Origin of the sequence: Dankookia sp. GCM10030260 (assembly GCF_042666655.1) — a bacterium.
GTDB lineage: Bacteria > Pseudomonadota > Alphaproteobacteria > Acetobacterales > Acetobacteraceae > Paracraurococcus.
In genome coordinates, this window is sequence record NZ_JBHTDE010000005.1 from 1 (window position 1) to 110166 (window position 110166).

The 110166-nt window shown below is 69.4% G+C and carries 107 protein-coding genes, 1 tRNA gene, 3 pseudogenes and 1 other annotated feature (1 of these 112 only partly in view); of the genes and pseudogenes, 59 read left to right on the forward strand and 52 right to left on the reverse strand.

The genetic code is table 11. The annotated features are described in order from the left end of the window. Positions 1-407: 407 nt before the first annotated feature. The 5 genes from ACFQS7_RS17455 to ACFQS7_RS17475 form a co-directional block, all read right to left on the reverse strand. Positions 408-482, reverse strand: a tRNA-Gly gene (locus ACFQS7_RS17455). 210 nt (positions 483-692) lie between these two features. Further along, positions 693-998, reverse strand: coding sequence for a hypothetical protein (locus ACFQS7_RS17460; RefSeq protein WP_380068392.1), 306 nt, complete (start codon positions 996-998; stop codon positions 693-695). Between the two features lie 17 nt (positions 999-1015). Next, a complete protein-coding gene (locus ACFQS7_RS17465; RefSeq protein WP_380068393.1) occupies positions 1016-1309 on the reverse strand; it encodes a 2Fe-2S iron-sulfur cluster-binding protein in 294 nt (97 codons plus the stop codon). After that, positions 1306-1476 carry a hypothetical protein gene (locus tag ACFQS7_RS17470; protein ID WP_380068394.1) on the reverse strand — a complete coding sequence of 57 codons (171 nt, stop codon included), beginning with the start codon at positions 1474-1476 and terminating at the stop codon, positions 1306-1308. Before ACFQS7_RS17470 ends, ACFQS7_RS17465 begins: the two co-directional genes overlap by 4 nt. Positions 1477-1867: 391 nt before the next feature. Further along, positions 1868-2746 carry an NAD(P)-dependent oxidoreductase gene (locus ACFQS7_RS17475; RefSeq protein WP_380068395.1) on the reverse strand — a complete coding sequence of 293 codons (879 nt, stop codon included), beginning with the start codon at positions 2744-2746 and terminating at the stop codon, positions 1868-1870. A gap of 123 nt (positions 2747-2869) precedes the next feature. Here ACFQS7_RS17475 and ACFQS7_RS17480 point away from each other — a divergent pair, with 123 nt between their 5' ends. Further along, positions 2870-4627, forward strand: coding sequence for a methyltransferase (locus tag ACFQS7_RS17480; RefSeq protein ID WP_380068396.1), 1758 nt, complete (start codon positions 2870-2872; stop codon positions 4625-4627). On the opposite strand, the gene nth is transcribed toward ACFQS7_RS17480, so the two are convergent. Further along, positions 4594-5301: an endonuclease III gene (gene nth / locus ACFQS7_RS17485; RefSeq protein WP_380068397.1), complete on the reverse strand. Its 708-nt coding sequence runs from the start codon at positions 5299-5301 to the stop codon at positions 4594-4596. The genes ACFQS7_RS17480 and nth overlap by 34 nt on opposite strands. Positions 5302-5355: 54 nt before the next feature. Between nth and ACFQS7_RS17490 the strand changes: the two genes are divergently transcribed. Continuing rightward, a complete protein-coding gene (locus tag ACFQS7_RS17490) occupies positions 5356-5865 on the forward strand; it encodes a DUF2244 domain-containing protein (protein WP_380068398.1) in 510 nt (169 codons plus the stop codon). Positions 5866-5872: 7 nt separating this feature from the next. Here the strand turns inward: ACFQS7_RS17490 and ACFQS7_RS17495 are convergent, their stop codons facing one another. The 4 genes from ACFQS7_RS17495 to ACFQS7_RS17510 all read right to left on the reverse strand — a co-directional run bounded on the left by ACFQS7_RS17495 (position 5873) and on the right by ACFQS7_RS17510 (position 10510). Further along, positions 5873-6328, reverse strand: coding sequence for a helix-turn-helix domain-containing protein (locus tag ACFQS7_RS17495; RefSeq protein ID WP_380068399.1), 456 nt, complete (start codon positions 6326-6328; stop codon positions 5873-5875). Between the two features lie 163 nt (positions 6329-6491). Further along, positions 6492-8039, reverse strand: coding sequence for an apolipoprotein N-acyltransferase (lnt, locus tag ACFQS7_RS17500; RefSeq protein ID WP_380068400.1), 1548 nt, complete (start codon positions 8037-8039; stop codon positions 6492-6494). A 409-nt stretch (positions 8040-8448) separates the two neighbouring features. Beyond that, positions 8449-10101: a copper resistance D family protein gene (locus ACFQS7_RS17505; protein WP_380068401.1), complete on the reverse strand. Its 1653-nt coding sequence runs from the start codon at positions 10099-10101 to the stop codon at positions 8449-8451. 10 nt (positions 10102-10111) lie between these two features. After that, positions 10112-10510, reverse strand: a complete 399-nt coding sequence (locus ACFQS7_RS17510) for a copper resistance CopC family protein (RefSeq protein ID WP_380068705.1) — start codon at positions 10508-10510, stop codon at positions 10112-10114. Positions 10511-10656: 146 nt separating this feature from the next. Between ACFQS7_RS17510 and ispH the strand changes: the two genes are divergently transcribed. From ispH to ACFQS7_RS17525, 3 genes are all read left to right on the forward strand, one after another. Next, entirely contained in the window at positions 10657-11601 is a 945-nt protein-coding gene (ispH, locus tag ACFQS7_RS17515; protein ID WP_380068402.1) for a 4-hydroxy-3-methylbut-2-enyl diphosphate reductase, read from the forward strand. Between the two features lie 140 nt (positions 11602-11741). Then, positions 11742-12908 carry an adenosyl-hopene transferase HpnH gene (gene hpnH / locus ACFQS7_RS17520; protein ID WP_380068403.1) on the forward strand — a complete coding sequence of 389 codons (1167 nt, stop codon included), beginning with the start codon at positions 11742-11744 and terminating at the stop codon, positions 12906-12908. A 99-nt stretch (positions 12909-13007) separates the two neighbouring features. Further along, entirely contained in the window at positions 13008-13769 is a 762-nt protein-coding gene (locus ACFQS7_RS17525) for an SDR family NAD(P)-dependent oxidoreductase (RefSeq protein ID WP_380068404.1), read from the forward strand. A gap of 83 nt (positions 13770-13852) precedes the next feature. Here ACFQS7_RS17525 and ACFQS7_RS17530 read toward each other — a convergent pair whose 3' ends face one another. After that, the gene (locus ACFQS7_RS17530) at positions 13853-14794 is read right to left on the reverse strand and encodes an SMP-30/gluconolactonase/LRE family protein (RefSeq protein ID WP_380068405.1); all 942 of its coding nucleotides are present in this window, start codon (positions 14792-14794) and stop codon (positions 13853-13855) included. Between the two features lie 125 nt (positions 14795-14919). On the opposite strand from ACFQS7_RS17530, the gene ACFQS7_RS17535 reads away from it, so the two are divergent. The 5 genes from ACFQS7_RS17535 (at position 14920) to ACFQS7_RS17555 (ending at position 19595) form a co-directional block, all read left to right on the forward strand. Then, complete coding sequence (locus ACFQS7_RS17535; RefSeq protein ID WP_380068406.1) at positions 14920-15561, forward strand: TetR family transcriptional regulator; 642 nt, start codon at positions 14920-14922, stop codon at positions 15559-15561. Beyond that, entirely contained in the window at positions 15558-16238 is a 681-nt protein-coding gene (locus tag ACFQS7_RS17540) for a methyltransferase family protein (protein WP_380068407.1), read from the forward strand. The genes ACFQS7_RS17535 and ACFQS7_RS17540 overlap by 4 nt, the downstream gene beginning before the upstream one ends. A 72-nt stretch (positions 16239-16310) precedes the next feature. After that, entirely contained in the window at positions 16311-17465 is a 1155-nt protein-coding gene (locus ACFQS7_RS17545) for a Gfo/Idh/MocA family protein (RefSeq protein WP_380068408.1), read from the forward strand. Between the two features lie 157 nt (positions 17466-17622). Then, entirely contained in the window at positions 17623-18780 is a 1158-nt protein-coding gene (locus tag ACFQS7_RS17550) for a dihydrodipicolinate synthase family protein (RefSeq protein ID WP_380068409.1), read from the forward strand. Next, positions 18777-19595: a sugar phosphate isomerase/epimerase family protein gene (locus ACFQS7_RS17555; RefSeq protein WP_380068410.1), complete on the forward strand. Its 819-nt coding sequence runs from the start codon at positions 18777-18779 to the stop codon at positions 19593-19595. Before ACFQS7_RS17550 ends, ACFQS7_RS17555 begins: the two co-directional genes overlap by 4 nt. A 10-nt stretch (positions 19596-19605) precedes the next feature. On the opposite strand, the gene ACFQS7_RS17560 is transcribed toward ACFQS7_RS17555, so the two are convergent. Beyond that, on the reverse strand, positions 19606-20856 hold the full coding sequence (locus ACFQS7_RS17560) for an alpha/beta fold hydrolase (protein ID WP_380068411.1): 1251 nt from the start codon (positions 20854-20856) through the stop codon (positions 19606-19608). Positions 20857-20976: 120 nt separating this feature from the next. On the opposite strand from ACFQS7_RS17560, the gene ACFQS7_RS17565 reads away from it, so the two are divergent. The 7 genes from ACFQS7_RS17565 to ACFQS7_RS17595 all read left to right on the forward strand — a co-directional run bounded on the left by ACFQS7_RS17565 (position 20977) and on the right by ACFQS7_RS17595 (position 26888). Next, a complete protein-coding gene (locus ACFQS7_RS17565) occupies positions 20977-22305 on the forward strand; it encodes an ABC transporter substrate-binding protein (RefSeq protein WP_380068412.1) in 1329 nt (442 codons plus the stop codon). A 14-nt stretch (positions 22306-22319) separates the two neighbouring features. Then, positions 22320-23198, forward strand: a complete 879-nt coding sequence (locus ACFQS7_RS17570; protein ID WP_380068413.1) for a phytanoyl-CoA dioxygenase family protein — start codon at positions 22320-22322, stop codon at positions 23196-23198. 60 nt (positions 23199-23258) lie between these two features. Beyond that, a complete protein-coding gene (locus ACFQS7_RS17575; RefSeq protein WP_380068414.1) occupies positions 23259-23666 on the forward strand; it encodes a low affinity iron permease family protein in 408 nt (135 codons plus the stop codon). A 61-nt stretch (positions 23667-23727) separates the two neighbouring features. After that, positions 23728-25161, forward strand: a complete 1434-nt coding sequence (locus tag ACFQS7_RS17580; RefSeq protein ID WP_380068415.1) for a LutB/LldF family L-lactate oxidation iron-sulfur protein — start codon at positions 23728-23730, stop codon at positions 25159-25161. Next, on the forward strand, positions 25158-25922 hold the full coding sequence (locus ACFQS7_RS17585) for a lactate utilization protein C (protein ID WP_380068416.1): 765 nt from the start codon (positions 25158-25160) through the stop codon (positions 25920-25922). Before ACFQS7_RS17580 ends, ACFQS7_RS17585 begins: the two co-directional genes overlap by 4 nt. A gap of 7 nt (positions 25923-25929) precedes the next feature. After that, complete coding sequence (locus ACFQS7_RS17590; RefSeq protein WP_380068417.1) at positions 25930-26526, forward strand: Smr/MutS family protein; 597 nt, start codon at positions 25930-25932, stop codon at positions 26524-26526. After that, positions 26523-26888 (forward strand): helix-turn-helix domain-containing protein, encoded by a 366-nt coding sequence (locus ACFQS7_RS17595; protein WP_380068418.1) that lies wholly within the window; start codon positions 26523-26525, stop codon positions 26886-26888. The genes ACFQS7_RS17590 and ACFQS7_RS17595 overlap by 4 nt, the downstream gene beginning before the upstream one ends. Before the next feature lie 4 nt (positions 26889-26892). On the opposite strand, the gene ACFQS7_RS17600 is transcribed toward ACFQS7_RS17595, so the two are convergent. The 3 genes from ACFQS7_RS17600 to ACFQS7_RS17610 form a co-directional block, all read right to left on the reverse strand. Further along, positions 26893-27423, reverse strand: a complete 531-nt coding sequence (locus ACFQS7_RS17600; protein ID WP_380068419.1) for a hypothetical protein — start codon at positions 27421-27423, stop codon at positions 26893-26895. Between the two features lie 106 nt (positions 27424-27529). Continuing rightward, positions 27530-28165 carry a Maf family protein gene (locus ACFQS7_RS17605; protein ID WP_380068420.1) on the reverse strand — a complete coding sequence of 212 codons (636 nt, stop codon included), beginning with the start codon at positions 28163-28165 and terminating at the stop codon, positions 27530-27532. Then, positions 28162-29028, reverse strand: coding sequence for a pyruvate, water dikinase regulatory protein (locus ACFQS7_RS17610; RefSeq protein WP_380068421.1), 867 nt, complete (start codon positions 29026-29028; stop codon positions 28162-28164). The genes ACFQS7_RS17605 and ACFQS7_RS17610 overlap by 4 nt, the downstream gene beginning before the upstream one ends. A gap of 409 nt (positions 29029-29437) precedes the next feature. Between ACFQS7_RS17610 and hemE the strand changes: the two genes are divergently transcribed. From hemE to ACFQS7_RS17645, 7 genes are all read left to right on the forward strand, one after another. Continuing rightward, on the forward strand, positions 29438-30460 hold the full coding sequence (gene hemE, locus ACFQS7_RS17615) for a uroporphyrinogen decarboxylase (protein ID WP_380068422.1): 1023 nt from the start codon (positions 29438-29440) through the stop codon (positions 30458-30460). 170 nt (positions 30461-30630) lie between these two features. Beyond that, positions 30631-31767, forward strand: coding sequence for a ferrochelatase (gene hemH / locus ACFQS7_RS17620; protein WP_380068423.1), 1137 nt, complete (start codon positions 30631-30633; stop codon positions 31765-31767). Further along, positions 31764-32426 carry an HAD family hydrolase gene (locus ACFQS7_RS17625; protein ID WP_380068424.1) on the forward strand — a complete coding sequence of 221 codons (663 nt, stop codon included), beginning with the start codon at positions 31764-31766 and terminating at the stop codon, positions 32424-32426. The genes hemH and ACFQS7_RS17625 overlap by 4 nt, the downstream gene beginning before the upstream one ends. Continuing rightward, entirely contained in the window at positions 32423-32875 is a 453-nt protein-coding gene (gene hemJ, locus ACFQS7_RS17630) for a protoporphyrinogen oxidase HemJ (RefSeq protein WP_380068425.1), read from the forward strand. Before ACFQS7_RS17625 ends, hemJ begins: the two co-directional genes overlap by 4 nt. Positions 32876-33171: 296 nt before the next feature. Further along, positions 33172-34446 carry a transcription termination factor Rho gene (gene rho, locus ACFQS7_RS17635; protein WP_380068426.1) on the forward strand — a complete coding sequence of 425 codons (1275 nt, stop codon included), beginning with the start codon at positions 33172-33174 and terminating at the stop codon, positions 34444-34446. Between the two features lie 174 nt (positions 34447-34620). Next, entirely contained in the window at positions 34621-35211 is a 591-nt protein-coding gene (locus tag ACFQS7_RS17640; RefSeq protein ID WP_380068427.1) for an HD domain-containing protein, read from the forward strand. Then, positions 35204-35965: a GNAT family N-acetyltransferase gene (locus ACFQS7_RS17645; RefSeq protein ID WP_380068428.1), complete on the forward strand. Its 762-nt coding sequence runs from the start codon at positions 35204-35206 to the stop codon at positions 35963-35965. Before ACFQS7_RS17640 ends, ACFQS7_RS17645 begins: the two co-directional genes overlap by 8 nt. 176 nt (positions 35966-36141) lie before the next feature. On the opposite strand, the gene ACFQS7_RS17650 is transcribed toward ACFQS7_RS17645, so the two are convergent. From ACFQS7_RS17650 to ACFQS7_RS17660, 3 genes are all read right to left on the reverse strand, one after another. Then, entirely contained in the window at positions 36142-37050 is a 909-nt protein-coding gene (locus tag ACFQS7_RS17650) for a LysR family transcriptional regulator (RefSeq protein ID WP_380068429.1), read from the reverse strand. A 68-nt stretch (positions 37051-37118) separates the two neighbouring features. Then, a complete protein-coding gene (locus tag ACFQS7_RS17655; RefSeq protein WP_380068430.1) occupies positions 37119-38087 on the reverse strand; it encodes a quinone oxidoreductase family protein in 969 nt (322 codons plus the stop codon). Continuing rightward, positions 38084-38617 carry a methylated-DNA--[protein]-cysteine S-methyltransferase gene (locus ACFQS7_RS17660; RefSeq protein WP_380068431.1) on the reverse strand — a complete coding sequence of 178 codons (534 nt, stop codon included), beginning with the start codon at positions 38615-38617 and terminating at the stop codon, positions 38084-38086. The genes ACFQS7_RS17655 and ACFQS7_RS17660 overlap by 4 nt, the downstream gene beginning before the upstream one ends. Positions 38618-38816: 199 nt before the next feature. Here ACFQS7_RS17660 and ACFQS7_RS17665 point away from each other — a divergent pair, with 199 nt between their 5' ends. From ACFQS7_RS17665 to ACFQS7_RS17695, 7 genes are read left to right on the forward strand one after another with little or no spacing between them, the layout of a single operon-like run. Then, on the forward strand, positions 38817-39179 hold the full coding sequence (locus ACFQS7_RS17665) for a ferredoxin (RefSeq protein WP_380068432.1): 363 nt from the start codon (positions 38817-38819) through the stop codon (positions 39177-39179). A 3-nt stretch (positions 39180-39182) separates the two neighbouring features. Further along, positions 39183-40499 carry a tRNA uridine-5-carboxymethylaminomethyl(34) synthesis GTPase MnmE gene (gene mnmE / locus ACFQS7_RS17670; RefSeq protein ID WP_380068433.1) on the forward strand — a complete coding sequence of 439 codons (1317 nt, stop codon included), beginning with the start codon at positions 39183-39185 and terminating at the stop codon, positions 40497-40499. Between the two features lie 4 nt (positions 40500-40503). Continuing rightward, entirely contained in the window at positions 40504-41127 is a 624-nt protein-coding gene (locus ACFQS7_RS17675) for a hypothetical protein (protein WP_380068434.1), read from the forward strand. 36 nt (positions 41128-41163) lie between these two features. Then, positions 41164-43035, forward strand: coding sequence for a tRNA uridine-5-carboxymethylaminomethyl(34) synthesis enzyme MnmG (gene mnmG, locus ACFQS7_RS17680; RefSeq protein ID WP_380068435.1), 1872 nt, complete (start codon positions 41164-41166; stop codon positions 43033-43035). Beyond that, a complete protein-coding gene (gene rsmG / locus ACFQS7_RS17685; protein ID WP_380068436.1) occupies positions 43032-43640 on the forward strand; it encodes a 16S rRNA (guanine(527)-N(7))-methyltransferase RsmG in 609 nt (202 codons plus the stop codon). The genes mnmG and rsmG overlap by 4 nt, the downstream gene beginning before the upstream one ends. Beyond that, the gene (locus ACFQS7_RS17690; protein WP_380068437.1) at positions 43633-44424 is read left to right on the forward strand and encodes a ParA family protein; all 792 of its coding nucleotides are present in this window, start codon (positions 43633-43635) and stop codon (positions 44422-44424) included. Before rsmG ends, ACFQS7_RS17690 begins: the two co-directional genes overlap by 8 nt. After that, entirely contained in the window at positions 44421-45269 is an 849-nt protein-coding gene (locus tag ACFQS7_RS17695; RefSeq protein WP_380068438.1) for a ParB/RepB/Spo0J family partition protein, read from the forward strand. The genes ACFQS7_RS17690 and ACFQS7_RS17695 overlap by 4 nt, the downstream gene beginning before the upstream one ends. Before the next feature lie 55 nt (positions 45270-45324). On the opposite strand, the gene holA is transcribed toward ACFQS7_RS17695, so the two are convergent. From holA to leuS, 3 genes are read right to left on the reverse strand one after another with little or no spacing between them, the layout of a single operon-like run. Next, entirely contained in the window at positions 45325-46344 is a 1020-nt protein-coding gene (gene holA, locus ACFQS7_RS17700; RefSeq protein WP_380068439.1) for a DNA polymerase III subunit delta, read from the reverse strand. 4 nt (positions 46345-46348) lie between these two features. Beyond that, the gene (lptE, locus tag ACFQS7_RS17705; RefSeq protein WP_380068440.1) at positions 46349-46915 is read right to left on the reverse strand and encodes an LPS assembly lipoprotein LptE; all 567 of its coding nucleotides are present in this window, start codon (positions 46913-46915) and stop codon (positions 46349-46351) included. Next, positions 46881-49502 carry a leucine--tRNA ligase gene (gene leuS / locus ACFQS7_RS17710; protein WP_380068441.1) on the reverse strand — a complete coding sequence of 874 codons (2622 nt, stop codon included), beginning with the start codon at positions 49500-49502 and terminating at the stop codon, positions 46881-46883. The genes lptE and leuS overlap by 35 nt, the downstream gene beginning before the upstream one ends. A 130-nt stretch (positions 49503-49632) precedes the next feature. Here leuS and ACFQS7_RS17715 point away from each other — a divergent pair, with 130 nt between their 5' ends. The 3 genes from ACFQS7_RS17715 to ACFQS7_RS17725 all read left to right on the forward strand — a co-directional run bounded on the left by ACFQS7_RS17715 (position 49633) and on the right by ACFQS7_RS17725 (position 51782). Next, positions 49633-50724, forward strand: a complete 1092-nt coding sequence (locus ACFQS7_RS17715) for an alpha/beta hydrolase (protein WP_380068442.1) — start codon at positions 49633-49635, stop codon at positions 50722-50724. A gap of 101 nt (positions 50725-50825) precedes the next feature. Continuing rightward, positions 50826-51176: a hypothetical protein gene (locus ACFQS7_RS17720; RefSeq protein ID WP_380068443.1), complete on the forward strand. Its 351-nt coding sequence runs from the start codon at positions 50826-50828 to the stop codon at positions 51174-51176. A 183-nt stretch (positions 51177-51359) separates the two neighbouring features. Continuing rightward, positions 51360-51782: a DUF1489 family protein gene (locus ACFQS7_RS17725; protein WP_380068444.1), complete on the forward strand. Its 423-nt coding sequence runs from the start codon at positions 51360-51362 to the stop codon at positions 51780-51782. 76 nt (positions 51783-51858) lie between these two features. Here the strand turns inward: ACFQS7_RS17725 and ACFQS7_RS17730 are convergent, their stop codons facing one another. The 3 genes from ACFQS7_RS17730 to ACFQS7_RS17740 form a co-directional block, all read right to left on the reverse strand. After that, positions 51859-52392 carry a DUF3576 domain-containing protein gene (locus tag ACFQS7_RS17730; RefSeq protein WP_380068445.1) on the reverse strand — a complete coding sequence of 178 codons (534 nt, stop codon included), beginning with the start codon at positions 52390-52392 and terminating at the stop codon, positions 51859-51861. A 142-nt stretch (positions 52393-52534) separates the two neighbouring features. Further along, entirely contained in the window at positions 52535-53953 is a 1419-nt protein-coding gene (locus ACFQS7_RS17735; RefSeq protein ID WP_380068446.1) for a porin, read from the reverse strand. A gap of 224 nt (positions 53954-54177) precedes the next feature. Beyond that, complete coding sequence (locus ACFQS7_RS17740) at positions 54178-54768, reverse strand: thiamine phosphate synthase (protein WP_380068447.1); 591 nt, start codon at positions 54766-54768, stop codon at positions 54178-54180. A gap of 3 nt (positions 54769-54771) precedes the next feature. Here ACFQS7_RS17740 and ACFQS7_RS17745 point away from each other — a divergent pair, with 3 nt between their 5' ends. Next, the gene (locus tag ACFQS7_RS17745; protein WP_380068448.1) at positions 54772-55443 is read left to right on the forward strand and encodes a YggS family pyridoxal phosphate-dependent enzyme; all 672 of its coding nucleotides are present in this window, start codon (positions 54772-54774) and stop codon (positions 55441-55443) included. 154 nt (positions 55444-55597) lie between these two features. Here ACFQS7_RS17745 and ACFQS7_RS17750 read toward each other — a convergent pair whose 3' ends face one another. Beyond that, positions 55598-56107 (reverse strand): L,D-transpeptidase, encoded by a 510-nt coding sequence (locus ACFQS7_RS17750; protein WP_380068449.1) that lies wholly within the window; start codon positions 56105-56107, stop codon positions 55598-55600. Further along, positions 56107-57231, reverse strand: a complete 1125-nt coding sequence (locus ACFQS7_RS17755; protein ID WP_380068450.1) for a GTP cyclohydrolase II — start codon at positions 57229-57231, stop codon at positions 56107-56109. Before ACFQS7_RS17755 ends, ACFQS7_RS17750 begins: the two co-directional genes overlap by 1 nt. Positions 57232-57491: 260 nt before the next feature. Between ACFQS7_RS17755 and ACFQS7_RS17760 the strand changes: the two genes are divergently transcribed. Further along, positions 57492-58208: a response regulator transcription factor gene (locus ACFQS7_RS17760; protein WP_380068451.1), complete on the forward strand. Its 717-nt coding sequence runs from the start codon at positions 57492-57494 to the stop codon at positions 58206-58208. Positions 58209-58215: 7 nt separating this feature from the next. On the opposite strand, the gene ACFQS7_RS17765 is transcribed toward ACFQS7_RS17760, so the two are convergent. From ACFQS7_RS17765 to ACFQS7_RS17785, 5 genes are all read right to left on the reverse strand, one after another. Then, complete coding sequence (locus ACFQS7_RS17765) at positions 58216-58815, reverse strand: malonic semialdehyde reductase (RefSeq protein WP_380068452.1); 600 nt, start codon at positions 58813-58815, stop codon at positions 58216-58218. Between the two features lie 60 nt (positions 58816-58875). Further along, positions 58876-59436 carry a NifU family protein gene (locus ACFQS7_RS17770; protein WP_380068453.1) on the reverse strand — a complete coding sequence of 187 codons (561 nt, stop codon included), beginning with the start codon at positions 59434-59436 and terminating at the stop codon, positions 58876-58878. 92 nt (positions 59437-59528) lie between these two features. Then, on the reverse strand, positions 59529-60029 hold the full coding sequence (locus ACFQS7_RS17775) for a universal stress protein (protein ID WP_380068454.1): 501 nt from the start codon (positions 60027-60029) through the stop codon (positions 59529-59531). Continuing rightward, positions 60029-60769, reverse strand: coding sequence for a TIGR02186 family protein (locus ACFQS7_RS17780; protein WP_380068455.1), 741 nt, complete (start codon positions 60767-60769; stop codon positions 60029-60031). The genes ACFQS7_RS17775 and ACFQS7_RS17780 overlap by 1 nt, the downstream gene beginning before the upstream one ends. Further along, positions 60769-61677, reverse strand: a complete 909-nt coding sequence (locus ACFQS7_RS17785) for a sulfite exporter TauE/SafE family protein (RefSeq protein WP_380068456.1) — start codon at positions 61675-61677, stop codon at positions 60769-60771. The genes ACFQS7_RS17780 and ACFQS7_RS17785 overlap by 1 nt, the downstream gene beginning before the upstream one ends. 205 nt (positions 61678-61882) lie before the next feature. Between ACFQS7_RS17785 and ACFQS7_RS17790 the strand changes: the two genes are divergently transcribed. Beyond that, positions 61883-62794 (forward strand): hypothetical protein, encoded by a 912-nt coding sequence (locus ACFQS7_RS17790; RefSeq protein ID WP_380068457.1) that lies wholly within the window; start codon positions 61883-61885, stop codon positions 62792-62794. A 75-nt stretch (positions 62795-62869) separates the two neighbouring features. On the opposite strand, the gene ACFQS7_RS17795 is transcribed toward ACFQS7_RS17790, so the two are convergent. Continuing rightward, the gene (locus tag ACFQS7_RS17795) at positions 62870-63808 is read right to left on the reverse strand and encodes a VacJ family lipoprotein (protein WP_380068458.1); all 939 of its coding nucleotides are present in this window, start codon (positions 63806-63808) and stop codon (positions 62870-62872) included. A gap of 409 nt (positions 63809-64217) precedes the next feature. Here ACFQS7_RS17795 and ACFQS7_RS17800 point away from each other — a divergent pair, with 409 nt between their 5' ends. From ACFQS7_RS17800 to ACFQS7_RS17810, 3 genes and pseudogenes are all read left to right on the forward strand, one after another. Beyond that, a complete protein-coding gene (locus ACFQS7_RS17800) occupies positions 64218-64427 on the forward strand; it encodes a hypothetical protein (protein ID WP_380068459.1) in 210 nt (69 codons plus the stop codon). 12 nt (positions 64428-64439) lie between these two features. Next, positions 64440-64676 (forward strand): leucine zipper domain-containing protein, encoded by a 237-nt coding sequence (locus ACFQS7_RS17805; RefSeq protein ID WP_380068460.1) that lies wholly within the window; start codon positions 64440-64442, stop codon positions 64674-64676. Next, a pseudogene (locus tag ACFQS7_RS17810) lies at positions 64576-64785 on the forward strand (transposase); the annotation flags it as partial. The gene ACFQS7_RS17805 and the pseudogene ACFQS7_RS17810, both read left to right, overlap by 101 nt. Positions 64786-64850: 65 nt before the next feature. Here the strand turns inward: ACFQS7_RS17810 and ACFQS7_RS17815 are convergent. The 3 genes from ACFQS7_RS17815 to ACFQS7_RS17825 all read right to left on the reverse strand — a co-directional run bounded on the left by ACFQS7_RS17815 (position 64851) and on the right by ACFQS7_RS17825 (position 66224). Continuing rightward, positions 64851-65774: a glycosyltransferase gene (locus ACFQS7_RS17815; RefSeq protein WP_380068461.1), complete on the reverse strand. Its 924-nt coding sequence runs from the start codon at positions 65772-65774 to the stop codon at positions 64851-64853. Positions 65775-65871: 97 nt separating this feature from the next. Beyond that, the gene (locus ACFQS7_RS17820; RefSeq protein WP_380068462.1) at positions 65872-66006 is read right to left on the reverse strand and encodes a hypothetical protein; all 135 of its coding nucleotides are present in this window, start codon (positions 66004-66006) and stop codon (positions 65872-65874) included. A 71-nt stretch (positions 66007-66077) separates the two neighbouring features. After that, positions 66078-66224, reverse strand: coding sequence for a hypothetical protein (locus ACFQS7_RS17825; RefSeq protein WP_380068463.1), 147 nt, complete (start codon positions 66222-66224; stop codon positions 66078-66080). 25 nt (positions 66225-66249) lie between these two features. Here ACFQS7_RS17825 and ACFQS7_RS17830 point away from each other — a divergent pair. From ACFQS7_RS17830 to ACFQS7_RS17840, 3 genes and pseudogenes are all read left to right on the forward strand, one after another. Next, positions 66250-66693, forward strand: a pseudogene (locus tag ACFQS7_RS17830) (DDE-type integrase/transposase/recombinase); the annotation flags it as partial. Positions 66694-66758: 65 nt separating this feature from the next. Beyond that, positions 66759-67778: a hypothetical protein gene (locus tag ACFQS7_RS17835; protein ID WP_380068464.1), complete on the forward strand. Its 1020-nt coding sequence runs from the start codon at positions 66759-66761 to the stop codon at positions 67776-67778. 114 nt (positions 67779-67892) lie between these two features. After that, on the forward strand, positions 67893-68216 hold the full coding sequence (locus tag ACFQS7_RS17840; protein WP_380068465.1) for a hypothetical protein: 324 nt from the start codon (positions 67893-67895) through the stop codon (positions 68214-68216). Positions 68217-68394: 178 nt separating this feature from the next. Here ACFQS7_RS17840 and ACFQS7_RS17845 read toward each other — a convergent pair whose 3' ends face one another. From ACFQS7_RS17845 to ACFQS7_RS17875, 7 genes and pseudogenes are all read right to left on the reverse strand, one after another. After that, the gene (locus ACFQS7_RS17845) at positions 68395-69138 is read right to left on the reverse strand and encodes a LuxR C-terminal-related transcriptional regulator (protein ID WP_380068466.1); all 744 of its coding nucleotides are present in this window, start codon (positions 69136-69138) and stop codon (positions 68395-68397) included. Between the two features lie 624 nt (positions 69139-69762). Further along, a pseudogene (locus ACFQS7_RS17850) lies at positions 69763-70267 on the reverse strand (transposase); the annotation flags it as partial. Further along, positions 69924-70040: a sequence feature (AL1L pseudoknot), on the reverse strand. (Overlaps the previous pseudogene by 117 nt.) A gap of 362 nt (positions 70268-70629) precedes the next feature. Continuing rightward, positions 70630-72126, reverse strand: a complete 1497-nt coding sequence (locus tag ACFQS7_RS17855; RefSeq protein WP_380068467.1) for a mannose-1-phosphate guanylyltransferase/mannose-6-phosphate isomerase — start codon at positions 72124-72126, stop codon at positions 70630-70632. Continuing rightward, positions 72126-73181, reverse strand: a complete 1056-nt coding sequence (locus ACFQS7_RS17860) for a UDP-glucuronic acid decarboxylase family protein (protein WP_380068468.1) — start codon at positions 73179-73181, stop codon at positions 72126-72128. The genes ACFQS7_RS17855 and ACFQS7_RS17860 overlap by 1 nt, the downstream gene beginning before the upstream one ends. A gap of 64 nt (positions 73182-73245) precedes the next feature. After that, positions 73246-74604, reverse strand: coding sequence for an exopolysaccharide biosynthesis polyprenyl glycosylphosphotransferase (locus tag ACFQS7_RS17865; protein WP_380068469.1), 1359 nt, complete (start codon positions 74602-74604; stop codon positions 73246-73248). Positions 74605-74753: 149 nt separating this feature from the next. Beyond that, positions 74754-75761 (reverse strand): NAD-dependent epimerase/dehydratase family protein, encoded by a 1008-nt coding sequence (locus tag ACFQS7_RS17870; RefSeq protein WP_380068470.1) that lies wholly within the window; start codon positions 75759-75761, stop codon positions 74754-74756. Positions 75762-75869: 108 nt separating this feature from the next. Next, entirely contained in the window at positions 75870-76724 is an 855-nt protein-coding gene (locus tag ACFQS7_RS17875) for a WecB/TagA/CpsF family glycosyltransferase (protein ID WP_380068471.1), read from the reverse strand. A gap of 284 nt (positions 76725-77008) precedes the next feature. On the opposite strand from ACFQS7_RS17875, the gene ACFQS7_RS17880 reads away from it, so the two are divergent. From ACFQS7_RS17880 to ACFQS7_RS17925, 10 genes are all read left to right on the forward strand, one after another. Further along, positions 77009-79204, forward strand: a complete 2196-nt coding sequence (locus ACFQS7_RS17880) for a GumC family protein (RefSeq protein WP_380068472.1) — start codon at positions 77009-77011, stop codon at positions 79202-79204. 6 nt (positions 79205-79210) lie between these two features. Beyond that, positions 79211-80173 carry an NAD-dependent epimerase/dehydratase family protein gene (locus ACFQS7_RS17885; protein ID WP_380068473.1) on the forward strand — a complete coding sequence of 321 codons (963 nt, stop codon included), beginning with the start codon at positions 79211-79213 and terminating at the stop codon, positions 80171-80173. Between the two features lie 23 nt (positions 80174-80196). Further along, positions 80197-81489, forward strand: coding sequence for a glycosyltransferase family 4 protein (locus ACFQS7_RS17890; protein ID WP_380068474.1), 1293 nt, complete (start codon positions 80197-80199; stop codon positions 81487-81489). Continuing rightward, on the forward strand, positions 81479-82744 hold the full coding sequence (locus ACFQS7_RS17895; RefSeq protein WP_380068475.1) for a hypothetical protein: 1266 nt from the start codon (positions 81479-81481) through the stop codon (positions 82742-82744). The genes ACFQS7_RS17890 and ACFQS7_RS17895 overlap by 11 nt, the downstream gene beginning before the upstream one ends. A gap of 31 nt (positions 82745-82775) precedes the next feature. Continuing rightward, positions 82776-83996, forward strand: coding sequence for a glycosyltransferase (locus ACFQS7_RS17900; RefSeq protein WP_380068476.1), 1221 nt, complete (start codon positions 82776-82778; stop codon positions 83994-83996). A gap of 58 nt (positions 83997-84054) precedes the next feature. After that, the gene (locus ACFQS7_RS17905) at positions 84055-85590 is read left to right on the forward strand and encodes a right-handed parallel beta-helix repeat-containing protein (RefSeq protein ID WP_380068477.1); all 1536 of its coding nucleotides are present in this window, start codon (positions 84055-84057) and stop codon (positions 85588-85590) included. A 150-nt stretch (positions 85591-85740) separates the two neighbouring features. Then, entirely contained in the window at positions 85741-86811 is a 1071-nt protein-coding gene (locus tag ACFQS7_RS17910) for an acyltransferase family protein (RefSeq protein WP_380068478.1), read from the forward strand. Positions 86812-87039: 228 nt separating this feature from the next. Continuing rightward, positions 87040-87753, forward strand: a complete 714-nt coding sequence (locus ACFQS7_RS17915) for a GtrA family protein (RefSeq protein WP_380068479.1) — start codon at positions 87040-87042, stop codon at positions 87751-87753. A gap of 127 nt (positions 87754-87880) precedes the next feature. Then, positions 87881-89341 carry a glycosyltransferase family 87 protein gene (locus ACFQS7_RS17920; protein WP_380068480.1) on the forward strand — a complete coding sequence of 487 codons (1461 nt, stop codon included), beginning with the start codon at positions 87881-87883 and terminating at the stop codon, positions 89339-89341. 86 nt (positions 89342-89427) lie between these two features. After that, positions 89428-90789 (forward strand): O-antigen ligase family protein, encoded by a 1362-nt coding sequence (locus tag ACFQS7_RS17925; RefSeq protein WP_380068481.1) that lies wholly within the window; start codon positions 89428-89430, stop codon positions 90787-90789. A 19-nt stretch (positions 90790-90808) separates the two neighbouring features. On the opposite strand, the gene ACFQS7_RS17930 is transcribed toward ACFQS7_RS17925, so the two are convergent. Then, positions 90809-93238: a right-handed parallel beta-helix repeat-containing protein gene (locus ACFQS7_RS17930; RefSeq protein ID WP_380068482.1), complete on the reverse strand. Its 2430-nt coding sequence runs from the start codon at positions 93236-93238 to the stop codon at positions 90809-90811. A 405-nt stretch (positions 93239-93643) separates the two neighbouring features. On the opposite strand from ACFQS7_RS17930, the gene ACFQS7_RS17935 reads away from it, so the two are divergent. Then, positions 93644-94015 carry a DUF3489 domain-containing protein gene (locus ACFQS7_RS17935; protein WP_380068483.1) on the forward strand — a complete coding sequence of 124 codons (372 nt, stop codon included), beginning with the start codon at positions 93644-93646 and terminating at the stop codon, positions 94013-94015. Positions 94016-94182: 167 nt separating this feature from the next. Here the strand turns inward: ACFQS7_RS17935 and ACFQS7_RS17940 are convergent, their stop codons facing one another. From ACFQS7_RS17940 to ACFQS7_RS17960, 5 genes are all read right to left on the reverse strand, one after another. Beyond that, complete coding sequence (locus ACFQS7_RS17940) at positions 94183-95157, reverse strand: tripartite tricarboxylate transporter substrate binding protein (RefSeq protein WP_380068484.1); 975 nt, start codon at positions 95155-95157, stop codon at positions 94183-94185. A gap of 127 nt (positions 95158-95284) precedes the next feature. Next, the gene (locus tag ACFQS7_RS17945) at positions 95285-95674 is read right to left on the reverse strand and encodes a hypothetical protein (RefSeq protein ID WP_380068485.1); all 390 of its coding nucleotides are present in this window, start codon (positions 95672-95674) and stop codon (positions 95285-95287) included. Positions 95675-95690: 16 nt separating this feature from the next. Beyond that, positions 95691-96422: a glycosyltransferase family 2 protein gene (locus ACFQS7_RS17950; RefSeq protein WP_380068486.1), complete on the reverse strand. Its 732-nt coding sequence runs from the start codon at positions 96420-96422 to the stop codon at positions 95691-95693. Positions 96423-96503: 81 nt separating this feature from the next. Then, on the reverse strand, positions 96504-97850 hold the full coding sequence (locus tag ACFQS7_RS17955; RefSeq protein ID WP_380068487.1) for a cytochrome P450: 1347 nt from the start codon (positions 97848-97850) through the stop codon (positions 96504-96506). A gap of 30 nt (positions 97851-97880) precedes the next feature. Next, a complete protein-coding gene (locus ACFQS7_RS17960; protein WP_380068488.1) occupies positions 97881-98630 on the reverse strand; it encodes an SDR family NAD(P)-dependent oxidoreductase in 750 nt (249 codons plus the stop codon). A 338-nt stretch (positions 98631-98968) separates the two neighbouring features. Here ACFQS7_RS17960 and ACFQS7_RS17965 point away from each other — a divergent pair, with 338 nt between their 5' ends. The 4 genes from ACFQS7_RS17965 to ACFQS7_RS17980 all read left to right on the forward strand — a co-directional run bounded on the left by ACFQS7_RS17965 (position 98969) and on the right by ACFQS7_RS17980 (position 104987). After that, positions 98969-99988, forward strand: coding sequence for an efflux RND transporter periplasmic adaptor subunit (locus tag ACFQS7_RS17965; RefSeq protein ID WP_380068489.1), 1020 nt, complete (start codon positions 98969-98971; stop codon positions 99986-99988). 6 nt (positions 99989-99994) lie between these two features. Then, on the forward strand, positions 99995-103153 hold the full coding sequence (locus ACFQS7_RS17970) for an efflux RND transporter permease subunit (RefSeq protein WP_380068490.1): 3159 nt from the start codon (positions 99995-99997) through the stop codon (positions 103151-103153). A 5-nt stretch (positions 103154-103158) separates the two neighbouring features. After that, the gene (locus ACFQS7_RS17975; protein WP_380068491.1) at positions 103159-104556 is read left to right on the forward strand and encodes a TolC family protein; all 1398 of its coding nucleotides are present in this window, start codon (positions 103159-103161) and stop codon (positions 104554-104556) included. Between the two features lie 158 nt (positions 104557-104714). After that, on the forward strand, positions 104715-104987 hold the full coding sequence (locus tag ACFQS7_RS17980) for a phage tail protein (protein WP_380068492.1): 273 nt from the start codon (positions 104715-104717) through the stop codon (positions 104985-104987). A 200-nt stretch (positions 104988-105187) separates the two neighbouring features. On the opposite strand, the gene ACFQS7_RS17985 is transcribed toward ACFQS7_RS17980, so the two are convergent. From ACFQS7_RS17985 to ACFQS7_RS18000, 4 genes are all read right to left on the reverse strand, one after another. Then, positions 105188-106663 (reverse strand): YdiU family protein, encoded by a 1476-nt coding sequence (locus ACFQS7_RS17985; protein ID WP_380068493.1) that lies wholly within the window; start codon positions 106661-106663, stop codon positions 105188-105190. 300 nt (positions 106664-106963) lie between these two features. Next, the gene (locus tag ACFQS7_RS17990; RefSeq protein WP_380068494.1) at positions 106964-107974 is read right to left on the reverse strand and encodes a zinc-binding alcohol dehydrogenase family protein; all 1011 of its coding nucleotides are present in this window, start codon (positions 107972-107974) and stop codon (positions 106964-106966) included. Positions 107975-108015: 41 nt separating this feature from the next. Then, positions 108016-109146 carry a hypothetical protein gene (locus tag ACFQS7_RS17995; RefSeq protein ID WP_380068495.1) on the reverse strand — a complete coding sequence of 377 codons (1131 nt, stop codon included), beginning with the start codon at positions 109144-109146 and terminating at the stop codon, positions 108016-108018. Between the two features lie 35 nt (positions 109147-109181). Further along, the gene (locus ACFQS7_RS18000) at positions 109182-109784 is read right to left on the reverse strand and encodes an ABC transporter substrate-binding protein (RefSeq protein ID WP_380068496.1); all 603 of its coding nucleotides are present in this window, start codon (positions 109782-109784) and stop codon (positions 109182-109184) included. A 113-nt stretch (positions 109785-109897) separates the two neighbouring features. Between ACFQS7_RS18000 and hpnA the strand changes: the two genes are divergently transcribed. Next, a protein-coding gene (gene hpnA, locus ACFQS7_RS18005) for a hopanoid-associated sugar epimerase (RefSeq protein ID WP_380068497.1) crosses the window boundary here: on the forward strand, positions 109898-110166 show its start. 727 nt of this gene lie beyond the right edge of the window; only the first 269 of its 996 coding nucleotides appear in the window; it begins with the start codon at positions 109898-109900; the stop codon falls past the right edge of the window.

Genomic DNA, 110166 nt, shown 5'->3' on the forward strand with positions numbered 1-110166 from the left:
GCACCTCCAGCGCTGGAGACGTGTCAGCGGGCCGGCTGAGCGATGCCAGTGGTCCCGCCAGACACAAGGGTGCCGTCGAGACGGATCCAGGCGGATTATCCGCGCTACGCTAAGGGCAAGAGCTTGGAGGGCGGCGAAAGCGATTTGTTTCGCTGCTTCGACCGATAAGGGATGGGCTTACTGAATGGAGGACCAGTACGCCGCCTGAAGATTGCTTTATTTCAACGCGTTAAAGCTTGAGGGTTAAATCAGGTTACCCTCAAGGTTCGGAGACTCCCCAGCGTTTTGGAGAGAAAACACGCCCTAATTCCGGATCAGCACCATCAAAGTAGCGGCTAAAATCGGCCGGAAACCTGCGCCTTAGCGCGGAGTCTAACTTAGAAGAGACAAGTTGTTGGGATAACGACTGGAGCGGGAGAAGGGATTCGAACCCTCGACCCCAACCTTGGCAAGGTTGTGCTCTACCCCTGAGCTACTCCCGCGCTCCGTCGTGGGAGCGCTTTCTAACAGACGTCGCTGGCTTTGCAAGCGCCTCGCCTGACAAAAAAGCCGCTACCGCTTAACATCGGCTACGATCACCATTTTTGGTACCCGACCCGGGTCAGCAGGTCCTGCAGCGCCACGACGCTGCAGGCAGTGTCCGGCTCACCCATTGCCACTCAGCAGGCTGCTTCCACTGACCACCGCCCCATCTACTCTGGCTGAGAAGCCACAGACACAACCACCCGGCGGCCTCCGAAACGCCACTGAATGCTCCTCAAAGCCTCGTCGTTCAGCAGTGCCGGGCCGTTCGGCATGATATTGACTGGGCAGGAAAATTCGCCAATGGCCGGCCACGATGGAAGTCTGTTTTCAGACGTTCCGCAGCTTTGTGACGATGGGCACCGGTCATCGATCCCCAGCGAAGCGGACAGCCTCCCCTCGCCGCGGATGCTGACCGTCTGCGGCACGCCGACCACCCGCGCCTCGACCAATTCCAGTTTCATCGCGGTCTCCATGCCGGCGGGCTCACCGGTTACGGTGATTGTGGCGGCCAGGAAACGCTGACATCGCCTTCGACGAAGGTCTGGCAGGCCATCCGCCACCCTTCGGCAAGTTCCGCCTCGGTCAGGTGCTTGCGCTCTTTCGGCTTGATGGCGTCGGCATGTTCTCTCCCCCGTTCGATTCGGCACTTGCAAATGCCGCAGATCCCACCGCCGCATTTGAAAGGGATGCCGCCATTTTCGCGCAACGATACACGCAACAGGTTGCTCGTCTCCGGCGCCTCCACAATCTTGCCGTCGTTCGAGACGAAGGTAACCGTGATCATGCGGTGGCCGGTACTGGCACTGGATGCAGCATGGCGCGGATGCTGCCGCAGGCCGTCAGATGGTCGCTCTCCTTTTGCACGGCCTCGATTGTCTCGCGGTGCGGCAGGGATTTGATCGGCACCAAATCCAGCATCGGCGGCTCGACCTCGTCCATGAGGCGGATCATGGTCGCGTTCTCCAGCTGGGCGATGACGAAGCATGGCTTATACATCGTGCCACGCCCATGGTCATTGGCCCTATGGCGCGAACACCTTCAACAGGCCCAGTCGGATCTGGCCGGGCTTGCTGGTCAGGGTGCTGGACATGCTGGCTCGTGCCTTCGGGGCGGCGCCGGGAAAGAGCGTTGAACACCAATCCCTCTGCGCTCTTCACCAAGTCCAGCGTCAACGACGTCCCGCAGGAACCGATGCGACTGCTGCGCGAGTGGACCAAGATGGTCGCCCGCCGCAAGGACACCAGACTGGCGGCGCGGCCGCCTGGCATGTGCGCCGATTGGCAATCAGCCACCGCTGGCGTCGGCGAGGCACGCCCCGCTGCGCGCGGGACTATCGCGGCCGCTAAAGCCGCGCCTCGCAGCCCAGGATGGACTCGTACACCTTCAGCATCGCCATGGTGTCGAGCGCGCCGTAGCCCATGCCACGCGCCATCCGCAGCAGCGCCAGGGCCTGCGGCGCGAGCAGCCCGGGCACGCCGTACTCGGCCTCCAAGTCCACCGCCAGGCCGAGATCCTTATAGGCCAGGTCCAACGCAAAGCTCGCCGTGAACTCGCCCTTCAGTGCCCGTCCTGCCATGTTGCGCAGGCCGGCGCTGTCGCCCGAGCCGTTCTGGATGATGGCGGTCAGCTTGCTTATGTCGATGCCGGCCTTGGCGCCGATCATCAGTCCCTCGGCGGCCGCGGCCGAGTTGCACAGCATCAGCATGTTGTTGATCAGCTTGGCGACCGAGGCGCTGCCAACCGGCCCGACATGCACCAGCTGGCCGCTGAAGGCGGCGAGGATGGAGCGGTGCTGCTCGAACACCGCCTCCTCGCCGCCAACCATGATGACCAGCGTGCCGTCGGTCGCTCGCACCACGCCGCCGGTCACCGGCGCATCCAGCAGCGCCACGCCCTTCTCCGCCAGCGTCGCATGCAGGCGCTTCACCACCGCCGGCGCATTGGTACTGAGGTCGAACATCGCAGTCCCCGACCGGATGCTTGGCGCCATGCCCTCCACGACAGCCTCGACCGCCTTCGGTGTCGGCAGGGAGGTGAAGATGAGGTCGCAGCTCGCCGCCAGTGCCGCCAGGCTCTCGGCCGCGGTGGCGCCGGCCTCGGTGCAGGCGCGCATGGCCTCGGGATTGAGGTCGTGCACCACCACCTCGTGGTTCACGCCCTTCATCATGTTGCGGCACATCGGGCCACCCATATTGCCCAGGCCGACGAATCCGATCCTCATGGCGTTCTCCCCCGCGGCCCCATGGGGCCTTGTCCTTCCAGGCAATGAGCCATCGGGCCGGCCGGCGTGCAAGACCCGGCGCACCCTTCCCACAGGCGGCCCGGCGGCCCTACCCTTCGCCGGGTGAGCGAGGAACGCCCGAAGCCGCCGTCCCGGGGTTGGGACACCATCACCCCCTACCACCGCGGGTTCGAGGAATTCGCCGAGGCCTACGAGGCCTTCGGCTTCGCCGAGATCCATGCCGGCGCCCTGCCCTTCCTGCCGGTCAGGCCCGGGCTGATGCTGGATGTCGGCGCCGGCAGCGGCCGCGACGCGGACTGGTTCGCGGCCCGCGGCTGGGAGGTGGTGGCGGTCGAGCCCGCCGCGGCGCTGCGCCAGGAAGCGGCACGCCTGCATCCCTCGCCCCGCATCCGCTGGGTGGACGACCGGCTGCCGGCGCTGGCGGCGCTGCACCGGCTCGGCCTCGGCTTCGACCTGGTCTGGCTCAGCGGCGTCTGGATGCACATCCCGCCGGAGGACAGGGCGCGCGCGATGCGTAAGCTGGCGACCCTGCTGAAGCCGGGCGGCCGGCTGGTGCTGACCCTGCGGCACGGCCCGGCGCCGGAAGGCCGGCCGATGTGGCCGGTCGATGCCAACGAGGTCGAGCGGCTCGGCCTCGACCACGGCTTGGCGCTGCGGGTGGCGACGGAGCGGGTGGAGGACCGCCAGGGGCGGCGCGACGTCCGCTGGCAGACCGTCATCCTCGACCTGCCGGATGACGGCGCCGGCGCGCTGCCGCTGCTGCGCGGCGTCATCCTGCGGCAGGAGAAGGCCGCGACCTACAAGCTGGCCCTGCTGCGCTGCATCGCCCGCATCGCCGACGGCTCGCCCAACATCGCGCGGGACGCGGGCGACCATGTCGAGCTGCCGCTCGGCCTCGTCGCGCTCTACTGGATCCGCATGTTCAAGCCGCTGGTGGAACGCGGCCTGCCGCAGCGGCCGGGCGAGGCGATGGGCTTTGTCACCCCGGCCTTCCGCGCGCTGGGGCCGCTCGCGCCCTACGACCTGCGGCCGGGCGCGCGCTTCGGCGGCACGCTCGCCACGGCGCTGCACCGCGCCTTGGCCGATGCGGCGCGGCTGATCGCCATCATGCCGGCGACCCACCTGACCTTCGCCGACAATGCCCCGGTCTTTCCCACCACGTCGCGCCGGCCGCCGCGCGCGAGGGACCCTCTCGTGGTCGGCACGGAATTGCTTTGGAGCTACGGTACCACGGCGGTGCCGCTGCCGGTCTGGCAGGCGCTGCGCCGCATGGCCGCCTGGATCGAGCCGATGCTGGTCGCCGAATGGGTGCGCCTGGTCCAGGCCTATGGCGCACGGGCCGGCCGCGCCCTCCCGGCCGACGAGGTCATGCACGCGCTGCAATGGACCGAGCCGCTGCGCGACACCGCGCTGGTGCGCGACCTGGTCGCCGGCCGCATCGCCCGCGGCGAGGAAGTCGCCTGCGTCTGGACCGGGGAGCCGCTGCGCCTGCGGGGGATCGAGATCGATCACTGCCTGCCCTGGTCCGCCTGGGCCTGCAACGACCTGTGGAACCTGCTGCCCGCCTCGCGCGCCGCCAATCAGCGAAAAAGCGGCCTGATCGTCGCCGCCGGGGCGCTGGCGGAAGCCCGGCCGCGCATCCTCACTTGGTGGGAGGAAGCCTATCGCGGCGCGGAACCCTCGCTGCGTGCCCGCTTCGCCGAGGAGGCGCGGACCACCCTGCCGCTGCCGCAGGAGCGCGAGCCGGCACTGGACGAGCTATTTGCCGCGCTCGATTTCCGCCGGCTGCGGCTGCGGCAGGAAACCCAACTGCCCGAATGGGCCGGCTACACGGCCGGGGCCGGCACCTTGTCCCGGTAATTGCAATGTGCCGCCGCGACGCAGCGCCAGCACTCCGGTACCCGCGCCTTGCAGACATAGCGCCCGTGCAGGATCAGCCAGTGATGCGCATCCCGCAGCAGCTCCGGCGGGCAGCGCCTGACCAGGCCGTCCTCGACCTCCCGTGGCGTCTTGCCCGGCGCCAGGCCGGTGCGGTTGCCGAGCCGGAAGATATGAGTGTCCACCGCCATGGTGTTCTCGCCGAAGGCGACGTTCAGCACGACATTGGCGGTCTTGCGGCCGACGCCCGGCAGGGCTTCCAGCGCCGCGCGGTCGCGCGGCACCACGCCGCCGTGCAGTTCGACCAGTTGCGCAGCCAGTGCCGCGACGTTGCGCGCCTTGCCCTGCCACAATCCGATGCGGCGGATATGCACGCCGATCCCCTCGGCCCCGAGCGCCGCCATCGCCGCTGGCGTCGGCGCCGCGGCGAACAACCCCGGCGTGCACTTGTTGACCGAGGCATCGGTCGCCTGCGCCGACAGCACCACCGCGACCAGCAGGGTGAACGGATCCTGGTACAGCAGCTCCGTCTCCGGCGCAGGGTTGGCGGTGGCCAGGGCGCGCACGAAGGCAGCGGCCTGGTCGCGCGACATCAGCCGGGCGCGGCGCGGCACCAAGGCGGTGCCGTGCAGCGGCGGGGCAGGTTGACGCGGCATCGGCTTGTCTCCGACGGTGGCAGGATGCTTCCCCCATCCCATGTCATGCGCACGATGTCAGCCCAGCCCGATCCCATCCTGTTCGAAGCGATCTGCACCCCGGCGCGCAGCCTGGGGCGACGCGGCATGATGATCGTCGCCTGCGGGGTGCTGGCCGCGTCGCTGACCATCGGCGGCGTCTTCACCCTGTTCGGCGCCTGGCCGGTGCTGGGCTTCAGCGGGCTCGAAGCCGCGCTGGTGCTCGGGCTGATGCTGCTGCACCGCCGCTGGGCGGCGCGCAGCATGGAGGTGCTGGTGCTGACCGAAGGCAGCCTGACCATCCGCCGTACCGACGCGCAGGGGCGGCAGCAGGCCCTGGCGCTCGACCCCTATTGGACCCGCCTGCGGCTGGAGGAACGGCCCGGCCGCGTCAGCCTGCTGCTGCTGCGGCAGCGCCAGCGCGACGTGGAGATCGGGAAATTGCTGGGAGATGCGCAGAAGCGCGACCTGGCGGCGGCGCTGGACGCGGCGCTGCGGCGCTGCCGCGAGCCTGTCTTCGACAACCCGCAGCTGCGCGAGGGCTGACGGCCGGCTATTCGGTCGGCGTCAGGCTCTTGATGAGCTCGAAGACCCGCTTGCGGACCGCGGGATCGTTGATGCGGTAATAGGCCCGCACCAGTTCCAGCGTCTCGCGCCGGTGCAGGGTCTCGTCGTCGAAGCTTTCCTGCTGCTCGGCCAGGCCGAAGCTGCGCCGCGCGGAATGCGAGCCGCCGGCGCCGCCCAGGGCGTCCGGCATGTCGTCGAAGAAGAAGCCGATCGGCACGTCGAGCACGCGCGACAGGTCGAACAGCCGGCTGGCGCCGATGCGGTTGACCCCGCGCTCGTATTTCTGCACCTGCTGGAAAGTGAGGCCGAGCGCGTCGCCCAGCTTCTCCTGGCTCATGCCGAGCAGGGTGCGCCGCAACCGCACCCGGCCGCCGACATGGACGTCGATTGGGCTCGGACGGTGTTCGCGTTCAGGGCGTTCGACGATCTCGTCGCTCGGCATTGACCGTATCTTCCTGCTCGCGGGCCGCGTCCGAATTTCAATACCACTCAACGCAACGGCGTCGGCCGCCCGCCAGCCACCCGCTATACGGGAGGGTTAACAAGGCGTCAATACTCACGAGATTTCTCAAAAAGGAGTTTCGTGCCGCTTTCGCTCAACCCGATCACCCGGCAGATGTTCGTCTGCGAATCGAAATCCATGGCACAAGCGCCAGGAGCATGCAAAGCAACGCGGCCAGGGTCGGCAAGGCCAAACCGAGCCGGGCGAACAGCGGCGCCGCATCGCGACCCGGCAGCGGCAGGGTCAGCGTCCCGGTTGCCCCGCTGGGCAGCAGTGCCAGGCGCCGGCCGCGCGCATCGAAGACGGCGGAGATGCCGGTTTGCGCCGCCCGGGCCAGCGGCAGGCCCTCCTCTACCGCGCGCAATCGCGCCGCCGCCAGGTGCTGCCAGGGGCCGGAGGATTCACCAAACCACGCATCGTTGGTGATGTTGACCAGCCATTCCGGGCGCGGTTCGGGCGTGACCGCAGCAGGGAAGATCACCTCGTAACAGATCAGCGCGCCAAAGGGCGGCAGGCCGGGCGGCGCCAGCAGCACCGGCCCGGGCCCGGCGGAGAAATCCATCCCCCCCGCTGCCAGCCGGATCGGAAGCAGACCGGACAGCGGCATGTATTCGCCGAAGGGGACAAGATGCGCCTTGTCGTAGACCCCCCGCACCGCGCCGCCGGCATCCAGCACCGCCAGGCTGTTCCAGACCTCGCGTGGCCGGCCGTCCTCGCCCCAGGCAACGCGCACCGTGCCGCCGAGCAGCGTGGCGCGCGCCGGCAGGACCTCGGCGACCAAGCGACGCGCCTCGGGGTCCTGGGTCAGGAGAAAGGGACTGGCCGTCTCCGGCCAAATCACAATAATTTTACTCTCGGGATGAGCCTCGGTGGCGGTGCGGGCAGCCGTCTCGGTCAGGCCCAGATAGCGCTGGAAGATTGGCATGCGCTGGTCCTGCCGCCACTTCACCTCCTGCGCCACGTTGCCCTGAACCAGCACTAGTTGCACCATCTGGTCCGGTGGGGCAGGCAGGGACAGGCGCCAAGCGCCGAAGCCGGCGAAGCCGACCAGCGCCAACGCCGCGACCATCCAGGGCATGCGGCCGCGCAGGCAAGGAACGCCGGCCACCAGCAGCGTTACCAGCGATAGCCCATGCACGCCGACCAGTGCGGCGCCCTGCACCGGCAGGGCGGCGAAGGCCCAGACCGTACCCATCAGGTTCCAGGGGAAACCGGTGAAGACCACGCCGCGGGCCAATTCGGCCAGCACCCAGGCGCCTGCGAAGCCGACCACCCGCGGCCAGCCCGCCGGCAGCAGCCGCGCCGCCAGCACCGGCGCCACCACGAAGGCCGCCAGCACCACAGCCAGGGCTGGCGCCGCGAGGGGCACCAGCCACCAGAAATTGGCGACATCCTTCAGGATCGCCTCGGTCACCCACCAGATGCCGGCGACGCCATGCCCCCAGCCCCAGGCGAAGCCGATCCAGGCCGTCCGGCGCCAGGTCGGCTGCGCCCCGGCCAGCGCCAGCAGGCCCGGGATCGCCAGCAGCAGCACCGGCACCGCATGCAGCGGCGGCAGCGCCAGGACCGAGAGCAGGCCGAGGCCGAGCGCGGCGAGGAGCTGCCGGCGCCAGGGCAGCGCCTCCAGCCAGGTGAGGGGAGCATGAAACACGCGCCCCCCTACCGCCGGCGCCCCGGCCGCGGCAAGCGAAGGACCCGTTGCGGTCCTTGCCGGCCGACCGCGAACAGCGGCAGCGAGGTCGGCATGTCGGTGGTCAGGGCAAAGAGCCGGCCAGGCACCATCAACAACCCTATGCTGGCGGTGCCGGGATGGTCGGGGACTGCGAACGCGCCGACGGCCGTCCCGTCGGTCGGTGCGCCGAGACACCGTCCGGATGGATGGGCAGCAAGCGTTCGCCATGCTGCCAAGCGGTGGAGACCCCGGGGCGAAGTGCAGTGGCAGGGCGTCGACATCGGCCAGGGCCAACGGCGCCAACTTCAGCGCCGGGCGGCGCATGCCGCAGCTGACCAAGCGTGCGACCAGCCGGGCGGCGAGGGGCGGCGGGCGCCCCCCCGGACTTTCAGGCTTCGCGATGGAGAAGTAGCAGCAGGCCCATCAGGACCAGGCAGGTGGGCCAGATCCAGTGCGCCACCCGGGCCAGCTCGGCCGGGCCGCGCAGTTCGGTGAAGCGGGCGGCGCCGCCGACCACCGCCAGCACCGCCAGCGGCAGGTGCGACAGTTCGACCAGCAGGGCGTCGCGGACATTGGAGGTGGTGTAGGTATGCGCCAGCAGCAGCACGCCGCCGGCCACCAAGGCACCGGGGAAGACGAAGCGCGCCCGGCCGGTGATTCGGCCGAGCCGGACCCACCATTCGACCAGCGCGAAGCCCATCAGCAGCAGCCCGGCCAGCTTGTGCCGCACCGCCTCCGGGTCGCGCAGGCTCTCCGCCAGGCCGATCCCGCCGAGCGGCCAGGCCTCGGGGTCGGAGCGCAGGACGATGAAACCGGCCAGGCCGATGAGGACCAGCGGCCAGTGCCGTGCCAGGGCGATCCGCCCGGTCGCGTCCAGCAGCGCCGCGAGGCCGACCAGCAGCACCATCACGCCGGACCAGTGATGGTTGTATTCGGACCAAGCGATGTCCTGGGCATTGCGCGGCGACGGCAGGCCCTCGCCGGGGATGTTGGCATCGGGCTTGCGTGCCTGGGCCGCCTGGCGCTGCTGCCATGCGCCATCCGGCTGCGCCGGGATGGCCGGGTCGGCATGGTCCGGGCTGTCGAAGCGCGGCACGGCCGGGGTGAAGCGCTCGACGATGTCGCTCCAACTCACCCGGTCGTCCGGCAGGTCTGCAGCGGGGGAGGCAGACGTGAGCGGGGCGGCCACGGCGAGCACGGCGATGCCGAGGATCATCTCCGCCTCGACGAAGCGGCGGACCCGCAGCAGGTCGGCGGCGGACCATGCCCGCCGGTGCAGCAGCAGCCAGTTGCTGCCGCCGAGCACAAGCAACATGCCGAGGAAGACCGCCTTGGTCGCCGACATGGCGCCATAGACAGTGCCGTAGACCGCCTCGACGGTGCCGATATAGCCGACCCAATAGCCGGCGACGCCGAGCAGGATCAGCCCCACGCCAGCGGCGGCGAAATGCGAGTAGCGCTTGCCGACCAGCCGGGCGGAGGCGGGCGTCAGGTGGAGGCTGGCCAGCAGCGCCGGCAGCCCGCCGATCCAGCAGGCGGCGCCGAGCTGATGCAGGCCGGTCGCGGCCAGCAGCATGGCTCGGCCCTCGGTCCGCGCCACGGCATGGCTGCCGGCTGTCGCCCCCAGCAGCAGCGCCAGCCCGGCCGACAGCAGCCCCCAGCACCGCACCGGGCCGGGCGCGGTCGGCCCCACGGCGAGCACCAGCAGCAGCAGCACGCCGGCCACCGCGACCGCCGCGGCGCGGACGAAATCCGCCCCCAGAAGGTCGAGGACGGGCGAATCGAGCATCGTTGACAGCGCCGCCACGTCCAGCCCGGTCAGGCCGAGCGTCGTGCCGAGCGTCGCCAGCGCCGCACCCACCACGGTCGCGCGGCCGATCGCCCGCAATCGGTCGGCATCTCCGGGCGGCAGCAAGCGGGCGAGGGGAACGGCGAGCAGGGTCCAGAAAATGACGCCGCCCAGCAGGGTCGTCCGCGCCACCAGCTCGGCCGCATGCAGCACCACGCTCACGAAGCCATGGAGGTCGCAGAGCTGCTCCACCGGGGTCGGCTCAGGGCACCGTCAAGGTGAAGGGAATGTCGCCCCGGGTGACGTGGCCGTCCATCGCCAACACCTGCCAGCGCAACCTCCAGGCGCCGGGGACAAGGATCCCGGCGCCGAGGGGCGCGGTCAGCACGGTCGGCTCGCCGTCCGGCACGGGATCGAGCGCGTGCTGCACGGCATCCGGCCCGACCAGGACCAAACGGCTTCGGCCATGGTCGATGCGGATATTGAAGCGGACGGTGACCTGCCGCGGCGGCGCCGCCAAGCTGGACCCAGCCGCGGGGTCGGAGGCAACGACCGCGGCATGCGCCGCAGCCTGTCCCGGCCAGACCAGGGAAGCCAGCAGGAGGATCGGCAGCAGCCGGCCGCCGGCCCGAACTAGGGAATGGAGAAAGGACAGGGAAATTCTCCTTTTAGAGGAAGATCATTCCTTCCCTGGTTGCAAAGGCGCCGCAACCTGCCGCAAAAAGCAGACACCGCAAGATGCGACGCTTCCGGACGCCGCGCGGTGTGGCATGACGAAGGCTGCGTCGAAAGCGGGGGCGAGGGGGAATGCGGATCATACTGGCGCAGCCCAGGGGATTCTGCGCCGGGGTCGTCCGGGCAGTGGACATCGTCGAGCGCGCCCTGGAGACCTATGGCCAGCCGGTCTATGTGCGGCACGAGATCGTCCACAACCGCCGCGTGGTGGAATCGCTGGAAGCCAAGGGCGCCCGCTTCGTCAAGGAGCTGGACGAGGTGCCATCCGGGGCGGTGACGGTCTTTTCCGCCCACGGCGTCTCCCGCGCGGTGGAGGCGGAGGCCGCCGGGCGCCGGCTGCCGGTGCTGGATGCGACCTGCCCGCTGGTGTCCAAGGTGCACAATGAGGGCCGGCGATATGTGGCGCTGGGACGCACCGTCATCCTCATCGGCCATGCCGGGCATCCGGAGGTGGAGGGGACGATCGGCCAGATTGGCGGCGAGGTGCACCTGGTCGCCAGCGCCGAGGCGGTGGACCGGCTGCCGATCCCGCCCGACCGGCCGGTCGCCTATGTGACTCAGACCACCCTGTCGGTGGACGACACACGCGCAACGATCGAGGCGCTGCGCCGCCGCTTCCATGATATCCAGGGCCCGGACACGCGGGATATCTGCTACGCGACCCAGAACCGCCAATCGGCGGTGCGTGAATTGGCCGAGCAGGTTGACGTGTTGCTGGTTGTCGGCGCCGCCAACAGTTCCAATTCCAACAGGCTGCGGGAGATCGGGACGGAGCAGGGGGTGCCCTGCTACATGATCCCCGACGCTACGGCGCTGCAGCCGCACTGGCTACGGGGTGCCGCAACGGTCGGGATAACGGCCGGGGCATCTGCCCCGGAGGCCCTGGTTCAGGAGGTCATCGCGGCGATCGCCGCGCTCGGCCCGGTCGAGATCTCGACAATGGCCGGTATCGTTGAGGATGTGCAGTTCAAGCTGCCGGCGGCGTTGCTGGGGCCGGGAGCGAGCGCGGCCTCGTGAGTGGCCACCGCAGGGCGCGGGTCTGATCCGCAGCGAATGGGTCTGGTTTATGCCAAGGATGCTGTGGCATCCGTGGCTTATCATCGCGGGCCGGCCGTGTCCCCCGAAAGGGACCCCGCCCGAGAAGGAGTGGATGGCGTATGGGTATCCCGCTGCGGCAGCAGATCAAGGTCGGCGCCTATATCATGAAACAGCATCTGGCGGGGCGGAAGCGCTACCCGCTGGTGCTGATGCTGGAGCCGCTTTTCCGCTGCAACCTGGCCTGCGCCGGCTGCGGCAAGATCGACTATCCGGACGCCATCCTCAATAAGCGCCTGTCGGTCGAGGAATGCCTGGACGCGGTCGACCAGTGCGGCGCCCCCGTGGTGGCGATCGCCGGCGGCGAGCCGCTGCTGCACAAGGAGATGCCGGAGATCGTCGAGAAGATCCTGGCGCGCGGCAAGATCATCATCCTCTGCACCAATGCCCTGCTGCTGGAGAAGCGGATCGAGCAGTACAAGCCGCATCCGCGCTTCACCTGGGACATCCACCTGGATGGCGACAAGGAACAGCACGACTGGGCGGTGAGCCAGGAAGGCGTCTACGACCGCGCCGTGGCCGCCCTGAAGCTGGCCAAGGCGAAGGGGTTCCGCACCGCCATCAACGCCACGCTGTTCAACAACGCCGAGCCCGAGCGCATGGCGAAGTTCTTCGACAGCGTCACCGAGATGGGCGTCGATGCCATCATGGTCTCGCCCGGCTATGCGTATGAGCGTGCGCCGGACCAGCAGCATTTCCTCAACCGCCGCAAGACCAAGGACCTGTTCCGCGGCATCTTCGCGCGCGGCAAGGGCAAGGGGTGGAAGCTGGGCAACAGCCCGTTGTTCCTCGACATGCTCGCCGGCAACCAGACCTACCACTGTACGCCCTGGGGCAATCCGACACGCAACGTCTTCGGCTGGCAGCGGCCCTGCTACCTGCTGGGGGAGGGCTACGCCAAGACCTTCGCCGAGCTGATGGACGAGACCGACTGGGACAAGTACGGCACCGGCAACTACGAGAAATGCGCCGATTGCATGGTGCATTCCGGGTTCGAGGCAACCGCCGTGGTCGACGCCGTGAAGCGCCCCTGGAAGGCCCTTGCGGTGCAGATGCGCGGCCCGCGGACCGAGGGCGAGATGGCCCCCGAGATCGACCTGACGAACCAGCGGCCGGCCGACTACGTCTTTTCCCGCCACGTCGAGAAGGCGATGGCCGAGATGAAGCACGAACCGAAACGCGGCGCCAAGCACGGCGGCACCGCCCAGCCCGCCCAAGCGGCGGAATAACCCGCAGGAATAGAGGGGGTGCAGGGGGATACCTCCCCCTGCCTCTTTTCTTGCTTTCCCCCGCCGGCCAGGATGCGCCGGGAGCGGGAGGAAAACGACATGCGGTTCCAGGATCGTGCGGTGCTGGTCACCGGCGGCGGCAGCGGCATCGGCCAGCAGGTCTGCTACGCCGCGGCGAAGGAGGGTGGCCGCGTCGCGGTCGGCGACCTCGACCTTGAACGGGCCGAGACGACCGCGGCCGAGATCCGCAAGCGGGGCGGGGAGGCGCAGGCCTTCCGGGTCGACGTCGCCCAGCCGGCTTCGGTGAACGAGTTCGTCGCAGCGGCGGAGACCACGCTCGGCCGGCTCGACGTGCTGGTGAACTCGGCCGGCATCCGTGAGATCGTCTCCGTCCTCGACTTGTCCTTCGAGGAATGGCAGCGGATCATCACCGTCAACCTGACCGGCACCTTCCTGCCGAGCCAAGCCTTCGCGCGCCGCTTGGTCGCGCAGGGCAAGCCGGGCTCGATCGTCAACCTGGCCTCGACTCTCGGCCTGATGGCGGCGCCGAACCGCGCGGCCTACACGGCGTCCAAGCACGGCGTCGTCGGGCTGACCAAGCAGATGGCGCTGGAACTGGGCGAGAAGGGCATCCGGGTCAACGCGGTGGCGCCCGGCGTGACACGCACCTCGATGACCGAACGCTACTTCCAGGACCCGGAATACTCCGCGGTGATCCGCGGCATCCACGCGCTCGGCCGCTGGGGGGAGGCTGACGAGATCGCTCGCGCCATCCTGTTCCTGGCGGCCGAGGAGAACGGTTTCGTCACCGGAAGCATCCTGACGATCGATGGCGGGTGGACGACGGGGAAGAAGATGTGAGGCAAGGCCAGGGAAGAGGAATCCTCCCTGCACCCTCCTCTATTGCTGTGGGCTTGGCATTCGCCGCGCGGCGGGTGCCGGGCTCAGCCGCCCGCCACGCCCTGGGTGTTGACATAAAGCGCGAACAGCGACTGTGCCGCCGACATGAACAGCCGGTTCCGGTGGCGGCCGCCGAAGCAGAGATTGGCGCAACGTTCCGGCAGATGGATATGCCCGATCGGCGTGCCGGCGCCGTTGATGACATGCACGCCGTCGTATTCGGCCGTCATGCCCCAGCCGCACCAGAGGTTGCCGTCGATGTCGACGCGGAAGCCGTCCGGCGTCTCGCCCGGCAGGCAGCGGTAGAAGACCCGACGCTTCGCCAGCTTGGTCCCGCCGACCACGTCGTAGGCCAGGATGTTGCGCGGGTCGCTGCGGCTCTCGATGACGTAGAGCAGGCTTTCGTCCGGACTGAAGGCCAGGCCGTTCGGATGGTCGATGTCGTCGGCAACCAGGGTTATCTCGAGCGTCCGGCCATCGACACGGTAGACGTTGGTATGCGGCAGTTCGGCCTGCAGCTTGATGCCCTCGTAGAAGGCGTAGGTGCCGAAGGGCGGGTCGGTGAACCAGATGCTGCCGTCGGACTTGCAGACGACGTCGTTCGGGCTGTTCAGCTTCTTGCCCTGGAAGCTCTCGGCGATGACGGTGATGCTGCCGTCGTACTCGAACCGCACCACGCGGCGGCCGGCATGCTCGCAGGCGATGATACGGCCCTGGCGATCCCGCGTATGCCCGTTGGCGTTGTTCGACGGCTTGCGCCATTCGGACACCGCGCCGGTGGTCTCGTCCCACTTGAGCACGCGGTTGTTGGGGATGTCCGACCACAGCAGGCAGCGCGCATCGCCCAGCCAGACCGGCCCCTCGCCCCAGCGGGACCCGGTCCAGAGCTTCTCCACCGCCGACAGTGCCAGATGGTATTTCCTGAAGGACGGGTCGAGCGCGACGATCGACGGGTCCGGGTAGCGCTCGCTCGGCTGCCAAGTCATGGCCGTTCTCCCCCTTGGATTGCGGCGCCGATCCTGCCGGGCAGGGGACGCCGCGCCAAGGGGGGGCCGCCCTCCCATCCTCGCCACCAGGTCGTTAGGATGCGCCGGCGGAGGGGGAAACGGTCATGACACATATCCGCATGGACGGCGCACTTTCGTCCCGTGCCGCGGCGACGCGCCAGCGCATCCTGGACGCAGCGGTGGCGGAGTTCGCGGAGAAGGGCCTGGCCGGGGCGCGCGTCGACGAGATCGCGGCGCGGGCCGGCGCCAACAAGCGGATGATCTACGCCCATTTCGGCAGCAAGGAGGCATTGTGGCTGGCGGTGCTGGAAGCCGCCTATGCCGCCAAACGCGCCGAGGAACGCGCCCTGGCGGTGGATGCGCTGCCCCCCGAGGACGCCATGGCCCGCCTCGTCGCCTTCAACCTCCGCTACACCGCGGCGCATCCGGAATTCGTCGCGCTGCTGAACCAGGAGAACATCCACCGCGCCGCCTATCTGGCGGCCAGCGGCCAAGTGCCGGCGATGTATTCGCCGCTGGTCGGGCAGATCGGCACGGTGCTGGCACGCGGTGCCGCGGCGGGCGTGTTCCGTGCCGGGGTCGATCCGGTGCAGCTCTACATCACGATCGTCGCGCTCGGGCATTTCTACGTGGCGAACCTGCACACGCTGTCCACCATCTTCCGCACCGATTTGGGTGAGGCCGCGGCGCTGGCGGCGCGGGAGGCGCATTGCATTGCGGTCGTGCGGGGCTACCTGCGGCCATGATGCTGCGACGGCTCCTGACCCAGACCTTCATCGTGCTGCTGGCGCAGGGCTGGTTGCTGTATCGCGGCGCCCGCACCACCGACTGGCCGGCATTCTGGGCCTTCCTGGCACTGTTCGGCCTCGGCAGCCTGGCGGTCGGGCTTTTCCTGCTGCGGCACGACCCGGCCTTGCTGCGCGAACGCATGACCCTGCCGGTGCACGGCAACCAGTCGCGGCGGGACAAGCTGCTGCTGCTCGGCGTCGGCCTGCTGTGGTGCTTCTGGCTGTTCGGAATGGGGCGGGACGCCGCCGGCCACGGCTTCGCCGGGCTGCCGGGCTGGCTGCAGGTGCTCGGCGCGCTGCTCTTTCTCGGCGGCTATGCGATGACCGCCTGGACCTTCGCCGCCAACAGCTTCGCCTCCCCCGCCGTGCGGATGCAGCCGGAACGCGGCCACCATGTCATCGACACCGGCCCCTACGCCCATGTTCGCCACCCGATGTATGCTGGCGCGCTGCTGCTCTTCCTCGGCATGCCGCTGCTGCTGGGCTCGCCGCTCGGCCTGCTGGGCTTTCCGATCGGCGCCGCGGTGCTGGCACTGCGCACGCGGTGGGAAGAGGCGGCGCTGCGGGCGGGCCTGCCCGGCTACGACGACTATACGCACCGCGTCCGCTGCCGCTTCGTGCCGGGCCTGTGGTGAGGCTTGACCGCCCGCAGCCGAGGGCGCCAAGGTAACCAGCCGGTTACCCGGGCCGGCCAGAGGGAGGGAAGCATGGCGGAACGCCGCATCGGCATCATCATGAACGGCGTCACCGGCCGCATGGGCACCAACCAGCACTTGGTGCGCTCCATTGCCGCGATCCGTGCCGATGGCGGCGTCAGGCTCGCCAATGGCGACCGGCTGATGCCCGACCCGATCCTGGTCGGCCGCAGCCGCGACAAGCTGGAGGCCCTGGCCCGGACGCACAACGTCGCACGCGTTTCCACCGACCTCGACGCCTGCCTGGCCGATCCGAACGACGAGCTGTTCTTTGATGCCGCGACCACGCAGCGCCGTGCCGGGCTGATCCGCCAGGCCATCGCCGCGGGCAAGCACATCTATGTCGAGAAGCCGACCGCCGACCGGCTGGAGGATGCGCTCGACGTCGCGGCGCGCGCCAAGGCGGCGGGCATCAAGCACGGCGTGGTGCAGGACAAGCTGTTCCTGCCCGGGCTGCGCAAGCTGAAGCTGGTGATCGACAGCGGCTTCCTCGGCCGCATCTGCAGCGTGAAGGGCGAGTTCGGCTACTGGGTCTTCGAAGGCGACCTGCAGCCGGCCCAGCGCCCGTCCTGGAATTACAAGGCGGCGGAAGGCGGCGGCATCATCCTCGATATGCTGTGCCATTGGCGCTACGTGCTGGACAACCTGTTCGGTGAGGTGGAGGCGGTGAGCTGCCTCGGCGCCACGCATATCCCCGAGCGGATCGGGGAGGATGGCAAGCCCTACCAGGCCGATGTGGACGATGCGGCCTATGCGACCTTCCAGCTGAAGGGCGGCGTCGTCGCCCATATCAACAGCAGCTGGGTGACGCGCGTCAGGCGCGACGACCTGGCGACCTTCCAGGTCGACGGCACGCATGGCAGCGCCATCGCCGGGCTGCAGAAATGCTGGACGCAGAGCCGCGTCAACACGCCGAAGCCGGTCTGGAATCCCGATATCCCGCAGCCGATCGACTTCTTCGCGGGATGGCAGGAGGTGCCGAACAGCCAGGACTATCCCAACGGCTTCCGCGTGCAGTGGGAGATGTTCCTGCGCTACCTGGCCGGCGAGACCAGCAGCTTCCCCTGGGACCTGATGGCGGGGGCGAAAGGTGTGCAGCTGGCGGAGGCGGGGCTGCGGAGCTGGCGCGAGCGGCGCTGGATCGATCTGGAGAAACTCGAAGCGTAAGACGGGGGGAAGGTATTCCCCCCGGTTGGACGCATGCGTCCAACCCCATCTATTTTTGTGAGTCTGGCACTCGCCGCGCGGCAGGTGCCAAGCCCACAGAAAAAAAGGGGGGTGCGGGGGTTCTCCCCCGCTCTTGCTTCCTTTGCGGGAGACCGACATGCCGACGCTCACCCTGCCCACGCCGGACGGCCTGAAGCCCTTCACCCTGAGCGCCCCGCGCGCCTTCCCGAAGGCCACGCCCCCCTTCCCGCGCCTAGCGCTCGCCGCCGCGCATGTCGTGGCCGATCCGCTGGCCGAGCAGGACCCCTGGCTCGACGCCAAGGTCGACTGGGACCGCACCATCGCCTTCCGCCGGCATCTCTGGTCGCTCGGCCTGGGCGTGGCCGAAGCCATGGACACCGCGCAGCGCGGCATGGGGTTGGACTGGACGGCGGCGCAGGAGCTGATCCGCCGCAGCCTCGATGCCATGCAGGACATGCCCGGCGCGGTGATGGCGAGCGGCGCCGGCACCGACCACCTCGCGCCCGGCCCGGACGTGACCATCGACGACGTCATCCGCGCCTACGAGGAGCAATGCGCCGCGATCGAACGCATGGGCGGCCGTATCATCCTCATGGCCTCCCGCGCCCTGGCCCGCGCGGCGCGCGGCCCGGCGGACTACGAGCGCGTCTATGCCCGCATCCTGTCGCAGGTGAAGCAGCCGGTCATCATCCACTGGCTGGGCGAGATGTTCGATCCGGCGCTGGATGGCTACTGGGGTGCGGCCGACCACTACAAGGCGATGGAGACGGCGCTGGCCGTCATCCGCGACAGCGCCGCCAAGGTGGATGGGGTGAAGATCAGCCTGCTCGACAAGGAGAAGGAGATCGCCATGCGCCGCCGCCTGCCCGGCGGCGTGCGCATGTACACCGGCGACGACTTCAACTACCCGGAACTCATCGCCGGCGATGCGGAGGGGTATTCGGATGCGCTGCTCGGCATCTTCGATCCGATCGCCCCGGCGGTGGGCGGCGCGCTGGCGGCGCTTTCGGCCAAGGACCTGCCCGGCTTCCACGCCATCCTGGCGCCGACCGTGCCGCTGTCGCGCCACATCTTCCAGGCGCCGACCCGCTTCTACAAGACCGGCGTGGTCTTCATGGCCTGGTTGAACGGGCACCAGGGGCATTTCACCATGGTCGGCGGCCAGCAATCCACGCGCAGCATCCGGCACCTGGCGGAGCTGTTCCGGCTGGCCGATGCGGCGGGGCTGCTGGCCGATCCGGACCTGGCGGCGGCGCGCATGCGGTCGCTGCTCGCGGTCCACGGCGTCGCATGAGCGCGCCTGGTCCGCTCAGCCTCAACACCGTGACGGTGAAGGAACGCTGGGGCCTCGCCGATTGCATCGAGGGCTGCGCCCGGCACGGCATCGCCGGCATCTCCCCCTGGCGGGACGTGCTGCAAGCGATGGGCGTCGCGGCCGCGGCGCGACAGATCCGCGACGCCGGACTGACCGTCACCGGCCTCTGCCGCGGCGGGATGTTCCCCGCGGCGGACGCCGCCGGCCGCGCCGCGGCGATCGAGGACAACCGCCGCGCCATCGCCGAGGCCCATGCGCTGGGCGCCGCCTGCCTGGTCATGGTCTGCGGCGGCCTGCCGCCGGGATCGAAGGACCTGCCCGGCGCGCGGGCGATGGTGGGGGACGGGCTGCACGCCATCCTGGCAGAGGCCCGCGCCGCCGGCGTCACTCTGGCGCTGGAGCCGCTGCACCCGATGACCTGCGCCGACCGCAGTGTGCTTTCAACACTCGGCCAAGCGCTCGACCTTTGCGACGAATTGGGCGCCGGCACCGGCGTGGCGCTGGATGTCTACCATGTCTGGTGGGATCCGGCCCTGGAGAGCGACATGGCCCGTGCCACCAGCCGCATCGCCGCCTTCCATGCCTGCGACTGGCTGGTACCGACCACCGACCTGGTCTTCGACCGCGGCATGATGGGCGACGGCTGCATCGACATCCCCGCCATCCGCGGGATGGCGGAGGCAGCGGGCTATCGCGGCTTCGTCGAAGTGGAACTGCTGTCGAAGCGCTGGTGGGCGGAAGACCCGGATGACGTACTGCGCCTCATCAAGGCGCGGCACGCGACGGCCTGCTGAAGGGCGGGGCTCAGCGCCCCGCCATCCGCTCCAGCACGGGCAGCAGATGCGGCCGCAACCCCGCGAAATCCTCGCTCATCGGGAAATGCCCGAGGCCCGGCATGATCACCGCCGTCGCGCCCGGAATCGCCGCCGCGGTCGCCCGCGTGTCCTCTGGCCGGCAGGAATAGTCGAATTCGCCGCACAGCAAGGCAACCGGGCAGCGCGCGGTGTCGATGCGGGCGAGCTTGCCGCGCAGGTCGCCTTCCTCGGCGTAGAAATGTAGGTCGCCGCGGAACACGCCGGGGCCGCCCTGCATGTAGTGCCACAGCGTCTCCCATTTCGCCGCCTCGGGTGCCGAGGGGCCGATCAGCCCCGACACCATCGCGCCGCAGACCTCGCCGCCATGGATGCGCGCATGGTGCAGGACGGAAAGGTCGTAGTAGCTGCCGGTGAAGGCGCTGCCCTGCAGGCCGACGACGCCGCGGAAGGCCTCCGGATGCTCCGCCGCCAGGTCCAGCACGATCCGCCCGCCGATGGAGCACCCCATGACGATCGGCCGGTCCAGCCTCAGGGCCCGCGCCACGGCCATCACCAGCCCGGTATAGCCGGCGGTGGTCAGCCGGTATTCCTCTCCCTCCCAGCCCGCGGGCGGGGAGGACTTGCCGTGCCAGGGCATGTCGAAGGCGATGCAGCGGAAGCGCTGCGTGATCTCCGCGTCGTTCAGCAGGTCGCGCCATTGCCGGCCGTCGCTGCCGGCGGTGTGCAGCAGCAGCAGCGGCGTGCCTTCGCCGGCCTGCTCGACATAGACGCGGTGCGGCCGGCCTTCGATATCCATCCGCAGGTAGCGGCCGGTCACCGGCTCGAAGGCGGGCTCGCCCCAGGGCGCCGGCGGCGGCACCGCCCTGGCCGGCACCGGCCCCTGCCGCAGCAGCGCCAGTGCGCCCTTGAACCAGGCGAGATGGGCGAAGAAGACCGCGGTATCGCCCTCGATCCGCAGCGCGCCCTGGCGGCGCAGCGCCAGCAGGTCGTTCCAGCCGGGCAGGGGCTGCGGCGCCAGGAAGCGGGCCATGCCCTCGGCGGTGATGCGCAACGCCAGGGTGAAGGACGGCAGGACGAAGGGCCCGTGCCGCAACTCCACCACCTGGCCGCGGCGGATCGCCGCCAGCCAGGCCTTGTCGCCGATCTCGATCAGCACGTCGGCATCCAGCGTGCGGCCTCGGCGTTCCAGCGCCGCCTCCGCCGCAACGCGCGCCGGCCATGCGGCCATGGCCTGGTCCATGGGCGTCCTCCTGTCCCTTTTGCGGCAGGCTAGCGCCGGGACCGCTCGCGGTCACGCGGCTTGCCGGCCGGCGCGGCACTCCGTTAGCGTTGCCCGGCGGGACAACCGCGGGAGGAAAAGATGCACGATCCCATAGGCCGGCGTGGGGCCATGGCGCTCGGGGCCGGGCTTTTGCTGGCAGGCGGCCAGTCTGCCCAGGCCATCACCGCCGCCGACGTGCCGCCGCCGGCCTTCCCGCTGGAACGCGGCGCCAGGCTGCGGGTCCTGCGCCCAGCCAAGTACATCGACCCCGACGAGGCGATCTTCAACGCCAACACGAAGCGCTTCACGGAGAAGACCGGCATCGAGGTCCGCGTCGACTACGTGAACTGGCCGGACATGCCGGTGCAGGTCGCGGTCGCCACCAACACGGGGCAGGGGGCCGACGTCATCATCGGCTTCAGCGCCGATCCCCATCTTTATGCCGACAAGCTGCTGGAGGTCACCGACCTCGCCGACTATCTCGGCGCGAAATACGGCGGCTGGTACGAGCTGGCGGAGACCTATGGCCGCCGCTGGAAGTCGAAGGCTTGGCTCGGCCTGCCGATGGGCGGCACCACCGGGCCGGTGGTCTACCGCAAGTCCTGGGTGAAGGAGGCCGGGTTCGACGCCATCCCGAACGACCTCGGCGAATTCCTCAAGCTCTGCCAGGGGCTGAAGCGGATCGGCCATCCCTGCGGCTTCGCGCTGAGCCACGCGCCGGGCGACGCGCCGGGCTACGCCAATTGGCTGCTGTGGTCGCATGGCGCATCGCTGGTGGACGAGGAGGGCAAGGTCACGCTGGACAGCCCGGCGACGGCCCGCGCACTGGATTACGCCCGCGCGATGCAGGAGACGATGGTCGCCGGGACCATGGCCTGGAACGGGGTCAGCAACAACCGCGCCTTCATCTCCGGGGATATCGGTCTGACCCAGAACGGCGTCTCGGTCTATTACTCGCTGAAGACCGCGACGGATGCGGCGCAGAACGCCATCGCCGCCGATACCGACCATGCGGAGATGCCGTATGGCGCCGCGAAGAAGGCGCCGGAGACGGCGCTGACGCTTTGCGCCATGGTGCCGAAATACACCCGCGTGCCGAATGCGGCAAAGGAGTACATCCGCTTCATGATGGAAGCGGAGCAGTACGACCCCTGGCTGACCGGATGCCTCGGCTACTGGTCACAGCCGCTCAAGGCCTATGCGCAGAGCGCGGTCTGGGCCTCCGACCCCAAGCTGAAGGTCTACAGCAACGCCATGGATACCCCTTTCTACGAGGGTTATCGTGGCCCGATCACCCCGGCCGCGGGCGCGGTCGGCGAGAATTGGGTGGTGGTCGACATGTTCGCCCGTGTGGTGACCGGCCAGCAGAAGCCGGCCGAAAGCATGCGGGAAGCCCAGCGCGCGGCGCAGCGTTGGTACAAATCGTAAGGGAGGGACGGCATATGCTCACCCAGGCCCAGAAGGACGAATACGACCGCGTCGGCGCCATCGTGGTGCCGGACGTGCTGAGCCCGGCCGAGGTCGCCGAGCTGCGCGCAGTGACCGACGGCTTCGTCGAGCGCGCCCGCGCCGTGACCGCGCATGACGCGATCTATGACCTCGAGGACAGCCACAGCCCGGCGCAGCCCCGCGTCCGCCGTATCAAGGCGCCGCACCTGCACGACGCGGCCTATGCGGCGCTGGTGCGGCACCCGAAGATCGTCGCGGTGCTTCAGGACCTGTGGGGGCCTGATATCCGCTTCGACACCGCGAAGCTGAACCTGAAATCGGCCGGCTTCGGCGCCGCCGTCGAATGGCACCAGGACTGGGCCTTCTACCCGCACACCAATGACGACCTCGCCGCCGTCGGCGTCATGATGGACGACATGGCGCTGGAGAACGGCCCCCTGCTGATCCTGCCGGGCAGCCACAAGGACCCGGTGGTGCACGACCACCATGGCGAGGATGGCCGCTTCTGCGGGGCGATGGATCCTGGGAAGCGGGAAGTGGACTATGCCGCCGCGGTGCCGCTGACCGGCCGGGCGGGGTCGATCACCGTCCACCATGTGCGGGCGGTGCATGGCTCGGCGCCCAATACCTCGAACCGTGATCGCCGACTGCTGCTGTTCCAATTCCGCGCCGCGGATGCCTGGCCGCTGCTCGGCTTCCCCGAGGGGATGGAGGCCTTCGACCGCCTGCTGGTGGCCGGCAATCCGACGCTGACGCCGCGGCTGACCGCAGTGCCGGTGAAGCTGCCGTTGCCGCCGGCGGAAAAGCAGGGCTCGATCTACGAGAACCAGAAGGGGCTGAAGAACCGCTTCTTCGCCGCCGCGGCGGAGTAGATGGCGGGGGTTTAACCCACAGGTACAAAACGAAACCCGGCCATGCGGCGTTTTCGCCGCATGGCAGAACAATCCCCCTTCGCCCGCGCCGCCCAATGGGCCTCCTGCCAGGCCGGCCGGTCCTGGGCCTTCGTCACGGCGGTGTCGGTGGTGGTGGTCTGGGCGGTGACCGGGCCGCTGTTTGGCTTCTCCGATACCTGGCAGCTGGTGATCAACACCGGGACGACCATCATCACCTTCCTGATGGTCTTCCTGATCCAGCACGCCCAGAACCGCGACACCCAGGCGATCCACGTGAAACTCGACGAGCTGATCCGGGCGACCAAGGGCGCCCACAACCGGCTCATCGCCCTCGAGGACCAGAGCGAGGAAGACTTGGCCGAGGCACGGCAGGAGTTGCGACGGGTGGCGGATGCCAGCACGGCCGCGGCCGAGCAGACGAAGCGGCTGGTCGAGGCGAAGCGTTAGCCATCGCCCCCTGACCATCGTGGCGTAAGGCGCTACATACAGGGCAGACAGGAGCTCGCCCGTGGTCGCCATCACCTCGCCCGCCTTCAAGGAGAACGCCGCCCGCGCCCTGGCCGATCCCGGCCTGCAGAAGGCGCTCGGCACCGCCAAGGGCGCCTTCCTGCAGCGCCGCGCCGCCGCGGTGGCCAACCTGCCGGAATTCGAGCGTCTCAGGGATATCGGCCGCGACATCAAGAACCACACCCTGGCCAACCTGGACTTCTACCTGGAGGCCTATGAGGCGAAGGTTCTGGCCGCCGGCGGCACCGTCCATTGGTGCTCCACCCCCGACGATGCCCGGGCCAAGGTGCTGGAAATATGCCGCAAGGCCGGCGCCCGGACCGTGACCAAGGGCAAGTCGATGATTTCCGAGGAACTCGGGATCAACGCCCATCTGGAAGCCCATGGCATCCGCCCGGTCGAGACCGATCTCGGGGAATACATCCTGCAGCTTCGCCAGGAACACCCCAGCCACATCATCGCCCCGGCGTTCCATTTGAACCGGGAAGACTGGGAGGCCGATTTCCGCCGCCTGCACACCGACCTGCCGCCCGACCGCGTCTTCGCCGAACGCCGCGACATCCTGGCCGAGGCCCGCACCAAGCTGCGGGAGAAGTTCCTCCAGGCCGATGTCGGCATCACCGGCGCCAATTTCCTCATCGCCGAGACCGGCAGCAGCGTCATCGTCACCAACGAGGGCAATGGCGACCTCACCCAGACCCTGCCGCGGGTCCACATCGCGCTGGCCAGCATCGAGAAGGTCGTCCCGACGCTGGAGGACGCGACCAGCCTGCTGCGGCTCCTGGCACGGTCGGCCACCGGACAGGATTTCTCGGTCTATACCACCTTCAGCACGGGCGCCCGGCGGGAGGCCGACCTGGACGGACCGGAGGAGTACCATGTGGTGCTCATCGATGGCGGCCGGTCCAACATGCTCGGCACCGACTTCCAGGAGATGCTGCGCTGCATCCGCTGCGCCGCCTGCATGAACCACTGCCCGGTCTATGGCGCGGTCGGCGGGCATGCTTATGGCTGGGTCTATCCCGGGCCGATGGGCTCCGTCCTGACGCCATCCCTGGTCGGCATCGACAAGACCGGGCTGCTGCCCAATGCCTCCACCTTCTGCGGCCGCTGCGAGAGCGTCTGCCCGGTGAAGATCCCGCTGCCCAAGCTGATGCGGCACTGGCGCGAGCGGGAGTTCGAGCGCCACCTGACCCCGGGCGCGCAGCGCAGCAACCTGAACCTCTGGGCCTGGTTCGCGCGCCGCCCCGCCGCCTATCGCTGGGCGACCAAGGCGGCGATCGGCGCACTTGGGCTGCTCGGTCGCGGCAAGGGCGCCTTCCGCTCCCTGCCGTTGGCCGGCGGCTGGACCGAAGGCCGCGACCTGCCGACGCCCGAGCCCGGCGGCACCTTCATGGCCCGCTATGCAAGGCAGCAGCGTGGGGCGCGGCGATGACCAAGGAGGCCATCCTCGGCGCCATCCGCCGTGGCCTGAAGCGCGGCCCGCTGCCGGCCGACCAGCAGGCCATGCTGGCCGGGCGGCTCGCGACGCATCCGCGCCACCTGATCCCGGCCCGGTCCCGCCTGCCGCGGCCGGACCAGGTCGCGCTGTTCATCCGCAACGTGGAAAAGGAATTCGGCACGGTCGAGCGCGTGCCCGATCTCGCCGGGGTGCCGGCGGCGCTGGCCGAATACCTGGCGGCGCAGAACCTGCCGTCGCGCTTCGTCATGGCGCCGCACCCGGAATTCGACGCCGTGCCCTGGGCCGACCGGCCGTTGCTGGAATTCGAACGCCGCCGGGCCGAGGCCACCGACCAGGTCAGCCTGCAGCATGGCTGGGCGGCGGTGGCCGAGACCGGCACGCTGATGCTCCCCTCCGCCCCCGGCCGTCCCACCACGCTGAACCTGCTGGCGGAAACCGAGGTGGTGGTGCTGCGCGCCAGCGCCATCGTCGGCGCCTACGAGGAAGCCTGGGACCGGCTGCGGACGGAAAGCCGGGACGCGCGCTCGGGCGGCTTCATGCCGCGCAACATCATGTTCGTCACCGGCCCGTCGCGCTCCGCCGATATCGAGCAGACGCTGGAACTCGGCGCGCATGGGCCACGCAGGTTGCACGTCATCCTGGTCGATGACGATGCCGCGGCGCTGCCGATGGGGGATGCCGCGGTGGCGCCGCCGGTGGCCGTCCCCGGCGGTCCCGCCGCGCCCGGCGACTGAAGCCGGCATGCCGCCCTGGCTGAAACCGGCGGCGGCGCCCGCGCGCCCGCGCGCGCGCCGCGGGCTGACCGAGGCGGAGCGTTCGCTCTGGCAACTCTATACCAGCCGCGCCCATGTGGCGCCGCTGCCGGGCAAGGCGCTGACCCCGCCGCCGGTGCCGCCGGCGGACCCGCCCATGGCACCCGTGCCGGCGCCGGCGGCCAGGCCGGCGGCAACCGCCCGCCCCGCCCTGCCGCATCGCGGGGTGGAACTGCAGATCGGCCATGCCCCGCCCGGGCTCGACAACAAGCGCTGGAAGGCGCTGCGGCGGGGGGAGACGCGGCCGGAGCGCACGCTCGACCTGCATGGAAGGCGGGTGCAGGACGCGCACGGCGCGGTCCGCCGCTTCCTGCACGAGGCGCAGACGGACGGCATTCGCTGCGTCGCCATCGTCACCGGCAAGGGTTCGGCGGGGCAGGAGATCGGCGTGCTGCGGCGGGAGCTGCCGCATTGGCTGAATGCGCCCGAACTGCGGCACCTGCTGCTGGGTGCGGCACATTATTCGGCGGGCAATCCGGGCGCGGTGGTCCTGCTGCTGCGGCGGGTGAAGGGACCAATCCGGTGACTCCTTTCGGCGCCCGGCTGCGTGCCCTGCGCGAGGCCCGCGGCGTCAGCCAGGCCGAGCTCGCCCAGGCCCTGCATGTCTCGCCGGCCTATCTCTCGGCGTTGGAGCACGGCCATCGCGGCCGGCCCTCGCCCGGACTGGTCCACCAGGTGAACGAGTATTTCGGCTTGATCTGGGACGATGCGGAGGAGATGGCACGGCTCGCCCGGGTCTCGCATCCGCGGGTGGTGGTGGACACCGCCGGGCTGAGCGCCGAGGCGACGGCGCTGGCCAACCGGCTGGCGCGCGACATCCGCCGGCTGCCGCCGGAAACCCTGGCGGCGCTGATGGCCGTGCTGGACGCGGTGCCGCCCGAAAGCTGAGCGGTCAGGCCCCGGCCAGCGGCCCGCCGAGCAGCCGCGTGGCATGCGTCACATGCCGCTGCCCATGCGTCCTCGCCGAGACCAGCACGCCGGTATGGCGGTTGTCGTGCAGCGTGGTCAGGCCGAAGCCGTGGCTGTGCAGCAGCAGGAAGTGGTCGGTGACCCGCACCAGGTACCAGCCCGGCGCCAGCCCTTCCCGTGCGAAGCGGAGCAGGCTGCGACGCGGTGCCGGCAGCGCAAGCGGTGCATGCGCGATGCCGGCCTGGTCGAGCGCGCCGAGCAGGTCGCGCCAGTAGGCGGTGACGATCGGACCCTCGGCCGGGTACCAGGTGGGGGCTATGCCACGCAGCAGCGTGGCGGCGTCCGCATAGCTGCGGCCGGTGGCCAGGGCGAGGCTGGCGGGGCCGCACCAGGGGGTCTCGCCCTGGTTCTCCTCGAGGAGCGCCAGATGGCCACGCAGCGCGGCGGGGGTTTCGGCACGACGGCCGGCCTCGGCCTGGGGTGCCGCGTCGATCGGCCGGTGCTGGAGACCCATGGAACATGCCTTGCCGGAGAGGGCGGCCGGGTAGCCGTCACACTCACAATATCGTGTACAATCACATTGTCGTCAATGAACGAATCGAAGGTATTGTTGCGGGTCCCTATCGCAGCAGCACGCCATGCTGGCGCAGGAAGCCCAGCAGGGGCAGCAGCGGCAGGCCAAGGATGGCACTGTGCTCGCCCTCGATCCGGTCGAACAGCTGGACCCCCAGCCCCTCCAGCCGGTAGGCGCCGACCGAGGTCAGCACCGCCTCGCCCTCGGCCGCCAGATAGGCTTCGAGATAGGCGTCGGAGAAATCCCGCATCGTCAGCCGCGGCCGGGCGAGATGCTGCCAGACCCGCGCCCCGCCCCGCCAGCACACCATGGCCGAGACCAGCTCATGCGTCCGGCCGCGCAACGCCCGCAGATGCGCGCGCGCCCCGTCCATCCCGACCGGCTTGTCGAACCAGCGGAGGCTTCCGTCATCCCCGGGGCAGACCAGCATCTGGTCGGCGCCGATCACCAGCGCCTCCGGATGCCGGCGGGCGACGCGCTCGGCCTTGGCCTCGGCCAGCAGCATCGCCGCGTCGCCGACCGGGATGCCCTCGGCCTGGGCGCTTTCCTTGATCGCGGCCTCGTCCACCGCCGCGGCCAGCGCGGTGAAGCGCAGCCCCGCCGCCGCCAGCACCGCCCGCCGGGCGCCGGAGGCGGTGGCCAGCACCAGCGCCGGGCTCGCCGCCTGGATCGGCGCGCTCACGCGCCCTGGCCCCGCGCCTCGGCCTCCGCCTGGTTGCGGCGGGCGTGCCAGGCCTCCATCAATTGCAGCACGGTCGCCGCCGTCTCCTCGATGCTGCGGCGGGTCACGTCGATCACCGGCCAGCCATGCGCGGTGCAGAGCCGCCGGGCCTGCAGGATCTCGGCCTTCACGCTTTCCGGGTCGATATAGTCGGAAGTGTCCTGCCGCACCCCGTCGGCGCCGATCAGCCGCAGCCGGTGCCGGCGGATCTCGATCAGCGCCGGCGTCTCGATGGTCAGCCCGACCACCGGGCAGCGGGGGTTGTCGAGTTCGGGCGGCAGCGTGGCATGCGGAACGATCGGCACGTTGGCCGCCTTGATGCCGCGGTTCGCCAGATAGAAGCAGGTCGGTGTCTTCGACGACCGCGACACGCCGACCAGGCAGACATCCGCCTCGGCGATCCCGGCGGTGCCCTGGCCGTCGTCATGCGCGAGCACATAGTGCATGGCATCGATCCGGCGGAAATAGTCGGCGTCCATCACGTGCTGCGCCGCCCGCTTCTCCTTCGCCGGCATGCCGATCTGGCCGGCCAGCAGCGCCATGGTCTGGTCGAGAACCGAGAGGCACGGCACGCCGAGCCTCTCGCAGATCTCCTCCAGCGCATGCCGCAGGCTGCGGTCCACCAGGGTGAACAGCACCGGGCCGGGCTCGTGCTGCAGCCCTTCCAGCACGCGGTCGAGCTGGAGGCGGGAGCGGATGAGGCTCCAGCGGTGGTGGACGACGTGGTGGTCCTCGAACCGGGCGAGGGTTGCCCGGGCAATCGAATTCAGCGTCTCCCCGGTGCTGTCGGAGACCAGATGCAGGTTGATGGAGCGGAGGGGCATGGCGGGGACAACACCGTGGGACAGCGGCGGGGAAGCCGGGGGGACAGCGGGGGATACTGGGGACAACCCTAACGCGTCGAGGTGCCGCGGGGGACAGCGTTGACGAGTCCTGACCGATCCGACCGACGGTATCGTCGCGAGGGGGGTCCGGCGGGGAATCCGGGTGGCACGGAATTATCCCCAGGATTCAACCGAGTCGGGCAGCGATCGTCCTGTGGACAGGGCTGTGGATGGTTCGCGAGGCAATTGGCTCCACATTGTCCACAGGCATCTACAGCCACTACCACCTTTCAAGAATCCTGTTTTCTTGCGAGAGAGTAGAGCGATGGAGACTGAACGTCCCGCGCCGGGCCAGGCGACCCAAGCACCGACACCTGCGTCGACTCACGGCGCGACGTCCCCGAAGCCCATGCTGCGCGCCCTGGCCGGCGATGCGGTCTGGCCGCCGCCGATGTGGCTGATGCGCCAGGCCGGCCGCTACCTGCCCGAGTACCGGGAGGTGCGCGCCCAGGCCGGCGACTTCATCGCGCTCTGCACCAATCCGGAGCTTGCGGCGGAGGTGACGCTGCAGCCGATCCGCCGCTACGGCATGGATGGCGCCATCCTGTTCTCGGACATCCTCATGGTCCCCTGGGCCATGGGCCAGCCGCTGCGCTTCGCCGAAGGGGAAGGGCCGCAGCTGGAGCCGGTCCGCACCGCCGCGGCGATCGACGCGCTCGACCCCACCGTCTGCGCCGGCAATGCCGCGCCCATCATGCAGACCGTGCGGCTGGTCCGCGGCGCGCTGGATGCGCATGCCCAGAAGACCACGCTGATCGGCTTCGCCGGTAGCCCCTGGACGGTGGCCTGCTACATGGTGGAAGGCCATGGCAGCCGAGACTTCGCCGCCGCCCGCGGCATGGCCTATGGCGACCCGCAGCTGTTCGCAAGGCTGATCCGCACCTTGGTCGAGGCGACCACCGACTACCTGCTGGCCCAGGCCGCAGCCGGGGCAGAGGCGCTGATGCTGTTCGACAGCTGGGCCGGGACGCTGTCGCCGTCCCAGTTCCGCCGCTGGGTAATCGAGCCGACCGGGCAGATCGTCCGGGCCATCCGCAAGGTGAACCCGGCCGTCCCGATCATCGGCTTCCCCCGCCTCGCCGGCCCGATGCTGTCCGAGTATGCCCAGCGTACAGGTGTGCAGTGCCTCGGCGTGGACACCACCATGGACCTGCGCTGGGCGGCGTCGGCGGTCGCGCCGAACCAGGCGTTGCAGGGCAACCTCGACCCGCTGGCGCTGGTCGCCGGCGGCATGGCTCTGGAGGCGGAGGCGCGCAGCATCCTCGGGACGATGCGCGGACGGCCCTATATCTTCAACCTCGGCCATGGGATCGAGAAGGTGACCCCGCCGGACCATGTCGCGGCACTGGTGCGGCTGGTCCGCACCGGCTGAGGCGGCCCGATGGTCGCGGCGCCGCAGGCACGGAGGCCCCCATCGGTCCGCTTCGACGGACGCGGCCCCCTGGTGGTCGCGTCGCAGCTGCCGAGGACTGAACCGGGCCTGCCACTCTCCCGGCCGCTTCCGGGCTTGACCTCGCTTGCCGGCATGTCATGTGCAGCGCCATGGACCTGACCGCGCCTGCCGGCTCGACCGCTTTGCCCGAGGACCGCCCGCAAGCGGCCCGCCGGCGGGTGGCCATCGTGCTGTTCAACCTGGGCGGCCCGGACCGGATCGAGAGCGTCCGGCCCTTCCTCGAGAACCTGTTCCGCGACCCTGCCATCCTGCGGGTGCCGGGATTCATCCGGCCCTGGCTGGGTAAGTTCATCGCCCGCCGGCGGACCAAGGCGGCGTCGGAGAACTACGCCATCCTCGGCGGCGGCTCGCCGCTGCTGCAACTGACCGAAGAGCAGGCGCGGGCGCTGGAAGGCGCCCTGGCCAGTCAGGCGGATGCCGAGTACCGCTGCTTCGTCGCCATGCGCTACTGGCATCCGATGAGCGACGCCTGCGCCGCCGACGTCGCCGCCTGGGGGGCGGAGGAGGTGCTGCTGCTGCCGCTCTATCCGCAGTATTCCACCACCACGACCGGCAGCAGCCTGGCAGAATGGAACCGGGCGGCCGGCAAGGCCGGCATCGACCTGCCGACCACCACGCTGTGCTGCTGGCATTCCGACCCGGCCTTCGCCGCGGCGACCGCCGCCATGGTGCGCGCCGCCTGGGACCGTGCCCGGGCCGAGCTGCCGCCCGAGGTCAAGCTGCGGATCCTGTTCTCCGCCCATGGGTTGCCCGAAAGCATCGTGAAGTCGGGCGACCCCTACCAGTGGCAGGTCGAGCGGGCCGTGGCGGCCGTGGTCGGGCAACTGGCGATGCCGGAGCTCGACCATATCGTCTGCTACCAGTCCCGGGTCACCCCGCAGAAATGGATCGGCCCCAGCACGGAACTCGAGCTGGAGCGGGCGGCGCATGACAAGGTCGCCGTCCTGGTCTGCCCGATCGCCTTCGTCTCCGAGCATTCCGAGACGCTGGTGGAGCTGGATGTCGAATACCGCGAGGAGGCCGAGCGCCTGGGCGTCCCCGGCTATTTCCGCGTGCCGGCGCAGAACAGCGACCCCGGCTTCATCGCCGCCCTGCGCGACCTGGCGCTGGCGGCGCGGGCCGGCAGCCGGCGGCTCTGCAGCTTCGCCGGCGGACGGCAATGCCCCAAGGCCTTCGGCGACTGCCCGCATGCCAGGGCCAAGCCGTCCGTGAAGGAACTGGCGTGATCCGGCCACGGGCGGTGCTGTTCGACTGCGACGGCGTGCTTGCGGACACCGAGGCCTTGGTGAACCGCATCGTCGCCGAGGACCTGACCAGCCGCGGCTGGCGGATCTCGGGCGAGCAGGCGCGGGAGACCTTCCTCGGCATGGCGCTGCCCGACATGCTGCCGATGATCGAGGCCCGGGTCGGGCCCTTGCCGGCGCGCTGGTCGCACGACCTCTCGCGCCGCATCTCGGTGGCCCTGCTGGCCGAGGCGCAGCCGGTCCCCGGCGCGGTCGAGGCGCTACGGGCGGTGGTGACCGCCGGGCTGGCGGTCGCCGTGGCGTCCAATTCCGGCCGGGACGAGCTGCATTCCAAGCTGGAACGGCTGGGCGTCGCCGCGTTGTTCGGCACCCGGGTCTTCAGCTTCGAGGATGTCGCCCGGCCCAAGCCCGCGCCCGACATGTACCGCGCCGCGGCCGCCGCCTGCGGCGTGCCGCCGGCCGATTGCGTGGTGGTCGAGGACAGCCTGCTCGGCGCCCGGGCCGGCATCGCCGCCGGCTGCCGGGTGATGGGCTTCACCCGGGAAACCGATGCGGCGGTCCTGGCCGCGGTCGGGGCGGTGCCCTTCGCCCAGATGCGGGACCTGCCCGGCCTGCTGGGGCTGCGGGAGCCGGTGGCGTGACGATCGACGCGCTGGCGCCAGCCTATCCTTGGGTGAAATCCGTCCACCTGATGGCGGTGATCGCCTGGATGGCCGGGCTGTTCTACCTGCCGCGGCTCTTCGTCTACCACCACCAGGTGGCGGTGGGCTCCGACCAGGACGCGCTGTTCAAGGTGATGGAGCGGCGGCTGTTCCGCGCCATCATGAACCCGGCGATGATCGTCGCCTGGCTGCTCGGCATAACCCTGATCCTGACCCCTGGCGTGGTCAGCTGGACTGCCGGCTGGTGGCACGTGAAATTCGCCTCCGTCGTCGTCATGTCCTGGTTCCACCACCATCTCAGCCTGGGGCGGAAGGCGCTGGAGCGCGGCGAGCGGCCGCGGACCGAGCGCTACTGGCGGGCGATGAACGAGGTGCCGACCCTGCTGATGATCGCCATCGTGCTGATGGTCATCGTCAAGCCGTTCTGAAAAGCCTTGACAGCAGCGACGTGTTTTCCCAACTGTCCGGTTGACGAGTGGCGGTGGCCTGCATAGGGTCGTCGCTGCTTCTCGGGTGGCACCCGCGTTTCCGCGTCGTGCCGTCCTTTCTCCCTCCTCTCCTCGGGACACCGCCGGCCGACGGCTCCGACCCCCATCCAATTCCTGGATCGGCGTCGTGTTCGTGGCACTGGCGAAACGGCCGGGGCATCGGCGCGGGCTTTCCACGTCACTGCCGGCCTTCTGGGAAGGGTTCCGCTTCCCCTCGCATCTGGACGCGCCGCGCCATGCATCTTTCCGAACTCAAGGCCAAGACCCCGGCTGACCTCCTCTCCTTCGCCGAGGAACTCCAGGTCGAGAACGCATCGTCCCTGCGCAAGCAGGACATGATGTTCGCGATCCTGAAACAACTGGCGGACAACGACCAGGCCATCTACGGCGAAGGCACGCTGGAGATCCTGCCGGACGGCTTCGGCTTCCTCCGCAGCCCGCAGGCGAATTTCCTGCCCGGGCCGGACGACATCTACATCTCGCCGGCCCAGGTCCGGCGCTTCGGCCTGCGGACCGGTGATACCGTCGAGGGCCAGATCCGCGCGCCGAAGGACGGTGAGCGTTACTTCGCTTTGCTGAAGGTCAACGCCATCAACTTCGAGCCGCCGGAGAACTTGCGGCACCGGATCAACTTCGACAACCTCACCCCGCTCTACCCCACGCGCCGGCTGAAGATGGAGAACGCCGAGGTCGAGAGCGTCGGCAAGGGCCCGACCAAGGACTACACGCATCGGGTCATCGACCTGATCGCGCCGATCGGCATGGGCCAGCGCGCCCTGATCGTGGCGCCGCCGCGCACCGGCAAGACGGTGATGCTGCAGAACATCGCCAAGTCGATCACCGCCAACCACCCCGACGTCTTCCTGATGGTGCTGCTGATCGACGAGCGGCCCGAGGAGGTCACCGACATGGCCCGCACCGTGCGCGGCGAGGTCGTGGCCTCCACCTTCGACGAACCGGCCACGCGCCACGTCCAGGTGACCGAGATGGTGCTGGAGAAGGCCAAGCGCCTGGTCGAGCACAAGCGCGACGTGGTGATCCTGCTCGACAGCATCACCCGCCTCGGCCGCGCCTACAACTCGGTCGTGCCGAGCAGCGGCAAGGTGCTGACCGGCGGCGTCGATGCCAATGCGCTGCAGCGGCCGAAGCGCTTCTTCGGCGCGGCGCGCAACATCGAGGAAGGCGGCTCGCTGACAATCATCGCCACCGCGCTGATCGATACCGGCAGCCGGATGGACGAGGTGATCTTCGAGGAGTTCAAGGGCACCGGCAACTCCGAGCTCATCCTCGACCGCAAGCTGTCCGACAAGCGCACCTTCCCGGCCATCGACATCACCAAGTCCGGCACCCGCAAGGAAGAGCTCCTGGTCGACCGTGGGACCCTGACCAAGATGTGGGTGCTGCGGCGCATCCTGAACCCGATGGGCACGCAGGACGCGATGGAGTTCCTGTTGGACAAGCTGAAGTACAGCAAGACCAACAACGACTTCTTCGAGGCGATGAATACCTGATCGTGGCGAGGCGGGCGCGTTGATGCGTCCGCCAAGCCAGAGGGACCATGACGATGCGGGCGACCGGTTGCAGCGCATGGCTGCTACCCGCCATGGTCACCAGGGCCCGCATTGGTGTTGTCCTGCGGCGTCGGTCTTTTCCTTGTTGCACCGTCCCACGATACTGCAGGCACCATGGACGCCATCAGCCAGATCGAATCCGAATCCCAAGGGATCCTCCGCGCCGCGGTCTTCGCAGCCCGCATCCACGCCGGCCATCGCCGCAAGGGCAGCGCCGCCGAGCCCTATGTGAACCACGTCCTGGAAGTGGCGGAGATCCTCGCCGCCCATGGCGCCCCCTCGGCCGCCATCATCGCTGCCCTGCTGCACGACACGGTCGAGGACAGTGACGAGGACCCGGAACCCTGCACCCTCGCGCAGATCGAGGCCGCCTTCGGCGCCGAGGTCGCCGGCCTGGTGGCCGAGGTCTCCGACGACAAGTCACTGCCGAAGGAGGTCCGCAAGGGCCTGCAGGTCCGTCACGCACCCCACGCCTCGGATGCGGCGAAGCAGCTCAAGCTGGCCGACAAGATTTCCAACCTGCGGGCCATCGCCGCCAGCCCGCCGAAGGGTTGGGACCATGCGCGGCGGCTGGAATATGTCGGCTGGGCCGGCCGCGTCGCCGCCGGCGCCAAGGGCGCCAACCCGGCGCTGGACGCGTTGTTCGAGGTGACCTACCGCGACGCCGTGCAGCGCCTGGCCGCCGAGGGCTGGCCGCATGGATAGCCCGGCCGACATCGCCGCGCTGGAACGCGCCTGCCTCACCGCCCTGCCCGCCCCGCGCCAGGCCTTCGACGGCCCCTTCGTGCTGAAGGCCTTCCTCGGCGGCACCGGCCGGGCCAATGCCTGTTGCTCGTTGGATCCGGCGCCGGACCCGGGCCTGGCCGACCGCATCGGCCGGATTGAGGCGACCTACCACCGCCTTGGCCTGGCCAGCCGCTTCCGCTCCACCCCGCTCGACCCGCCCGGGCTGGCGGTGCTGCTGCGCGACCGCGGCTATGCGCCGGACACGGAGGAAAGCGTGGTCTATGCCGGCCCGCTCGGCCCGGTCGCCCGCGCCGATGCCGCGGTGCGCGACGAAGCCGGGCCGAGCGAGGCCTGGATGGCGCTGGTCGCCACCGCCGAGTACCAGACCCCCACCCGCCGGGCCGAGAAGCTGCGCAACCCGGACCTGCTGGCTGCCCGCGGCGCCTGGCTGGTGTTGCGCGAGGACGGCGTCGACGCCGCCTGCCTCTTCGCCGTCGTCGATGGCCCACATTGCGGCGTCTTCGACCTGGCGACGCGGTCGGAATTCCGCCGCCGTGGCCTCGGCGCCCGGATCATCGGCGCCGCGGCACATTGGGCACGGGGGTTCGGGGCCGGCACGCTCTATGCGCAGGTGGCGGCGGGGAACACCGCCTCCCGCGCGCTGCAGGAACGCCTCGGCCTGCGGGAGGCCTATCGCTACCGCTATCATCTCAAGCCGCCCGGCTGGCCTTGAGGCAAGGCGGGCTGCGCCTGCGATGCCGGATAGCGGTCGCAAGCCTGCCGACGCTGCGCTTCCACGGCCGGCGCCGGCCGTCGCTGCGCTGATGCCGCATGGCAAGGAGGGTCGCGGTGGACGCCCTGGGGGCATCGCGCTGGCGGAAGTGGTAGCCGGCTGCTGACCCGCCCAGCCTATCGGGCCCGGAGCCGCGGCTCCGCCGCCGCCCGGTCCACCAGCAGGTCCAGCACGGCGCGGACCCGGCGCGACAACGCCCTGCCGCCGGGCCAGACCGCGTGGACCTCGCGCGGCTCGGCCCGCCAGCCGGGCAGCACCGGCACCAGCCGCCCGGTCGCCACCTGGCTTATGACCCCCCAGGGCGCCAGCAGGGCAAGGCCTAGCCCGGCTTCGGCCGCAATCTGGGTCGTCTCGATCGCATCCGCCGCGATCCGGCCCTGCATGGTGACCGAGGCCGTGGCGCCCTCGGGTCCTTCCAGCATCAATTGATCGCCCGGCCTGGCGCCGCGCAGGATGCAGAATTCATGGTGCGCCAATTCATCGGGCGTCTGCGGCATTCCGGCCCGTGCCAAGTAGGCCGGTGCGGCGAACAGCGCGAAATCCACCCGCCCCAGGCGCCGCGCGATCAGCGATTGCTGACGGATCGGGCCGATGCGGATGCCGATGTCGATTCCCTCCTCGACCAGGTCGACCGTCTTGGACTGCAGCCGCGCCTCGACCGACAGGCCGGGATGGGTCGCCAGGAAGGGCGCCAGCCAGGGCATCACCACGGCATTGTAGAAGGAGGCGACGCAGGAGATCCGCACCAGCCCGGTCGGGGCGCCCTGCAGGCCGCGCGCTGCCGCCTCGGCCTCCTCCAGCGCATCGAGGATGCGGACGGCGTCGAGGTGGAAAGCGGTGCCCGCCTCGGTCGCCGACAGGCCACGCGGCGACCGCAGCAGCAGCGGCACGCCGAGCCGCTGTTCAAGCTCGCCGACGATGCGGGAGACGCTGGGCTGGCTCATCGCCAGGTCGCGCGCGGCACGGGTGATGTTGCCGGTCTCCACCACGCGGCGGAAGACCTGGAGCTGCTGCAGCCTGTCCATGGCGCGGAATGCTACAGGAAATATTCCGGCCGGAATTCATCCGGCCGGAGTGCCCACAAAAACGTTTCCTACGGGATGAGCACGGTGCTGCCGGTGGTCTTCCGGGATTCCAGCGCGCGGTGTGCGTCTGCGGCGTCCTTCAGCGGGAAGGTCTGGTTCACCGCGATCTTCACCGCGCCGGACTTCACCACGGCGAAAAGGTCGGCCGCGGTGGCCACCAGGTCTTCCCGCTTGGCGGTGTAGGTGTTCAGCGTCGGCCGCGTCACGTAGAGCGAGCCCTTGGCCGCCAGCACGCCGAGATCGGTGGTGATGGGGCCGGAGGCATTGCCGTAGGTGATCATCAGGCCGCGCGGCGCCAGGCAGTCGAGCGAGGTGATGAAGGTATCCTTGCCGACGCTGTCATAGACCACCGGCAGCATGGCGCCCTGGGTGATCTCCTTGACCCTGGCCGGGATGTTGTCGGTGGTCAGCAGCGCATGGTCGGCGCCGAGGCTCTTGATCAGCGCCGCCTTCTCCGGCGTCGAGACCACGCCGATGACGGTGGCACCCAGGTGCTTGGCCCATTGCACCAGGATGCTGCCGACGCCGCCGGCCGCGGCATGAACGAGGATGGTCTCGCCCGGCTTGATCGCGTAGGTGCGCTTGACCAGGAACTGCGCCGTCATGCCCTGCAGCATCATCGCCGCGGCCTGCTCGAAGCTGATGCCCTCGGGCATCTTCACCAGCTTGTCGGCCGGGGCGCAGCGGTATTCGGCATAGGCGCCGAGCGCGCCGGCATAGGCGACGCGGTCACCGACCGCGAATTCGGTCACGCCGTCACCCACGGCTTCGACCACGCCGGCGCCTTCCATGCCGATCGTCACCGGCAGCGCCGGGGCCTTGTAGAGGCCGGTGCGAAAATAGACGTCGATGTAGTTCAGGCCGACGGCCTTCTGGGCGATGAGGACCTCGCCCGGCTTGGGCTCGGGCTTCGGGACTTCCTCCCAGACCAGCTTCTCGGGACCGCCGGTCTCGTGGACGCGGATGGCATGGTTCATCGGGGGATTCCTCGGCGTTGGCCGCCATCGGGCGGGAATAGGAAAAGCTCGCCCGACCCGGCGGCCGGGCGGGACCGGGCCTCGAGGGCGAGGAGATAACGCTTCGTAGCCGGACCCTCGCCGCCCGAATAGCCGCCGAGCGAGCCATCGGCGGCGACGACGCGGTGGCAGGGGATGAGGATCGGGATCGGGTTGCTGCCATTGGCCTGGCCGATGGCGCGCGCCGAGCGGCAGCCGACCTCGCGCGCGATGTCGATATAGCTGCGCGTCTCGCCGGGCGGAATACGACGCAGAGCATCCCAGACCTGTCGGCGGAAGAGGGTGCCCTGCGGCGCCAGCGGCAGGTCGAAGGCGGTGCGCGTGCCGTCGAAATAGTCCTGCAGCTGCGCCGCGGCTTCGCGCAGCAGCGTGCTGGGCGGCGCCAGGCCGGGCGGTGCATGGGCGCGACCGAAATCGAGGGCGACGATCGCGCCGTCCTCCTCGAAGACGGTGAGCTCGCCGAGCGGGGAATGGAGGGTCAGGTAGGACATGGGATGGAGGGATGGCACACCCGGGCCCGCCCGGCGTCAAGCCGATGCGACATCGGGAGACATTCATGCCTTTTCAATGAAATTCGGGGACTGACCCGGCCCGCCAGGGCCGCGACTTCGGGATACCCTGGCCGCGCCGGGGCGGGATGGCTACATGGGGGGGACCGGCTTCCCACCGGGCCCCCTGCGGAGAGATGCCTTGTCCGACGCCCCGCTTCCCGACGATCCGCCGGCCTATTTCCGCGCCCATGTCTTCGTCTGCTGCAACCGCAGGCCGGATGGCCACAAGCGCGGCTCCTGCGCCGCGCGCGGGTCGGAGAAGCTGCGGGACTACATGAAGGCGCGGGCGAAGGAGCTCGGGCTGGAGGGGGTGCGGATCAACCAGGCCGGGTGCCTCGACCGCTGCGAATTCGGCCCGACCCTGGTGATCTACCCAGAAAGCGTCTGGTACCGGCCGGAGACGCCGGCCGATGTGGACGAGATCCTGGCGGCGCATCTGCAAGCCGGCGGCCGAGTGCCGCGGCTGATGCTGACCGAGAAGGATGTCGTGCCGAAGGGCTGATCCATGCCCGACGCCACGATCTTCGCCTTGGGCTCGGGCGCCGGCCGCGCCGCGGTGGCGCTGCTGCGGATCTCCGGGCCGGGCACCGCCGATGTGGTCACGGCGCTTGCCGGCGCCCTGCCTCGGCCGCGCCATGCCTCCCTGCGGCGGCTGCGCGACCCGCGTACGGCGGAGGTGCTCGACCAGGCCCTGCTGCTCTGGTTCCCTGGTCCGGCCAGCTATACCGGAGAGGACAGCGCCGAGCTCCATTTGCACGGCGGCCCTGCCGTCATCGCCGGCGTGGCCGAGGCCTTGGTCGCCGCCGGCGCCCGCCCGGCCGAGCCTGGCGAATTCACCCGTCGTGCCTTCCTGCATGGCCGCATGGACCTGACGGAGGCCGAGGGCATCGCCGACCTCATCGCCGCCGAGACGGCCGCCCAGCGTCGGCAGGCCCTGCGCCAGGCCGGCGGCGCGCTGGCCACGCTGTATGGCGGCTGGACCACTCGCCTGACGGCCCTGCTGGCGCGGCAGGAGGCCTTCATCGAGTTCGAGGACGAGGACCTGCCCGCCGGCCTCGATGATGCCGTGGCCTTGGCCGGCGCGGCGCTGCGGGCCGAGATCGTGGCCCACTTGGCCGATGCCGGGCGTGGCGAGCGTTTGCGGGAGGGGCTGCTGGTCGCCATCCTCGGCGCGCCGAATGTCGGGAAATCCTCCCTGCTGAATGCCCTGGCGGGACGGGAGGCGGCGATCGTCTCGGCGCGCGCCGGCACCACGCGGGACGTGGTGGAGGTGCGGCTGAACCTGGCCGGCGTGCCGGTGACCCTGGCCGATACCGCCGGGCTACGCGCGGCCGCCGACGAGATTGAGGCCGAAGGCGTCCGCCGCGCCCACCGCCGGGCGGAGGAGGCAGACCTGGTGATCGCGGTCTTCGCCGCCGACGCAACTCCTGATGCGGAAACCCTGGCCTGGGTGCGGCCCGGCGTGCTGGTGCTGGCCAACAAGCTGGACCTGGCGCCGGCTCCGCCAGCGATCGGCGGCGTGATGCCGCTTGGCCTCTCCGTCCGTACCGGCGCCGGGCTGGACAAGCTGCGCGACCGGCTGGAGGAGGAGGCTGCGGCGCGGGCCGGTTTCGCCGGCGAGGTCATGCTCACCCGCCCGCGCCACCGCGCCGCCCTGGCGGAGGCCGCCGACTGGCTGGCCGAACTGGATACCGCCGCCTTGCCGGAACTGCGTGCCGAGGCGCTGCGGGCGGCGCTGCGGGCGATCGGCCGCATCACCGGACGCGTTGGGGTGGAGGTGGTGCTGGACGCGGTCTTCGGCGAATTCTGCATCGGGAAATGACGCCATGGCGCTGAGCGCAGACGAACTCCGCGAATTCTTCGGCCGCTGCGCCAAGGCGCGGCAGCGCTTCCAGGAACTGGCCGTGCAGGCGGTGCCGCGGCCGAAGCTGCTGGAACATGCTCAGCGGCTCGGCATCGCGGTGGAGGACGAGATGGCGCAGCCCTCGGACGAGGACTTGGCCTTCGCCTTCGACCTGGCGATCTACACCGCACCACCGGGCCGCTCGCGCGCCATCGATCGGGTGGTCAAGCAGCACGCAAGGCTGCCGGGCGAGGCGGTGCTGGTGCTGAACGGGCTGAGCCGGTCCTGGCTCTCGGTCTTCCAGGTCCTCGGGCCGCATCCCGAAGCCGGCTTTATCCTGGAGGACGCCATGCTGGGCGGCGAGGCCTGGGTGGTGGACGAGGTGCTGGCCGAGCAGGCCGAGCCGGGCACGGTGCTGGTGACGCGGCTGGCCCGGGTCTGCGGCTTCGCCATCACCTGCGGCGTGGTCGCCGTGCTGGACGAGGCGATGCTGGCCCGCTTCCGCAGAGTGGTGGCCGACGGCGAGGTGGACCCGCTGGACTTGGTCGAGTCACCGCGCTTCGCGCAGAACATGTGGCTGCACGCGCTGGGATCCCGCGTCGGGTAGCTTCGTCGCGGCGGCGGGGTCGGCTATACCCGCGGCATGTACGATGCGATCTTCGATGTGGTGGTGGTGGGCGGCGGCCATGCCGGCTGCGAGGCGGCGGCCGCGGCGGCCCGCTGCGGCGCCCGCACCCTGCTGCTGACCCACAAGGTCGAGACCCTGGGCGAGATGTCCTGCAACCCGGCCATCGGCGGGGTCGGCAAGGGCCACCTCGTGCGGGAGGTCGATGCGCTGGACGGGCTGATGGCCCGCGCCGCCGACGCTGCCGGCATCCACTTCAAGCTGCTCAACCGCAGCAAGGGCCCGGCGGTGCGCGGGCCGCGGGCGCAGGCCGACCGCAAGCTGTACCGTCAGGCCGTGCAGGCGCTGCTGCGAGCGACAGAGGGGCTGCACATCGAGGCCGACGCAGCCGAGGACCTGATCCTTGGTGCCGGCCGGTGCGTTTCCGGGGTGATGACTGCGACCGGCCGGCTGATCGGCGCCGGCGCGGTGGTGATCACCACCGGCACCTTCCTGCGCGGCATGATCCATATCGGCGAGACCCGCATCCCGGCCGGACGGGTCGGCGAGGCGCCTTCGGTTGGCCTTTCCGATACGCTGCGCCGCCTCGGCCTGCCGCTCGCGCGGCTGAAGACCGGCACCCCGCCACGGCTGGATGGCAGGACGATCGACTGGGCAGTGTTGGAAGCCCAGCCGGGCGACGACCCGCCCGAGCCGCTGTCCTGGATGACCGAGCGGATCGGCAACCGCCAAGTACCCTGCGCCATCACCGCGACGACGCCGGCGACGCATGACCTGATCCGCGCCAACCTGCATCTGACCGCGGTCTATGGCGGGCGGATCGAGGGTGTCGGGCCGCGCTACTGCCCTTCGATCGAAGATAAGGTGGTCCGCTTCGCCGACCGCCAGCAGCACCAGATCTTCCTGGAGCCCGAGGGGCTGGACGACGACACGGTCTACCCGAACGGCATCTCCACCAGCCTGCCGGAAGCGGTGCAGGCGGCGCTGATCGCCTCCATCCCCGGACTGGAGCGGGCGCGGATCATCCGGCCCGGCTACGCCATCGAATATGACCATGTCGACCCGCGCGCGCTGACCCCGGCGCTGGAGGTTCGGGTGGCGCCGGGCCTGTTCCTGGCCGGCCAGATCAACGGCACCACGGGCTACGAGGAGGCGGCCGCCCAAGGACTGATGGCCGGGCTGAATGCCGCCCGGCGCGCCGGTGGCGCCGCCCCTGACCGGGTGCTGACCCGTGGCGAGGCCTATACGGGCGTGCTGATCGACGACCTGGTGTTGCAGGGGGTAACCGAGCCCTACCGCATGCTGACTGCACGGTCGGAATTTCGACTGGCGCTGCGGGCCGACAATGCAGGCCTCCGCCTGACCGAAAGGGGCATCGCCTGGGGCGTCGTCGGCGCCGACCGCGCCCAGGCCCACCGCGCCTTCGCCGCGACCCTCGAGGATGCGCTTGCTCGTGCCCGGGCCGAAGGCGGCTCGCCAAGCTGGTATGCGACCAGGGGCGTCCAGATCAACCAGGACGGCCGTTGGCGTTGCGTGCTGGAGGCGCTGGCGATCCCCGCCATGACGCCGGAGGCCGCCGACCGCCTTTTTCCCTGGCTGCGCGACCTGCCGCCGCGGGTCCGGGCGGAATTGGAAGCGCAGGCACTCTACGCCCCCTACCTCGAACGCCAGGCCGCCGCGCTTCGTATGCTCGAGAGTGAGGAGCGGTTGACGATCCCGCTCGCCACGGATTTCACCGTCATCCCTGGCCTGTCCACCGAGATGCGTCATCGCCTCGCCAAGGCCTGCCCCGCGACGTTGGGCAGCGCAGGCCGCATCCCCGGCATCACCCCGGCGGCGCTTGCGGCACTCGCCGTTCATCTTCGTCGGACCGAGGTGCGTTTCACGTGAAACCGGACGATGTCGATGTTCCACGTGAAACAGAGGGCCAGTTGCGGGAATTCGTCACCCTGCTGCTGCGCTGGAACGCCAGGATCAACCTGATTTCGGAGCGGGACGAGGCCAGCATCTGGCAGCGTCATGTGCTGGATTCGCTGCAGCTCACGCCGCTGATCCCTGCCGGCGAAGGTCCGCTGGTCGACCTTGGTTCCGGCGCCGGCTTCCCCGGCCTGATACTGGCGCTGACCACCGGGCGCGAGACGCATCTGGTCGAATCCGACCGCCGCAAGTCCGTCTTCCTGATCGAAGCCGCCCGCGTGCTCGGCCTGCCGCACGTCAAGATCCACCCAATCCGCATCGAGGCTGCCACCCTGCCCCAAGCCAGCATCCTGACCGCCCGCGCCCTCGCTCCGCTCACCGCCCTCCTGCCGCATGCCCACCGCATCCTCGCACCGGGCGGCGTCGCCATCTTCCCCAAGGGCCGCACGGCCGCGCAGGAATTGACGGATGCCACCGACGCCTGGATCATGCGTACCGAGCGGTTCCCCAGCCGAACCGCCCCCGACGCCACCATCCTCCGTCTCAGCGAGATTCGTCCTGCCGGCTCCCATGCCTGATCGGGCCCGCCCCCGCGTCATCGCCCTCGCCAACCAGAAGGGCGGGGTCGGCAAGACCACCACCGCCATCAACCTGGCCACCGTCCTTGCGGCGGACCACAAGGTCCTGCTGCTCGACCTCGACCCTCAGGGAAATGCCTCCACTGGCCTTGGCATCGAGCGTGCCGGCCGCGGCGCCGGCACCTATGCCCTGCTGGTCGACGGCACCCCGCTGGCCGAGCTGATCCTTCCCACCCCCGTCCCCAACCTCAAGCTCGTCCCGGCCGACGCTGACCTGGCCGGTGCCGAGGTCGAGCTGGTGGCGATGGAGCAGCGCGAGCATCGCCTGCGCCTAGCCTTCGAAGCCGATCCTGCGCTGACCGGCAGCTTCGACTTCATCCTGCTGGACTGCCCGCCCTCCCTCGGTCTGCTCACCCTCAACGCCTTGGTGACCGCCCATGGCGTCCTGGTGCCGCTGCAGACCGAATTCTTTGCCCTCGAAGGCGTCAGCCAGATTACCCAGACGATCGAGCGGGTGAAGCGTGCCCTCAACCCCGGCCTGACGCTGGAAGGCATCCTGCTGACCATGTACGATCGGCGGAACAACCTGTCCGAACTCGTTGCCCAGGATGTGCGTGGCTTCTTCAAGGACAAGGTGTTCGAAACCGTGATCCCTCGGAATATCCGCCTGACCGAGGCTCCCTCGCACGGCCTCCCCGTCAGCCTCTACGATGCCCGTTCGCCCGGGGCACAGGCCTATGCCGCGCTCGGTGCCGAAGTGCTGCGCCGGCTGCAACGCGCATGAGCGGCGCCAGGAAGGCGCCGATGCGCCTCGGCCGCGGCCTGTCGGCGTTGATGGGCGAGGCCTCCGCGCCCACCAGCAACGAAGGCGTCCGCTCCTTGCCGATCGAGACCCTGCGGCCCGGCCCCTTCCAGCCGCGCGGGCCGATCGACCCCGGCCCGCTGCAGGAACTGGCCGACAGCATCAAGGAACACGGCCTCCTCCAGCCCATCCTGGTGCGGGAAAAGCCCGGTGCCCGCGGCGAGTACGAGATCATCGGCGGTGAACGCCGCTGGCGTGCCGCCCAGCTTGCGCAGCTGCACGAGGTCCCTGTCCTCCTCCGAAATCTCGACGATCGCGCCGCCATGGCCGCTGCCCTGGTTGAGAACCTGCAGCGCCAGGACCTCAATGCGCTGGAGGAAGCCGAAGGCCTTAGGCGCCTGATCGACGAATTCGGCCTGACCCAGGACCAGCTCGGCCAGGCCGTGGGGAAAAGCCGCAGCCATGTGGCCAATACCCTGCGCCTGCTGGCCTTGCCCGACAGGGTGCGGGAATTGCTCCGCGACGGTGCGCTGACCGCCGGCCATGCCCGTGCCCTGCTGACCGCGCCGGATGCGGAGATCCTCGCCCTGCAGGTGGTCGACCGCGGGCTGAATGTTCGCCAGACCGAGCAGCTCGCCTCGCAGAAGCCGCGCGATCCCTCTACGAAGCCGGCCCAGGCACCGGAGACGGTGGCGCTGGAGCGGGACCTGTCGGGCCGGCTCGGGCTGAAGGTCAGCATCCGGCATGCGGGGAAAGGCGGGCAGGTCTCGATCGCCTATCGGGATCTGGACCAGCTCGATGGGCTGATCCGGCTGCTGCAGCAGTAGGAGAAAGGCCGAGGGAAGGTATTTTCCCCGGGCCCCCATCTATGTCCGTGGGTTTTCAGCGCCGCGCGACGGCCTGGCGCGCCAGGGTGGTGACCACGCCGCGGGCTATCGTGGCGGCGGGCAGGCCGGTTGTCTTGGTGCGGCGCTCGGCCTCCAGGAGGGCCGCACCGGCAGCTTCCAGGGTCTCCGGGCGCCAGACGCGCAGGGCGCGTTCCATCGCCGGCTTGTGCCGGAAGAAGACCGGCGGGCGAAGCGAATCCAGCGCGCCGCCGGGCGCCGCGCCGGCCGCCACCGCCAAGGCCGCCAGATGCAGCCGCTGGACATGCCGCAAGGCGGCGCGGACTACCTGCACCGCATTGGCACCCTCGGCGAAGGCGGTGTCCAGTGCCTTGTCGGCCACCGCGACCTCGCCCATCATCGCCGCCATCAGCGCCTCCTCCAGGTCGAGCGCCGAGCCCTCCGCGACGCAGGCCACCGCGGCTTCCGGCGTCACCTTGCCGCCCTGCCCGACGAACAGCGCCAGCTTCTCCAGCTCCCGCCGCAGCAGCATCCGGTCCTCGCCCAGGCGCTGCGCCAGCCATTCAATGGCGATCGGCTCGGCGCTCACGCCCAGTTCCTGCAGGATCCGCCCGATCGAGGCGCTGAGCTCCGACCCCCGCTCCCGGTAGCAGGCGATCACCGCACCGGCCGGCGAGGCCTCCACCGCCTTGAACAGCGCCGCACTGGTCCGCAGCTCCGGCGCCTCGATCACGACCAACCCCGGCCCGGGCCCGGCCAGGGCAGCCTTGGCGGCTTCCGCCACCTGCTTGCCGTCCCCGGCATCGCGCAGGCGCACCAGTACGCGCCCGCCGGTCAGCGGCGAGCTCGCCGCCTCATTCGCCAGCACCGCCGGCGCGCGCAGCATCTCCTTGCCGATCTCGACCAGGCGCAGGTCGTCGCCCTCGGCGACCACACGGATCAGCGCCTCGCAGCGCTCCCGGATGAGGCCGGGATCGTCGCCGTGCAGCAGCGCCACGCGGCAGTTGCCGGGATCGGCCAGGAAGGCGCCGATCCGCCTTGCATCGAGCTTGGCCATGCGGTCAGCCCGTCGCCGAGGCTTCCTTCTGGCGGCGCAGTGCCATCACGACCTGCCGCGTCACCTCCTCGGCGATCTGGTCCATGGCGCGGCTTTCCATCGCGTCGCGGGCGCTGTCGGCCGAGAAGAACTGCAGGTCCGGGATGTTGAAGGAATCGATCGTCCGGTAGGGGATCGCCGAACGCGCCACCGTCCGCGGCGGAACCGACAGCGTCTCGAGATTCCAGTTGCCGGTGAAGGTATAGCGGATGCGGGTGATGGTCCCGTCCCGCCGATAGCCCAGCACCTCCACGCCCGGGACATAGGAGACATTGAGCTGGTACCGCGCCGGCGTTCCCGGCGCGCTGTCCTCCAGGCGCCGCTGCAGATTCCGCCGCAGCAGCTGCCCGGTCCGCTCGTAGATCGGCCCGACCCGCACCGCCGCGAGCTCGTCCGCCAGGTCGGACTCGCTGCCATCGGCCGCGGTCACCGGCCCGTACAAGGGCCGGAAGCCGCAGCCCGAAAGCCCCAGCAGGCCGAGGCCGAGCAGGCCGCGCCTAGACGACAAAGTTGACGACCCGTCCCGGGACATGGATGCGCTTCCTGATGGGCTTGCCGGCGATGCTTCGCTGCACATTCTCCTCCGCCTCCGCCAATGCGAAGATGGTAGCCTCATCCGCATCGACCGGCACCTCGATCGTGCCGCGCAACTTGCCGAGAACCTGCACCGCCAAGGTGAGGCTCTCCGCCCGCAGCAGGGCCGGGTCGGCCTCCAGCCATGGCAGCTGCGCCACCAGCACAGCTTCGCCGGGCCGCAGCAGCGACCACAGCTCCTCCGCCAGATGCGGCATCATCGGCGAGGCCAGTCGGGCGATCGCCTCCAGCGCCTCGCGCTTCGCCGCCCCCATCCCTTCCCCCGCATCGCCGATCGCATTGGCGAATTCGTGGATGCGGGCGACCGCGACGTTGAAGGCGAAGCTGTCCAGCGCCTCGGTCACCGCGGCGATGGTCCGGTGCGTCACCTGCCGCAGCTTCCGCGCCGCACCGGTGGCATCCTCGGCCGAGCTGCCGGCCGGCGGCAGGCTGCCCAGCGCCGAGGCGGCCAGCCGGTAGATCCGCTGGGTGAAGCGATAGGCGCCGGCGACGCCGGCCTCGGTCCATTCCATGTCCCGCTCGGGTGGGTTGTCGGACAGGATGAACCAGCGCGCGGTATCGGCGCCGTACTTGTCGATGATGGCGCCGGGGTCGACCGTGTTGCGCTTCGACTTCGACATCGCCTCGACCCGGCCGATGGTGACGGGCGCGTTCGCCCCCTTCACCACCGCGCTGCGGCTGCCGTCGGCGCCCAGGCTGAATTCGACTTCCTCCGGATAGAGCCAGCGGCCTTCAGGATCCTTGTAGCTTTCGTGCGTCACCATGCCCTGGGTGAAGAGCCCGGCGAAGGGCTCCGCCACGCCCAGGTGCCCGGTGTCGCGCATGCCGCGGGTGAAGAAGCGGCTGTACAGCAGGTGCAGGATCGCGTGCTCGATGCCGCCGATATACTGGTCCACCGGCAGCCAGGCATCGACCGCGGCCTTGGTCACCGGCTCCGCCGCCCGCGGCGAGCAGAACCGCGCGAAGTACCAGGAACTGTCGACGAAGGTGTCGCAGGTGTCGGTCTCGCGCCGCGCCGGCTTGCCGCAGGACGGGCAGGCGACATGCTTCCAGCTCGGATGGTGGTCCAGCGGGTTGCCCGGCTGCGAGAAATCCACGTCGTCCGGCAGCTTCACCGGCAGCTGGTCGTCCGGCACCGGCACCACGCCGCAGGCCTCGCAATGGATGAAGGGGATCGGGCAGCCCCAGTAGCGCTGGCGGGAGACGCCCCAGTCGCGCAGCCGCCAGTTGACCACCCCGGTGCCTTGCCCCCCGGCCTCCAGCGCCTCGATCGCGCGGCGCTTGGCGGTGGCGACATCCAGCCCATCCAGGAAGCCGGAATTGAAGATCGTGCCGTCGTCCGTGTACGGCTTGCCATCCAGCGCGAAGCTCGCCGGGTCGGCGCCCGGCGGCAGCACAACCGGCTTGATGCCCAGCCCGTACTTGGTGGCGAATTCGAAGTCGCGCTCGTCATGCGCCGGGCAGCCGAAGATCGCCCCGGTGCCGTATTCCATCAGCACGAAATTGGCGATCCAGACTGGGAAGCTGGCACCCTCGATGAAGGGGTGGGCGACGCGGAAGCCCGTGTCGTAGCCGCGCTTCTCCGCCTGCTCGATCGCCGCTTCCGAGGTACCCATGCGGCGGCATTCGGCGACGAACTCGGCCGCCTTCGGGTCCCGTGCCGCGGCGGCGGCGGCCAGCGGATGCTCGGCGGCAACCGCCAGGAAGCTCATGCCGAACAACGTATCCGGCCGCGTGGTGAAGACCTCCACTTCCTCGCCGCCGCCCACCTGGGCGAAGCGCACCCGCGCGCCCTCGGAGCGACCGATCCAGTTCCCCTGCATCAGCTTCACGCGCTCGGGCCAGCGGTCCAGCCTGCCCAGCGCCTCCAGCAGGTCCGGCGCATACTTGGTGATGCTGAAGAACCACTGGCTGAGCTGCTTCTTCTCGACCAGCGCGCCGGAGCGCCAGCCGCGGCCGTCGATCACCTGCTCGTTCGCCAGCACGGTGCCGTCCACCGGGTCCCAATTGACCCAGGACTCCTTGCGTTCGACCAGGCCGGCCTTGAAGAAATCCAGGAACAGCTTCTGCTGCCGGCCGTAGTATTCGACGTCGCAGGTGGCGAATTCCCGCGCCCACTCGATCGACAGGCCCATGCGCTTCAGCTCGGCGCGCATGTTGGCGATGTTCTGGTAGGTCCAGGTGCCGGGATGGATGCCGCGCTCGCGCGCCGCGTTCTCGGCCGGCAGCCCGAACGCGTCCCAGCCCATCGGGTGCATCACCAGATGCCCGCGCGCCCGCTTGTAGCGCGCGACCACGTCGCCCAGCGTATAGTTGCGCACATGCCCCATATGGATCTTCCCGCTGGGATACGGGAACATTTCAAGAACATAATATTTCTTCGCCTCGGCCGGCGGAACGTCCGGCACGGCGAAGCAGGCGCGGCTGTCCCATTCCGCCTGCCAGCGCGGCTCGGCGTGCTTGAAGTCGTGCCGGATCTCCTGCGGGCGGGGATCCGGGTGGGAAACGGTGCTGGCGTCGGTCATGGCCATCGTATCTGCTTTGGCCCAAGGGAATAAGCCGTGGCCCGGCAAACGGGAAGGGTGCGCGGCAGCCTATGGCGTTGCGGGTGGCGTTGGCGCGGGGCATGGTCCGGCGTTTCGTCACGGGGCCGGTATGCGCCGAGGTCTGTTTTTCCTGCTGCTGCTGGCCGTCCTGCGCGGCACCGCCCAGGCCCAGCCCACGCCGGAGGAGAGCGCCTATCGCGAGGTCTTCTCCGTCACCGCGCTCGGCGCCCCCAACCCCTCGCTCGCCGCCGCCGCCGCCTTCCGCCTGGCCTATCGCGGCGTCATGCCGAACGCGGCCTTCGCCCTGGCGCGCGACCCCGCCGGCCGGTCCGCCTGGGGCTATGCCGGCAGCGCCACCTCCCTCGCCGCGGCAGAGGCGGCGGCGCTGGCCAACTGCCAGCGCTCGCTGGCCCAGCTCCAGGCCGAATGCCGTATCCTGGCGCAGAATGCCGGCCGCCCCGGCGGCCCCGCCATCGCCGCGGTGGAGGGCGGGATCGGCCCCTTCCGCTGGGCCCCGATGCTGCTCCGCCGCGGCCCGCAGGCGGCGCGCGGGGTGCTGGTCTGGGGCCATGGCTATGGCGGGCCGGAGCGCGACTACCGCGCCGCCTCGACCCCGCCCTTCGTCTCCCTGCTGAACGACAACGGCTGGGACGTGCTGCGCTTCGACCGGCACCCAGGCGATGATGGCCTCTATGCCAGCCTGCCGCGGCTCGTCGCCGGCCTGCCGGCGCTGCGCCAGGCCGGCTACCGGCGCATCCTGCTGGGCGGCCAGTCGCGCGGCGGCTGGCAGGCCATCATGGCGGCCAGCGAGGCGCCGGACCTGGTCGAGGCGGTGATCGCCACCGCCCCGGCGGCGCATGGCGAGGCCGGCCGCGGCAACAACCTGGGCGCCGCCGTCGACGATTTCCGCCGGCTACTGGCAGGCGTCCCGGCCGGCGGGCCGCGGCTCGCGCTGGTCTTCTTCGAAGGCGACGACTTCGACCCCGACCCCGAGCGCCGCGTGGCGATGCTAGAGGCCAAGGCCGGCGAGCGGAGCGTCCCGACCCTCGCCCTCTGGCCCATGCCGCCGCTGCGCGGCCATGGCGGGGCGAACGACCTGCGCTTCGCCCTGACCTATGCCGGCTGCCTGATCAGCCTGGTGCAGGCGCCCGAGGCGGCGGCCCCGCGCGGGGTGCGGCGGGCCGCCTGCGGTGGCGGCTGAGCGGCCACCCAACCGGATGTGACGCGCATTCCGGTGCGCTCGCGGTCTCGTTCCAGGATCGGCGACGGCACCGGCATTAGCCTCTTGGTGGAGGTTCTGTCATGCGTTTCGCCCCTTTTCTGTTGCTTCCCATGCTGTTCGGCTGCACCGAGCCCGCCCCTGCACCCACCCAGGCGGAGCTCGACCTGCAGGCGGTGCGGGTCGTCTCGCTGTCCGGCCAGGCGCTGAGCTGGGAGGAACTGCGCGTCCATCCGGCGCTGCTGCAGCGCCCCTGCTCCGTCGGCACCCTGGTGAACGAGGAGGCGCAGATCGTCGGCTACTGCAGCCGCGGCAAGCAGTGCCGCACCAATGACTGGCGTCCGGTGACGGACGGCTGCGAGGCAGGCCGCGGCCCGGCCATGAGCCCCGTGCCGCCGGGCAGCAACGGGCTGGAGATCGCCGGGCGGCGGTGAGGCAAGGCCAGAGCCGATACCTCCTCCGTTTTTCGGGGCTGGCACCTGCCACGTGGCCGCTGCCAGCCCTGAACAAGACATGGAGGGATATCGGAGGGGAAGACATTCCCTCCAGGTCTTCCGGCCCCTGCAGGATTCGCCGCGCCACCTTGCGGACCGCGCGCCAGGGGGTACATCGGTGGCGTGCTTCACCTCATCAAACTGTCGGTCGGCCCGAAGGATGTCGGCCAGCTGCGCGACATCCAGGCCCGCCGTGCCGTGGTCGACCCGCCGTTGCGGCACCAGACCCGCATGGTACCGAAACGCGCGGCGGAGATCCTGGAGGGCGGCTCGATCTACTGGGTGGTCGCCGGCTTCCTGCAGGTCCGCCAGCGCATCATCGACATCCGCGCCGAGGCCTGGGACGACGGCAGCGCCTGCGCCGGGCTGGTGCTGGACCCCGTCCTGGTCCCGGTGGCGGCGCGGCAGACCCGGCCTTTCCAGGGCTGGCGCTACCTGGACCCCGCCGCTGCCCCGCCCGACATCGCCGCCGGCGGTGAGGCCGAGGGGATCGAGGCGCTGCCGGAGCGGCTGCGGCAGGAATTGCGCGCGCTCGGCCTGCTGTAGCCGGGCCGGCATGGCCTGAAATGCAAAAGGCCGGGCAGGGCCCCGGCCTTCCGATTGGGCGGTTCTGTCGCCTGGTTCAGCGCGCGGCCGACTGGCTCCGCAGCTCGCGCGCCCGGGCGAGGACCTTGTCCTCCATGTCCGCATTGGTCGAGGCGGAAACCGGGCTGTCGATCCACTGGCCGCGTTCCAGGGTCTGGCGGAACAGCTGCACCTTCACCCCGTCCGACCGCAGCTGCCGGCCGAGCACATAGGCCTGGGCGCGGAAGCGTTCGTTGGTGGCGCCGGCCGGGGTGTACCAGTCGGTGATGATGGTGCCGCCGAAGGGGTCGGCCGAGGCCAGCGGCATGAAGGACAGGGTATCCAGCGTGGCGCGCCAGAGATAGGCGTTCACCGAGAGCCCGGCGCCGCCACCGGCCGCGGCCTCCCGCGCCTCCCGGTCCTTGTCCACGCCAAAGACGACGATGCCGGCACTGGCGCCCTGCGGCCGGTTGCGTGCCACGTTGCCGCGATAATCGCCGTATTCGTCGTTGCTGACGAGGCGCTGGTTGGAATCGCCGCAGGCTGCAAGCAGCGGAAGGGCGGTTGCGACGACGGCGAGGAAAGGTTTCATGGCCGGCGCACTATGGGCAAGTCCCGGCACTGATCAAGCCCCAATTGCCGGCGTGAACCTTGCCTGAACATAAACACAGAGAAGGGGCGGCGGATTGCTCCGCCGCCCCCCTTCGCGTGGCTGGGTCCGAAGACCCGGCCAATCAGAAGGCGATACGGGTGCCCAGGATGAAGACCTTCGCGGTGGCCTTGTCCTGCGTGCCCGGGTTGCTGGGGTCGAGGTCGCGGCCACGCTCGGCCACCGTGTAGCTGCTGTACTCGGCGACGATGTCCATGCCCGGAGCCAGGCGGTAGTTGGCGCCGAAGCCGTAGCCGAGGCGGCGCATCAGGCCCGCACCGAAGCCACCCGAACCGGGCGCCGCGGTGTTGGCGACCAGGCCGGTCCGGCTGCCGGCATTGGCGGAAGCCGCGCTGAACGAGCTGCGGCTATTGCCTTCGACCGTCTGCATCACGTAGTTGCCGCCGAAGGTGAACGGACCCGCGGTGTAGCTGGCGCCAGCGAAGATCTGGTCCATGGGACGGTCACCGCGGAGGGTGTTGCCCCAGAAGAAGTTGCTGTCGCCGTGCTCGTACTGCGCGCCGGCGGTGAAGCCGTAGGCGGTGGCCTGCGCACCGATCTGGTAGACGTTCAGGTTGTTGAAGACGCGGGCCTGGGTGCCCTGCACCGTCAGCTCGCGGGCCGCGGTGGAGCCGACATAGCCGCCGGTGACGGACAGGCCGACGCCGGCCAGGCTGCCGCGCCAACGGGCCGCCGCCTGGTATTCATTGCGGCGGACCGCCTGGTTCGGGCCGGCGAAGGCGATGCCGTTGGCCGAGGCGCCGGTGAAGGCGTAGGAGCTGTCGCAGAAACCGCTGGACTGGTTGGTCGAGCAGCCGGTGTCCTCGCCTTCGTTGTAGTTCAGCGCGAAGGAGCCACCGAAGTCGAAGCCGAAGAACTGCGGCGACAGGTAGATGATCTTCGTCGAGTCGCCGAGGGCACCCGGCGAGGTCGTCGTGCGGTCGTTCGACTGGCGGGTCACGAAGGACTCGCGGTCGCCGTACACGCCGCCGGTGCCGAAGTTGGTGATGACGCCCGAGTTCATCAGGCCGCCGACCGGTCCGTCCTCGTCACCGAAGCGGATCTGGCCATACTTCGGCGAGGCGACGAAGGCGTAGTATTCGTCGATTGAGGCAGTGGTCTTGCCGGTGCTGGCGCGCTGCTGGACGAAGTTGCGGCCTTCCTGCTGGTTGAAGCCGATCTCGATCACGGCGCCGTAGGACATGCCGTTGGCGGTCTTGCCGTTGACGAAGACATGCACTTCGGCGTCGGTGCTGAAGTCGTTCTTGTCCAGCCGGGCGATGCTGCCGGTGCTGTCGGGCGGCAGGTTGTTGGTGGCGCCGCCGCCCGTCGTCGTAAGCGTCGACGGAACCGTCGAGTTACGGCCGGACTGCTGCGTGTAGCCGTAATACGCCCGGAAGAAGCCGCCGATCCGGACGGTCGGGGCTTCCTGCGCCGCCGCGAAGGACGGGGCCAGGAGCGCCGCGCCGACCACCGCGGTCGTACCCAGCAGAATCTTACGCATCTCAATCCTCCTCACGCGCCGGACGCGCCCGGCTGTTCCCTTGACCCGCCCGCCCCCCTGGCAGGAAACCTGCGCCCACGGTGGCTCGCGCCAACGCCGGATGCACCCGGGCCCCGGTGGACTATGGTGCAGCGGAACAAACCCCGGCAACCGCCTGCGTGGCGGGACCGCGACATCCCTGAAACACTGTGGCCGCTTCGCCACATGCGGGTGACGCAACCGAGTTACGCGCCAGGCGGGTGGCCAAATCCGGAAATCGCCGCGAACCCCGCCGCCCGGCGTGGCAGCCGGCCGGCATTCGCCACCCCGACGCCGCCCAGCGCCACCACCGGCCGCCCCGCCCGCGCCGCCAGCGCGGCCCAGCGCAATGGGCCAAGCGTCGCGGCGCCCGGATGGCTGGCGGTGGGGAAGACCGGCGACAGCAGCACCGCATCGGCGCCGAGCCGCCGCGCCCGGGCCAGCCCGGCCCGGCCATGCGCCGCCACGGTCAGCAGCAGCGGCCGCCGCTGGCGGGCCAGCAGGAAGGGCAACAGGGCCGCGCTCGTCCGGCGGTCCGGCACATGCAGGCCGGCGCCGTGCCGCAGCGCCAGCCGCCCGTCGCCGGCCACCAGCAGCAGCAACCGCCGCCGCCGGACGATCGCCGCCAGCCCGGCGAGCACCGCCGGCGCCAGGCCGCGCGCCAGCACCGCGGCGCCGGGCGGCAGCCGCGCCGCGGCAGCGCGCGGGTCGGGCAGCCGGGCGGGGTCGGACAGCAGGAAAAGCTTCGGCACCCCGCGCGGCTTGAGCCGGCGCGCCAGCGCCTCTAGCGTCCGCATCGCATGACCCAAGCCGATGACATCGTCCACAACCTCGCCCAGATCCGCGCCAGGATCGCCGAGGCCACCGCCCGCGCCAACCGCCCGGCCGGGTCGGTGACCCTGGTCGCCGTGTCCAAGACCCATCCGGCCGCGGCGGTCGAGGCCGCGCTCGCCGCCGGGCAGCGCTGCTTCGGGGAGAACCGGGTGCAGGAGGCGGATGGCAAATTCCCCGCCCTCCGCCCCGCCTGGCCCGACCTGCGCCTGCATGTCATCGGCGCGCTGCAGACCAACAAGGCGCGCGACGCGGTGCGGCTGGCGGACGTGATCGAAAGCCTGGACCGGCCGAAGCTGGCCACCGCCCTGGCCGAGGCCATGGCGCGGGAGGGCCGCCGGCCCGACTGCCTGGTGCAGGTGAATGTGGGGGAGGAGCCGCAGAAGGCCGGCATCCTGCCCGCCGACACGGACGCCTTCCTGGCCGAGTGCGCGGCGCTGGGCCTGCCGGTGACCGGGCTGATGTGCATCCCGCCGGCCGAGGGCGACCCGCGGCGGCATTTCGACTGGCTGGCGGGGCGCGCCGCGAGGCACGGGCTGGCGGTGGTCTCGATGGGCATGAGCGGGGATTTCGAGGCGGCGATCGGCTGCGGCGCGACGCATGTCAGGGTTGGGTCGGCGATCTTCGGGGCGCGGGGGTAGAGGCCAGGGAGGAGGTATCCTCCCTGGACCCTCCTCTGTTTCTGGGCGTTGGCACCTGCCGCGCGGCGAATGCCAAGCCCACGAAAAGGAAGGATGGGGTTGGACGCATGCGTCCAACGGGGAGGGAATACTTTTCCTCCCCAAGCTTCCTTTCTCAGGCCAGCCGCACCTCGATCCCCGTCAGCCCCGCCGCCAGCGCCGCCCGCAGGTCGCGCTCGGCCAGCGCCACGCAGCCTTCGGTCGGCGCCAGGTCGGGCCGGGCGAGATGCACGAAGATCGCGCTGCCGCGGCCGCGCACCACCGGCGCGTCGTTCCAGCCGAGCACCCCGACCAGGTCATAGAGGCTGTCCTCGCGCCACAGATGCTCGTGCCGCGCGTCGTAGGGCAGCCGGACCCGCTGGTTGTAGGCCCGGTCGGCGGGGTCGTCGCACCAGCCATCCGCCGGCGAGAGCGGCTCGACCGGCACCCGGCAGGCCGGGGCGGCGACGCGGTCGGCACGGTAGAAGACCCGCCGCAGCGGCAACAGCCCGGCCGGGGTCGCCCCGTCGCCCTCCTGCTTCCGGGCGCTGATGCCGCCCTTGCCGAGGGCGCAGCGCCAGGCATGCGGGCCCAGCCGGAGGATGCGGTCCGGCCCGACCGTGGCCTGGCCAGGATCGGGTCGCATCAGGCCAACAGATGGCCGAAGCGGCGCGCCTTGGTCTCCAGGTAGCCGTCGTTCACCCCGTTGCCGGGGTAGGAATGCTGCACCCGCCCCTCCACCCCGATGCCGCAGGCGGCCAGCGCCGCCAGCTTCTCCGGGTTGTTGGTCAGCAGCCGGACGCGCTCGATCCCCAGCTGCTGCAGCATGGTGGCGGCGACCAGGAAATTGCGCTCATCCGCGCCCCAACCCAGCGCGCGGTTGGCGTCCAGCGTGTCCAGCCCGGTATCCTGCAGCGCATAGGCGCGCAGCTTGTTGACCAGGCCGATGCCCCGGCCTTCCTGCGCCAGGTAGATCAGCACGCCGGCCCCCTCGGCCGCCATGCGGCGGATGGCGCCCTGCAATTGCGGCCCGCAGTCGCAGCGCAGCGAGCCCAGCAGGTCGCCGGTGAAGCATTCGGAATGCATCCGGGCGAGCGGCGCGGCGGCGCCGGGCAGTGCTTCCTCCGGCCGGCCGATCAGGATGGCCAGGTGCTCGATCCCGCCATCGGCGGCGCGGAAGGCGATGACCCGGGCATCCGGCGCGGCTTCCAGCGGCACCGCGGCTTCGGCCACCCGGCGCAGGCTGGCGGCGGCGCCGGCCGGATAGGCGAGGACCTGCTCGGCCTCCACCGTCAGCAGGTCGTGCCGCAGCAGGCCGGGGGCGTCCTTCACCGGGGCGGCGACCAGGGCGGGCAGCAGCCGGCCCAGCTTGCCCAGGGCCAGGGCGGCGCCGGCCAAGGCGGGGGCCGGCTGGCGGTCCAGCCTGGTGCCCTCGGGCAGCAGGGTCGCGGCAGTGGGATCTGCCAGGCTGCGCAGCGCCTCGGGCGTGAACAGCGCAGGCGGCAGGCGCAGCGCCACCGCGGCTTCCTCCGAGCGGAGGCCGGCGAAGGGGGCCACCACGGCGGCGCGGCTGGGGGCGAGCAACAGGACCGGCGGGGTGCGGGCGAGCGTCGCGAGGGTCGCGAGGCCCTGGGCGCCGACCGTCTCCGCCGCTGCAAGCAGCAACATCTCCCCGGCCCCGCGCAGCAGGACGGGCGTGCCCCGGCGCAGGTCCGACGCGGCGCGGTGCACCGCGCGCAGGGCAAGCGCCACGGCATCCGGGCCCGCCATGGATGCAACCAGATCTGTATCCGAGGGTACGGGGGTGGTCATGTTCACGACTGTAGGTCCATGGTCTGCGCATGGCGCCTGGGGAATGTGGCACCGAAGCGGCGGCTGACAGGAGGGTGAACGAAATATTCCATTTCTCTCTGCCGCTTGCGCGAAACGGGATAGAAGGGCCATCTAAAACTTGACAACGGCGCCATAGCTTCGCCATCGACCCAGGCTAGGTGCGTCGAACTGAACAACTGACGTAACTGGGAGAAGGCATGGCCGGTCCACGCCCCGTGCTGATAGTCGACGACGACGCCGCGCTGCGCGCGACGCTCTGCGAGCAATTGTCCCTGGAAGGCGAGTTCGCGCCGGAGGAGGCGGGCACCGCCTCCGAGGCCGAGCAGGTGCTGACCGGGGTGAACAGCCGGTTCGACGCCGTCCTGCTGGATATCGGCCTGCCCGACGGCGACGGGCGGGAACTGTGCGCCCGGCTGCGTCGCCAGGGCCTCAAGATCCCGATCATCATGCTGACCGGCGCGGATGCCGAACAGGATGTCGTCCGTGGCCTCGATGCCGGCGCCAACGACTACATCGCCAAGCCCTTCCGGCTGAACGAGCTGCTGGCGCGCCTGCGCGCCCAGCTGCGGGTCTTCGACAACTCTGAGGACGCGGTGTTCATGGTCGGCCCCTATTCCTTCCGCCCCTCGGCCAAGCTGCTGATGGAGGCCGCCCGCAACCGGAAGATCCGGCTGACGGAAAAGGAAAGCGCGATCCTGAAGTACCTGTACCGCGCCGGCGGAAGGCCGGTCGGCCGGCAGGTCCTGCTGAACGAGGTCTGGGGCTACAACAGCGCGGTCACCACCCATACGCTGGAGACCCATATCTACCGGCTGCGGCAGAAGATCGAACCAGATCCGGGCAATGCCCGGCTGCTGCTGACCGAGGGCGGCGGCTACCGGCTGGACGCGATGGCGGGCCAGGCGGCGGCCTGAACCGGCGCTATTCAAGCCGGCAGGCCTCGTCGAAGGACAGCCGCGGCGCCCGCGGCTGCTGCCCGGCCGGGTCGGCATGGCCCAGGTTGACCAGGAAGTTCGACTTCCAATTGGTTCCGGACAGGAAGGCCTCGTCCACCTTCCAGTTGTCGAAGCCGCTCATCGGCCCGGCATCCAGCCCGACCGCCCGCGCCGCCAGGATCAGGTAGGCGCCCTGCAGCGTGGCGTTGCGCGTCGCGGTCTGGTCGGCGAGCGACCAATTGTCGGCGAACCAGCTCTTGGCATCGGCCTGCGGATGGAGCTTCGGCAGCTCGTCGTAGAAGCGGCTGTCCTGCGCGACGATGACGGTGACCGGGGCGCGCATGGTGCGCTCGACATTGCCGGCCGACAGCGCCGGCTTCAGCTTCTCCTTGCCCTCCAGGGTGCGGATGAAGACGAAGCGGGCGGGCGAGGTGTTGGCGCTGGTCGGCGCCCATTTCAGCAGGTCGTAGACCTCCTGCAGCTTGGTGTCTGGCACCGGCCGGTCGGCCCAGGCATAGGCGGTATGCGCGGTGCGGAAGAGCTGGTCGAGCGCCGTGGCGTCAAGAGTCGCGGGGTCGGTGGTCATGCGGGCCTCCTCGGTCCCGGGCGGATAGCCTGCCCGGGACGCCGGGCGCCAGCCATGGGATCAGGCGTCCACCTGCTCCACCGCCACCACTTCCGGCACGTAGTGCTTCAGCATGTTCTCGACGCCGTGCTTCAGCGTGGCGCGGGACGACGGGCAGCCGGAGCACGCCCCCTGCAGATGCAGCTTCACCACGCCCTCGCGGAAGCCGCGGAAGACGATGTCGCCGCCGTCGCCGGCCACCGCCGGGCGGACCCGGGTGTCGAGCAGTTCCTTGATCTGCTCCACCACCTCGGCATCGGCCGGGTCGAAGTCGTCCTCGCCGTCCTCCCCCGCGCCTTCCAGCACCGGCAGGCCGGCGACGAAATGGTCCATGATGGCCGACAGCACCTGGGCGCGGAGCCCGAGCCAGCCATTCTCGCCGTCCTCGGTCACCGTGACGAAGTCGCTGCCGAGGAAGACCCGCGCCACGCCGGGCAGGGCGAAGATGCGGGCGGCGAGCGGGCTGCGGGCGGCGGTGTCGGCATTGGCGAAGTCGGCGGTGCCGCGGTCGCCCATGACCTCCCGGCCGGGCAGGAATTTCAGGGTGGCGGGGTTCGGCGTGCCTTCGGTCTCGATGAACATGGCGCGGAGTCCTGGCGTTGATCTATCCGGACCAAATTGGTCGGTTATCGCGCCGGGTGCAAGGCGCCTGCCTCGCGGGGCGGCCCCGCGTCCTAGGTGACCCGCTCCAGCTCCTTGTCGTCGAGGCCTCCCGGCACGATCGTCATCGGCACCCGCACCCGGTTGGCATAGCGCCCGGTCAGCGCCGAGATCAGCGGCCCCGGCCCGCCGCCGCTCGGCGCCGAGGCCAGGATCAGGATCGAGATCCGCGGGTCTTCCTCCAGCAGCGCCAGCAATTCGTCGCGTGCGTCGCCTTCCCGGATCAGCAGGATCGGCAGGCCGCCGGTGATCTCCTGCACCTGGGCGCCGAGGCCGGAGAGCAGCTTCTCCGCCTCCTCGCGCCGCTCCTCGGCCATCAGCACGCCGACGCCGGCCCATTCGACCATGCCGACGGGCTCGATCACCCGCAGCAGGGCGACCCTGCCGCCGCCGTTGCGGGCGCGCAGGCAGGCGTATTTCAGCGCCAGGTCGCGCTCGGTGCTGTCGTCCACCACCACCAGGAAGACGCGGTCCCGCTTCGCGGTCGCCGCCTGCTCCGCCGCCGTCTCGGCCATCAGCCCCTCCGGAACAGCACGCTGCCCAGCCACCCGGCCAGGGCGGCGGCGGCGATGCAGGCCAGACCGTATAGCAAGGGCTGGCTTTGCGCGACGGTCGCGATGCGGTCCGCCGTGCCGACCCGGTCGACCCGGAAGGCCAGCTCCTGCCGCGCTACGATCCGGCGGGACCGCACCAGCAGCACCTCCACCCGGTAGTCCCCGGTCGACACCGCCGCCGGCAGCGGCAGCCGGACATGGAACAGCCGGGAGCCTGCGATCTCCACCGGCTCGGAATCCTCCAGCCACAGGCCGGAGCGGCGCTCGAGGTCCAGCAGCGCGGCGCGGAAGGCCGGCGACCGCGCCCCGGTGCTGGCCAGCGGCAGGCTGTCGAGGCCGAGCTCGTGCCGCTGCCGCTCCTCCTCCGGCAGGATCTGCCAGGCCGGGCGGCTGCCGGAGATCACGTAGTAGCCCGGCACCTGCGGGAACCGGGCGGCCGGGCCGTTCACCCAGACGACCCCGGCGACCGCGACCTTGCGGCGCACCACCACCGGCCGGGTCGGGCCGCGGGCGATCACCAGCACCTCGTCGCCGCCCGGGCCGATCGGCTGTTCGGTGCTGCCGAAGACCACCAGGGAGGCGCCGGTGAAGCCGGTGGTGACCTCGATGTCGGTGCGCGACAGCGCGGCGACCAGCGGCACCTCCTGCGCCCGCGCGGCGCCCGGCAGCAGCAACAGCAGGACCAGGAGCCAGCGACGCATCAGAGCGCCGGCCCGGCGCTGAACAGGTTTTCCGGCGGCCGCAGCAGGCCCCAGAGCAGGCTGAGCGCCACGCCCAGCACCAGCAGCCCGAGCAGCGCCCGGGTCTCCTCCCCCTTCAGCTTGGTCCCCATGGCGGCGCCGAATTGCGCCCCGGCGACGCCGCCGACCAGCAGCAGCATGGTCAGCAGGATGTCGACGGTGCCGAGCTGGACCGCCTGCAGCAGGGTCACGTTGGCGGCGACGAAGACCACCTGGAACAGCGAGGTGCCGATCACCACCGAGGTCGGCATGCCCAGCAGGTAGATCATCGCCGGCACCAGCATGAAGCCGCCGCCGACGCCCATCACCGCCGAGAGCACGCCGATGGCGAAGCCGACCAGCGCCGGCGGGATGACGGAGATGTAGAGACGCGACTTGCGGAACCGCATCTTCAGCGGCAGGCCATGCGCCCAGGTATGCTCGTGCAGCTTGCGCCGGACGGCGCCGCGGCGGCGCAGGATGGCGCGGACGCTCTCCATCACCATCAGCGCGCCGACGGTGCCCAGCACCACCACGTAGAACAGCGACACCGCCAGGTCGACCTGGCCGACCCGCCGCAGCAGGGCGAACAACTGAACCCCGGCGAAGGACCCCAGGAAGCCCCCCGCCAGCAACACCCCGCCCATCTTGGCGTCCACGTTGCCGCGTCGCCACTGCGCGATCAGGCCGGAGACCGAGGCGCCCAGCGTCTGGTTGGCGCCCGAGGCAACCGCGACCGGGGAGGGGATGCCGATCAGGATCAACAGCGGGGTCAGCAGGAAGCCGCCGCCGACGCCGAACAGGCCGGACAGCCAGCCCACGCCGAAGCCGATGCCCACCAGCAAGAAGGCATCCACCGACATCTCGGCGATCGGCAGATAGACCTGCATCGGATGTTCCGGCTGGGGAGCGGGCTGGGAAGGTCCTGGGATGTGGACCCCGCTTGTGGCGCGGGCAAGGCGGAATCAACGCCGGATGTGCCGAAGGGCCACAGCGTGGCCGGCTTGCCATGGCAGCGGCTGCGGATGCCGACGCATCGAACTGCTTCCGCGGCGTGGCGTTCACCGGGCTTAGAAAAACTGGGACGCAGTTCACATGCAAAGTCAGGCAACAGGCGCCACCTACGGCACCGTCACCCCGGAGGGGGCCCCGGCGCTGCCGCCTCGCATCTCCTGGGGTGCGGTCCTCGCCGGCGGCGTGGTCGCCGTCGCGGTCGGCACCATGCTCAACATCCTCGGCGTCGCGATCGGCGCCAGCACGGTGGATGCCACCGCCGCCGCCACCCCGGGCGCCTCCAGCTTCGGCATCGGCGCCGGCATCTGGCTGCTGGTCGCCAACCTGATCGGCCTCGCCGTCGGCGGCTATGTCGCGGCGCGGCTGTCCGGCACCGCCGACAGCACCGACAGCGTGCTGCACGGCCTGTCGGTCTGGGCGATCGGCTTCCTGGTCTCGGCCGTGCTGCTGGGCAACGTCATCGCCGGCACCGCGAGCACCGCGGCGCAGGGTGGCGCTTCCCTGCTCGGCGGCCTGGCGCAGGGCGCCGGCAGTGCGGCCTCCGCGGCCTCGGGCCCGGCGTCGCAGCTGGCGCAGCAGGTCGACCCCAAGGCGCTGGTGGAGCGCGCCCAGACGGCGCTGCGCACCGGCGGTGACCCGGGGCAGATGAGCAGCGACCAGCGCAATGCCGAGATCGCAAAGCTGCTGACGCGCCGGGTGACCGACGGCGACCTGGCCCAGGGCGACCGCGAGCGGCTCGGCCGGCTGGTGGCCGCCGAGTACAACATCGCCCCTGAGGAAGCTCAGCGCCGCCTGCAGCAGGTGGAGCAGCAGGCCACCCAGACGGCGCAGGAGGTCGAGCGGCGCGCCCGCGAGGCGGCCGATGCCACGGCGACGGCCGGCGCGGTCGCGGCCTACTGGATCTTCGCGGCGATGCTGCTGGGTGCGGTGGCCGCGGTGCTCGGTGCCCGGATCGGCACCCGCAGCCAGGTGGCCGGCCGGCGCTACGCCTGAGCAGGCATTGAGAGGGGCATCGCCCCTCTCAAGCCGTCCCCGCGAGGGGCCGGCGGCGCCTGGACCCGGCCCGGGTCATAGCGTGGGCCGGGTTGCCGGGCGCGTCGTTGCGACGCGAACCGCCGGCTTCTTCCGGGTCGCCCATTTGCGGTGCTGGTGCACCGCCGGCCTGCGGGCCGTGCGCGGCGGGCGGGCCACCGGCTGCGGCGCCGCGGCCAGCGGCACCCCAACGGCCGGGGCCGCCTCCCCCGGATCCTCCAGCACGTCGGGCTCGGCCACGCTAGTGCGGCCCAGCTCGGCATCGCGGTGTTGCCGCCAGAGGCTGCGAAGCCGTGCATAGGGGTCGATCGACCCCGAGCGCAGCTCCTCGATGGCCTCGATGTTGCGCTCCCTCTCGTCCAGGCCTTCGGCCACGCCGCGGCCGATGGCGGTCAGGAAGGGGCTCGGGTAGCCGAGCGGGTTGAGGAAGCCGTTGCCGATCATCCCGGTGAGCTCGCGCGGATTGGACGGGCCGACCACGGGCAGCATCAGGTAGGGACCGTCGCCGAGCCCCCAGACCGCCAGGGTCTGGCCGAGATCGGCCACCTGCCTCGGCGGCCCGCCGATCGGTTCCAGGTCGAACAGCCCGCCCACCCCCAGGGTGGAGTTGAGCACGAACCGCATGAAGGACGTGGCGGCCGCGACCGGCCTGCCTTGCAGCAGGCGGTTGGCGGCGACGGCGGGTTCGTTGATGTTGTCCAACACGTTGCGGATGCGCTGCCGGGGCCAGGGTCCGAGCGCTGCGCGGTAGCCCTTGGCGACCGGCTTGAACACCGCATCGTCCAGCTTGAAGTTGAAGTCGAGGATCCGGCGGTTTGTGGCCTCGAAGGGATCGGTCGGGTCGGTCGGCCTGCCGGTGACGACGACCGCCGGCAGGGTGCCGGCCTGCGCCACCTGCCGTGGCTTGGCCGCGTCCCCTGCGCAGCCCCCCATTGCGAGGGCGAGGCACAGCAGGGCGGCGGGCGAAGGCTTCATGCGTGGCGGGACCGGACTGGGGATGTCCCTTCTAGCGCGAAGCCACACGGACGCGCGACGCACGAAGCCGCTGCCGTTCCATGGGTGCGGCGTTTCTCGGCGCCCTGGCCAGCCTGGTGGCGCTGGCGGGCAGCGTGATGGCGCCGCTGGCGGCCCACGCCGTAGGGCGGCGGGCAGCGACGGCACGGCCCTGGCCACCAGCATCCTCGAGCCGCTGCATGAGACGGAACTAGGCCTGGCCGGAGCGCCGGTCTCCGGTCGACGCGTGGCCGAGGCCTCCCCGGTACCCGGCGACTGGGGCCGGCCGGATGGTGGACCCGGCCATCCCCATCCTCGGCCAGCGGGACTTCGCGCGCCTCGGCTTGGCGCTGCGGGCCCGGACTGGGGCGGGATCAGCCGGGGCGGCATCGTGCTGGCCATGCTCTGCGGCGTCTCGCATGCGGCCGCCTGCATCCTCGCTGTCGTTGCTATGGAAATTGTCCCTTCGGGGCTGGGCTGCGAAGCTGCGGGTGTCAGGGCAATCACCCCCAGCCCGGAGCCCGGGATGGACGCGCAGGAGAATGCCTGGACCACGCCGCACAGTCGAATGCTGATCGTCACCCGGCTGGCCATGGGCTAGAGTGAGGCGGCGGTGGCCACCAGCCTCGGCGTCACCCCGCGGACCGTCTGCAAGTGGCGCGACCGCCATGCCGCCGAGGGCCAGGCCGGGCTGCGCGACCGCTCCTCCCGGCCGCACCGCGGCCCGCGCAACGTGCCTGCCTACAAGGCCTTGCCGGCGCCGCACCAAGCTGCATTCCACAAATTCGCTGAAGTGCCTGAACAAGAAGGTCAAACGCCGCGCCGACGTCGTCGGCATCCTTCCTTCTGAGCCGTTGATCATCCGGCTCATCGCCGCCGTGCTGCTCGAGGCCATGGCCGAAATGCTCAGCCCGGCGCTTACCAACGAAACCCTGCAACTGCCACCCAGGCCCGCCTGAGACGTGGCCGCTCGCAGTCCGTCAGCATTCTCCACCACGTTGATCAGGCACTCGCGCCGCGACGCTCATCGGGGCCCGTGGCCATATCGACCGCATTCGAGGCCGGACACATGACCGCACCCGTGCTCTCGGTACCGCCGTCGCGCCCAAACACCTTGACCCGCAGGGGGCGTCCACAGATGACGGACGTGACCAGGCGGAAGGCGCTGCCGAGCCAGATGAAGGCTAGCAGCAGCGACAGCACCATGAGCTGGAACGTCTCGACATAGGTGACCACGCCGATCAGCAGCAGCATGGCCAGCGCAACTATACCGTCCTGCCGCCGCGCTTGCAGGTGCAGGACCGCGGAGACGACCGAGGCCAGGAAGGCGATGCAGAAATGTCGGCGCCCCACCCCGGTATAGCACGCCGTAGAAGCTGGAATGCGAGCCGAGCGGCATGGTCGGCAGCCAGCGTGCAGCCGGGCCGCTGACACAGCCATAGCCGATGAGAGGCGAGTCCAGCACATGCCGCCAGGTCAGCTCGTACACCATGTAGCGCGCGAGCGACGAGCCGGACCTGGCCTCGGTGAGGGCGGCATAGACGCTTCGCCCGGTCTCCACCGGGTCGAAGCCGACCAGGACGGCGAAATTCGCGACCAGGGCGAAAGCCGTCAGACTGGCAAAGCGAAGCCGCCAGTCCGGCGCTAGGCTGTGCGACATCAGGTAGGTGCCATCCGGCGTGTCGTCCTCCCGCAGGTAGGCGGAATGGCTGTAGATCAGGGCGACCGAAGGTTCCTGCTCCAGCATGCCGATCTGCCGCTCGGCCCTGTCCGGCATCCAGATGTCGCCACCGTCAAGCAGCCCTGCATAACGCCCGCGCACGGCACGGATGCCGGCGTTGTGGGCCGAGGAGAGGCCGCCATTCGGCTTACGCCGCAGCCGCGGGTCGTCGATGCGCTCGACCACCGTCGCCGTGGTATCGGTGGAGCCGTCGTCGACGACGATCACCTCCAGCGAGCGCAGCGTCTCGCCGAGCGGACCGCCGTCTCGATGTAGGGGGCGATGTTGTAGGCCGGGATCACCACCGACAGCATCGGGGATGCGCTCATGCCTGGCTTCCTTGGGTGGTGTGCTGGTCGGCAAGCCGGGCCAGGGCGCGCCGCGCGCGCCAGGATTTGACGCGGACTGCCAGCCCGTCGTGCAGCGCCGCCGGCAGCAGGGCATCGAGGCCGGCCGCCACAGTGACCAGCTACCTCCGCCGGTCGGCCAGCAGCGCGCGCGGCACCACCGCCCAGGCCTGCCAATGAAGTCTCATGCCGCCCGGCGGTCGTCCACCTTATAGGCGATATAGCCGAGGAAACGGTTGCGCCGCGCCAGCGCCAAGGGCAGCACCGCGGCGACCCGGTGCGGCGCGCGCTGCCGTGCCTCGCCGATCGCCATCTCCCAGCCCGCCAGCATGCGCTGCCAGTCGCGCGTTACCTGGATCGACATCTTCGCCCGCCACATCGTCGGCTGGCGGGTGTCGAGGACGGCACATGCGGACTTCGCACTCGATGCCCTTGAGCAGGCGCTGCACGACCGCCGGCCGCTGCAGGGCGGGCTCATTCATCGCAGCGACAGGGGCAGCTACTATGTTGCGGTCCGCTGCACCGAGCGCCTGCTCGAGGCCGGCATTGAGCCCTCTGTCGGCAGCGTCGGCGACAGCTACGACAACGCGCTGGCCGAGACTGTCATCGGCCTGTTCAAGACCGAGGTGATCCGCTGACGCGGCCCGTGGCGCAACCTGGAGGCGGTCGAGTTCGCCACCCTCGAATGGGTGGACTGGTTCAACCACCGTCGTCTCCTCGAGCCGATCGGCAACATCCCGCCCGCCGAGGCCGAGGCGCGCTACCATGCCCGCCAGCAGAAGATTGCGGTGGCGGCCTGACCCAAGCTCAGCGGCCTCCGGCATACCCAAGGCGGTTCACCCTTTTTGAACCGCTCCTGGGCGGCATGGTCGGCCCCGCCGGCAACCGCTGCCGCGACCTGGTGCAGGCGCTGATCGTCAGCCGGATCCTCGATCCCGCATCCAATCTCGCCACCGCCCGGGCGCTGTCGCCGGACACTGCGACCTCCGGCATCGGTGAGCGGCTCGGCCTCGGCGAGATCGACGAGGACGAGTTCTACGCCGCCCTCGACTGGCTGAACGAGCACCAGTCCGCCATCGAGACCGCGTTGGCCAAGCGCCACCTGCAGGGCGGCACGCGGGCGCTCTACGATGTCTCCTCGAGCTATCTGGAGGGCCGCTACTGCCCGCTTGCCGCGCGTCGCTACAGCCGGGACGGCAATCCGGGCAAGCTGCAATTCACCTACAGCCGACTCCACGCTCCCGACGGCTGCCCGGTCGCCCTTGAGGTGTTCGCGGGCAACACCGGCGATCCCGCCCCGCTGTCGGCCCAGGTCGACATGCTGAAGCAGCGCTTCCGCTTCGACCGCGTCGTCCTAGTCGGCGACAGCAGCATGATCACCGAGGCGCGCCTGCGCGAGGACATCAAGCCGGCCGGCCTCGACTGGATCACCGCCCTGCGCGCGCCGGCGATCCAGGCGTTGGTGGCCGGTGGCAGGCTGCAACTCACCCTGTTCGACGAGCGCATCATGGCCGCCATCACCTTGTCCGACTTCCCCGGCGAGCGCCTGATCGTCTGCCGCAACCCCGACCTCGCGTCCGAGCGCTGTCGCAGACGCAGCGAACTCCTTGAGGCGACCGAGCGCCAGCTTGCCCGTATCAAGGCCGCCGTTGGACGCCCGCGCGATCCACTGCACGGCACCGCGGTGATCGCGCTCAAGGTCGGCGCCGTGCTCAACCGGCACGAGATGGCCCAGCACTTCGAGCTCGACATCACCGACGCCGGCTGCCGGTTCACCCGCAAGAAAGACGTGATCGACGCCGAGGCCGCCACCGACGACCTCTACGTTATCCGCACCAGCCTCGGCGCCGCCTGCCTCGACGACGCCGACACCGTGCGCAGCTAAAAGTCCCTTGCCCTCGTCGAGCGCGCCTTCCGCTGCCTGAAAAGTCTCGACCTGCAGGTCCGCCCGATCCGCCACTGGCTACCTGAGCGCGTCCGTGCGCATGTCTTCCTCTGCATGCTCGCCAAACATCTCGAATGGCACATGCGGCAGCGTCTCACGCCGATGCTCTACCACGACACCGACAAGCTCGCCGCCGATGCACAGCGCCCCGGCCCCGTCGCCGAGGTCAAGCGCGCGCCCGCCGCCGCCAAGCAGACCACTGACCAGACAGCCGACGGCTTGCCGGCACACAGTTGGCACAGCCTGATTGCCGACCTTGCCACGCTCGTCCGGAACATCGTCACCGCCGCCCTCGCGCCGGAGAACCGCATCACCCTGCTCACCAGACCAACCCCGATCCAGCACAAGGCGCTTCAGCTCCTCGGCGTCGCGCTGTAGCCAGTAGCATGCCCAGTCAGCGCGACATTATCGTGTCGGATTAATGGCCTGCAGTATTCGTATGAAGGAAGTTTGGCTTAGGCGATTTGGGCTGCGCACGTCGCTTGCGCTTCAACCTTTTGAAAACGACCATACTTATTTGCGCCGACTGCCACGCTTGGCCGACGCAAGCCATCCGTCATTCAGCGACCCGCAGGGCAGCCGGAGCGCTGTCCAGCGAATGGTTCAGCGCCCAGATGGCCGCCTGGGTGCGGTTGGTCATCTGGGTCTTTCGCAGCAACGCCTTGATATGCACCTTGACGGTTGCTTCAGTGATTTCAAGCTGGCGTGCAATTACTTTGTTTGCCAGCCCATCGACCAAGCAGCGAAGAATCTGTTGCTCGCGCCGCGACAGCATAACTGACCGTCGCCCTTCTGGTAATGGCGCCATATTGTGTAACTGGATATGAATTGCCTCGGGCGCCGGCGTCGGCGCCGGCGTGGGCTCCAACAGCAGCCGGGTGAGCCCCGGCGGGAAAGTCTGTTGACCCAAAAGGACTAGCTCCAGCGTGCGTTGCAGCACGTCGGAGGAGATGTCTCGCGACAGGATCGCTTCGATCCCAGCGTGAAAAACTTTGAGAAGAACATCCAGCCGACTACAGTCCGTCAGTACTACTGACTTGACGCCCTTAAACTGTATTTTAGCTTCCCTAATTTGTGGCAGTTCCGATTCAACTTCGGCATCACGATCGAAGCTGTAGATAATGAGATCTGGTGTCGTTTCAGCCGGGACGCGTGTGAGTGCGTCAGCAAGAGTCCGCCCTTCGCCAATAACGGTAAATGATACAGCCTGCAGCAACCGATGAAGCGCCTCACGGGAAAGGCGTCTAGATTCTACAATAATTATGTTTCCCGCCAGAATCGGGACCCCAAAACCGTGCATTGATTAAGCTCCTTCCATTTCTAGAGCGAGTCGATGCTTGGTCTAGAGGTGGTAGTCCTCTAGGATTAGTCCCTTTGAGCCAAAAATCGACAAAGATGTCTCGTAGACCGATTCTTTTTTGCATTGTCCGTAAGGGTTCCTCTAAGGTCCTGTCTCATTTCTCGGTGCGGAAGGCAATCATGAGCGAATGGTGACGTTGTGCATTGCACAGCAATTTTATATGCGGGAATGAGAACGATCTTGGATCGACTAATTCTTTTGGCTCGGCAAGTACTTACGGTTGCTGGTCCGGATTATGTCGGGCCAGGTGGCGACATGGTGCCGGCTGTTGAACGAATATAGAATTTGATTTCGATATCAGAATACATCCGATTTTGGAGTCGATTAGGGCGGCAGTCCTGCTTGCCGCGGTCGAGATGAGGTCGAACTCAGTGTTCAGCACCCGCTCGGCACGGGCTTTCTTGAACCCGCTCAGCAAGCCCCCATCGGCCAGCGGGGGGCCGGATCCGGTGAGGACCTGGTTCAGCAACTCATCCAGAACAGCAGGCTGTCTGCGGCGCGCCATATGAGGGATCCTTCAGCAGCATCGTACGGCCCCAAACACGGAAATTCCAACACTCCCGTGCCATCCCGGACTAACTGCCGCCAGACCGTGCGGGCGCCGCAGACCCCGAAGTTGGCCGCATCACCCGCCGGATCCGCGCCATGAGCACCAGGTCCTGGCGTGCTCGAGGCAAGGCCCGCGTAGGATCAGCACGCGGCGCGACATAGGCATGGTAAGCCGGCGGAGCGATCCGCAGCATCCCCCAGATCGGCTCGACACCGCTGACCTCGCGGTGATCGTCGATGAAGGCGATCATGGCTTCGACCGACGGTCGAGCTCCGCCATCGCAAAATACGCCGAAGCCTTGCGTAGGATCTCATTGGCCTGCCGCAGCTCGTGGACCTCGCGCTCCAGCCCCTTGATGCGCTCTCGCTCCTCCGGCGACGCGCCGGACCTCTGGCCCGCATCGCGCTCGGCCTGCCGCACCCATTTCCGCAGCGTCGCGGCCGTGCAGCCGATCCTGGCCGCGATCGACCCAATCGCGGCCCACTGAGAGGCGTGGTCGCCCCCATGGTCCAGCACCATCCGCACCGCACGCCGCCGGACTTCAGGCAAATAACCGCTCGACCTCTTCTAGGTCATCGCCCCATCCTCTCAACGATGGGGGCCTCCCGCATACCCGGGGCGGTTCAAGCCGAACCAGAAGACATCGCCCAAGCACGCCTCATCGCTAAAGCTGCCAAGGAGGTCTCACAACGAGAAACTCTACAACACCGCCCACCGTCCCTCCCGCGTACACATGCCCTCACCACTTGAGTTCACGTCCAGCAGTCCGCCAATCCGACCGCCTTTGCGGGATATTGGGAGCTACTGAACAAAGCGATTCCCAAGCAATGTGCTTTTTTAGAATAACGAAGACAACGCGCGTTCATCTCAAGCGAGAGCGCCTAACAGCGTGCATAATCATCTTCAATACGCACGATATCGTCTTCGCCCAAATACGGACCTACCTGCACTTCGATCAGCCAGAGGGGAATACGACCAGGATTTTCTATGCGGTGGGTGCAGCCGAGCGGCAGATGGACGCTTTCGCCCTCTTGCAAGAGCATCTTCTCATCATCGCGCGTGACCAACGCGGAGCCACCCACGATGACCCAGTGCTCCGCCCGATGCAGGTGTTTCTGCAGGCTGAGCTTGCGGCCCGGATCGACCATGATCTGCTTGACCTGAAAACGGTCCTGCAGAACGAGTGTATCGTAATAGCCCCAAGGCCGGTGGCTGCGATGATGCGCCACGGCTTCCTTGCGGCCATAGCTCCGTAGCCGCTGCACGACACCCTTCATTGCCGCGACACGATCACGGTGCATCGCCAGCACCGCATCCTTGGTCACCACGATCGCGGCGTCGCTAAGGCCGACAACCGCGGTGATGATGCCGTCGCTTCGCACGTAGCAATCCGTGGCCTCCGCCAGGATGACGTCGCCCAGGGCGACGTTCCCATGCACGTCCTTCGGGCTGATCGACCAGACGGAATCCCAGTTCGCCACGTCCGACCAGCCGATATCGACCGGAACCACCGCATTGCGCGTGGTGCAGGCCGGAATGACCTGTGCCACGCTGACGTCGAGGCAACGCGCGAACGCTTCCGGGTCGAGCCGGATGAAATCGAGATCATGCCGACGTTGCATGACCGCAGCTGTCACGTCCCGGAGCACCTCCGGCTGATGGATCTGCAACTCCTCGAGCATGACGCCGGCGGAAGCCAGCAGGATGCCGCAATTCAGCAGGCCCTTCTCCGATCCGGACACTCGGTCGGCAGGACCGCCCTGCCGTGCCTCCCGGAAACGTTCAACGTCGAAGACGCCCGCTACCTCGAGGCACTGCGGACCGATGTGAATGGCGCCGTAGCGCCCTGCCGCGACGCCCTTATCGACGCCGAAGCAGACGATGCGACCGAGGCCGGCCGCCGTCACCGCCGGTCCCAACACCGAACGTAGCGAGGTGACGTCGGTGACCACCGAATCGGCCGGCATCACCCAGAGGATCGCGTCCGGATCCTCCTCAATCGCAAGCAGGGCCGCGGCAGCGATCGCCGGTGCGGTGTTGCGCTCGCAGGGCTCGAGGACGATGCGGGCATCCTGTATGCCGGCCGCCTGCAACTGGGCAGCGACCATGAAGCGATGCTGCTGCCCGCACATGACGATCGGCGGTGCGAAGACGCCGACATCCTTCAATGCGCCGTGGCCCCGCAGTGCCGTCTCCTGCAGCATCGTGCGGTCGGAGATAAGCGGCCAGAGCTGTGTCGGCAGACTTTCGCGCGACAGGGGCCACAGCCCCGTCGCCGAACCGCCGCACAGGATGACCGGCACGATCCGAACGCCCTTGGATTCCGTGGCGGCCACCCGAAACCTGGTGCCATTCACGCCGCCTTGCGGCTCCAGCATTACGCCAAGCCTCCGGTTTCGGGCGAGCCGAGCGACCGCAGGCGCGACGAAGCTTCCGCGGCAAGAGCGGCAGGAAAGGCGGGCGCCGCTTCGGCCTGCAGCAACGCGGCATCGCCCGCCGCTTCCGCCCGGAAGTAATCGATCGTCCGGCGGAGACCCTGCTCGAGCGAGATGCGCGGCTCCCAGTTCAGCAACTGGCGCGCCCGGGTGATATCGGGGCAACGCTGGGTCGGGTCATCCTGCGGCAGCGGGCGACGCACGATGCGGGACCGCGAGCCGGTGAGGCGGATAACGTGCTCGGCCAACGTCAGGATCGGCATTTCGTGCGGATTGCCGAGATTGATCGGACCCGTCACGTCGTCATCCGCCGCCATCATCGCCATCAGGCCGCCGATCAGGTCGTCCACGTAGCAGAAGGCCCGCGTCTGCCGCCCGTCGCCATAGATCGTGATGTCCTCGCCACGAAGAGCCTGCACGATGAAATTGGAGACCACCCGCCCATCGCTGGAGCGCAGCCGCGGACCATAGGTATTGAAGATGCGGACCACCCGGATCTTCACCCGGTGCTGACGCGCATAATCGAAGCACAGCGTCTCGGCGCAGCGCTTGCCCTCATCGTAGCAGGCGCGCGGTCCGAGCGGATTGACGTTGCCGCGGTAATCCTCGGTCTGCGGATGGACCGTGGGATCGCCGTAAACCTCGCTCGTCGAGGTATGCAGGATGCGGGCACCGATCCGCTTGGCCAGGCCCAGCATGTTGATGGTGCCGAGCACGCTCACCTTGGTCGTCTGCACCGGGTCGAACTGGTAGTGCACCGGCGACGCGGGACACGCGAGATTGTAGATCTCGTCGACTTCGACATACAGGGGGAAGGTGATGTCGTGCCGCATCGCCTCGAACCGCGGATGGCCGATCAGGTGGCTGATGTTCTCGCGTCGGCCGGTGAAGTAGTTATCCGCGCAGAGCACCTCATGACCGGCAACCAGCAGGCGTTCGCAGAGGTGGGATCCAAGGAAGCCGGCGCCGCCTGTGACCAAGACGCGTTTGCGGACCATATCTGTCTCCTGCTTCTCGTCGTGTTGGATGTGCAGAGCAATACCGGCGGTACCGGCGGCGCCCCTATCGGGCGCCGCGGCCGGTGAGCATCGCCGGCAGCGTGCTGAGGACGATGTAGAGGTCGAGCCATAACGACCAGTTGCGGATGTAGAAGGTGTCGATCACCTGCTGCTGCTGCAGGTCGGCGTCGCTTCGCTCGGAAACCTGCCAGAGGCCGGTCAGCCCAGGCTTCACGCTGGCCCGCAGCGCCTGGAACTCGGCATCAAACCGGCCGACATGGTAGAGCGGGAAGGGGCGCGGCCCGACCAGGCTGATGTCGCCCCGCAGGACATTCCAGAGCTGCGGCAACTCATCGAGGCTCGACCGGCGCAGGAAGTTTCCGATCACCGGCAGGACCCGTGGGTCCTGCGAAAGCTTGACGCAGCGGTCCCACTCGCGGCGGGCGGCAGGGTCGCGCGCCAGCAGGTCCTGCAACCGGCGCTCCGCATCGACATGCATGGTGCGCAGCTTGAAGATATGGACCGGCTCGCCGCGCAGCCCGACGCGGGACTGCACGTAGAAGGCCGGGCCGCGGCTCACCAGCCTGATGGTCACCGCCAGTATGGCAATCACCGGAAGGCTGATCAGCAACGCCGGCAGCGCGATGGCGACGTCGAAGATCCGCTTCAGCCAATGGTTGCGTCGCGCCCGTGCCTTGTTCGAGAACTCGAGGCCGGGCATGTTGCCGAGCCAGCGGGAACAGAGCCAGAGCGCCGGCAGGCCCTTCACCTCGGGCACCACGATTACGCGCCGGTAGGGCAGTCGCGCCGCATCGATCGGGGGCAGGTCCGGCGACAGCACCACCACCGCCACCTCCGCAAGGTCGGCGAAGTACTCGGCATCCTCGAGCCGGCCGAGTGAGGCGACGGCGCTCGCTTCGGCGTCCTCTGCCGGATCGGCGGCACGGCCGACCGGCTGCAATCCGAGTTCAGGATGCGCCAGGAGGTGCGTTGCGAACTGCGCCGTCGCCCGGTCCGTGCCGATGACGACCGCCGTTGCGCCCCACGCCTGGCACCTGATCAGCGCCCGGCGCACCCAGGATTCGGTGAACAGCGCCGCCGGGACCAGCAGGGCGCAGGCCAGGGCAAGCACCAGGGCGGCCGGGAATGCCGCGCCGCCCAGCAGCACAAGAAAGGCCAGCGCCAACCACGGCATCAGGACGGCGCACTGGACCCGCAGCCGGAAGCGCTCGATCGCATCGCGGCCGGTCGTGTCATAGAGCCCGAGCGCGTGGTTGCTGAGGATCGCCGCGGCAGCCACGCTAGCCGCCAGCATCGGCTCCCAGATGGCGAGCCGCGTGTGCTGCCCGCTGACCCAGGCAACCGCCATCGCCGCGACGAAGACGGTGGCCTGGGCAGTGACCAGGTCGGCCAGTACGAGCACGGCGCGCCGGGTAAGCGAACGGACGATGCGCCGCGTTTCCGTGGGTCCGACGGAGCGATCAAGCGAACGGGCAAAGGCCCTGGGAAGGCTGGTTGAGAGATCGCTCACGAGATCGGCTCCGTATCCGCGTCCGACGAAGGAGAGGCTGGTCAGACCGCCATGGGCGACAGCTGCGGCTCGGCCACCCGCTCGGCCGGCTGCGGCGTGACCTGCGCCGCGATCCAGCGGTAGGTCGGCACGATGCCCTCGCGCAGCATGATCCGCGGCTCCCAACCCAGGATTTCCCGGAGCCGGGTGTTGTCGCTGTTGCGGCCACGGACGCCCTGCGGCTTGGTGCGGTCGTGCCGTTTGCGCACCCGCTTGCCGGCCGCCGCGGCGACGATGTCCACCAGCTCGTTCACGGTGACCATCTCATCGGTTCCGAGATTCAGCGGCTTGCCGTAGCCCGACTCCATGATGCGGCAGATGCCTTCGACGCAATCGTCGACATGCATGAAGGAGCGGGTCTGCTCGCCATCGCCCCAGACCTCGATCTCGCCACCATCCTCTATCAGCGCGATCTTGCGCGAGATCGCTGCCGGCGCCTTCTCGCGGCCACCGTCGTAGGTGCCGAGCGGGCCGTAGACGTTGTGGAAGCGGACCACGCGGGTCGCCAAGTCGAGATCGGAGGCGTAGTACTCGCAGAGCTTCTCCATGAAAAGCTTCTCGAGGCCATAGCCTTCCTCCGGCTGAGCCGGCCAGGCGTCGTCTTCCCGCAGCGGCGAGACATCGGCGTCCGTCTGCAGGTGGTGCGGGTAGACGCAGGCGGAGGACGAGAACAGGAAGCGATGCACGCCGGCGGCCTGCGCCGCCTCCAGCATGCCGATGTTCATCAGCGTGTTGTTGCGCGCGATCGTCGCGCGCTGAGCCGTGATGTAGCCGATGCCACCCATGTCGGCCGCCAGATGGTAGACATCCTCGATGCCCTCGGCCGCCGCCGTGCAGGCGGCCGGGTCACGCAGGTCGGCCACCAGGAATTCCTGCGCGGCGGTATCGCCGTATTCGGGACGCTTCTGGTCGGCACCGCGTACCCAGTATCCCTGGCGGGTCAGGTAGCTGACCAGATGATGCCCGATGAAGCCACCGGCCCCTGTCACCAGAACTCGCTTCGCTGCCATGATCCTGTCTCCTTGTGTGCAAGCATCGCAGAACTGAAATCTTGTGTAGCAATCGAAGATGTCGTGTCGCGTGACGCAGAAGGGGTAGCCCCGCCGCTGCGCCGGACGTCACTGCAACGGCGTGGTGCTGCGCATCTGTGGGAAGCGCCGCCGATCAACGAGTTGCCGCAGCGCGCCGACTACGAATGCGGGGTTGTTCCGCACGTAGCGGCCGGCCAACCGACGCGGCTCGGTCGCCATGCGGAAGGCCCATTCGAGCCCGTTCCGCTGCATCCAGCGCGGCGCCTGCGGCTTCTGGCCGGAGAGGAAATCGAAGGCAGCGCCGACCCCGACCATTGCCGGCGCCGACAGCTTTCCAAGATGCGCCGCCATCCAGCGCTCCTGCTTCGGCGTGCTCAGCCCGACCCAGATGATGTCGGGTTGTGCGGCGTTGATCTCGGCGATCGTCGCCGCGTCCTCCTCCGGCGTCAGCGGCCGAAAGGGTGGGCAGCAGGTACCGACGACCTGCAGCCCGGGATGGGCGCGCGTGAGTACCTCCTTCAGTCGGTCCGCCGTGCCGGGAGCTCCACCGTAGTAGTAGTTACGGTAACCGCGCCGGGCCGAAAGCGCGGTCATCTCGCGCATCAAGTCGGGACCATAGACCCGCTCGACCTGCGGGAAGCCAAGCATGCGCGACATCCAGACCAGCGGGACGCCGTCCGGCGTCACCATGCCAGCGGCGTTGTGGATTGCCTTCAGCGTCGGGTCGCGCTGGCTCTCCATGACGCCATGAACGCCGGTGATGCAGACGTATCCCGGCGAGCGGCGGGCGATCCACTGTTCGAGCGTCGCCGTGGCGTCCTGCATCCGGATTGCGCTGACGCCGACGCCGAGAATATTCACCTTGCCCGGCGCGACGGCCATTTCCGCGACATTCGCCGTGTCCAGCAAGGGGGCCGTCTCCGGCACTGGGCGCACCTGCATCCTCGTCTCCCCGCTCGGCGCATCGCGTAGCCTGCGCCCAGCCAGGGTGCGGGCGAGATCGTCAGCGCGGGAGTGGTGCAAAAGGATGAGGTCGACACCGTGCGGCGGCGACGGGAGTTACCCCCCAATTCCACTGTGGGATGGCGGCGCGGATCCACAGAATGGGGCCGGCGCCAACCCGCAGCACCGCTGCGGGCGGGCCGGCATGGCCATGAAACTGGAGGTTCCCCAGCGTGCATCGGGCGACGTTCACCCTGCCTCTCAATAATGCCCAATCCGGGCGCTTGGTACAGGCCGAGGGAGAGCGGATCGTAGCGAATGCGATGCTGGCGATCTGGCGGCACCGCTACCTCGTGATCGGCTGTCTCCTGCTATCGCTCCTGCTCGCAATCGGCGCGTTGGCCGTACTGAAGAGGACCTATGTCTCCGAAGCCATCCTGCAGCTCGACCTGAGCCGGCGCGAGGCTGGCTTCGGATCCGACCAGTCGCCCGCAGTGGCGCTCGATGCGGGCTCATTGATCCAGAGCGAGCTGCGTATCATCCGGTCGCGGCAACTGGCACGCCAAGTGGTCGAGCGACTAGGGCTGGCAGATGATCCCGCCTATGCCGAGACCCCTAGCGGCCTCGAATACTACGCCGCGTGGGCCCGCACTTGGGCCGCCGAAGGTCTCGCCTGGATGCGCGGGAAACCACCGCCCAATTCCGAGCCCTTCACGACGGATGCAGCCGCGCGTGCGACTGCGGATGTCGTGCGCGGCCTCTCGGTTGGCAGCGATCCCCGCTCCTACCTCATTTCCATCACCTTTGCCTCACAGGATCCGACGCTGTCGGCACGGATCGCCAACGCAGTGGCGGACGAGTACCTGCATCGGCGTGCCCAGTCGGCCACCGACGCGGCCAGCCGGGCGGTCGATTGGATGACGGCGCAGATCAACGAGGTGAGCGAGGCGCTGCGAGCGTCGGAGGCGGATATTGCCGCTTTCCGCAACCGCACTGGCCTCATGGAGGCGGGAACGAACGATGGCGAGAGCGTGCAGCAGCAGCAGCTCCGCACGCTGGCCGCGCAGGTCGCAGCCGCCAACCTGACGCGGCTGAACGAGGAGCGCCGGGTGGCCAGGATCGAGGAGGTGGCGCGGAGCGGGCAGGTTCCGTCACCGGCCGACCTCCCGGGTGCGTCACTGATCCCCGTGCTGCTGGACCGCGAGGTGGCGGCCCGGCGGGAACTCAGCGAGGCACTGTCCAGGCTCGGATCGCGCCATCCGACCGTGTTGCAGGCCCAGGCTGGACTCGCCGACCTGCGCGGGCGGCTTGATGCCGAGGTGCGCCGCGCCGTCGTCGTTGCCCAAAGCGAACTTGCGGCCATTCGCCATACCGAGACGGGGCTGCGGCAACAGATGGAGGTCCTGCAGCGGGCGATGGTCGTGGGCAAGGCCGACGAGATCGAGTTGCATAACCGCTTGACCAAGGCGGCGGCGGTCCGCGACCGGCTCGCCGCCCTGACGCGTAGCCGTGAGCAGGCGCTCACTGCCCGTGAGCTGCGGCCCACCACGGCAAGCTTGGCAGTACCGGCCGAGCCAGAGCGCACTCCAACCTCACCAAAGCCTTTGGTCGTCTTCGGCCTGGCATTGGTCGGCGGGCTCGGTACCGGGATCGCGGCCGCGGGACTGCTCCAGCGGCGCGATCGCGGCTTCCGTACCAGCGAGGAGATCCGGGACGTACTGGACACGCGCTGCCTCGGCATGCTGCCCGACCTGATGCCGAAGCCGGAGATCGCCGCGGGGACCCCCAGCGCGATGATTTTCGATGAGGCGATCTACGCTATCGGCGCCGGCGTGAACCTGTTCGGCACGGTGCGCGATTGCCGGGTCGTGCTGGTCACCTCCGCCCTGCCAGGCGAAGGCAAGTCAACGCTGTGCATGGCTCTGGCGCAGGCGCTGACCGCGGCCGGCCAGCGGGTGATGCTTATCAACAGTCCGCGGATCCGGAGCGGTTCCGAGCCAACGGCGCCGACCGCGACCGCAACCGGCGGTGACCCGTCACCTGCCCGCGCCGTCGGGCCGGCGTTGGTGGTCATTGAACGAAAGCAACCGATGGTGCTCCTGGCGGATGTCTTCGGCCCCGACCGCATCGGCAGTCTGTTGCAGGAGGCGCGGAAGCATTTCGACGTCATCCTGCTGGAGGGGGCGCCGGTCATGCTCGCGGGGGATTCGCTGGCGCTCGGCCGCCTGGCCGATACGGTGATCCATGTCGCGCAATGGGGCGGCACGCGCCGCCGGATCGTCACCGCCGCTCTCCGCCGGCTGCAGGAGCACGCCATCGGCATCGATGGGATCGTCCTGACGCGGGTGAACCTGCGCCAGCATGCGCGCCTCAAGATCCTCGACGAGTGCTTCTTCTACGCGCGAGAGAAGGACTTCCATCGGGGCACGGCAGGAGCGAAGGCATCCCGGCATGCAGCCCCTCCCTCCGGATTGGTGTAGCCCGACATGACCCAGACCCGTATCCTCATCACCGGCGGCAACGGCTATGTCGGCCGCACCCTGACGCGGACGCTTGGCCCGGAATACGATGTCTGCATCGCCGACATCCTGCGCTACGGCGACTGGCGCTTCGATGCCGCGGAACGAGCGGCGCTGCGTCTGGAACAACTGGATATCCGCGACGTCGACCGCGTCGCCACCTTGATGAATGAGTTCCGGCCCGACATCGTCGTACACCTTGCCGCGCTGCACTACATCCCGGAATGCGAATCCGATCCTGGCCAGGCGGTGTCCACCAACGTCCTCGGTACGCTGAACCTGCTTATGGCCTGCCCGGAGGGAAGTCGCTTCGTCTTCGCCAGCAGCGGCGCGGTCTACCGGCCGCAGGAAACGCCGCACCAGGAGCTCGAGTCGCCGCTCGGTCCCGACGACATCTATGGCTTCACCAAGCTGCACGGCGAGAACTACGTGGCCAAGATCGCCGCGAAGCGCCAGCTGCAGGCCGTCGTCACGCGGCTGTTCAACGTGATCGGCCCGGGCGAGACGAACCCGCATCTGCTGCCGGAACTGGTGGCGCAGCTCAAGGCCGGGCGATGCGTCATCGAACTTGGCAATCTCACCTCGCGGCGGGACTACATCAGCGTGCGCGACGCAGCGGATGGCTTCCGAGCGGCGGCGCTACAGGGAGAAGTGGCGCCCGGCGAGACCTGCTTCATCAACCTCGGTACCTCGCAAACCCATTCGGTTATCGAGATTATCGAGAAGATCCGGCGAGTCTCCGGGGTGAAGTTCGAAATCCGGCAGGATGCGAGCCGGGTGCGGCGGGTGGACCGGCCAGTGCTTGCCGCCGACAACCGCCGCATTGCGGCGATGTTCGGCTGGCGGCCGAGGCACACGGTCGACGATACCCTCGCAGAACTCTGGGAGCGGCCAGATTTCGCCAGTGGGCTGATCGAGAAGTACCTTTGATATCCCAATCGATACGGCCAGCGATGCCGCAGGATGGCGGGGCAAGCGGCGTTGCAAAGCGACGCATCCTCGCATCGATCGTGGTGCCGCCGCACATGTCAGTCAGCGGCGGAGCGCGCGCGGCCGAGCAGCTGAGCGCGGCGGTCTCGTCGCAGTGCGACGTCACGGTCGCCAGCATGATGAACGGCGCCGCTGCCATTCCGTCCGCCGAAAGCCAGGGCCCGGTGCATCGCATCATGGTGCGAAGCTGGCGGCCACCGCTGCTGCCTTGGTCAAGGCTGCCCAGTCGCTATAGCACCTTGTTCTACCGCTCGGACCTGCCTGCCATCATCGGGCGGGGCGGTTACGACCTGGTGCATCTGCACAACCCGATGCCGGCGTTGGAGTTTGAGCGCGTAGCCAAGGCCTGCCGCGCCACCGGCACGCCCTATGTCATCTCGACGCATGGTTTCAACGAGGTCGCCAATGGTGCCCGGATCTACGGCTTCGATCGACTTCGCAGTCTGGCGTGGCAGCAACTCGTCGTAGCGCCGGTCACCCGCGCCGTACGCCGCGCTGCAGCGATTTTCGCTCTCTCGCCCTCGGATATCAGCATCGTCCGGGGGATGGGATATGACGGGCCGATCGAGATCGTGGGCAATGGTGTGCCGCTGCCCGCCCCAGCTTCACTGGCTGCGGACCGCGCGGTGCTGGAGCGGCTCGGCATCCCGGTAGAGCGGGATTCGAGCGAGATAAGCTGCATGTTCCTGGCCAACCATACTCCCAACAAGGGTTTGCCGGACTTGTTGCAGGCCTTCTCGCGGCTTCGCTGCCCCTACTTGCTGGTGGTGGGCGGGCAGCAGCGCGATGGCATCGACTACGAGCGCTATAGCCGCGCCTGCTTGCCGGGCCAGCGCATCGTCGTCGTTGGGCGTGTGACGGATCGGGAGGTGGCGGCGCTGTTCCGCCGTGCCGACCTCTTCGTCTTCCCGACGCTGGCCGACACTTTCCCCCTCGTCGTCCTCGAGGCAATGTCGCACGGCGTGCCGGTGCTGGCGTCCTCTGTTGGCGGCATCCCCTACCAGGTCGACGAGAATTGCGGTGTGTTGGTGCCACCTGGAGACCCGGCGGCGCTGGCGGATGCCGTGCAGATGCTCGCACGGGACCGGGCCCGGCTGGTCGGGATGGGGGACCATGCCCGTGCCCGGGTCGTCCGGGAATTCAGCTGGGCCCGCGCCGCGGAACAGGCGGTGGCCGGCTACGGGCGCGTGCTCGGCGGCCATGGGGCGACGCCGCCACGATCCAGCGTGAGCCCGGAGTTGCCTGATGTGGACTAGGCTCCATCTGACACGTATCTCCTGGTCCCTCGCAGACCAGGGGATCGTCAGCATCGGCAGTTTCCTGGTGAATGTACTGCTTGCGCGCGAGCTGGCCGCCGAAGACTACGGGATGTTCGCCCTACTGTTCGGAGGGATGCTAACGCTGCAGGTCGTAAATTCGGCATTGCTGTTCCATCCGTTCGCGGTGCGGCTGGTTGTCGCCGATGCGGATGACCATGGCCGCTTGCTGAGTGCCAGCCTGGCGCTCATCGCTTTGTTGTCCGGCTGCCTGAGCGTGGTGCTGGCCGTGGTCTTGGCCACGACGGGGCAGGCGGTGCTGATCCTCCCCGCTCTGGCGGCTTTCTTGACCTGGCAGTTGCAGGAGGGGCTACGCCGGGGCTTGCTGTCCACCTTCCGCTATCGCGCGGCGACGCTCGGCGATGGGTTGAGCTACCTGGGTCAGGGCGCGGTTGTGATCCTGCTCGCACGGCTGGACGTGCTGACGCTGGAGACCGCGCTCTACAGCATGGCAGCCACCTCGACCATGGCCGCCGCGGTGCAAGTGCTGCAGCTCCGCCCCTATCCGCTCGGCCGGCTTCACCTGCGGCGGACGATGGCGGATTACTGGATGATCGGCGGCGGCTGGTCGATCGGCAATGCGATGCTGCTGCAGGGCCGCGCCCAGCTGCTTCTTTTCGGCCTTGCCGCAGCAGCAGGGACTGCTGCCGTCGCCTCCTTCCAGGCGGCGGCGAATGCGGTGAACCTGCTGAACCCCATTCTGTTCGCGCTCTGCAACATCATCCCGCAGACCGCTTCCGAAGGGCGCGGGAGGGGCAATGCCGAGGTATGGCGCACCGTGCGTGGCTACTGCATCCTCGCAGCACCGCCCATCCTCGCCTATGCGGCCGTGCTGCTGGCGGTGCCAGGTCAGGTGCTGGAGTTGATGTACGGCCCGGGGTCGAGTCACCTCGACATGACGCTCGCGGTTCGCGTGCTCATTTTGGCTGCTCTGGCGGGCTATGCCGCGGATGTGGCGGTGGCCTTCCTGCACGGCCTTACCGCCATGCGGCTGGCTTTCGCCATCAATGCCGCCGGCGCCCTTGCGACGCTGGTGCTGGCGGTACCCCTGATCGGCACGCTCGGCGTGCTCGGCAATTGCCTGACCCATGTCGGCGCGAATGCTGTGCGACTGATCGCGGCACGCCGGATCCTGGGCGGATTGCTCGAGCCGGCACCCAGCCTCGTCGGCGCAACATCCATCCGAGGAGCCTGACCATGCCTGGTCTGCGGAGGGCACCGCCCCAATGGACCTGATGGAACCGCCTGTCGTCCAGTCTCGCACCGCTGCGGCTCGGGCTGGCGGCGGGCTCGATATCCGCCACGTGGTCGTGACCGACCGCGTCGGCCATCCGACTGAGGCGAACGGCGTGCATAACGTCGCCCGGGCACTGGTCCGGGAGCAGCGCGCGGCGGGTGACGCCGCGAGCCTGATCCTTCTGGCCAATCGCGAGGTGTCGGTTGGGGAGGACGCTACCTGTCCGACGCGGGTGATCCCGCTGACCGGCCCCAGGCTGCGCGGTCGCGCGGTGCGGCTCGGCGGGGCGGCGCTTGCCGCGTTGCTCGCCGATGCCGGCACACAGACCGTGCTGCACATCCATGGAGGCCGCGAGCCGCTGCTGGTGGGCCTCGGTCGCGCCCTGCGGGCCCGCGGCGTGCCCTATGCGATCACCGTGCATGGCCGTTTCTCCCATGTCTTCGACCCGGCGGGTCGGCTGCTGAAGCCCCGCACGGCGATCTACCTGGCGCTGTTCGAACGCGGATTGCTGGAAGGCGCCCGCTTCGTCCAGGCGCTCGCCTCCGAGGAGCGGCGGATCCTGTCCCGTATCGCGCCGCGCGCACGGATCGAGGTTGTCGGCAACGGGGCTTATGCGTCCCGGCTGATACCGGGACCGTGGCACACGACCGCAAGGCCACCCTCGGCGCATTTCCCGCATTTCGTCTTTTGCGGGCGGTACGAGCTCGCACATAAGGGGCTCGACCTGCTTCTGGAAGGCTTTGCGGCATACCGGCACAGCGGCGGGACCGGGCGGCTCACCACCATCGGGACCGGCCCCGTTCGAGAGCAGCTGGTGCAGATGGCGAGCCGGTTGGGGATCGCCGGCTCGGTGCGCATCGAAGGGCCCCGCTTCGGAGCCGAGCGTGAGGCCATCATGGCAGAATGCGATTTCTGCGTCATGGCCTCGCGCTTTGAGGGTGTGCCGCTCGCGGCGCTCGAGGCCGCGCTGCTGGGGCTGCCGCTGGTGGTCACCGCCGGCACGAGCCTGCGGGCAATGGTGGAAGCCAAACGGGCAGGCCTGCCCATTCTGGACCACACTTCGGCGGCGGTCTGCGCCGCGCTGCATGCAGCCGAGCGGTTGCCGCCAGCCGAATGGCAGAGCCGTGCCGCGGCCGCGCATGCCTGGGCGCGTGCCGCCGCGGATTGGACAGCGATCGCCGCCCACCTCCGGCAACTCTACGTCCCGTGAAACGGACAGGCTCGACGCATGCAAGGGTGTCAGCCTCCAGTATCAAGGATGCAACGCGATGACCCTGCGCCCGATGATCCAAAACTACCCAGGCATTGCCTGCGTGCTGCTGGCGGTCGGCGGCTGGTTGGCGCCGGCCATGGCCGCGCCGCCGCCGCGCAGCCCGGCCGGACCTGTGTCGGAGCCGGGCCAGGGCTGTCCGCGCGGCGCGGTCCTGCTTGCCGTCGGATCCACCCTGCAGGCGCGCGTGGATGTTGCGCCACCGGGTACATCATTTTGCATCCAGGCCGGTACGCACCGCATGCAGGCCATCAAGCCGAAGGATGAGCAGCGCTTCTATGGCGAGCCCGGCGCAATCCTGAACGGTTCCAAACTGATCCAGGATTTTGCTCGGGAAGGTAAATATTGGGTTGCAACTGGACAAAAACAACGTGGCGTCCGTTCGGCGACCGATGAATGTCCGCCGGAGTGGCCGCGTTGTTCCTACCCGGATGCATTCTTCATCGACGACCGACCCTTGATCCATGTGGACAGCAAAGCCAAGGTGAAGACCGGAACCTATCACTTCGATTATGCCGGCCAAAAAATCTACTTCGTCGACAACCCGACCGGCAAGAAGGTCGAGGCCAGCGTGACGCCTTATGCCTTCGACGGCAGCACCAGCAAGCGTGTTCTGGTCCAGGGCCTGATCGTCGAGAAATATGCGCCGCAGATGCAGGTCGGGGCGATCGGCTTCGGCGGGCCGTCCTATGGCTGGGTGGTGCGAGACAACGAGGTTCGTCTCAACTATGCGCTGGGCATTTCGGTGGGAACCAAGGCGCATGTCGTGGGCAACCGCGTTCACAACAACGGTCAGATGGGGGTCGGCTGCTTCGGCGAGGACATTTTGTTCGAGAACAACGAGATCTTCTCGAACGGCTACTTCTCGAAGGTCGACACCTTCTGGGAAGGAGGCGGTGCGAAATGCGCCAAGACCAACCGGTTGATCGTCCGCTCGAACCACCTGTACGACAACAACGGTTTCGGCTTCTGGACGGATATCGACAACATCAACACGCTGTACGAAGGCAACCTGGTTGAGGGCAACCGCAACGGCGGCCTGTCACACGAAATCAGCTACGCCGCGGTGATCCGCAACAACGTGCTGCGGGGCAACGGCACCGGGCCGCATACCTGGCTCTGGGGTGGTGCGATCCAAATCCAGAATTCGCAGAACGTCGAAGTTTACGGCAACATCGTCGACATGACGCATGGCGGAAACGGGATCTGCCTGATCCAGCAGAACCGCGGCGATGGCGAGTACGGACCCTACAAGACCATCAACAACCATGTGTACCGCAACCTGGTCTTCAGCCGGACCCCGGATCAAGGCGTTTCCGGTGCCCTGGCCGATGACGATCACAAGGGAATGCTGGCAGGCAACAACCGCTTCGTGGACAACGTCTATTTCGTCCCGCGGCTGACCGATCAGCATTGGGCCTGGGTCGATGATTTCTACGATTGGCAGGGCTACCAGCGCCGCTCGGGCCAGGACAGCACCAGCGTCGTACGGCGTATCGCATCGGGCGCCGAGACGGGCCCGCAACGCCCATGACGGATGAACGTCGTGCCTGACCGCCGCATGGCGATCGGCTGGGCTACTCCGAATAGCCATGGCTGTGGCCGTCTCGTTTGCGGATAGGCTGTGGGGGCCACGCGCCATGTCTGGCGGTCATGCGCGCATTGAAGTCGGAATCGGATCGCAATGCCAAAAGAAAAGCGGAACGAGATTCAATGGCTGCGGGCACTAGCCGCCTTCGAAGTCATCATTTGTCATTCCGACCTGATCGTGAAGCACTTCTCGAACAGCCGGGTGCTGTCCGCGACATGGTACGCACCTGTCGCAGGCGTGGGAGTCGAGCTGTTCTTCATCATCTCTGGCTACATCATGGCGATGCGAGTGCCGGCGTTCCGGGACTACAAGGCTTTCCTGGCATCGCGAATAATTCGTATCTATCCGCTGTATTGGGTTTTCACGACCATCGTGGTGGTCATCGGTCTCGTGATGCCAGCCTGGCGGCTCGGCGCCTTCGACATGAGCGTCATGAACCTGGCGAGATCATACCTCATCCTGCCGGGCGATGATTACCCCATCCTGGGGGTCGGCTGGACCCTGGAATATGAGATGGTCTTCTACGCGTTCGTCGCCCTGCTGATGTTTTTGGGGGTGGTGCGGGGCGACCGTCTCACGGCTGTTGCGTGGATCCTGGCCGGGTTCGGTGTCATCGGATGTGCCTACGAGCCGTCGACCTGGGGCGGAGCGCCGCTGTCACATGTCTTCACGCCCTACATGTTCGCTTTTGGCGTCGGATGGCTGTTCCGCTGCCTGGAACCGGCGCAGTGGCGGAGGCAGGCGGGCGCACTGCTCCTGTTCGGCATGATCGCCGGCCTGGGTTTCTGGCTTGGATCAGACCAAGCCGACCGGCTCATCCTGACGACCCTGTTGGCTGCGGTGGTGTTCGGAGGCACACTTGCCGTCCGCGGCGTCTTCCAGGCCGACAATGCCGTCAATCGGCTCGTGTGGCTGGCGGGCGACGCCTCCTACAGCATCTATCTCAGCCACTGGTTCATCCTTTCCGCCGCAGGCAAGGCGTTTGGCATACTCGCCTTGCCGGCGGAACTCGCCCCGGCGGTGCGAATCGTCGGCGCCTTGATCTGCGTCGCGGCCGGGATCGCCATCTTCTACACCATCGAAAGCTTCCTTGCCCGCTGGCTACGCAACGGCGCGCCCGTATTCATGCGTATCGGCCGTGTGGAGCGACCAGCGTTGCGCTGAGCGGCGTTTGGCGCTGCATAGGGTGCGTACCCGGCACGCTTTTCGTGGGTCACGCCCGCGGCTGGGAGCGCCTTGCAACGCGGGCAGGGCATGGCAGCCGACCCTGCTGCTGTTTGCCCAAGCCAAGCCCAACTGGGCTAACCCCAAAGAGGAGATGATCAGCTTGGCCGCGCCGCTTAGCCTGATCGCGTCGCGGACTGTGAGGTGCCGTGGCCAGGAGAGCTGACCATGCGTGACCACGACCCGAGTCTTGCATTTTCCAATGGCATCGGTACCCCATCTGGACACGCCGGCGCATCGGGTGACGCGACGATTGGCGTCAAAGAATATGTGCATGCACTTCGGGCATCCCGCGCCGCGAGCGACGCACCTCGGTGCTGGACGGCTGGCAGGCTGGCCTTCGATCCGCAGGCCGCAGTCCGCACCGAATCATGCGACGCGGTAGATGGAGAGCCGCCGGGCGCTTCGCTCGTGCCGGACCGGGGTGGAGCGGCGAGTGGCCTGCTCGCGCGCGCCAGGCGACTGCCTCAGCCGGCGCGTTTCATCCTCGCCGGAGGCACCGCTGCGGGCATCAACTGGCTGGTGCGCATTCCACTCTCCTCCATCATGCCCTTCCTGCCGGCCGTGCTGGTTGCCGCGTGCATCGGCATGCTCGTGGGCTTCGTGACCTATCGGGAATTCGTATTCCCCAAATCGTCCCGGTCGATCGGCCGTCAAATCCGTGGTTTCCTCGCGGTCAACATCGTGACGTCCCTGATCGTCGCCGGGCTTTCGGTCCTGTTCCTCGCAATGCTCGATGGATTGATCGCCAACCTCATGATCGCCCAGGCGCTGGCGCATGGCGTGGCAATCGGTCTCGGCGCGGTGCTGAATTACTTTGGGCATGCCCTCGTCACCTTCGGCCGCTCCGTCGCGCATGGCCATGGACTGCCGAGCGCCTGAGACGGTGTTCGGCCGCATCGCCATGATGCGGCCGCGGGCGCCACCGGCAGCTCGGATCTCGACCCGCCGGATGGATAGCCTCGGGGACCAGCCGATGGTCTGCGCTCGATCCGCCTAGCCGATGCCAATGATGGAGAAGCTCAATGTTCGAACTAGAGGCTCAACCATGAACCGTTCACTGCCGCTTCTGGGGATGCGGATATGGCAACTCGTCATGTTGCTGGTCGTGGGTTCGAGCGTCCTGGTTGGGGCGGCCGGCGTCGTCTTCAAGGCTGAGATCGTCCGGGCCCTGCCGGCCGCCGAGGAGGCCGCCGCGCCGCCCAACGGCTTCTCGCACTTCATCGAGAATGGCATTGATTCCTGGAAGCCGATGAAGTTGGGTCTGACCATCTTCCGCAGTTCGGAGGGTGGCCGCCTTTATGAGGCGGTGCGCGATTTCCAACTCGAAAACAACAGCCTGGACGGTTTGCTGACGCAGTATGCCGATGCGAAGAAATTCCAGTATCCCTTGACCAGTCTCCTGCCGTTGGAGTTGTTGGAAGCAATTGGAATCAGTTCGATCGCCCAGCTGAATCTCCTCAACCTAGTTTTCTTCGTCGCGAATCTTGCTGGTATACTCTACCTTTGCAATCTGCTGTTCGAGCAGGAAGCGAAGAAGCTGCCCCGTGCCGCGTCCATGCAACTTGAGTCGGGCCGACTCTGGATCTCAGCACTCTTCCTCGTTGTCGCGGCAACCTATTATCCGACCTACAATGCGCTGGGAAAAGGCAACATTCAGGTCTGGATCAACTGCTTCTTCACCTTCGCCTGCATCGCCTGGCTGAGCGGGCGGTACTTCTGGGTCGGCCTACTTGTCGCCCTTGCAGCGGCGATCAAACCGCAACTCGGGGCGCTCCTGGTGTGGGCCGTACTGTGGCGGCAGTGGGCCTTCTGCCGAGGGTTCCTCTGGGCTGCCGTGCCGCTGGGAATCGCCGCGCTGGTGCACTACGGCCTGCACAACAACCTCGCCTATCTCGACCTGCTGTCGGTCATCTCGCAGCATGGGGAGCGGCATTTCGTCAACGAGTCGGTCAATGGCATCCTTCACCGCCTGTATGAGCATGGCAACGGCGCCCTGCTATGGGACAAGGACGACTACGCGCCCTATCGGCCGTTGGTTTACGCGTTGACACTGGCCTCGAGCTTGGTCTTTGCCTTGATTGCCTTTCTGCCGGCCCTGTTCCGTCGGCAGGAGGGGCCGACGATCATGGACTTCGTCGTCGCATCGATCTGCATCACCCTCGGCTCGCCGATCGTCTGGCTCTACCATTACGGCGTGCTGTTGCCGGCCTTCGTCATCGCCCTCAGCGCCGTGCTGCGGGAGGCGGCATCGCCGGCCAGGACGCGACTGCTTGCGATGCTCGGGGTATCCTGGCTGCTCTGCGCCAGCTACCTGCCCTTCGCCCGGCTGATCTACCTGAGCCCGTGGAACATCATCGCCAATCCGCGCTTCTTCGGCGCGTTGCTACTGCTGTTCGTGCTGATCCACGTGGGGCGTGTCTGGCGCCGGCGCCCTGTCCAGGCGGCCGGGTTGAGCGCGCCCGCATGACCACGCGGTCGGGCGCCGCCGACGAAAGGCGGCGCCGGCGACCCGGGCAGCGGCATCGCATGTGTATGGCGATCGGCTGATCAACGATGTCGCACTCGGACTCCGCCGCCATCCCCCGCTATGGACGGCGGCTGCGAACGACGACCCTGCACGACCGCTATTGCAGCCTGTTGTGCTTCGTGCTGGTGGGCTACGCGGTCTCCGGCAAGGGCTTTGCGTATCTGGGATTGCCGCCGCTCTATATCGGTGAGATCGCCTTGATCCTCGGGTTGCTGGTGCTGGTGCGGACGGGCTGCGGCAGCGCCTTGCTGGCGTCGCCCGCCAGCCTGCTGCTGGTGCTGCTCATGACATGGGTCGTGCTGCGTATGATCCCCTATGTCGGCAGCTACGGCATCAGTGCGGCGCGGGATGCCGTCGTGGTCATCTATGGGCTCTTCGCCTTCATCGTCATGGCGGTGATGCTGGAGCGGCCGGACCGGTTCCGTCGGGTGGTGACCGCCTACAGCCGGTTCGCCTGGATCTACGGTTTCATCGGCCTTGCCCTGCTGAACTCGCTGTACCTGCTAGGCACAGCCATGCCGACCTGGCCCGGCAACGGGCAGCCGATAATCTTCGTGCGGTCGGGTGAATTGGCATCGCATCTTTCGGGTGCTGCGGCCTTCGCGTTGCTGGGGCTGATGCGGACTGGCCGGCTTTGGCCCATCATCATGCTGATCAGCCTGGGCTTCGTTTCCGTCAGCCGTGGCGCCATGCTGGCCTTCGTCCTGCCGAACATCCTGGCCGTCGCCATGGCGCGGCAAAAGCGGCGGGTCCTGTCGGCTCTGATGGTCGGGGTCTCGCTGTTTGGCCTGGCCTATGCCGCCGGAGTGGACGTGCCGCTCCCCGGAGGGCGAAGCTTCGGGCCACAGCAGATCGTCGACGGTGTCGAAAGCATCATCGGCACGAGCAACGTGTCGAACCTGGATGGCACCAAGGCGTGGCGGCTGAACTGGTGGAATTCGATCGTGAACTACACGCTCCACGGGCCCTATTTCTGGACCGGCAAAGGCTTCGGGATGAACCTTGCCGAGGAGGACGGGTACGTGATCGGGTTGGAATTGGGCGGCCCGACGGTCCGCAGTCCCCACAATGTCCACATGACCATCCTGGCGCGTTCAGGTGTACCAGGTCTGGTTCTTTGGTTGACCACGCTTGCGGTATGGCTGGGTACCCTGCTCAACACCGCGCGCATCGCCCGCCGGCGCGGCGATGGCGAATGGGCCGACGTGTTCATCTGGATCGCCTGCTACTGCACCGCCATCGTGATCGATGCCTCCTTCGATGTGGCATTGGAAGGCCCGATGCTGGGCATCTGGTTCTGGTGCCTCTTCGGCCTTGGCATCGCAGGTACGATGATCTACCGCACCGAACTCCTGGGGCGCCGGCGGCAGGTTGCCGGGTCCGCCTGACGCGGACCCGGCCCGTGGATCAGATGGCGGAGAAGGTGCCGTGAGCCTCCCACCCTGAGACGCTGCGGAACTGTTCCCAGGTGTAGTACCCGCCATAGACGAACCAGTCGTCGATGGTATTTGGCAAGTGATAGCTATTGAAGTCGAACTTGTTGCCACCCGCCAACATCTGGTCTTCGTTGAAGTCGGCGACCGCGCCGGAGGCCCCATATCCGGTAATGCTGTTGTTGTGGACGTTGTTGTTGATGGTGACGTAGGGCCCATAGGGGGCGTCGCCATCAGCGGCGCGATCTTGCTGGATCAGCGCTATACCGTTGCCGACCCCCTTGGTATCGACGGTGTTGCCGTAGATTTCGACGTTGCGCGAGTTCTGCACCTGGATGCCGGCGCCCCAGAGCCATTCGGGGTGGTCGATGCCATTGCCGATCAGCGTATTGTTCCGGATGACTGCATCGTAGCTGATCTCGTGGTTGATCCCAGCCGCGCGGTTGTTCTCGACAAGGTTGCCCTCGTAAAGAGTGTGGATGTTGTCGATGTCGGTCCACAGGCCATAGCCGTTGTTGTCGTGCACGTGGTTGCCGCGCACCACGAGGTTGTCGGTCAGGGCAAATTTGCTGCCGCCGCCTTCCCAAAGGGTATCGATGCCGGACCAGTACCCGTTGGTGCCGATGTCGTTGCCCTGGATGAGGATGTTGTCGCCGACGCCGGCCAAGCCCATCTCGCCGTTGTCGTGCACTGTGTTGTTCAGAACCTGCGTGTTGCTGCCCGCGCCGATGCCGACGCCATAGTTCAGCCGCACCTCGTTGTCCTGAATCACCCACCCTGTCGGCAGGTAGTCGCCACCTATGGTGCAGCGCTGGAGCGGTGAGGCGTATTTCTCGATGATCAGGTTCTCGACCTTCACGCCGGTGATGCCGTCCCCGCCTTGGAAGGCGAAGCTGCTGACCGCCGCTTCGACCTTATGGCCGGCCGGGTTGTCCCCGATATAGATCTTGTCGGCGTTGTAGTCGAAGTAGTAGGTGCCCGGGCGGACGTTCGCCGTGCTGTCCACTGCCTTGAGTGGCTGGTCGTCGAGATAGACGGCATCCGGGTAGCCTGCGCGCACGAAGCCAGGCAGGCCTTCCTCGGTGGCGTTGCGCAGGCCCTGCTGCGTCTGCCCGCCAATCACCCAGTCGTCGCCGCTCTGCGCGAAGCCGATCAACTCGCGCGACCCGTTGAGGACTGCTCCGTCCTGGCCGATGAATTGGTCTCCCGCCTTCGGGATGATGGACTGCATGCGGTGCTCGCCGGCCTCGAGCAGGAACACGGTGCCGGGCGCCGCGGCATCCACCATGCTTTGGATATCGTCATTCACCCTGACGAGAACAGCGCCCTGCAGGGGAGGCGTGGCGGTGCCCAGCCCGATGAAATCCGCCGCCGTCAGCGCATGCACGCCGTCGAGCTCTATCTCGGCATCCGCCTTTCCATCCGCCGCATGACCCGGCAGGGCGGCGTCTACCTGCACGATGGTCGTGCCGTTCTGGACGGCAAAGCGCACCTGCGGCCCGCCGTTCACCGCGAAGGCGCTCTGGCCGATGAACTTGATGGCCCCGCCACTCGCAAAGGAGGCCAGGTCGATGTGGTCCAGCCGATCGGTGAAGTCGGTGATCCGGTCGCGCGCGCCGGCGCCGAGGCCGGTGTCGATGCCCGCGCTGCTTGGTGCGAGGAACACGAAACGGTCGTCGCCCGTGCCGCCCGTCAGCCGGTCCACGCCGACACCACCGGCCAACGTGTCGTTGCTGGCCCCGCCGCTCAGCGTGTCGTCGCCGCCGCCGCCCGATAGCAGGTTGGCGCCACCATTGCCGGTAATGGCGTTGGCGAGCGCATTGCCGGTGCCGCCGATCCCCGCGGTGCCCTCCAGCGACAGGCGCTCCATGTTGGCGCCCAGGGTATAGCTGACCGTTGACACCACCGTATCGGTGCCCTGGCCGGCGCTCTCGCGCACCACGTCGCCGGCATTGTCGATGATGTAGCGGTCGTCACCGGTGCCGCCGACCAGCGTATCGGCTCCGGCCGAACCATCCAGCGAGTCGTTGCCGGCACCGCCAGTGAGCAGGTTGGCGCCGCCATTGCCGGTGATGGCGTTGGCGAGCGCATTGCCGGTGCCACCGATCCCCGCGGTGCCGTTCAGCAGCAAATTCTCGACCTCGGCCGACAGGGTGTAGGTGACCGAGGTCACCACCTTGTCGACACCCTGGCCCGCACTCTCGCGCACCACGTCGTCAAGGCTGTTGACGACGTATAGGTCATTGCCAAGGCCACCGATCAATGTGTCGGAGCCTGACCCGCCGTCCAGGGTGTCGTCACCGGCCAGGCCCGAAAGCTGGTCGTTGCCACCCATGCCCTGGATGAGATCGTTTGTAGCGCTCCCGGTCAGAGCGTCTTTCCTGGAGGTGCCGATCAGCTTCATTTATCAACTTCCCGCGATCGTGATGGCGGGATAAAATCTAATCGTATAAAAATATGCAAGCATAATCTACCTGGGGTTGATAGCCGAAGCGCCGCGGCGGCAGTGCACAGATCCGCAAACCATTCGACCACGGGATGCGGGACGGCGGTGCGACAGCGGCTTTGCGGCAGGTGGATGCGGCGACCCGGTCGGGTCGGGGCGAAGTCGATCTTCAGCGCTCTCGCAACCTGGCACCTCCGGATAGGCGAACTCGGCGCTCTTCGAGGGCATCGCGGCGGCGGAGGTTCGTGGTGCCAATCCTCGTTGGCGCGCCGAGCAGCGGCCGCGGTCGCAGCCAGTGGCCGATGTTGATCCGATCAACCGGCACCACTGCGGCACCGGTGATGATCACGGTGTCGCGGCAGCATGGCGGCTGCCGCCGAGGCCAATGCTCTTGGCATCTGCCGGCGGCTGCTCGGCACCGAAGTCGTCGTTGACCAGCATCCGGCGTCGCGCGCTACCCTCCGCGACGCCGCGCAGCGGGTCCTCCTGGCCTGGGATGACGAGGCGAACCCGCGCTGCGACCTCGCCGACGCCCTCCGCGCCCTGCCGGCCGGCAAGCCTGCCGGTAGTCCGCGTGATGCCGCCGTGCCGCGGAAGCCGCGCGAGGGCACCAAGCATGAGGCGGTGCTGACCATGCTGCGCGGGCCAGAAGGCGCCACGGTCGCGCAGGTCGCCGAGACCACCGGCTGGACGCAGCAAACGGTCCGCGGCTTCTTCGCCGGTCTGAAGAAGTAAGGGGAGCGCAGTCAGCGTGCTGGAGCGGGTCCGCCAGGTCGGCCCGAACAAGGACGGCGCCAAGGGTTCCTGCACCGTCTATCACGTGGCCGGCTGACCGGCGACGGATCGGCGGCGGCATTCGCCGCTGCCGATCCGCGGACGACGACGATCGCCTGCAAGCCCGCTCAGCCTTCGACGCGAATCTTGTTCTCGCGGACGACCCGCGCCCACCGGTCCATCTCGCTCTCCACGAAGGCAGCAAAGCTGTCGCCCGAGGTCGCCAGCACATCCATCCCTTGCGCTTCGACCCGGGATCGCGTCTCAGGCTCGGCGAGAAGCCGTGCCAACTCGGCTTCCATGCGCCGCCTGATCTGGACCGGCACGCCCGCCGGCGCGAACACCCCCCACCAAGTGGGAGCCTCGTAGCCCTGGAAGCCCAGTTCGTGGAAGCTTGGAACTCCTGGCAAATCACGCCAGGGCGCCCGCGTCGTGACGCCGAAACCCTTCAAGGCACCGCTCCGCACATGCGGTCCACCGACCGGCGCGTTGGTGACGAACAGCGGCACGTGGCCCGCCAGCGCGTCCTGCAGCGCCGGCGCGCCCCCGCGATACGGCACATGGGTGAGCTGGATGCCGGCGACGTTGCAGAGCTGCACCATGGCCACGTGCATCATCGTGCCAATGCCGGCGGTTGCGTAGTTGATGGATCCGGGCCGCTGCTCGCGCGCCATCGCCACCAGTTCCGGGAAGCTCCGCCATGGTGTCGAGGGATGCGACGTGACGACGAGCGGGCCACGCCCAATCAGCGTCACCGGTGCGAAGTCCCGCCGGGTGTCATAGGGCAGCTGCAGGATCGACGGGATGATCGCATGGCTGTCGACCGCGATGAGCCAGGTATAGCCGTCCGCCGGAGAGCGCGCTGCCTCCGCCGCCCCCACTGACCCAGTAGCACCGGGCCGGTTCTCCACCACCACGGGTTGGCCGAGCACTGCCTGCAGCCGCGGCTGCAGGATACGGGCGAGGATGTCGACCGAGCCGCCCGGCGGCCACCCGACCAGCAGACGGATCGGGCGGGCAGGCCAGGCGCCGTCCTGTGCCGATGCAAGCATTGGAATGGAGGGTGCAGCCAGCAGCCCTCCGATGAGCGTGCGACGCTTCAAGGGGTAGTCCTCCCGGAGCCTTCTCGTTCTTGCGGAGCCGGGGTGGCCCCATCCACCCGACCGTGAGGTCGAGCGTGCGCGTGATTGCAATGCTGTCAATAAACAAGCGCTGTGGCGAACAGCAGCGCTATCCAGGCTCTGCCACCTGAGACGTGCGGACTTCGGCGATGTCGTTGAAAGTGCGCTCCTCACCGTCCAGCACCGCCGCTGCGCCGGTCGCCTGCTGCCGGGCACGGTGCAGCGTCGGCCACTCCGATGCGGACATGCAGACGTAGCAAGCGCCTTTGGTCACCTGCAGGACATCGGCCAGCGCCGGACGGAGGAAGTCGAGGAAGCCGCTGCCGAGCGCATCGTTGGCGATGGTCATCTTGGCCGCGGTGCCGCCCTCGTAGGCCACGGTATGGGGCGGATCGAAGCAGGCCATGTCGGCGAGCCGATCGGCGCCGAGGGCGCGCCAGACGTCCTCTGCCTTCGTCGCATCGCCGCACGGCACGCGATGCTCGCCAGCTTGATTCAAGAGGACCGGGGCTGGCTCAATAACTGACGGCCTGCGAGTCGGAGGCGATCGACACGCCACTCCCGATCAGCCGGCAGCCACGACCGACGTCCTCCTTGCCAAGGGAGCCATCATCGATGAAGCGCTGGTCGAAGCCGCCGAGCGCTGCGAAGGCCGCGTGCCGCACCGAGCGGTTGCCGGTAGGCACTACGGTCATGGTGATCCTCGCGCCGGGGGCGGCGAGCGCCTTGCCGCGCCGCCCGGCCCATGCGCCGACATGGCGGCTGAGGAGGTTGCGCGGCGAGTCCGGATGCAGCGGGATATGCCCGATCACCGCGACCGCACCGCGGTCGTGCTGCCGCGCATGGTCCTCCAGCAGGTGCCGGTCGGCCTGCCTGTCGTCGTCGAGGAACAGGATGATGCGGCCGCGGGCGAGCCGCGCACCGGTGTTTCGCACCATGGCGGCGCCGCCGTTCGGCTGTTCGACGACCCGCAGCGGAAACGGCAGCGTGCGTAGCGCATCGACGGTGCCGTCGGTGGAGCCATCGACCACAATGATGACCTCGTAGGCCTCGGCATCGGTCTGGTCGGCGAGGGCGGTAGCGGAGGCGACGACGACGTCGCGCCGCTGCGACGTCGGGATCACCACTGCGGTGCCGGTGAGGTCCCGTCCCGCCGGCATGCCGGCGGCGACGCCGTTCCCCAGCGGGTCCTGCGATGGCTCCAGCCTACCGTCCAGACTCCTGGCTGAGAGTTCGGTTGGCTGCAACCGGCAAGCTTTCTTGCGGGCGGAACGATCAGCCGCGTTTCACCAAAGCATGGTGCCGTCGGCCAGCCTGCGCCTTGGCGATCACCGCCGCCCGACCAGCATCGGCAGCGCCTCCCCGGGCCGCAGCGTCAGCCGGCAGACCGGAAAGACCCTCGCCTCCGGCGCCAGCCGCAGCCGGCAGGCCGGCAGCAGCGTCGCCAGCACGATCACCGCCTCGGCCAGGCCGAAGCCCATCCCGGTGCAGACCCGCGGCCCGAGGCTGAAGGGCACATAGGCGTGGCGATGGCGCGCCGGACCGTCGGCCAGGAAGCGTTCCGGGCGGAATTCGTCAGGCGCCTCCCACCAGCGGCGATGGCGGTGCAGCAGCCAGGGCACCACCATGACGATGTCGCCCCGGGCCACCGCATGGCCGGCGATCGCCAGCGGCGCCTGCGCCTGCCGCGCCAGCAGCGGCACCGGCGGGTACAGCCGCAGGGTCTCCTCCACCACCGCGCGCAGGTAGGGCAGCCTCGGCAGATCGTTCCAGCCGGCGGCGCGGCCGCCCAGCGCCTGCGCCTCCGCCACCGCCCGCGCCTCGGCCTCGGGCGCCTGGGACAGCAAGTAGAAGGCCCAGGCCAGCAGGTTGGCGGTGGTCTCGTGTCCGGCCATGAACAGCGTCGCCGCCTCGTTGCGCAGCGCCCGCGCATCCATCGGCCGGCCGCTGCCGGGCAGCGTCGCCCCGGCCATGGCCCCGATCAGCGAGGCCTCGCCGCCCGCCATCGCCTGGCCCACCAGGCCATCGACCACGGCATGGATCCGCGCCACGTCGCGGCCGGTGCCGAGGCGCAGCCGCGGCAGCCAGTCCGGCAGGCCGAGCACGCTGACCATGTCCAGGTGCCCGATCCGCCCCTGGTAGCGGGCGAAGGCCTGCACCACCGCAGTCGCCGCATCGGCGCCGAGCGCCCGGCCGAACAGGGTGCGGCAGATGATCTCGGCCGCCAGCCGCCCCATCTCGGCCAGCACGTCGATGCAGGTGCCGTCCGGCAGCGCGCCCCAGGCGGCGCGGCATTCCGCCGCCGCCTCGGTCATCACCGGCGCCAGCGTGTCGAGCCGCGAGGCATGGGTGACGGCGGCCACCGTGCGCCGGCGTTCCTTCCAGACCAGCCCGTCCGAGATGAACAGCCCGTCGCCCAGCAGCGGTTCCAGCGCATGGCGCATCTGCGGGCTTTTCCGTTCCAGCGCCGCGGCCTGGTCGATGAAGGCCTCCTGCACGCTGGCCGGGCTGTTGCAGACCAGGATGCCCTGGGCCAGCACCCGGGTGCGGATCACTTCCTGTTCGAAATGCGCGTCGAGCCAGACCTCGAGGAAACTGCGCCGCGCCCGGCGCAGCAGGTCCGGCAGCGGCAGGCGCCGCTGCGGCCGTTCGGGGAAGGGCGGGGTGAAGGCCATGCGCGAGGGGGACCCGGAAAGCGACATCGCCTAGTCGCGGTGGATGCGGAGCGGGCCGAAGCTCTGCACCACCGGCATGACCTGCAGCAGGTTGACGTTCACCCGCGCCGGCCGCGTCGCCACCCAATGGACGGTGTCGGCGATGTCCTCCGGCGTCAGCGGATCGGTGTCCGCATAGATGCTGTCCGCCTTGGCCTGGTCGCCGCGGAAGCGGAGGGCGGAGAATTCGGTCCCGCCCACCAGCCCGGGTTCGATATCGGTGACCCGGACCCTGGTGCCGTGCAGGTCGGCCCGCAGGTTGTAGCTGAACTGGCGGACGAAGGCCTTGGTCGCGCCGTAGACGTTGCCGCCGGGGTAGGGCCATTCGGCGGCGGTCGAGCCGATATTCACCACATGTCCGCGATCGCGCGCCACCATGCCGGGCAGCACCGCGCGGGTCATGTACATCAGGCCCTTGATGTTGGTGTCCACCATGGCGTCCCAGTCGTCGAGCGCGGCAGCCTGGGCCGGCTCCAGCCCGCGCGCCATGCCGGCGTTGTTGACCAGCAGGTCGACCTGGGCGAAGGCCGGCGGCAGGCCGGCGATGCCGGCCTCGACCGCCGCGCGGTCGGTGATGTCGAGCGCCAGCGGGTGGATGCGGCCGGGCCCGATCTCGGCCGCCAGCGCCGCCAGCCTTCCGGCGCGGCGGCCGAGCGCGATGACCTGCGCGCCATCGGCGGCGAAGCGGCGGGCGATGGCCAGGCCGAAGCCGGCGGTGGCCCCGGTGACGAGAACGATCATGGGCTATGCTCCTTCGCGGCTGCGTGATCCCTGGGCCATACCAGGGGGGGTTGAAATACCTTACGGAATGTCCATATTTTCGGCGTCGGCCGGCGTTGCAGACCGCTCCAAGGCGGCACGTCCCATGCAAGGACCTCTTGAGCCGACGCGTGCCTTCTCCGGGGGGCGTGCAATCCTGGGCGCTGAGCCGTGCGCCTCCCGTCTTCTGCCGATTGGGGGCTATTCCTGTGTTTTCCGTCAAGACCGTGCGGCTTTGGCTGTACGCGCTTTGCTTCGCCTGCGCCCTTCCGGCGCCGCCGCAGGCCGCCGAGGGATCGACCACCGAAGTCCTGCTCCGGATGGACGAACGCCGGGCCTCCGCCGCCGGGATCGACGTGACGCGCGTGCAGCCTGAGGGCGGCACCTCGCAGACCATGCTGCCCGGCACCGTCGCCGTGCCGCCGCAGCAGTTGCGCATCGTCGCGGCGCCCGCCGCCGGGCTGGTCGAATCCGTCCTGGTGGCGCCGAACGAGCCGGTGAAGGCCGGCCAGCCGATCGCCAAGCTGCGCAGCACCGACCTGCTGGAAGCCCAGCGCACCTACCTGCAGGCCCTGTCGGGGGAGGCGCTGGCGCGCCAGCGGCTGGCCCGCGACGAGCAGATGTTCAAGGAACGAATCATCGCCGAGCGCCGCCTGCTGACCACCCGCGCCGACCACGAATTCGCCCGCACGACGTTGCAGGAACGCGAGCAGATGATGGCGCTCCTCGGCATGGCCGAGCCCGACATCAAGACCCTGCGCGACAGCCGCAAGATGGCCGCCGCCCTGGTGGTCACCGCGCCCGAGGACGGCGTGGTGCTGGAGACCCGGACCAGCGCCGGCGAACGCGTCGCCGCCTCCGCCCCGCTGTTTTCCATCGCCCAGCTGAAGCCGCTCTGGGTCAACCTGCAGGTGCCGCTGTCGCAGGCCATGGTGATCGAGCCCGGCACGCGCATGAGCGTACCCGGCACCCCGGCCCAGGGCGAGGTCATCCGGCTCGGCCGCAGCGTCGACCCGACGACGCAGTCGGTCACCGCGGTGGTCGAGGTCACCGACGGCGCCGAGACCCTGCGGCCCGGCCAGGTGGTGACCGCCGCGGTCGCGCTGCGGCCGAACGGCACGCCGCAGTGGCGGGTGCCGGCGGGTGCGGTGGTGCGGCATGCCGGGCGGTCCTGGATCTTCGTCCGCGTGGCGGAAGGCTTCCGCGCCCGGCCGGTGACGGTGATCTCGGAGACCGCCGGCGCCACCTCGATCCGCGCCAACCTGGCCCCCGACGACCAGGTGGCCTCGCGCGGGATCCTGGCGTTGCTGGCCGAACTCACCGACGTCTACGGGGGCTGACCGGCGATGCTTGGACGTCTTGTCGCCTGGTCGCTGCGGCGCCGGCTGATCGTGCTGCTGGCGACCCTGGTGATCATCGCCTGGGGTGTCGACAGCTACCGCAAGCTGCCGATCGACGCCTTCCCCGATGTCTCGCCGGTGCAGGTGCTGGTCGCCATGCAGGCGCCCGGCCTGCCGCCGGAGGAGCTGGAGGCGCAGGTCACCAACCCGGTCGAGGTGGCGATGAAGGGCATCCCGAACCTGGTCGGGATCCGCTCCATCACCCGTTACGCCACGGCGCTGATGACCTTCGAATTCGCCCCCGGCACCGACATCTACTGGGCCCGCACCCAGGTCGACCAGCGGATGAGCGACCTCGAGGACATCCTGCCGGACAGCGTCTCGGGCGGCCTCGCGCCGGTGGTGACGCCGCTCGGCGAGATGCTGATGTTCACGCTGAACGGCGGCGGCCTGTCGCCGCAGCAGCGGCGCACCATCCTGGACTGGACCATCCGGCCGCAGTTGCGCGGCCTGCCCGGCATCGCCGACGTCAACACGCTCGGCGGCTTCGTCCGCACCTATGAGGTGGCGCCCGACAGCTCGGCCATGGCCGCCCGCGGCATCACCACGGCGATGCTGGCGGAGGCCCTGCAGCAGAACAACCGCAACGACGGCGCCGGCCGGGTGCGCGACGGCGAGGAGGCGCTGCTGGTCCGCGCCGAGGGCCGCATCCGCACCATGGACGACATCCGCGCCATCGTCGTCGCGGCGCACCCGACCGGCGTGGTCCGCGTCTCCGACGTCGCCGATGTCCGCTTCGGCGCGATGGCGCGCAACGGCGTGGTCACCCAGAACGGCGAGGGCGAGGCGGTCTGGGGCATCGTGCTCGGCCTGCGCGGCGCCAATGCCAAGACCGTGGTCAGCAACGCCAAGGCCAAGCTGGCGCAGATCCAGAAGACCCTGCCGGAAGGCGTCGAGATCGAGATCTTCTATGACCGCAACGAGCTGATCGAGGCGGCGGTCTGGACCGTGCAGAAGGTGCTGCTGGAAGCGATCGCGCTGGTGGTCGTGCTGCTCATCCTCTTCCTCGGCAACCTGCGCGCGGCGCTGGTGGTCTCGCTCACCCTGCCGCTGGCGGTGCTGTCCACCTTCATCATCATGCGGCTCACCGGCATCTCCGCCAACATCATGTCGCTCGGCGGCCTGGCCATCGCCATCGGCCTGCTGGTCGACTGCTCGGTCGTGGTGGTCGAGAACACCGCGCACCACTTCGCCCATGCGCATGGCCGCACCGACTACCGCAGCCGCATGCGCATGGCCGGGGAGGCGGTGCGCGAGGTCGCCGTCCCGCTGGTCGCCGGCGTCGTCATCATCGTCACCGTTTTCCTGCCGCTGCTGTCGCTGCAGGGGCTGGAAGGGCGGCTCTTCGCCCCCGTCGCGCTGACCATCACCTTTGCCCTGTGTGCTGCGCTGCTGCTCTCGCTCACCGTCGTGCCGGCGCTGGCCGCGACCCTGCTGAAGCAGGGCGGCGGCACCCGCGACCCCTGGCTGGTCCGCGTGCTGCACCGCGGCTACGACCCCTTCCTCGGCTGGGCGATGAGGAACCCTCTGAAGGTCGGCGCCACGGCGGCCGCCGGCCTGGTGCTGGCCGGCTTCCTCTTCACCCGGATCGGCTCCACCTTCATGCCGGTGATGGACGAGGGCACCCCGGTGGTGACCGTCCGCAAGCATCCGACCATCGGCGTCGATGCCGCGGCCTCGACCGACCTGATGATCCAGCAGCAGCTCATGGCGGCGGTGCCGGAGATCCGCGGGATCATGGGCCGGGCCGGCGCCGACGAGCTCGGCATCGACCCGGTCGGGCTGAACGACAGCGACCACTTCCTCGACATCAAGCCGCGCAAGGAATGGCGCGAGCCGAAGAACCGCAACTTCGTCACCGACGAGGTGCGCCGCGTGCTCGACCACATCCCCGGCATCTCCTACGCGATCAACCAGCCGATCGACATGCGGGTGCAGGAGATGATCATCGGCGCCCGCGGCGACGTGGTGATCAAGGTCTTCGGCTATTCGATCGACGAGCTGAACCGCATCGCCGGCGAGATCGAGGACGCGGTGCAGGGGATCGCCGGCGCCTCCGAGGTCTTCGCCCTGCGCAACGAGGGCATGAAGTACCTGAAGGTGGAGATCGACCGCTTCGCCGTCGGCCGGCTCGGCATCAACGTGCGGGACGTGCAGCAGGCGCTGCGGGTCTGGGTGGACGGCCGCGACGTCGGGCTGGTGCTGGAACAGGAACGCCGCATCCCGCTGATGCTGCGCGGCGAGGGCAGCCTGCGGCGGTCGGCGACCGACCTGCAGCGCGTCATCCTGGCGCTGCCCGGCGGCCGCACCGTGGCGCTGTCCCAGGTGGCGAACATCTCGGAGGAGGAAGGCCCGATCCAGGTGATCCGCGAGGGCACCCAGCGCTATGCGACCGTGCTGGCCAATGTCCGCGGCCGCGACCTGGTCGGCTTCGTCGCCGAGGCCCAGGCGGCGGTGGCCAATGCGGTGAAGGTGCCGGGCGAGTACCGGCTCGAATGGGGCGGCCAGTTCGAGAACCAGCAGCGCGCCTCGGCCCGGCTGGCGATCGTCGTGCCCATCGCGCTCGCGCTGATCTTCCTGCTGCTCTACTTCACCTTCAACTCGGTGCGGGAAGCGCTGCTGGTCTTCTGCAACGTGCCCTTCGCCGCGATCGGCGGCGTCATCGCGCTGTACCTGTCGGGCGAGTTCCTCTCGGTCCCCGCCTCGGTCGGCTTCATCGCGCTGGTCGGCATCGCGGTGCTGAACGGCGTGGTGCTGATCTCCTACATCAACCGGCTGGCGGCCGAGAACGGCCTGTCGCTGCGCGAGGCGACGATGGAGGGCGCCAAGCGGCGGATGACGCCGGTGGTGCTGACCGCGACCATCGCCGCCTTCGGCCTGGTGCCCTTCCTCTTCGCCGAGGGGCCGGGCTCGGAGATCCAGCGGCCGCTGGCCATCGTGGTGATCGGCGGGCTGGTGACCGCGACCGTGCTGACCCTGGTGCTGCTGCCGATCCTCTACGACCGCTTCGCCATGAGCCGGTCGGATGCCGAGGAGGCGCCGGCGGTGGAGCAACCGCGGCCGCATCCGGCGCCCGCCACGCAACGCCCCGCGGCGGCGGAGTGATGACCATGCATCGTGCGTTCCTGGCCGCGGCGATCGCCGCGGCGCTTCTTCCGGCCGGCCGCGGCACCGCGGTGGCGCAGCAGACGCCGCTGTCGCGCCCGCCGCTGTCCTCCTTCCAGGACCTGCCCCCGGTCGCCCGGCCGCAGCCGGCGCCGCGCCGCGTCGTGCCGCCCGAGGCGCCGCCCAGGACCCCGCCCAGGGTCCCGGCCAGCCAGTCCCGCCGGACGCCGCCACCGGCGGCGGCCACGGCGCCGCTGGATACCGCGGCGTTCGGCCGCGACCTCGACGCGGCGCTGGAGATCGACGCCGGCGCGCGCGCCATCCGCGGCCAGCGCGACGCGATCCGGGCGCGCGACGCGCAGGTGCGCTCGCCCATCGCCGGGTCGCCGGCCATCGGCGGGTCGTTCCGCTCCGACACCCGCGGGCCGCGGACGGCGAACGAATGGGATGTCGAGATCGGCGCGCCGATGTGGCTGCCGGGGCAGCGCGGCGCGCTCGCCGGCACCGTCTCGGCGGGCGTCGAGGAACAGGCCCGCCGCCTGGCGCTGCGCCGGCTCGAGCTCGCCGGGGTGCTGCGCGACGCCTACTGGGCGGTGGGTGCGGCGGAATCGGAGCTGGGCGTCGCGCGCGACCGGCTGGCCACCGCGCGCGACATCGGCCGCGACGTGCAGCGCCGGGTGGAACTCGGCGACATCGCCGAGACCGAGGCGCTGCTGACCCGCAACGAGGAGCTGGCCTCGGCGCTGGACTACGCCCGGGCCGAGGCGGCGGTGGCCGCGGCGCAGGCCAGCTACCGGACGCTGACCGGCGGCAGCGCGGCGGCGCTGGCCGCGGGCGCGACGCGGCCGGAGCCGCTGCTGCGGAACGGCGAGGGCCACCCGGCGGTGCAGGCCGCGGAGGCCGCGCTGGCGACCGCCGAATCCCGCGCCCGGCTGGTCGCGGCGACGCCGATCGACAACCCGGAACTGGGTTTCTTCACCCGCAACCAGGGCGGGCCGGTGACCGAGAACGGCACCTCGCTGGGCCTGCGCGTCCGCATCCCGCTGCCGACCGAGGCGCGCAACGCGCCGCGCCGGGCGGATGCGGAATTCGAGCGGACCCGGGCCGAGGGCGAGCTGATCCAGACCCGCCGCGTGGTGGCGGGCGAGGTCGGCCTGGCCAGGCTGGCGGTGGCCGCCGCCGAGCAGTCCCGCCGCCTGGCCGGGGAGCGCCGCGCGGTGGCCGACCGGCAGGAAGGGGCGGCCCGCATCGCCTTCCGCTCCGGCGAGATCGGCGCCTTCGACCTGTTCCGGGTGCGGCAGCTGCGGATCGAGGCGCTGGCGGTGGATGCGCGGGCGCAGGTCGATGTCGGCCGGGCGCGCAGCCGGCTGAACCAGGCGATGGGGCTGGCGCCGGGCGGCTAGGGCCGCTCGCCGCGGGGCGGCCGGGACGCTCCGCACGGCTGCAGGCAAATGGTGTTGCGCGCGTCGCCGGGCGACTAGTCTCGCCGGCGTGGTGGCGGCCCGGCCCTGTGCCGGTGCGTCCCCCGCGACGCGGCACGGCCAGAAGGAGGAAATCAGCCATGGGCACCGAGGACTACCTCGCCTCGATCGGCGTCTTCGCCGGCACCTTCGCCCCGACCAACTACCTGGACTGCGACGGGCGGATCCTGGACATCGCCCACAACCAGGCCCTGTTCTCCTTGATCGGGACCAATTACGGCGGCAATGGGACCAGCACCTTCGCCCTGCCGGACCTCCGCCCGCGGGATGCGAACGGCGCGCCGGTCGCCTTCGCCCCGGACAAGCCGCGCAGCTGCATCTGCGTCGTCGGCGTGTACCCGCCGAGGCCCTAGGGCCTGGCAGGCACCGATGGAGGCGCCTGACAGGCTCCGGGGTATCGTTCCGTCGGGTGATGCACGTCCTTCGGTGCGTCCACCCCCGCCGATCGCGCTCCAGGCTGCGCCGCCCGGCCGATCGCAGGATCCGCCGGCAGGACCGGCATCATGCCCCCGGGCGCCGGGCGGCCGCAGCCGCGGCGGCGCGGGCCTCGGCGTCAGGTGCCGCAGAAGGTCGCCAGGACCCGTTCCTCCGGCTCCGGCGGCAGGGTGAAGCGCTCGAGGCCGGGACGGTCCTCGAAGGGCCGCGCCACTGCGTCCAGCAGCGCCTCGAAGACCGAGAGGTCGCCGTGCTCCACCGCGGCGACGATCGCCGCTTCCATCCGGTGGTTGCGCGGGATGATGGCCGGGTTCACCGCCTGCATCGCCGCGGCGCGGGCGGCCGGCGCGGTGGCTTCCTCCGCCAGCCGGGCGCGCCAGGCGCCGGCCCAGCCGTCATAGGCCGCCCCGTCGGCGAACAGCGCGCGCACCGCCGCATCGCCCTCGGGCCCCGCCGCGGCGCCACACAGCGCGCGGAAGGTCAGGGTGAAGTCGGCGGCATTGGCCTGCATCCGCGCCAGCAGGTCCTCGGCCAGCGCCAGGTCCGCCTCGCGCGGCTGCGCCAGGCCCAGCTTGCGGCGCAGCCCGGCGTGCCAGGCATCCTCGAAGGCCGGGGCGAAGCCGGCGAGCTCCGCCTTGGCGATCTCGATCGCCGGCTCGCTCGCCTCGGCCAGCAGCGGCAGCAGCGTCTCGGCCAGCCGGGTCAGGTTCCAGTGCACGATGCCGGGCTGGTTGGCATAGGCGTAGCGGCCGCCATGGTCGATCGAGCTGAACACCGTGTTCGGGTCGTAGGCATCCATGAAGGCGCAGGGGCCGTAGTCGATCGTCTCGCCGCTTATCGTGCAGTTGTCGGTGTTCATCACGCCGTGGATGAAGCCGACCAGCATCCATTGCGCCACCAGCCGCGCCTGGCGCCCGACCACGGCGCCGAGGAAGGCGCGGTAGGGCTCCTCGGCCTGGGCGATGTCGGGATAGTGCCGGGCGATGGCATAGTCGGCGAGCGTCCGCAGCGCGTCCACGTCCTGCCGGGCGGCGAAGAACTGGAAGGTGCCGACCCGCAGGTGGCTGGCGGCGACCCGGGTCAGCACCGCGCCGGGCAGCGGCGTCTCGCGGTACACGGGCTGGCCGGTTGTGACCGCGGCCAGGCTGCGGGTGGTGGGGATGCCGAGGGCGAACATCGCCTCCGAGATCACGTATTCCCGCAGCACCGGGCCGAGTGCGGCGCGGCCGTCGCCGCCGCGCGAATAGGGCGTGCGGCCGGAGCCCTTGAGCTGGATGTCCCGCCGCAGCCCGTCCGGCCCCACCACCTCGCCCAGCAGGATGGCGCGGCCGTCGCCGAGCTGCGGGGAGAAGCCGCCGAACTGGTGGCCGGCATAGGCCTGGGCCAGCGGCTCCGCGCCTTCGGGCACCACGTTGCCGGCCAGCGCCGCGACGCCGTCCGGGGCGGCCAGCGCCGCGGCATCGAGGCCGAGGGTCGCCGCCAGCGCCGTGTTGACGCGCACCAGGCCGGGGGCGGCGACCGGGGTGGGCGGCAGCTTCGCATAGAAACGGTCCGGCAGGCGGGCGTAGCTGTTGTCGAAGGCGAAAAGGGCCATGCGGCGAAATCCCAGGGGGCTTTCACCCCAGGTCGGGTCTCCCGGTGGCGGGGGCAAGGCCGTCGCGGAGGTTGCATGGCGCATCGCGCAGGTTTATAGGAATATTGTCAAAGCCGGAGGTCTGCCTGGGGCCCCTCCGGGCTTTGTCCGAACAAGCGGCCGCAACCCCTGGGTTGAGCGGCCCAAAGCCTGAATTCCTCAAGCGCCGGGCCGGCAAGCCCTTGGCGTGGTTGCGGAAACCGGGAATGGCCCGGCTGCCGCTTCAATTCGTTTGAGCGAAATTGCCGGGTCGGGGCGCCTTCAGAATCCCTCCAGCACGACCTTGCCGCGCATCGTCCCGGCCTCGACCAGCGCATGCGCCTGGCGCAGGTTGGCCGCCGTGATCGCCCCCAGGTGCCGGGTCATGGTGTGGCGGATGCGGCCGGCATCGACCAGCCCGGCCACCTCGGCCAGCAGCCGGTGCTGCTCCGCCATGTCGGGGGTCTGGTGCAGGGCGCGGGCGAACATGCCCTCGAAGACCAGGCCGGCGGATTTCGGCCGCAGCTTCTGCACGTCCATCCCGCTGGTGGCGTCGATCACGCAGACTAGGCCGAAGGGGGCGAGCAGCTTGCAGATCGCGTCCCAATGCGCGTCGGTCCGGTTGATCCCGAACACGTAGGGCACCCGCAGGCCGAGCGCCTTGACCTGCGCCGGCAGGTCGCCGGCATGATCCAGCACATGGTGCGCGCCGAGCGAGAGGCACCACTCCCGCGTCTCCGGGCGGGAGGCGGTGGCGAGCACGGTCAGCCCGGTGAGCTGCCGCGCCAGCTGGATGGCGATTGAGGCGACGCCGCCGCCGCCGCCGAGGATCAGCACCGCCTCGCCCGGGCGGTCCTCGCCGCGCGGGATGCGGAGACGTTCGAACAGCGCCTCGTAGGCGGTGATGGCGGTGAGCGGCATCGCCGCGGCCTCGGCGAAGGACAGGCTGGCCGGCTTCGGCCCGACGATGCGCTCGTCCACCAGATGGCGTTCGGCATTGGTGCCGGGGCGGTTGACCACGCCGGCATAGGCCACCGCGTCGCCGGGGCGGAACAGGGTGCAGCCCGGCCCCGCCGCGCGCACCACGCCGGCGGCGTCGAACCCCAGCACGCGGGGCCTGCCGCCCGGGTCGGCCGCGGCGCGCTGCTTGGCATCGACCGGGTTGACCGAGACGGCGCGGATCTCGACCAGCAGCTCGCGGCCCTGCGGCGCGGCGGGCTCGGGCAGGTCGAGGTCGAGCAGCGCCTCCGGGTGGTCGATCGGATGGCAATGGGTATAGCCGATGGCCTTCATGGGGTGTCCCTCCCTTGGCCGCGAGGCTAGGGGCGGGCCGCTCACCGCACCAGCCGCAGCGTCCCGGTCGAGGGGATCTCGCCCGCCGATTTCTGCAGGTTCAGCAATTGCGCGGTCAGCGCCAGGACGGGCAGGGTCAGGTCCTCCTGCGCATCCTGCCCGGCGACCCACCAGCGGGTGCCGCGGTAGTCCACCGCCAGGCGCGGCCGCGGCGGCGGGCTGGGCCAGAGCCGGAACAGCCGCGGCGTGTCGCCGCCGATGCGGATGCGGGTGGGCTGCCCGGCCTCCTCCCGCCGCTGCAGGGCGCCGAGATACTGCAGCACCTCCTCGACCGAGCGCAGGTACCAGCCCTGGCCCGGCGTGGCGACGCGGCCGGCCGGCATCGGGTGGTCGGCGACCTCCTCGGCGGTGCAGGGGTCGCCCTCCTGGTTCATCGGCGAGACCTGCGGCGCCTCGTTGTCCATCGCCAGGGCGCGGTGGCCGCCGCCGGCCTCGGCGATGCAGAGCACGGTCTGGCCGACCGGGCGGTAGAGCCGCCAGCCCGCCCCTTCCGGCCGCAGGGTGACGCCGGGCTGGCGCAGGTCGGCGAGGATCTCGGGCGCGCTGGCCTGGGCGGCGCTCAGCCGCGGCCCGAGCGGCACCAGGCGGGTATAGCCGTTGAATTGCAGCCGGCCGTGCCGGGTCAGCGCTTCGACCTGCGCGGCGAATTCCGCATTGCCGGGGGTGTTGGGGATGGCGCGGCCGCCGGGGCCCTCGTCGAAGCGGGAGACCAGCAAATGCAGCAGCAGCCCGTCCGGCAGGCCCTGGTCGGAGAGCAGGCGGAACAGCGCCGGGTCGATCGGCCGCAGCAGGCCGCGGGCGAATTCCTGGCGGTCCAGCGGGCCGATGTCGAAGCTGGGGTTGGAGGCGACGAGCCCGGCCGGCTGCACCCCGTTGTTCACCGCGGTGAGGTCGTAGCCGATGCCGGCCGAGACGGTGAAGGCGCCGTGGATGGCGCCGATGGTGGTGAAGTGCAGCGGCGCCTGGTCGCGCGCGCGGAGGATGTTGACCACCAGCAAGGTGTCGGCGGCCTGCTCCACCGAATGGTTGTAGTCGACGCTGTGCGTGCCGACGACGCCCGAGAGCGAGCAGCCGGAGAGCAGCAGGGCGAGGAGGAGAAGGCAGCGGGTCATGCCGCGGGGACAACGCCAGCGCCGGCGGGTCGTCGCTACCCGCGCAGCAACAACTCGGTCCGCCGGCGCAACTCGGCTTCCAGCCGCGCCGCGCCGCCCTCCCGTAGCAGGCCGGTGAATTCGGCGCGGCGGCTGGCCAGCTCGCTGACCGTGCCGCTCAGATAGACGTCCACCACCCGCCAGGCGCCGCCGAAGTCGCGCATCAGGTAGTTCAGCGCCACCGGCTCGTCGCGCGGGCGCACCAGCTGGGTGCGGACCAGGCGGTCGCCGCTCTGCAGGGTGTTCTCGCCGCTGAGCTGAAAGCTTTCCCCGGCATAGCCGTCGAAGCGGCCGGCGAAGGTGGCGATCGACCAGTCGGCGAAGGCGCGCTGCAGCGCCTGCTGTTCGGCCGGCGGGATCTGCGTCCAGGCCGGGCCGATCGAGATGCGGGTCATCGCCGGCAGGTTGAAGGCCTGCTCCATGACCGGCCGCAGCCGCCGTTCCCGGCCGCGGATGCCGAGGGCTCGCGCGTTCTTCATGATGTCGAGCAGCGTGGCGTTGAAGCCCTCGATCACCGCGGCCGGAGAGGCTTGGGCGAGCGCCGTGGCCGGCAGCAGCGCGGCGAGGAGGAGGAGGGGACGGCGGGGCGAGGCATGCATGGCGCGCGGCTTACCATGGCCGGCGGGCGGCCGGCGACCGGGGGCGGGATCAAGCCGGCTGGAAATGCCGCGCCGGGCGGGCCATTACCTCGCCTGGAACGGGGCGGGGGTGCATGGCGGATCGCGTGATGCTGACGGGCGGGACCGGGTTCCTCGGCTCCGCCATCGCCCGTGCCCTGGTGGCGGGGGGCTACGAGGTCCGCGCCCTGGCCCGGCCCGGCACCCCCCGCGACGTGCTGGACGGCGTCCCGGTCGAGTTCTGCCCGGGCGACCTGACCGATGCCGCGTCGCTCGCCGCCGCCATGCGCGGCTGCGCCGCCGTCATCCACTGCGCCGCCGACTACCGCATCTGGGTGCCCGACCCGGCACGGATGGACGCGGT

Excerpts from the sequence above, each read along its gene's own strand:
- ACFQS7_RS17560 (WP_380068411.1), bottom strand. The coding sequence starts at position 20,856 with ATGGACCAGGCCATGGCCGCATGGCCGGCGCGCGTTGCGGCGGAGGCG.
- ACFQS7_RS17740 (WP_380068447.1), bottom strand. The coding sequence starts at position 54,768 with ATGCGGACGCTAGAGGCGCTGGCGCGCCGGCTCAAGCCGCGCGGGGTG.
- ACFQS7_RS17555 (WP_380068410.1), top strand. The coding sequence starts at position 18,777 with ATGAGCGCGCCTGGTCCGCTCAGCCTCAACACCGTGACGGTGAAGGAA.
- ACFQS7_RS17720 (WP_380068443.1), top strand. The coding sequence starts at position 50,826 with ATGCGTTTCGCCCCTTTTCTGTTGCTTCCCATGCTGTTCGGCTGCACC.
- ACFQS7_RS17460 (WP_380068392.1), bottom strand. The coding sequence starts at position 998 with ATGGAGACCGCGATGAAACTGGAATTGGTCGAGGCGCGGGTGGTCGGC.
- ACFQS7_RS17965 (WP_380068489.1), top strand. The coding sequence starts at position 98,969 with ATGGACGAACGCCGGGCCTCCGCCGCCGGGATCGACGTGACGCGCGTG.
- ACFQS7_RS17895 (WP_380068475.1), top strand. The coding sequence starts at position 81,479 with ATGTGGACTAGGCTCCATCTGACACGTATCTCCTGGTCCCTCGCAGAC.
- ACFQS7_RS17760 (WP_380068451.1), top strand. The coding sequence starts at position 57,492 with ATGGCCGGTCCACGCCCCGTGCTGATAGTCGACGACGACGCCGCGCTG.
- ACFQS7_RS17490 (WP_380068398.1), top strand. The coding sequence starts at position 5,356 with ATGTCAGCCCAGCCCGATCCCATCCTGTTCGAAGCGATCTGCACCCCG.
- ACFQS7_RS17600 (WP_380068419.1), bottom strand. The coding sequence starts at position 27,423 with ATGGGTCTCCAGCACCGGCCGATCGACGCGGCACCCCAGGCCGAGGCC.
- ACFQS7_RS17585 (WP_380068416.1), top strand. The coding sequence starts at position 25,158 with ATGACCAAGGAGGCCATCCTCGGCGCCATCCGCCGTGGCCTGAAGCGC.
- ACFQS7_RS17575 (WP_380068414.1), top strand. The coding sequence starts at position 23,259 with ATGGCAGAACAATCCCCCTTCGCCCGCGCCGCCCAATGGGCCTCCTGC.
- ACFQS7_RS17470 (WP_380068394.1), bottom strand. The coding sequence starts at position 1,476 with ATGATCCGCCTCATGGACGAGGTCGAGCCGCCGATGCTGGATTTGGTG.
- ACFQS7_RS17640 (WP_380068427.1), top strand. The coding sequence starts at position 34,621 with ATGGACGCCATCAGCCAGATCGAATCCGAATCCCAAGGGATCCTCCGC.
- nth (WP_380068397.1), bottom strand. The coding sequence starts at position 5,301 with ATGCCGCGTCAACCTGCCCCGCCGCTGCACGGCACCGCCTTGGTGCCG.
- ACFQS7_RS17790 (WP_380068457.1), top strand. The coding sequence starts at position 61,883 with ATGCAAAGTCAGGCAACAGGCGCCACCTACGGCACCGTCACCCCGGAG.
- ACFQS7_RS17535 (WP_380068406.1), top strand. The coding sequence starts at position 14,920 with ATGACACATATCCGCATGGACGGCGCACTTTCGTCCCGTGCCGCGGCG.
- ACFQS7_RS17970 (WP_380068490.1), top strand. The coding sequence starts at position 99,995 with ATGCTTGGACGTCTTGTCGCCTGGTCGCTGCGGCGCCGGCTGATCGTG.
- ACFQS7_RS17545 (WP_380068408.1), top strand. The coding sequence starts at position 16,311 with ATGGCGGAACGCCGCATCGGCATCATCATGAACGGCGTCACCGGCCGC.
- ACFQS7_RS17835 (WP_380068464.1), top strand. The coding sequence starts at position 66,759 with ATGGTCGGCCCCGCCGGCAACCGCTGCCGCGACCTGGTGCAGGCGCTG.
- lptE (WP_380068440.1), bottom strand. The coding sequence starts at position 46,915 with ATGTCCCGGGACGGGTCGTCAACTTTGTCGTCTAGGCGCGGCCTGCTC.
- ACFQS7_RS17610 (WP_380068421.1), bottom strand. The coding sequence starts at position 29,028 with ATGCCCCTCCGCTCCATCAACCTGCATCTGGTCTCCGACAGCACCGGG.
- ACFQS7_RS17890 (WP_380068474.1), top strand. The coding sequence starts at position 80,197 with ATGCCGCAGGATGGCGGGGCAAGCGGCGTTGCAAAGCGACGCATCCTC.
- ACFQS7_RS17775 (WP_380068454.1), bottom strand. The coding sequence starts at position 60,029 with ATGGCCGAGACGGCGGCGGAGCAGGCGGCGACCGCGAAGCGGGACCGC.
- ACFQS7_RS17765 (WP_380068452.1), bottom strand. The coding sequence starts at position 58,815 with ATGACCACCGACCCCGCGACTCTTGACGCCACGGCGCTCGACCAGCTC.
- ACFQS7_RS17840 (WP_380068465.1), top strand. The coding sequence starts at position 67,893 with ATGCTCGCCAAACATCTCGAATGGCACATGCGGCAGCGTCTCACGCCG.
- ACFQS7_RS17915 (WP_380068479.1), top strand. The coding sequence starts at position 87,040 with ATGCGTGACCACGACCCGAGTCTTGCATTTTCCAATGGCATCGGTACC.
- ACFQS7_RS17875 (WP_380068471.1), bottom strand. The coding sequence starts at position 76,724 with ATGCAGGTGCGCCCAGTGCCGGAGACGGCCCCCTTGCTGGACACGGCG.
- ACFQS7_RS17550 (WP_380068409.1), top strand. The coding sequence starts at position 17,623 with ATGCCGACGCTCACCCTGCCCACGCCGGACGGCCTGAAGCCCTTCACC.
- ACFQS7_RS17995 (WP_380068495.1), bottom strand. The coding sequence starts at position 109,146 with ATGACCCGCTGCCTTCTCCTCCTCGCCCTGCTGCTCTCCGGCTGCTCG.
- ACFQS7_RS17955 (WP_380068487.1), bottom strand. The coding sequence starts at position 97,850 with ATGGCCTTCACCCCGCCCTTCCCCGAACGGCCGCAGCGGCGCCTGCCG.
- ACFQS7_RS17475 (WP_380068395.1), bottom strand. The coding sequence starts at position 2,746 with ATGAGGATCGGATTCGTCGGCCTGGGCAATATGGGTGGCCCGATGTGC.
- ACFQS7_RS17650 (WP_380068429.1), bottom strand. The coding sequence starts at position 37,050 with ATGGACAGGCTGCAGCAGCTCCAGGTCTTCCGCCGCGTGGTGGAGACC.
- ACFQS7_RS17735 (WP_380068446.1), bottom strand. The coding sequence starts at position 53,953 with ATGCGTAAGATTCTGCTGGGTACGACCGCGGTGGTCGGCGCGGCGCTC.
- ACFQS7_RS17925 (WP_380068481.1), top strand. The coding sequence starts at position 89,428 with ATGTCGCACTCGGACTCCGCCGCCATCCCCCGCTATGGACGGCGGCTG.
- ACFQS7_RS17985 (WP_380068493.1), bottom strand. The coding sequence starts at position 106,663 with ATGGCCCTTTTCGCCTTCGACAACAGCTACGCCCGCCTGCCGGACCGT.
- ACFQS7_RS17525 (WP_380068404.1), top strand. The coding sequence starts at position 13,008 with ATGCGGTTCCAGGATCGTGCGGTGCTGGTCACCGGCGGCGGCAGCGGC.
- mnmE (WP_380068433.1), top strand. The coding sequence starts at position 39,183 with ATGCCCGACGCCACGATCTTCGCCTTGGGCTCGGGCGCCGGCCGCGCC.
- hemE (WP_380068422.1), top strand. The coding sequence starts at position 29,438 with ATGCTGCGCGCCCTGGCCGGCGATGCGGTCTGGCCGCCGCCGATGTGG.
- ACFQS7_RS18000 (WP_380068496.1), bottom strand. The coding sequence starts at position 109,784 with ATGCATGCCTCGCCCCGCCGTCCCCTCCTCCTCCTCGCCGCGCTGCTG.
- ACFQS7_RS17745 (WP_380068448.1), top strand. The coding sequence starts at position 54,772 with ATGACCCAAGCCGATGACATCGTCCACAACCTCGCCCAGATCCGCGCC.
- rho (WP_380068426.1), top strand. The coding sequence starts at position 33,172 with ATGCATCTTTCCGAACTCAAGGCCAAGACCCCGGCTGACCTCCTCTCC.
- ACFQS7_RS17900 (WP_380068476.1), top strand. The coding sequence starts at position 82,776 with ATGGACCTGATGGAACCGCCTGTCGTCCAGTCTCGCACCGCTGCGGCT.
- ACFQS7_RS17930 (WP_380068482.1), bottom strand. The coding sequence starts at position 93,238 with ATGAAGCTGATCGGCACCTCCAGGAAAGACGCTCTGACCGGGAGCGCT.
- hpnH (WP_380068403.1), top strand. The coding sequence starts at position 11,742 with ATGGGTATCCCGCTGCGGCAGCAGATCAAGGTCGGCGCCTATATCATG.
- ACFQS7_RS17870 (WP_380068470.1), bottom strand. The coding sequence starts at position 75,761 with ATGGCAGCGAAGCGAGTTCTGGTGACAGGGGCCGGTGGCTTCATCGGG.
- leuS (WP_380068441.1), bottom strand. The coding sequence starts at position 49,502 with ATGACCGACGCCAGCACCGTTTCCCACCCGGATCCCCGCCCGCAGGAG.
- ACFQS7_RS17655 (WP_380068430.1), bottom strand. The coding sequence starts at position 38,087 with ATGAACCATGCCATCCGCGTCCACGAGACCGGCGGTCCCGAGAAGCTG.
- mnmG (WP_380068435.1), top strand. The coding sequence starts at position 41,164 with ATGTACGATGCGATCTTCGATGTGGTGGTGGTGGGCGGCGGCCATGCC.
- hemH (WP_380068423.1), top strand. The coding sequence starts at position 30,631 with ATGGACCTGACCGCGCCTGCCGGCTCGACCGCTTTGCCCGAGGACCGC.
- ACFQS7_RS17495 (WP_380068399.1), bottom strand. The coding sequence starts at position 6,328 with ATGCCGAGCGACGAGATCGTCGAACGCCCTGAACGCGAACACCGTCCG.
- ACFQS7_RS17960 (WP_380068488.1), bottom strand. The coding sequence starts at position 98,630 with ATGATCGTTCTCGTCACCGGGGCCACCGCCGGCTTCGGCCTGGCCATC.
- ACFQS7_RS17645 (WP_380068428.1), top strand. The coding sequence starts at position 35,204 with ATGGATAGCCCGGCCGACATCGCCGCGCTGGAACGCGCCTGCCTCACC.
- holA (WP_380068439.1), bottom strand. The coding sequence starts at position 46,344 with ATGGCCAAGCTCGATGCAAGGCGGATCGGCGCCTTCCTGGCCGATCCC.
- ACFQS7_RS17780 (WP_380068455.1), bottom strand. The coding sequence starts at position 60,769 with ATGCGTCGCTGGCTCCTGGTCCTGCTGTTGCTGCTGCCGGGCGCCGCG.
- ACFQS7_RS17845 (WP_380068466.1), bottom strand. The coding sequence starts at position 69,138 with ATGCACGGTTTTGGGGTCCCGATTCTGGCGGGAAACATAATTATTGTA.
- ACFQS7_RS17540 (WP_380068407.1), top strand. The coding sequence starts at position 15,558 with ATGATGCTGCGACGGCTCCTGACCCAGACCTTCATCGTGCTGCTGGCG.
- ACFQS7_RS17695 (WP_380068438.1), top strand. The coding sequence starts at position 44,421 with ATGAGCGGCGCCAGGAAGGCGCCGATGCGCCTCGGCCGCGGCCTGTCG.
- ACFQS7_RS17675 (WP_380068434.1), top strand. The coding sequence starts at position 40,504 with ATGGCGCTGAGCGCAGACGAACTCCGCGAATTCTTCGGCCGCTGCGCC.
- ispH (WP_380068402.1), top strand. The coding sequence starts at position 10,657 with ATGCGGATCATACTGGCGCAGCCCAGGGGATTCTGCGCCGGGGTCGTC.
- ACFQS7_RS17755 (WP_380068450.1), bottom strand. The coding sequence starts at position 57,231 with ATGGCGGGCCCGGATGCCGTGGCGCTTGCCCTGCGCGCGGTGCACCGC.
- ACFQS7_RS17855 (WP_380068467.1), bottom strand. The coding sequence starts at position 72,126 with ATGCTGGAGCCGCAAGGCGGCGTGAATGGCACCAGGTTTCGGGTGGCC.
- ACFQS7_RS17975 (WP_380068491.1), top strand. The coding sequence starts at position 103,159 with ATGCATCGTGCGTTCCTGGCCGCGGCGATCGCCGCGGCGCTTCTTCCG.
- ACFQS7_RS17885 (WP_380068473.1), top strand. The coding sequence starts at position 79,211 with ATGACCCAGACCCGTATCCTCATCACCGGCGGCAACGGCTATGTCGGC.
- ACFQS7_RS17770 (WP_380068453.1), bottom strand. The coding sequence starts at position 59,436 with ATGTTCATCGAGACCGAAGGCACGCCGAACCCCGCCACCCTGAAATTC.
- ACFQS7_RS17910 (WP_380068478.1), top strand. The coding sequence starts at position 85,741 with ATGCCAAAAGAAAAGCGGAACGAGATTCAATGGCTGCGGGCACTAGCC.
- ACFQS7_RS17715 (WP_380068442.1), top strand. The coding sequence starts at position 49,633 with ATGCGCCGAGGTCTGTTTTTCCTGCTGCTGCTGGCCGTCCTGCGCGGC.
- ACFQS7_RS17730 (WP_380068445.1), bottom strand. The coding sequence starts at position 52,392 with ATGAAACCTTTCCTCGCCGTCGTCGCAACCGCCCTTCCGCTGCTTGCA.
- ACFQS7_RS17590 (WP_380068417.1), top strand. The coding sequence starts at position 25,930 with ATGCCGCCCTGGCTGAAACCGGCGGCGGCGCCCGCGCGCCCGCGCGCG.
- ACFQS7_RS17990 (WP_380068494.1), bottom strand. The coding sequence starts at position 107,974 with ATGAAGGCCATCGGCTATACCCATTGCCATCCGATCGACCACCCGGAG.
- ACFQS7_RS17795 (WP_380068458.1), bottom strand. The coding sequence starts at position 63,808 with ATGAAGCCTTCGCCCGCCGCCCTGCTGTGCCTCGCCCTCGCAATGGGG.
- ACFQS7_RS17530 (WP_380068405.1), bottom strand. The coding sequence starts at position 14,794 with ATGACTTGGCAGCCGAGCGAGCGCTACCCGGACCCGTCGATCGTCGCG.
- ACFQS7_RS17750 (WP_380068449.1), bottom strand. The coding sequence starts at position 56,107 with ATGCGACCCGATCCTGGCCAGGCCACGGTCGGGCCGGACCGCATCCTC.
- ACFQS7_RS17570 (WP_380068413.1), top strand. The coding sequence starts at position 22,320 with ATGCTCACCCAGGCCCAGAAGGACGAATACGACCGCGTCGGCGCCATC.
- ACFQS7_RS17860 (WP_380068468.1), bottom strand. The coding sequence starts at position 73,181 with ATGGTCCGCAAACGCGTCTTGGTCACAGGCGGCGCCGGCTTCCTTGGA.
- ACFQS7_RS17825 (WP_380068463.1), bottom strand. The coding sequence starts at position 66,224 with ATGCTGGCGGGCTGGGAGATGGCGATCGGCGAGGCACGGCAGCGCGCG.
- ACFQS7_RS17465 (WP_380068393.1), bottom strand. The coding sequence starts at position 1,309 with ATGATCACGGTTACCTTCGTCTCGAACGACGGCAAGATTGTGGAGGCG.
- ACFQS7_RS17920 (WP_380068480.1), top strand. The coding sequence starts at position 87,881 with ATGATGGAGAAGCTCAATGTTCGAACTAGAGGCTCAACCATGAACCGT.
- ACFQS7_RS17980 (WP_380068492.1), top strand. The coding sequence starts at position 104,715 with ATGGGCACCGAGGACTACCTCGCCTCGATCGGCGTCTTCGCCGGCACC.
- ACFQS7_RS17905 (WP_380068477.1), top strand. The coding sequence starts at position 84,055 with ATGACCCTGCGCCCGATGATCCAAAACTACCCAGGCATTGCCTGCGTG.
- ACFQS7_RS17785 (WP_380068456.1), bottom strand. The coding sequence starts at position 61,677 with ATGCAGGTCTATCTGCCGATCGCCGAGATGTCGGTGGATGCCTTCTTG.
- ACFQS7_RS17660 (WP_380068431.1), bottom strand. The coding sequence starts at position 38,617 with ATGTCCTACCTGACCCTCCATTCCCCGCTCGGCGAGCTCACCGTCTTC.
- ACFQS7_RS17935 (WP_380068483.1), top strand. The coding sequence starts at position 93,644 with ATGGCGGCTGCCGCCGAGGCCAATGCTCTTGGCATCTGCCGGCGGCTG.
- ACFQS7_RS17690 (WP_380068437.1), top strand. The coding sequence starts at position 43,633 with ATGCCTGATCGGGCCCGCCCCCGCGTCATCGCCCTCGCCAACCAGAAG.
- ACFQS7_RS17565 (WP_380068412.1), top strand. The coding sequence starts at position 20,977 with ATGCACGATCCCATAGGCCGGCGTGGGGCCATGGCGCTCGGGGCCGGG.